We start from the raw sequence: 94978 nt of genomic DNA, 5'->3' as shown, positions 1-94978 counted from the left end.
GCACAGCCAGCCGCTGCTCGGCCTCGTCAGCCTGGCCGAGCTTCTGCTCCAGGAGGAGGATACCGTCCTCCTGGGCAAGCAGCGCCTGCCGCTTAGCCTCGCGGCGGGTGCGCTCCTCCTGCAGTTCGCGGATCTTCGCGAAGCGGTCTGAACGCTGCTGGGCTTCCTCCAGCAGCCTCCGGCACTCCTCCGCGCGGCGGGCCGCTTCCGTAAGCCGCACTTCCGCCGCCTCCACGTCCGCTTTGCCGGCGCTGCCAAGCCCCTGCTGCTCAGCCTCCAGTGCGCGCAGCGCAGCCTCATTGTCCTTGACCCTGCGGCTGAGCTTCAGCGCCAGCTGATCCCCGTACTGCTCCAGGTGGAACAGCCGCTGGAGCATCTGTCTGCGGTCGACACCCCGCAGCGACAGGAACTCGGCGAATTTGCCCTGCGGCAGCACTACCGCCCGGGTGAAATCATCCATCTTGAGCCCGATATGCTCCTCCACACAGCGGGTAACATCAGCCAGCTTGTCTGCCAGGACATGATCGCCGTCCTCCGTAAGCTCAATGAAACGGCTGATCGTATTGCTGACCGACTGATCGCCGGTGCGTTTAAACTTCCGTTCCACCCTGAAGCGGCGGGGGCCTGAAGAGGAGACCAGCTCAAAGGTAAAGGCCACGCTAAGCTGATCCTCGGAATGGTTCATGATTCCCTGCGTACCGTTCACTGCACGCTCCACCTTGCCGTACATCGCCAGCGTTATGGCATCCAGCAGGCTGGACTTGCCGCTGCCTGTCGGGCCAAAAATCCCGAACAGCCCTGTCTCGGTCAGACTGGCAAAATCTATCTCCTGCTGCTCCCTGTAGCTCTGCAATCCGGATAATTTTAATAGAATCGGCTTCACGTCAGCCCACCTCCCCTTCCTCCGGCTGGCGCCGGTCCTCTTCTTCCGCCAGCTCCAGGAACAGCCGGATCAATTCATCCTCCGGTTCCGCGCCGCCGGTCTGCCGCTGGTAAAATTTGCGGAACAGCTCCTGGACCGGCATGCGCGACCGGGCGGTCTGTTCGAGCTCCAGCTCCATCTGCGGATAGACCGGACGGATATGAATAATCCCTTCCCGCGCCTTGCGCAGACGCTGGATATCATTCAGCGACATCGCTTCCGTCAGCCGCAGCTCCAGATCGATAAAAGCATTGGCGTCTCGGCCCTCATCAAGCCAGCTGTAGACCTCCTGCAGCCCGCCGGAGGATTTCCAGTTCACCAGCGGACGGCCGCAGCTGAGATAAATCTCCTCAAATACCGGCTCACCCCCTGGTGCAACATCCACCATCGTTACCGACTTGGCCTGGCCTGCTTCGGAAAAGCTGTAGGCCAGCGGCGATCCGCTGTAACGGATCATCCCGTCCCCTTTAACTCGCTGGGCGCGGTGCAGATGTCCGAGCGCTGTATACTGGGCGCCGCAGGACAAGGCAGACGGATCTATCGTGTACGCACCGCCAACCTGGATCGGACGCTCCGAATCACTCTCCACACCGCCCAGCACATAAATATGGCTCATTGCCAGATTTACCGTCTGCGGCGTAAACTCCCGGCCCAGCAGCTTCATCAGCCTGCCGACTCGGGCACTGTATGCCAGCCGCAGCTCGTCTTCCCCGCTCTCACCGGCAAGCAGCTCGCCTAGACGGGCTTCCGAGGGATAGGGGAGGGCAGCGATTTTGGCAATTTCGCCTGTCCGCACCGCATGCACCGTAACCGGCTCCGAGGTCGGCATACCGACCAGTGTAATGCCCTGTCTGCGCACCAGCGGGGAGACGGAGGCCACACGTTCCGGCTGGTCATGATTGCCCGAGATGACCACAAGCGGCCTGCCGCCTGCAGTCAGCCTGGCTGCCGCATCATAGAACAGCTGCTCAGCCGCCGCGGGAGGATTGACCGAATCATAGACATCCCCCGCCATCAAAATAAGATCCGCCTGCCCGGCGTCGGCAATTTCCACCAGCTCATCAATGAACTGCTCCTGCTCCTGCTGCCGGCTCCGGCCTTCCAGCGTACGGCCCAAGTGCCAGTCGCCTGTATGCAATATGCGCATTTCCGCCCTCTTTTCCCCGCCACTTGCGGTATTCGTTAATCTTTCTTTCTATCAGGACTATCCGGAAAATTTGACAGTTCAATATAGTAGACTCACAGACTCACAGCATGCCCGCCGTCAAAAAAGTATAGCCAGATCTCGCTGACCGGCTCGCCTGTGATGTCCTGCAGCGCTTTGCTGTACAGCTCAAGCTGGAAACGGTATTTCTCCTTCAGCCCGTCCAGCCCGCCTGTATGCTCCAGTACGGCATCTGTTTTGTAATCGACAAGGATCAGCCGCCCGTTCTCGCGGAACAGGCAATCGATGACCCCCTGGATCAGCACGGCTTCTGCAAGCGCACCTCCGCCTGCCACCGGAGTCTCCGCTGCCGCATGATCATAATAATCCAGTCCCTCATAAGCCTCGGCGGCCGGAACCATATAACTGAACGGCTGCTCTCTCTGCTTCCACTCGGCATCCAGCAGTCTGCGTCCCAGCTCACTTCTATAAAAAGCTTCCACTTCATCGAGTTCAACCGCCTCAGCCTGCTCACCGCTCAGGATGGCAACCCTGGTAAGGCGTGCCAGGGTTGCTTCCAGCACGGCCCGGTCAACCGGTCCGTCCAGCGGAACATGCTGCATTACCGTATGGTAGGCGGTGCCGCGTTCCGCTCCCGTCAGGCCCCGTTTCTCCATGAATTTGGGACGCCGCAGATGAAGACTGTCCGCACGTGAAGCTGATTTTGCCCCCGCCCGGTCTTTCCGTCCGCCTGCTTCAGCACGCTCCTCCAGCAGATCAAAGGAAGGCTGATCCTGCAGCGAGAGCATCGATTTCAGCTCCGTAACGGATGTCTTCGCCGGAATAGTGGAGGCTGCGGCCAGCGGATACTGCCATTCAAGTCTGGCGGCAATCTCCCCGGCCACTGCTGTGGAATAGGCGGGTACCGCCTTTCCTTTGCGCAGTGCTTCAAGCACCTGCCGCTTTTCCTCGTTTTTGGCTGCATCGTCTTCCGCGGCAAAAGGAGAGTTTGAGCTTAGCGCTGCGGCATTCGTCACGGAAATGCTCCAGTTGGAGCTGTCGCCGTGCAGTACCGTTGATCCCGTCCCCTCTATACCGGCCAGCTTGCGCAGAATGGCTGCGGCAGGATGGCGGATCAGCGCCGGGCCGACCCAATCCAGATAGCTGCGGCCCCTGGCCAGCAGATGATCGGCAAGCAGCAGCTCCTCACGGTTCTGCGTGCCCGCCCAGGCGGTTACAGTGCGCGGCACATCGCGCAGCGTGCCGACGAGAATCATTTTGTCGCGCGGCCGGGTTAAGGCTACATAAAGCACACGCATTTCCTCAGCCAGCAGCTCCAGCCGGGACCGCCGGTTGATAGCAAGATACGGAAGGGTCGGATAGCTGACTCTCGTCTCCCGCTCCACAAAGCGCGGGCCGAAGCCCAGCTCCTTATGCATCAGGAACGGGGAATGCAGATCCTGGCGGTTGAATTGCTTCGCCATCCCGGCGATGAAAACAACCGGGAATTCCAGACCTTTGGACTTATGGATTGTCATGATATTTACCCCGCCGGTTTCTTCACCGGTTCCTGCGGCAACCCCGAGGTCACCCCCGTTTTCACGGAGACGGTTGATAAAGACGAGAAAGCGGAACAGCCCGCGGGCCGTAGTATCATTTTCGAACTGGACAGCCCGGTCATACAAGGCTTTGAGGTTGTTCTGGCGCTGGAAGCCGCCCGGCAGGCCGCCGACCCATTCCAGATAACCGCTTTCCCCGTAAATGCGCCAGATCAGCGTGCTCAGACTCCCCTGCCTTGCGGCATTTCTCCAGCCCTCAAGCTGGTTAAGGAAATGCTGCAGCTTCTCACGCAGCCGCGGCGGGATCTGTATTGAAGACTCTGTGCCGGAATCTGCAGAATCGGAATGTTCCAGTGCTGCTGCAATCTCCGCCTGAGCCTGATTATCGGCCCCGGTCACGGCCGTTTGCCCCCCGGCAGCAGCTGTGAGTGCGTCATAGAAAGTCCCGTTGCTGCACAGACGGACGGCGGCCAGCTCCTCCTCGGTCAAGCCGACAACGGGCGAGCGGAGCACCCCGGCCAGCGGAATGTCCTGGCTTGGATTATCTGTAATCTGCAGCAGCGAAAGGGCAATTTCCACTTCGGTAGCCTGAAAATAGCCCTTGTTCTGGTCCCCGAAGGCCGGAATGCCTTCCAAGCGCAGCTCTTCGATCATCAGCGGTGTCCAGATCCGGGCCGAGCGCAGCAGTATAACGATGTCCCCGTAGACTACCGGACGCATCAGTTTCTGTGACTTATCATAAATCAGCAGCGGTGCGCCGCCGGTCATACCGGTCATCTGCGAGATGCGCCGGGCAATGGCCCGTGCTTCCAGCTGTGCCGTTTCGCTCTCGATGGCATCATTCTCCTGGGCCGGGATTTCACCGTCTTCCCCGGCTTCTTCAGTCCGTCCGCCGGAGGAAGATCCTTTGTCGATCAGCAGCAGCTCAGGGGCAAAATAAGTATCCGGCCCCTTCTCGGCCGCACCGGGAAAGTTCGCCCCGTATACGAGCTCAGCCCGTTCATCATAGCTGATCTCGGCGACCGTCTTGTCCATAATCTGCCGGAACACCATATTAACGGCATTCACGACCTCCATCCGGCTGCGGAAATTGCGGGCCAGGTCGATAACCATGCCGCTCGGAGCGGTCCCGTCTTCTGTGCCTGCAGGAGACGCGTTCTTTGCTTCAACGCCGCCCGCTGCACTGAAGCTGTTGTATTTGTCCAGGAACAGCCCCGGCTCGGCAAGCCGGAACCGGTAGATGCTCTGCTTCATGTCGCCGACCATGAACCGGTTACCCGGCGCCTCACGCGCAATCAGCCGGACAATTTCCTCCTGCACACTGTTGGTATCCTGATATTCATCGAGCAGCACCTCATCGAACTGCTCACGGTATTCCACCGCGGCATCCGAAGGAAGCGAATGGCCCGGCTGCGAATCAGGATGACGCAGAATCTGCAGGCAGTAATGCTCCAGATCACTGAAGTCGACCAGCCCCCGCCCGGCCTTCTCCTGGCGGTAACGCTCACCGAAGGCGATAACGGTCTCCGCCAGCTCATGCATCAGCGGAGCCGCCTCATGCAGCTCTGCCAGAAAAGCATCAGCGGGACGCCCGAACAGTGATTTCTGCAGCTCCAGCAGACTCTTCTTCACATTGTCGCGGAGCTCCTTGACCATCTCCTGCAGTCCTGGATCGGTTGAATCCTTCCGGCAGGCCTTAAGCTTGCCGAAATAGATTTCCACAAACACATCATACAGCTCCGCCCAGGGCCGCGAGGCCAGCGCCTCCTGCATCCCGTGCACCATGGCCAGATCCTCGGCCAGATTATCCGCATACGGGGCAGGCCCGCCCGGCTGCAGGGCAATCTCCCTGGCCTGCAGCAGCTGGCTGGCAGCGCCGTCCAACGTCAGCTTGGCTTCAGCCAGGATGCTCTGCACCCACGGGGTCTCTCCCAGACTCTCCGTGTCCGGCAGCGCAAAATCAGCCGCAGTGTCCCGCAACCACTGGTCAGGCCACGGATGACTGCGCGAAAAATCATGCAGCCGCTGTATCAGCGCATGCACTGCATCATCGCTGCGCTCCCCGCTGAACCAGTCAGCCAGCTGTACAAATACGGGGTCCTCCTCTTCCTCATTCATTTCCCCGTATTTCTCTTCCAGCAGCTCTTCCAGCAGCTCCTGGCGCATCATTTCCGCCTCATGCTCATTCAGTATCCGGAAGCCCGGATCGATCGGGATGATCTGATAATATCTGCGGATGACTTCCAGGCAGAAGGAGTGAAGCGTTGTAATCGAAGCTCTGCCCAGCAGGGCCAGCTGGCGGCGCAGATGATCCACCTCAGGGCTCTGCCCGCCTGCGGCGCCCTCCGCCTCCTCCAGCTTCTGTTCCAGCGCCTCACGGATCCGCTGGCGCATTTCCGACGCTGCCGCTTTGGTGAACGTGGCGACGAGCAGCCGGTCCACGCTGAAGCCGGTTTGCGCGCGGCTGATTTTGCGGATAATCCGCTCCACCAGTACCGCCGTTTTGCCTGAGCCTGCTGCAGCTGCAACGAGTATATCGTCACCGCTCTCGGCGATCGCCCGCCACTGGTCGTCGCTCCAAAAGCTGCCTTCCGGCTTTGGTTCCATTTCCGCCCTGATCCTCACGGCTTCTCTCCTCCTTTATTCGACAGCAGCTCCCAGACAGCATCCTTGCCCGGTTTGCCCAGATTGTTATAACCGTTGCCTTCTACCGCCTCATCGAACTGGCAAACCGGCCGGAACGAGCAGAAGGTACAAGCTGTCTCCTGCTGAATCCGGTAAGGCTGGATAGCTACATCCCCTTCCGTAATCCGCGTCCCGATCTCTGTAATATTGCTGCGTACTGCGGTCAAAAGCTGTCCCCACTGCTCAGGCGTAGCTACGGACGCACTGCTGTAGAAGCTTCCGTCACTTTTTAGCGCTACAGGTACTATGGAGGAATAGCCTTTGTCCAGCGTTGTATCCATCAGCGAGACTACCTCACGGTCGGCAGTCAGCAGCCCCTTCATTTTGAACCGCTTGAGCAGCTCCTGCGCAGCCTGTTCGCGGTTAAGGCCGTTCGGTGACGTAAGCAAGGGGTCATGTACGTGAAAATATAACGTTCCAGCTGGAAGGGCCGCCCGGCCCAGCCACTGCTCCGAATAGGTAAGCAGCACATCGAGATAGGTCAGCATCTGCAGCGACAAGCCGTAATACACCTCATGCAGCCTCAGATCCTTCTGGCTCGATTTGTAGTCGATTACCCGCAGCAGCACGCCCTGCTCGCTTTCCGCCTTATCCACCCGGTCAATCCGCCCGACTACCTCCATCACACAGCCGTTGGGCAGGGTGATTCTCAGCGGCGGCAGATCCTTGCCCGGTCCAAAATCCAGCTCCAGCCCCGCCGGCTCAAAGCTGCCCCGGCGGGCATGCTCGCCTAGAATAATCGAGGCGCGCCCGACAATATTCTTGAGCTTGCGGGAAATATATCCGTACCGTTTGGTGCTCATGAGGATTTCTCCCTGCAGCAGCGGGGCAAGCTTGTCCACCGTCGCTCCGGCTTCCTTCCGGCATTCCTCTGCTGACAGGCTGCCCCAGCCCTTACCCTGATCCTGCAGACGCTTGGCCATGTCGCTCAGTGCCGCATGGAACAGCTGCCCGATATCTGGAGCCTGGAGCTTGTAGAGCTGACGCTCCTTAAGCCTTAGGCCATATGAGGCAAAATGGGAGAAGGAGCAGGCCACGAATTTCTCCATCCGCGAGACGCTGCCCCGCAGCGTTGAACCTCCGTACAGCCGCAGGCTCGTCTCCCGCCGCAGCGGAATCCCGCTGTTGCGGTAGAACAGCGATCTCAGCAGACGCTCCAGCGGCAGCCGCCGTTCCCGGCCCCCGCTGATGTACCAGTTGTAGGCATCCCACCAGATGCCGGGTATGTCCACGCCCTGCTTCCACTGACGGAGCTGCATAATCAGCATACGCAGTGTCTGCTCCGGCTGGCCGATGAAGCCGAGGTGCCGGGCTTCCCCGTCAGTATCGTCCGGCTGGATTGTCGAAGGGAACCCGGACGTGATATGTTCGGTCAAACTCTCAGGGAACATAACGTGCAGCTGGCGGATAATCTCGGAAGGCAAAAGTGCCTTGCCTTCATCATCCGCAGTCGCATAGCTGATCCACAATCTGCAGCTGGCAGTCGTTAGCGCATTATAGACCAGGAACCGCTCGTCCAGCAGCTTGCGCGCGGCTCCCGGCGCAAGCTCCATACCGGCATTCTCCAGCACCAGCCGCTCTCCTTCGGAGAGAATTCCGTCTTCCTTGAACTGGGCCGGAACAACCCCTTCATTAAAACCGAGCAGAAAAGCATATTTTACGCCAGTAGTCCGGGTCCGGTCCATCGTCCCGACCAGCACCTGATCCAGAGACGGCGGAACAAGTCCCATTCTGAGCTCGGTAAGCCCCGTTTCCAGCACTCCGGCGAACAGCTCAAACTCCAGCCGCTCTTCGCCCATCATTTCGGCAATCTGGTCCAGCAGGTCAAGCACTGCATCCCACAGCTGGCTGTTCTCACGGGAAGCCGCCGGCTCACCCTGCTCCAGGGCTGCCGCACTTTGCTGCTCCAGCTTGCGTGCGATATCCGCTTCCTGCAGCAGCTGATAGACGGCTGTACACAGCTCAAGACCGGTACGGCTCCGCTTGACCCGCTTCTCAAAAGCATAGAGAGGCCCGGTAATTGCTTCACGGCACGCTTCCATCTTCGCCAACAGAGCCTCATCCACAACTCTGGCCCCTTCAAGCGACAGGCTCGGTATTCCCTTCCACGGCTTGCCGTTAGTCCAGCGATAACCCTGGATGCCGCAGGCAAGCACATAGTTCTCGAGCTGATCCATATCCTCACGGGTCAGGCTGCCGTCCAGCGGCAGCAGCAGGTCGGTCTTCACACAGCGGAACACGTCCTCGTAACGCCAGCGGCGGCGCACGGTATCCAGCGCAGAGCGGATAAATTCCGCCAGCGGATGATGCAGCTCACTGGCCTTTTGGTCAAGAAAAAAGGGAATGCCGTAATCTTCGAATAACGGGGCAACCAATGCCTCGTAGTCGCTGATATTCCGTACAAATACGGCCATTTCACCGTATCTTGCCCCTTCCTCGCGGGCAAGGCGGAGCATTTCCCGCAGCGCGCCTTCAACCTCGGTCCTGCGGGAGGAGGCTGCCGTTACCGATAGTTCTCTGCCAACCTGTCCGGCAGCGCCGTTCCACTTCCAGCGGCGTCCGTAGCTGCGTTCCAGATGAGCAAGGGCGGGACTGTCCGCAAAACGCGGTAATACAGTTGGGGCAAGCAGCTCATCCCAGACCTCAAGCCCCGCCTCCTCCGCCATCCCGCGCAGCTTGATATAGGTAACAGCCGGCGGATGAAACAGCTCCAGCTCATGCGGCTGCAGCCCGGGCGGATAAATTTTGTCCAGGGTCAGCGCCACGGTTACCTTGGAGGCATGCAGCATGATTTCGCGCAGCACCAAAAATTCTTGTGGAGTAAAGCCATGAAATCCGTCTACCCAGACTTCGGCGCCGCGGATAAATGAAGAATCCGGAATATGTGCGGCGAGTTCAGCCAGCCTGTCTTCTTCATCGATATACAGTCCCGTCATTGCCCGCTCCAGATCGCTGAATACAAGCTGCAGATCATCCAGCTTGCCGGCCAGAATCGGGCTGCCCGAAGAGTCCCGCATTCTTGACAGCTGCTCCTCCAAATCATTAGTTCCGAGGCAGCAGCGCTTCAGCTCGGTATGCAGGCTGCTCAGCCGTTCAACGAAGCCGGGCCGGTCACCGGAGGCGCCGAACAGCTTCAGCTCATCCTTGCGGCGGCTGATAATTTTGTAGAGCAGCATTTTCTTGCCTTCCTCGCTGATCGGCAGACCCGCGCTGCCCCCCGTCTCCTGCTTCACCCGGTAAGCCAGCCGGGAGAAGCTGAGCGTCTGGGCCCTGACGCTGCCCTTAGCTTTTGCCGTACTCAGCAGCCCCCGTTCCGCACTGAATGAGCCCTGTTCAGGCACAAGCACAATCAGCGGTGCCCCCAGCGGCTCTGATTCCAGCCGGGAGGAGACCTCCTCCCAAATTTTCGTAGTTTTGCCGCTGCCCGAGCGGCCTAGCAAAAAGTTCACCGTCATTGCAGTAGACTCCTTCCGTGGTGCAGATGGGGTGCGTAGACCCCGGCACCCTTGTTACATTCGTCCCAACATTATAGCATATCTGCAAATCTCTTAATAGAACGTACGTTTGCCATTGTTTTCAAATCTCAATATTTACCTGTAAGCAGCGTAAGAAAACAACCGCAATGCCTGCGGCTGTATCCCTGTTTTGACATGATCATAACGATCCTATTTTTTTTGGTAGCAGCACTTTAAGCCACTCCTGCGCCTCGGCTTCTCCGGAGAATACATGGCCCGGGCAGCCATATCCTTTTTTGGTAGAAAGGGCCGTTACCGGTTTATACAAGGCGAGCAGCCTGGAGCTTACGATTACAACAGCGAATCCGGCGCAGCTGCAGGCAATCTTCTCCTTATGCGGCTTGCACCAGATCCATACACAGCTTCGTCACACACTCATTTAGCCCTGCTCCAGCATCTGTCTGGCATGCTGCAGCCGCTGCTCAGTCACAAAGACAGGGACGGTGTTGCGGAACATTTCCCTGAAGCCCTTTTTGAGCTTGAATTCATTGAGGCAGATTAGAGGGTACAGGCCGGACATTATAGGCGGCTGGGGTAATCGCGTTGCAGCAGCTCTTTTTGCCAGCTGTAGACTCGGAATATCCTCTTTTGACAATTTCTCGCCGGAAGAAATCCGCTGCGTTTCATACAATGACTCATTGAGATATAACGCGAGCAGCTCCAGCATTTTACTTTCCAGGTACAGTTTCCGCACGCCCCCGCTGTATATACAGTCGGCAATCTGCGCCAGAATCTGGCGGATGACGGGTGTGATTTTATTTTTGGTAAACCATACATCCCCTCCGCTAAAGAGACGCAGCCGTTCGTCCCCGCTTAGTTCCTCCGTTATCTGGCCAAAATGCTCCGGGCTCATGTCGATGCTGAAAAAGCGGTAGCGGGCATTCTGCACGTACAGTCAATGTCAAGGTGGAACACCAGGCTAAAATCGGTCACCTGGATATGTCCCCGGGTCAGCAGGCTTTTGCAGCTTCCGCTTTCCGGCTCTCCGGGCGGGGTAATCTCGGAATAGCTCCCGTCCAGGTGATACGTATATTGAAATCCGTAACAGACCAGCGATTTGTGCGCATCTATCACTTGATGACCGCTGCTGCGGCCTTCAGTCTGGTTCAGCATATGGTTCGGCCCTATTAGTTAGGGGCAGTATATGGTGGTGAGTAAAGGTTTGCAAAAGAAAAAGAGTACCTGGGGGTACTCTCTGTAATGTAGCTATTTTGCAGCGTCCCCGGCCTATTGCAGGGGGCAGGCAGAATCAAGGGATTTTTGACCTTGATTTCGCCTTTTGCCCGCGGCAGCTGGAATCAAGGGCATTTTTGCACTTGATTTCGACCTTTTGCCCGCGGCAGCTGGAATCAAGGGCATTTTTGACCTTGATTTTGCTCTTTTGACCGCGGCAGGCAGAATCAAGGGCATTTTTGACCTTGGTTTCGCCTATACGCGTGCGCCAGAAGTCAGCGCAGGCCGCATCAGCTCATTATTTCTTGCTCCGTACCTCAAACACGGCAAATTTCAGGTAATGGCCCTCGTCCACTCCGAGAATCTGCGGGTGGTCCTTGCCGGCTGCGCGCCATTCGATCAGGCGCAGCACCTTGCCGGCATCCTTGGCCGCTTCGGCGATGGTGTCGAGGAACAGCTGAGGCTGCATATGGTACGAGCAGCTGGCCGTTACCAGATAGCCGCCCTCGTTAACCAGCTTCATGCCATGCAGGTTGATGTCCTTGTAGCCGCGGACGGCTCCCGCTACTGCGCTTTTGGTTTTGGCAAAAGCAGGCGGGTCCAGGATGACGACATCCCAGGTTCGTCCGCCGCCGGCGGTCATCGGCTTGGCCGTATCTGTCTTGGCTGCCGGCTTGCCGCCCGGATTGACGTCTGCTTTGCTGGTAGCCCGCTCCGAGCGCTCCTCCAGCCCTTTTACCTGATTGCGCAGGAAGGCAAACGCATCGTCCACAACAAATTCAACGCGGTCCGTGAAGCCGTTGATCTCGACATTCGCCTTGGCGCTTTCGATCGCATGGGCGGATACGTCAAGACAGGTTACTTTTTTCGCGCCGTATTTGCAGGCATGCAGTGTGAAGCTACCCGTATGCGCGAAGCACTCCAGCACGGTTGCGCCATCCCAGTAAGGGAAGGTGACCGGCTTGCCGCTTTTGTTAACCGGAAGGGTCTGCACAGATCCGTCTTCGGTCTCGACTTCCTGCAGCGTAATGCCGCTGCGTCCGCCCCAGCCCTTCATCAGCGGAGCAATCGATGCCCGGTTCTCGCGCTGGTCGAAGAAATATCCGGTCTTCTGGCCTTCTTCAATATCAACAATCACCTTAAGCCCGTTCTCAGTCACCGTAATATGCCGCGGACATTCGCCGTACAGTACGCCGGTTCTCTGCTCAAGGCCTTCCAGTTCACGGACGGAAACATCGCTGCGCTCATAAATGCCCTGCGGTGCCATCACCTGTACGAGCGCCTCCACGATAGCGTCCCGGCATGTGTCCATGCCCAGTGTCAGCAGCTGCACAACCAGAACATCCCCGAACCGGTCAATAATCAGGCCCGGCAAAAAATCCGCCTCGCCGTATACGAAACGGTATGCGTCTGCTCCCGGCAGAAACCGTTCCCGGTGCTGCAGGCAGCTTGTAAACCGTTCAACAAAAAATGCCGTATCCATCCCGGCGAGCGGGGACTGTGATACAATTCTCACCCGGATCTGTGAGGCCGGATTGTAATATCCGGTCGCCAGATATCTCCCCTGATGATTAAGCACATCCACCAAACCGCCGGCCTGCGCCTCTCCGTCCACTGAAGCTACCTCACTTGCGAACACCCACGGGTGGCCCTGCTCCAGTCTTTTTTTGCGGCCGCGTTCCAGAATAACCGATGCCAATGACTTCAACTCCCTGTTCCTATTGTTAATTTCATACATGTCCACTGCATTGCTTTCATATATTGGTGTACAACCCCCGTTCAAAGGAGCATGTCCTTATGATCCGTGACCTGCTGTTCCCTGTCATATACGGCCTTGTTATATTTCTCGCCGGCATGAAGCTGATGGAGACGGCGCTGGCGAAGCTCGCCGGCCCGCTGCTGACGCGGAGCCTGCATAAAGCGACCTCTACGCCGGTGAAGGGCCTTATCGCCAGCAGCCTGCTGTCAGCGCTGCTGCAGAGCAGCACCGCCGTAACCGTGCTGACCATCGGCATGGTCAATGCCGGGCTGCTCACGTATGCCCGCACGCTGGGCATTATCCTCGGCAGCAACATCGGCACCTGCCTGACCACCGAGCTGATCGGACTGCAGATCAGCTCCGCCGCGGCGCCGCTGTTCACCGCGGCGCTCTGCCTGTGGGCCGCTGCCGTCATCGTCGGCGAGCTGCCGCCCTTCACCTGGCGGGCCGCCGAGGCCTGCCGCAAGGTTTCTGGCCCGCTCCAGTTCATCAGCCTGGCGGTCGCCGGCTTTGCCCTGGTGCTGTGGGGCATCGCCGTCATGCAGTCGGTCGGCCCCGCGCTTGAAGCCAGCGGCATGTTCCGCTGGTTCCTGGACCATGCGGCCACCAGCGCCCTGTGGGGCCTGGCCGCCGGAGCCTGCCTGACCGCGATGCTGCACAGCAGCGCTGCGGTCATCGGGATGGCAATGGGTCTCGCTTCCGCAGGCACCATGCCGCCGGAAATCGGCATCGCCATTGTGCTCGGCGCCAATGTCGGTACCTGTGTCACCGCCGTCATCGCTTCAATCGGCGGCTCAGCCTCCGGCAAGTTCGTCGCCGGCTCGCATGTGGCGCTCAACGTCGGCGGCGCCGTGCTGTTCCTGCCGTTCATCGGCCCGCTGCAGGACCTGGCCGCCTTGTTCGGCGGCGGCCCCGCCTCCCAGCTCGCCCATGCCCAGACGATCTTCAATGTCGTCTGCTCACTTGCCGTGCTGCCGCTGTGCTATCTGCCGCTCTGGTCCAGAGTCGAGCAGCGGCTCAGCCGCATTTAATCTGCCTCAGCTGCCGAAAGGCGCCTGCACAGCGTTTCTCCTTAGCCGGGAGAATCGCTGTACTATTATACTTCAAACTGCCCTGTGATACTAATCTATTCTTTACATTTAGAAGATGCTGTAGAATCTTGAGCCGTCATAAAAAGTAAGGATCAGCGCTGCCGCGGCCAGCAACAGCATCAGCCCTAAGGCAATATAGTCCCTGCCCGTAATGGGGCGGCCCATGTACCAGGTCCGTTTCCGGCCGCTGCCGAAGCCGCGCAGCTCCATCGCCGTGCTGATTTTCTCGATCCGTTCAATGCTCGACAGGATCAGCGGCAGCAGGATGGATACGATATTTTTGAGACGCCGGGGCAGCTTCTCTTTGCGGGAAAGATCAATTCCTCTTGCCTGCGCTGAGAAGGAGATATTCTCGTAGTCCCGCTGGATATCGGGAATATAACGCAGCGCCAGCGATACGGAATAAGCAATTTTATAGTTCACTCCGATCCGGTTCAGGGACGCGGCGAATTCACTCGGATCTGTCGTCAGCAGGAACAGCAGCGCCACCGGGATGACTACGGCATACTTCAGCGCGATATTAAGCTGGTAGAACAGCTGTTCAGCTGTAACGGTGTACCGTCCGGCCAAGTGGAACAGATCGTGGCGGGTGCCGTAAATCCGTGTACCCTCCAGAGGAGAGAACAGAAAAATCGCCAGATGGTTAAGCAGAAAAAAGAACAGGATAAAATACAGCACAAAAGCGTAGTCCTGAAACCTCACTTTTGAAACTTTAAACAAAACAAGACTGATCAGCAGCATGACAACCAGGCATCTCGTATCGTAGGTAATCATTGCCGTCAGCGACCAGGCAATGAACACAATCAGCTTGGCTGCTCCGCTCAGACGGTGAACCGGCGAGTCCTGCTTCGTATAAGTCAGCATTTTGGCTCTCATCTGCGGCGCACCTCCCGGTCAAAAGCAATAAACGTGCGGACCAGCGCCTCCGGCTGCTGCAGCCCCGCCCTTAGCGCAAGCGTATAGAGCGAGGTTTCCCTCAGGTTGGCCTTCTCTACAATAGAACGGTCCGTCAAAATCCGCTCCGGCCGGTCATCGCCCGCCTTCTTCCCGTCCGCCAGCACAATCGCCCGCTGCGCATACTCCAGCATCAGATGCATATCATGCGTGATCATGATTACTGTAATTCCCCGGTTGCTCAGCCCCCGCAGAAATTCCATCATCTCATTATAATGCCGGTAGTCCTGGCCGGCGGTCGGCTCATCCAGAATAATAATCTCCGGCTCCAGCACCAGGATCGAAGCGATGGTGACCCGCTTCTTCTGCCCGTAGCTGAGCGCAGATACCGGCCATTCACGGAATTCATGCAGGCCGCAGATTCGCAGCACGTCATGAACACGTTCCCGGATCTGTTCCTCTGGAACATCGCGCAGTTTAAGGCCAAGGGCGACCTCATCATACAGCAGCGTCTTTGACAGCATATGATTCGGATTCTGCATGACAAAGCCGATGCGCTCCGCCCGCTCTTTGATGGTATCCCGGCCGATATCACGGCCGTTCAGCCAGATGCTTCCCGAGGATGGCTTATAGAAGCCGCAGATCAGCTTGGACACGGTAGACTTCCCGGCCCCGTTCCTGCCGGCGATGGCCAGCATCTCGCCCCGGTTAACGGTCAGCGACAGTTTGTCCAGCACGGCTGTCTCCCGGTCATAGCCGAAGCTGACCTCTTTCAGCTCAAGCAGCGGAACGGCTTCAGCCGCAGTTGTCTGCTCCCGGTAGCCGTCAATCCACTGCTGCAGCCGTCCGGCGGCAGCATCCAGCCGGAGCATCTCCGGATGCTGGGGCTGGAGATCAGGTGTTACCGCCACACCGGCATACCGCAGCGCGGTCAGATACAGCGGCTCGCGTAGCCCGGTTCCGGCCAGCAGGCCGGAGCTCAGCAGCTCGGCAGGCGGCAGATCGGCAACGATGACCCCATCGTTCATGATGATAATCCGGTCCACCGGCCGGTGCAGGACCTCCTCAAGCCGGTGTTCGATGATAATCACCGTTTTACCGGTTTCACGCTGGAGCCGGTCAATATGTTCTATGGTCCGGGTACCAGTATAAGGATCGAGACTGGCCAGCGGTTCATCGAACAGCAGAATATCGACATTGCCGGCGAGTACGCCGGCCAGCATCGTCTTCTGCTTCTGGCCGCCGGAGAGCTCCTGCGGTGAAGCCGGCAGCAGTTCCTCAATACCGGCAGCCCTGGCTGCCGCAGTTACCCGCTCCTTCATTTCATGCAGGGGCACTGCCGCGTTCTCCAGCACGAAAGCGATATCCTCGCCTACTGTAAGCCCGACAAACTGCCCGTCCGGGTCCTGCAGCACAGTCCCTACCGTTTGTGACAAAGCAGCGATACTCTGCTCCTGCTGCTCCTTCCCCATGATGCGCAGGCTTCCGGCCGTCTCTCCAGGGTAGTAAAAGGGGATCAGCCCGTTGATGCAATGGGCAAGCGTGCTCTTGCCGCTGCCCGAAGGGCCGACAATTAACACCTTCTCGCCCTCTCTGATGCTCAGATTGATTCCGCGCAGTGTAGGCTCCTGCTGAGCCCGGTAGGTGAAGCTGAAATTTGTAAATTCTATAACGGCTTTGCTCATCTCTACCTTCCTCTTTCAATAATTCGTTCCGTATGCATCCTCTTTATTTCAACAGAAAAGCCGGTGATTGTCACCGGCTTTCTGCTAAATATTCAATTAACCCAGCTTCCTGAGGCTTCCCTGCTTGGTGCGCGTCTTGGCATAGGCTGCTGCGAGCAGCGTGCCGATGACAGCCACCGTTACAATGTTTGCCGCTCCGGCAGCCAGCCCTTGCGTGTATACCTTATTCGCCGGTTCTGCATAGATCAGAATGTCCAGCGTCGGTGCTACAGCGAACCAGGCAATGGCATTGGCCACAATCTGGGCCAGGTTAAAGCGGATAATCTCTCTTTTGCCGAATACACCATCCTGGATGGAAATGCCGGCAACCAGCAGGCCGATAATCAGCCCGACCAGTCCGGAAGAGATGACCCAGCTGAACCAGGGGGAGCCGTAAAAAATGAAATCCTTCAGCGTGTGACCGATAAGTCCGATCAGCAGTCCGGCTACAGGACCATACAGCAGCGAAAATAACGCAAGCAGCGCGTAAGTCGTTTCAATGCTCGTATTCGGAATGCCCGAGGGAATCGAACCGAATCTTCCCAAAATTACGAATAAGGCCGATCCGATCCCCACCGCTACAATCGATCTGATAGATAATAACTCTCTCTTCGCCATCTGCTTCATCTCCTTGATAATTGGATTTACCTATGGCGTACAGCATGTTCTGCCTGACCTGGATACGCCTGTTATGTACTTTTCAGAATTATACATCGGATTACTCGGGTTTACTATAGCTTTAGCCAAAAAAAATCTGCAAAGCGCCGGAACAGCAGCTCTGCAGATCAGATGAATTTATTTTACAGTAACCGTTACGGTTACCGTCTTGTTGTTCCATTTGCCTTTGATGGACGCTGTTCCTTTGCCCACCGCTGTAATTGTACCGGAAGCATTCACCTTTGCTACTGTAGGTTTGGAGCTGGTCCATACTACGCTGCCAGTAACGATAGCTGTTTTGCCGGTATCATACAATGCTGTTGCCACTACACTCTGGGACGCGCCGGCAGCAAGTGCCAGCTTGGTTTCATTCACGGTCAGCTTGGTCAGCTTAGGCACTACGTTGACCTTAACTGTAGCGGTGATACCCTGATAGGAACCGGTCATTGTCGCTGTACCTTCAGATACAGCTTTGACTGTCGTTCCCTTAACAGTGGCCACTGCAGTATTGGAGGATTCCCAGTTCATCGCGCCGGAGAAATTCGCCGACTTCCCGTTTGCAAAATATCCCGTTACCTTGATCGCTTTGGAAGCTTTAAGATTCAGATCTACTGCACCAGGCTCTACAACGAGCTTCACGACCTTCTGCTCAATCGTTACCGGAATACTGATGGTTTTGTTGGAATACGTACCTTTAAGTGTAGCCGACCCTTTCGTCAGCCCTTTAATCACTTTACCGTTCGCTGTTTGCTTGAGGACCGCATTGGTCCCGGTAATTTCCCAGGTAATAGTGCTTGTAACATCAACCTCATCGCCGTTTTCGAGAACTGCATTTACGGACGGCAATCCCTGTTCCTCACCAATAACGAGACCCAGCGCATCCTCAGGTCCAATCAGCACCAGCACCTTGTTCTGCACGGTAACTTTCAGCTCCACGCTCTTCCCGCGAATCGGAGAAGCTCCGGAGGAGACGTTGCCCGCTTTGATATTACCGGTAAGCGTTACGGTTCCCGCCTTGATGGCAGACAGCTTGTTATCCTTGATCTCGGCAATATCCTCGTTGGCCGAGGACCATGCAATTTCCTGGCTGAGATCCAGCTTCGTTCCATCCAGCTTCGTTCCGCTAACCTTCGGCAGGCTGACGCTGTCCGCAGTATAAGCTTCCAGTTCGGACTTATCCAGTACCAGTTCAGTAATAGTCGGCAGCACGGTTACCTTCAATGTTTTGCTGACACCGTGGCTCTCCGCCTTAATGACTGCTGAACCGACCGCCTTGCCGGTAACTGTTGCTGTCGCTGCATCTTTAGTAACTGTAGCCGCCAGCAGGTTGTCGGAAGACCAGTTTGCATCAGAAGACTGGTTTTGCTTTGAGTTTACAGCATTTCTCATTTCTGCTTTTACTGTCAGGCTCTCGCCCAGGAAAAGCGTCTGATCCTCCGAAGGAGTCAGCAGAACCGCTTCATACGGCGCACGCACATAAACATCCACGGACTTGGCTACGCCAAGGTATTTTGCTGTAATTACAGCTTTACCGGGACCAACTACTGTAATAGTACCGGCGTCTACTGTTGCCACACTTTCGCTGGAGCTTGTCCATTCTGCCTCATCGCCTATAGGCTGTTCTTCACTTTTCTCCGTTGCTTTGGTCACAGCTGTCAGCACTACCGGATCATCGCCGACCAGCAGCTCAAGCTCCTTGACAGCCACATTATCTTGTTTAAGAACAATAGCTGAATACGGCAGCTCTACCTTGGCTTTAAAAGTAGCGGTTAGTCCTTTATATTTGGCGGTAATGGTCGCGGTACCTTCACCCACCAGCGTGATCTGGCCATCCTCGATGGTCAATACACCTGTATTGGAGCTGCTCCAGTCAGCATCAGCCGAGACATCCTTCACCGAGGTTGCCGATTGTCCCCCTGTGGCTTTGGCCGTGACGAGCAGCGTATCTTCGCTGTCACCTAATTTGTAAATCCCGTCAGACTTGCGCTCCAGGGTCAAATCTTTAAAGGGATGGGTAACGGACACCTCCAGGGTGGCTACCGCATTTAGGTATGTAGCGGTAATCATGGCTGTTCCGGTATCGACCGGGGTCAGCAGCCCGTTGACTACTCTGACTGCATTTGTATTTGAGGATACCCAGGTTGAAGCTGCGGTCACGTCCTTCTTAGAGGAGGACCCTTCAATGTTGGCATATACTTTAAGCTGTTTGGGGGTTTGTCCAACGGTAAGCTCCACTTTTGCCGAGCTGTCAAAATCAATCGAGTTCGTATCGCCTGTAGCTGCAAAGACGTTTACCGGAAAAGCTGCGGCGGTAACCATTATCAAAATGAGGAGCATCTTCGTCATTTTCCTGTACACGGTCATCTGTTCTCTCCTTAGGCAGTAAGTTTATCGGTGGTTATTACCACACTCTTCCACTATATCGACAATTACACCTGAAGTGTTTACCTTATTTTCAGTTAAATTTCTGTTGCCGGCGAATTCAGGACTTTTTAACTAGATTGCTTATTCGGTAAAAGACCGGGAGAGCATCGCCATTGCTTTCTGCAAAATAGGCACATTGTTGGCATACATCCTGCTCTTCCCCCGCTCCCAGGCGGCTTCTGCTTCATGCCATTCCACAGCGTTAATCTCCTCTGCCTGTGCCTCGGTGATCCCGCCAACCGCCTCCACCAGGAAGTAATGAACCTCTTTATCTACGGTTCCGTATATGTGATGCTCATACGTGTATTTAATGACATCAATCGGGGCCTTGATAATGCCGACAGCACCAGTCTCCTCACGAATTTCCCGCAGTGCTGTCTCCTCTACCGTCTCCCCGTGCTCCATCTTGCCCTTGGGCAGCGCCACCTTGCCGTAACGGTCCACGATTAGCTGGATCTGGAGACCCGCACTGCCCCGCCGGTACACCACGCCGCCCGCTGATATTTGCTTATGCGCCATGTTGACAGCTCCTTAATAGGTTTGTGTTTTGTGGCCGCCTGTCCTGGGTTACTCCCTAAACGTGTATTTATCCCGTTAGCCGCAGCCATATAGAGGTTTCCCCCTTGCTCACTCCTTACCCCTTTTTCAGGGCTTCAAGCGCGGGTGCTCTGTACAAGCTTCCCGCACACTCACGTACTAAGCTTCGTGCCGTGTCATAGCCGCCCCAAACAGCAACAAGGATTTCATCTCCGGAGGGGAAATGAAATCCTTGCTTGTTTACGCTAGATTTCAAGAATCTGCTGTACACTATGCAACAGAACATGCCCTGCTATCAGCGGTGCGTCCATGCGCAGTACCGCAGACAGCGCAATGCCCTGGACTGGTTATGCCAGCTCAGTCTGGCGTAGTCCGGTGCGGCTGACGCCAACCAGCTCGCCTTTGCATTCGTTAATGCCTGCTTCGGTAATTTTCACCTGGCAGAGCTCGCCCTGCAGTGAATCGTCGCCGCCGAAGAACACCTGCAGGTAGTTGTCGCTGAAGCCGTGCTGGATGCTGCGGCCCGGCGCGTCCTTGGCTGAGCGCTCGGCGATGACCGAGACGGTCTTGCCGACGAACTTGCGGGCATAGGCCAGCTGCATCTCCTCGGAGAGATCGATCAGCTGCTGTACGCGCGCGTTCTTGATCTCTTCATCGACCTGGTTAAGCATCCGCGCCGCCGGTGTACCGGTCCGCTTGGAATAAGGGAACACATGCATCTCGGAGTAATTCACAGCCTTCATGAAGTCGTATCCGGCGCGGAACATGTCGTCCGTCTCGCCCGGGAAGCCGACTATGACGTCTGTAGTGATGCCTACATCCGGCATAGCCTGGCGGATCAGCTGCATTTTGGCATAATATTCTTCCGTAGTGTATTTGCGGCGCATCGTCTTGAGCACCTCGTTATGGCCGGCCTGCAGCGGAATGTGCAGATGGCGGCACATTTTGGAGCTGCGGTTCAGCACATCCAGCAGCTTCTCATCAATCTGGCTCGCTTCAATCGAGCTGATACGTACGCGTTCAAGCCCGTCAACCTTGTCCAGCTCCCAGAGCAGGTCGGCAAGACGGTAGTTGTCCAGATCATCGCCGTAGCCGCCGGTATGAATACCGGTCAGCACGAACTCCTTGTACCCGGCCTCAACCAGCTGATGCGCCTGGGCTACAATCGATTTCGGATCCCGGCTGCGCGACAGTCCGCGTGACCATGGAATAATGCAGAAGGTGCAGAAGTTGTTGCAGCCGTCCTGAATCTTCATGAACGCCCGCGTCCGGTCGGCGAAGCCCGGCACATCAAGCTCCTCGAACTCACGCGTCTTCATAATGTTGCGCACCGCGTTAACCGGCTGGCGCGACTCCTGAATGTTCTTCACATGAGTCATAATGTGCTCACGGTCCTGGTTGCCGATGACCAGATCGACGCCCGGAATATCCAGAATCTCGCCTGGAGAGGTCTGCGCATAGCAGCCCGTTACAGCGACAATCGCTTCCGGGTTGCGGCGTACAGCGCGGCGGATCATCTGCCGGCTCTTTTTGTCGCCAGTGTTCGTCACCGTACAGGTGTTAATCAGGTATACATCGGCGGTTCCCTCGAAATCCACCTGCTCGTAACCTTCATTTTTGAAAAGCTGCCAGATGGCTTCAGTGTCATAGAAATTCACTTTACAACCTAAAGTATAAAATGCTACGGATGGCATTTCTCAAGCTCCCCCCATTTCTCCGGATTCATATAAAATGCAGGCTGCAGCAACCATACCGGCTGTCTCGCAGCGCAGAATTCGCCGTCCAAGCCCTACGGATAACGCCCCGGCAGCTTCCGCCGCCTCGCACTCCTCCGGACTGAACCCGCCTTCGGGACCGACAACAACCATCACCTTGCCCCGGGATCCGGCAGGCAACCCGGCAATCCATGGTGCGGCGGCGCTGCGCAGCTGCAAGCCTTCTTCTTTTTCGTAGCAGAAGTAGACCGCGTCATATCCGCTGAAGCTCTTGAGGAGCTGCTTCCAGCTGAGCGGAGAATGAACGTCAGGAACAATATTACGGTGCGCCTGTTCAGCGGCTTCCTTACAGATCTTGCGCCAGCGCTCCAGCCGTTTGCTCTCCTTGCGCTCATCGTACTGCACAATAGTACGCTCCGAGAGAAACGGAACAAAAGCCACGGCACCGATCTCGGTGCATTTCTGGATCACCGTCTCCAGCTTATCGCCCTTGGGCAGGCTCTGGGCTACCGTAACCTGGATGCGCGGCTCATGCGTCATCTCAAGCAGCTCCACAATATTCACGACAACCTCGCCGATTTCAATCGAAGCAATCTCCGTCAGAGCCTCGCGGGACACCCCGTCGCTGACAATCAGCTTATCCCCGGCCTTCCCGCGCATCACCTTGGCAATATGACGTGCATCTTCACCGCTAATAGCTACCTGCTCTGCACCAAACTGCTCCGGGCTTACAAAATAACGCTGCATAGTTTAGCCTCATTCTATTGAAAATTCATATGCTATGTTAATCATTTAGAAAAAACATATTCCATCATACAACGTTTGCAGGGCAATGACCAGCCCTTAATAGAACCCGGAGAATCCGAAAAGGTTCAGGAATAACCGGATAAAATGATTGCCGATTTGAATTGCCCAATTATACAGCGGAACAATCGTATTGGCGCTAAGAACAGGGATAAAGATTACAAGCAAAAAGATAAAGACGGCCCACTGCTCAATCTGCTGCATTCTGGCACGGACCGGACGCGGTGCGACATCCTCCAGAATCCGGTAACCATCAAGCGGCGGCAGCGGAATAAGATTGAACAGAAAGAGGAAAAAGTTGGTTTTAATAAAGATCCCGAAAAACCAGACAATCGCCAGCTGCAGCTGCTCATTGGTGATGGAGTCGATCGTTCCTGTACCCATGAGCACCGTGTAGATCAGCGCCCCGATAATCCCCAGCAGAAAATTACTCAGCGGTCCGGCAGCCGACACGACGATTCCCATCAGCCGCGGACGGCTGAAGTTATCACGGTTCACCGGAACCGGACGCGCCCAGCCGAAGCCGGCAATGAGCAGCAGGATAATCCCGAACAGGTCGAAATGGACGGCCGGGTTCAGCGTCATGCGGCCAAGCAGCCTGGCCGTCGGATCGCCGAATTTGTTGGCAAAGTAAGCATGCGCGAACTCATGCACAGTAAAGGCAATGACAATCGTAATCAGGAAAAACGGAAGCTGCTGCAGCGGATATACCAATATATCATTTAAAGAATCCATCTCTACCTCTTTCCGGCTGTAATGGCCACCCAGTCTTCTTCACGGGTAATCTCTATAATCTCAAAACCGGAAGCCTCCAGCGCCTGCGACACCAGGCCTTCCTTATCCTTATAAATACCGGAAGTAATATAGATTCCGCCCGGCTGCAGCGCACGGAACACATCATCCGTGAACAGCACAAGAATCTCCGCCAGAATATTGGCGACAATAAGCTTCACTGGCAGTGTAACGCCAAGGCCTGCCTCCGCAGACGGGTCCTCTTCTTCTGCTGCCCCGGTATAGCCGGGTCTGGCACTCGGCCACATGTCCCCCGCCGCAGTATCTGCCGCACCTTCGCCTCCGAGCAGCGAGAGCAGATCGCTCTCTTTTACCGTTACCGAGGCCTGCAGTCTGTTCAGCTCCACATTCTCCCGCGCACTCTCCACAGCGACCGGATCAAGGTCAAGCGCAAGCACAGACTTTGCACCAAGCAGTACCGCACCTACCGCCAGAATGCCGGAGCCGGTTCCTACGTCAATGACTTCTTCGCCGCCGCTGATATGCTTCTCCAGCGCACGCAGACACAGCGCCGTAGTCGGATGCGTTCCTGTTCCGAAGGCCATGCCGGGATCGATTTCGATAATCTTCTCTTCCGGGCTGGCTGGTGTATATTCTTCCCAGGTCGGCTTGATCGTCAGACGGTCAGACACGCGCAGCGGCTTGAAGTAAGCTTTCCAGGCATGGGCCCATTCTTCATCGTCTACTGTTTTCCAGGAGATCAGCGCTTTGCCGGGATCAATCCCGAATTCACGAAGCTCCTCAACCCGCGGGGCTACCTCGTTGATGACATCGTCCATCGATACATTTTCGGCATAGTAGCCTTTAATTACAGCCTCACCGGGAGGGATATCGTTCAGCGGTTCATCGTATAGTTCACCGTACCGGGTGTCTCTAACTTTATTAAGCGTTCCCGATTCTTCGATCGAAACACCGCCTGCTCCGGCTTCATACAGCAGATTGGATATCATCTCCTGCGCCTCTTCTGTTGTATGTACCGTCAATTCATGCCATAACATGTGTGTGGGTCCTCCTAAAAGTTTTGTAAGCAGTACTTCCATGATTTAGCTTCGTTCAAAACTCACTAATCCAGTTATTCAACATTTATCAGTATACCATTTCTACCACAGGTAGCGCCAAAACTACGCCTGCTGTACAGATCGCGGTTCATTATTCCCGGCAAAAACAGTTCATCGTATGATCATTCACCATACCGGAAGCCTGCATAAAAGCGTAACAGATCGTCGAGCCGACGAATGTCATGCCCTTCTTTTTCAGCGCCTTGCTCATAGAATCGGACTGTACCGTTGTTGCCGGCACCTCAGCCCGCGTCTTCCACCCGTTAATGACTGGCCCGCCGCCGGCAAAGCTCCACACATAATCCGAAAAGCTGCCCTCCTCCCGGCAAATGTCCAGATAAACCTTCGCGTTCTTCACAATGGCATTAATTTTGAGGCGGTTGCGGATGATTCCCGTGTCCTGCATCAGTGCTTCTATTTTGTCATCGTCATAATGGGCAATGATGTGCGGATCAAATCCGTCGAATACCTTACGGTAATGCTCCCGCTTCTTCAGTACTGTGTACCAGCTGAGTCCGGCCTGCATGCCCTCCAGCATCAGCAGCTCAAACAGCTTCAGGTCATCATACAGGGGCTTGCCCCATTCTTTATCATGATAATCAATGTACAGAGGATCTTCGTTGACCCAGGCACAGCGTGTTATTTCCATGTTTGTTTTCTCCTCCGCTTTTGCGATTCACATGAAGTTTATCATAAGGATATAGGATCTCCCCTCCCAAAAACCAGAGATTTCTTCGCCCCATCCATTCCTTCAGGACAGACAAAAGAGGCTAATATGGACCTGTTCAGCGTCCAGAATAGCCTCTTTGCTCTCTCTCTTATTCATTTGCTGTATGACGAACCCGTTATACCCTTAAGGCCGAAGCTGCACTCTTGTCTCTTTATCCGGCTCATCCGTCGAATAATAAAACGAGTAAATTGAAGCTTCATCGCCCTTGAAATTCTTGTAGACATCGATAGCTTTGTTATTTCCGTCTCCGTCAAAATTGGCTGTAACCTGCTTGCCGATTATACGGTCTTTACCCAGCCCGATATGAGTCTGATTGATGCCTCCGAAATGAGGATCTACACTCTCAGTTTCCACAAACAAATCGTTATCCTGCATATAATAAGTCCACACTACAGGATAGCCTCCGATTTGCTTAGTCACTGTCTGCTTGTGCTGGGAGATATTCGTCAAAAGTACCGGTTTTCTGTCGTCGCTATGAAGCGTTACCTTATATTTGCCCACAAAAGTAATAGGAGTCTGCTCATCCACCACGAGATCTGAAGGACGCTCGAAGCTCAGTGTAATCAGGCTTGGATCTTCCTTTGAAGATCCCCAGAACAAGCCTTCAAGCGTTTTCCCATTCACCTCCAGATAGTATTTCTTGTAAGGCAATTGGTAGAAATCAGCCTTCGTTCTCACAGACAATCTGATTTGCGTCGGTGTAACAACCATTTTCTCAATGCTGTTTAAGGTGTCACCCGTTTCCAGAGGTACATTCAGGGCCGTCTTAATCGTTCCGCTCTCCATCTGTTTTTTACTCAATTCCAGATCAAAGGTCCAAGGCCCCGCAAGATTTCGTTCAAGTTTGGTATACTGCAGCTTAAAGGTTGGTTGTCCTGGGGAAATTTGCTTCGCCTCTAAATATTGCTGCATGGTATATTCCCCGTTATCTCCCGGTTTACCAAAGGTTCCCCCGGATAGTTCCTCAACTTGTTTACCGTCCGCATAAGCCACAATCCGCGGGTTGGCCCACTCATTAGTTTCCTGCTCGTCGAACGTAACTGCCGAAGCGAGCAACAGCTTATCCTGATTTTGTGAAAACGGCTGCACTTCTATAGTATTTATCCCGTCCTTTTTAATGGGGAAGCTCTGCACGGCCGACGATCCGCTGTCAAGTGGCAGCTCCTGCTCCAGCGTGCTGAAGGACCTTACAGCATCTGCAGTTAAAGTGATCTTTGCTGTATCCTGCTGCGGTGTCCAATCTGTTTCAAAGTAACCATTGTAGCGCTGATTCTGCGCATCCCACTGCTGAGAATTATGATTTCCTTCACTTTTGTTCCCGGCTGTATCCTTCAACGTCAGGCCATCCACATTCCAGGATTCGCTATCCGGGCGGTCTCCAACATCCAGACTGTACAAAATCACCGTCCGGTTTTCATCCACAATAGCGGTATGGAGCGTCAGCGTTACCCCATCCTTAGTCACAGATTGTCCCAGCTGCTGACCGAGATTTGAGCCAAGGCGGCCTTAACGCCGCTTCTGCTGCTGAGCAGATTACCCCAATCATATTGAATTGCCGCATATACCGGGGCGGCAGCAAGCAGTGCACTAAGGGAGGCAGCAACCGTAATTCTGCGCCAGTTTCTCGACCTGCGCGAACTAGCGGCTTCCTTAGTGCTAATGCTTAATGATGTAGCATGCGCAGACTGCTCTACCCGGCCCCACATAGTATCAAAATCCGGATAGTTAACGGTGTGTTCATTATTTAATTGACGCTCCAGCATATTTTCCAGCTTCTTCATAATGCTCACCCTTCCATTCTTTATCTTGTATTCCTGCTTCCAGCAGAATTCGCCTCATCATTTTCAGACCCTTGTGCTGTCTTGATTTCGCTGTACCGAGCGGTATGGACAGTGCTTCCGAGATTTCAGCCAAACTGAAATCATGCATGTATCTTAGTGTCAGCACCGCCCGGATTTTTGCTGGAAGCTTGGACATATAAACTGCCCATTCCAGTGCCGTCTCCTTTTGCTCAATGAGCCGCTCTACCGGCGTTTCGCTGTTCCCGTTCCATAGATGCAGATTTTCTGCAACCTTCTGCTGCAGGCTGCGCGAGCGTTTCAGATGATTGAGGCAGGCATTGACCGTGATTTTCATTATCCATGCCCGAATATACTCGACATCCTGCCACTGGCTGCGAAACACGGTGATAAACACTTCCTGGCACAGATCCTCGGCATCTGCTGCATCATGCACCATGTAGTAACATGTCCGGTAAACAGCTTTGTTGTAGGCTTCAAATAATTCGCGGTTACTCTGCAATACTGGCCCTCCTTTCTTAAGTGATCTGTCTATTTAACAATCGTGGCCCGAAAAAGGTTCATTTCTCACAATAAAAAAACGCGGCCACTGCGGACCGCGCTTTTTCAGATTATTTTGCTAACAGGCTCTGCCGGGCGCAAATATTCCCGTTCCAGCTCCTCAGCAGCCAGCGGCTTGCTATAATAATACCCTTGAATATCCCGGCAGCCGCTTTCCACCAGGATGTCCAGCTGCTCCTTCATTTCGATGCCTTCGGCAATCACCTGCATGCCGAGATGTTCTGCCATGGTCAGGATGGTTGCCACAATGGCCCGGTCATGGCTGCTGCCCGTAATGCCGCTGATGAACGAACGGTCGATCTTCACCTTGTGTATAGGATACAGCTTCAGATACCCCAGCGAGCTGTAGCCGGTCCCGAAGTCATCCAGGCTGATCCGGATCCCGCTTTTTACCAGATCATTTAGAATAGCGCTGGCTCTGGAAGCATCCATCATCATGCTCTCGGTAATCTCCAGCTCGAGGTACTCGGGCGCCAGACCCGTTTCCCGGAGAATATCCCGGATATCCTCCAGCAGATTATACTGAAGAAACTGCTGTGAGGATAAATTGACGGCAACCGGAATGCGCGGACCGCCCGCATCATGCCACTGCCGCATCTGCCGGCAGGCTTCGCGCAGCACAAAATTGCCAAGCTCAACGATCCGTCCTGTCACTTCCGCAGCGGGAATGAACAGACCTGGACCGAGCAGGCCTTTTACCGGATGATTCCAGCGCACCAGCGCCTCTACCCCGATAATCCGCTCATTGTCTGCTGCCCGGATCTGCGGCTGATAATGCACCGTGAACTCACCGCGCGCAAGCCCTTTGCGCAGATCCGATTCCAGCTCCAGCTGCTCCATAATCAGGCCGTTTAGGTCGTCCGAGAAAAACTGGTAATCATTCCTGCCGTTTTTCTTCACTTCATACATGGCCGTTCCGGCATTTTTGAGCAGCTCTTCCGGATTCTGGCCGTGGCCCGGATAAAAGGAAATACCGATACTGACTGTAACGTAGAGATCCCGCTCCTTGAGGTGGACCGGCTGCTTGATCGCTGCAATCATTTGTTCCACAATATCCGTGACATTCATTTTTTCCCTCGAGAACCGGCAGAGCAGTGCAAATTCATCGCCCTCCAGCCGTGCCAGCGCCATCTGCCCATTAACAACGCTGTCTATAATCCTGTTGCTCATCTCCTGCAGAAAGAGATCACCATGCAAATGTCCCAGTGTATCATTAATAAGCTTGAACCTGTCAAAATTCATAACGAGTACGGCAAAAGGCTCCCGGGTTTCATGATGTGCTTCAATGGTCTGGGAGAGCAACTGACTGAACATCCGGCGGTTCGGAAGACCTGTCAGCTCATCGTGAAAGGCCAGATAGCGGGTCTGCTCCTTGGCCTGCTTCTCCTCCGTAATATCCCGGGCAATGACATAAATGCCGGCCACCAGGCCATCGACCATAACCGGGGCGATATTAATGCTGATATCCAGCTTTTGTCCGTTTCTGTGCATGATCGCCGTTTCATAGCTGACCTGCTCTCCGGCAAGAGACCGGATAAACATCTCACGGATCAGTTCCTGGTCCTCCGCTGCAATAATACCCAGGATGGAGTCCAGTGACTGCTCTTTGAACTCCTTGCTGCTGATGCCGCTAATAGTCGTGGCTGCAGGATTGGAGCCAATTATACGTAAATTAAGATCAATCGAAATGATGGCATCCTGATTATTTTCATAGAGCGATCTGTACCATTTTTCACTGATTAGAAGCTCTGTATCCTTTCTGGAAAAACGGCTCGAAATATAAACTCCGGTAACAGACAGGCCCAGCGTGAACAGCGTCCCCCCGGCAATGACATAGGCCAGCCATTTCTGATCCAGTACTACCCCGGTATTCAACCAGGAACGGCTCTCGGGCTCAAAGCTTGCCGCAAGCATTCCGGTATAATGCATTCCTACAATAGCGACGCCCATGACAAGTCCGCTAATCAGCTTCTTTCCCGGACCCACTGCCGTGCGGTTTATGAGCAGCTGGGAAGACAGTCCCAGCGCAACAACGGATGCCGCCAGGGCAACAACAAATGACAGTACTACATAGTCTAATCTATACGAAATTCCAATCTGCATCGCGGACATGCCTATGTAATGCATACCGAAAATACCCAGGGCAAGCAGCAGCCCGCTCACCAGAAGCGGAACGGTTCCGCGCCTGAAGTGGCTGATGACAATCAAGGCAACCAGCGAAGCAATGACCGCAACTGTCATAGACAGCAGTACAACCATCAGGTTATAAGCGACTGGTACAGGCAGTTTCAAGGCCAGCATGCCGACAAAATGCATAGACCATACGCCCATCCCCATGATGACGGCCCCGAATACAAGCCACATCACCCGCCGCCTGCCCTTAGATATCCCCAGTATGCCCGCCAGCTCCAATACCGTATATGAAGCTGCAACAGCTATCAAATACGAAAAAAATACGAGCAGCTTGTCATGACTGCCATGCATATGCATGTGCTCCATGACCTCATCCCCCTTTAAACCATTCCACACATAACTGGCAAAATTCTAAATTTTATATAATTTAATATTATATCGGCTGATTCAGCTGAAATCTAATAACTTTCCTGCTATTTAGCAATAAGTAAAAACGGCCGCACCCCCCGCAAAACAGAAATATCCGATAAAAAACAGTATGGCCTCCCTGCTTCAGGAGCACCATACTGCCATGTTGGATAAAATCAGATAATATTCATAACCGCCCTCGCCTGAATATCCAGCTCACTGGCCGAGACCGCAATGCCTGTAAACTCCTCAAGGGCTACCTCAATCTGCTTCTGGCTCTCTTTGACGCTCGCCTGAACATGCTCCAGGCCAGTCGACATGCTGCCGATTTCCTCAGTAATCGCCTTGACACTGTTCCGTACCTCGCCAATGGATTCCTGCACCATACCCGAGAGCTTCCGGACCTCCTTGGCTACGACATCGAACCCCCGCCCGAACTCCCCGGCATGCGCCGCTTCAATTGCAGCATTAAGCGCCAGCAAATGTGTCTGCGAAGCAATATCACGGATAGTTTGTACTACCCCTTGAATATCCACAGCCTTGTTTTGCAGACTCTTTATGATAAGAGTGTTCTCGTCCGATACCCTGGCGATATTATTGATGCTGAGCAGCATTTCCCGGCTCCGTTCAATCCCCTGCTCTGCCCGCCGGTTCAGGCTGTCAGCCATTCTCTGCATCTGCTCCACCACATGGTTTACATCGGTCTGCCGGTGTGTAATATTGGTCGCAATCTTGCTTACGCCGATTACATGGTGGCCCGTTTCTTCAAAAATAGGCATATAGGTTGCTTCGAGCCAAACAGTGTTCCCCTCTGAATCCATTCTTTCAATCTTATCCTGAAAGCTGGTTCCGGAAAACAGATTCTGCCAGAAGATTTCGTAGTCCGGACTGTTCACAAACTCAGGAAAGCATAACTCCCGGTGATGCATTCCGTACATATCCTCTGATTTATATTTCATTGAACCGGCAAATACTTCATTGACGTAGGCCACTCTGCGGTCAAGATCAAAGCGGATCAGGGCAAGATTCTTCTCCATAGCTTTGACTACCAGCGCCTCTGTGACTGCTGGAACTGATCCATTCTCCATAATACTATCTCCCTGTGAGGCTCAATTGAGATTCTGCGGCTTTAAATATTCATAAGGTATATATTCTATATTAACGGCAGAAAAGCTATTATGGATTATAACAATTTTAAATATTTGATTCTATCCCGCTGCGTTGCGCGCTCACTTCTTGGACCCGTAGTCACCGAACTTAATCCCCCACACTGAATCCTTCTGATGGGCTGCCGCCTCCTGCAGAGCGGGAAGCCTTACATCCTGCGGATAATGCCGCTCAAGGTACAGCACAAATCCCCGGCGCAGGCCGATTTCATAATCCAGCTTGTTAAATTCATTCGGATGCTTCTCCATTTCCGCAAGCAGGGATTCCCAGCTCTCGAGATCAGCAGCTTCAGACCGGCCGTCACGCACCCGCTCCGTAAGCTCCCGCAGCTCGCGGTAAGCCCGCTTTACTTTAGAAGAATAGACCTGCTTCTGGTTCAAAAAAGTAAGCAGAGCAACCAGTAACGCCAGGCCGCCCCATAATATAAAAGTGTTCATTCCGATTCCCTCCAAGCAATTGCTTATCCATCTCATTATACACGGCAGAGCACAAAAAAACCCCACAGTTCGTGGGGCATGTCAAAAGATAACCTTCCTTATCTTAACTCAGCTATTCCTTCTTCAAAATTTCATGCAGCTGCCGTTTATCGGCCTCACGCGAACGATCAAGCGCTTCAAGGTCATCCTGATCGGCCTCCGCCGCCGAAAACTCCACATCCTCTAATTTGGCTTCGTAGAGCATTTTTTGTTTGTCTGTTTTGGAGAATATTTTTGAATTTTCTCTATCCATATCGGGATCAGCCTCCGTGTTGTTCTTAAATGCAAAACTTCAAATCATTCCGCCGGCATCTTCAATGATTTTTAAAGCCTGGTCAAAAGAATCGGAGTCCACAACTACGGTCAGCAAAATATTTCTGCCTGTGGGACCGCCGTCTCCTCCGTGGCTCATTCCGCTCGCGCTGGAATCTGCTGCCGCCAGTATCCCCGCTGAATGACTGTCCATCGTGGAGTTCAACGTCATGGTCGCCAGGCTGGGAATATCTCCAGTCAGCGGGTTATTTCCCGAGTACTGCGCATTGCCGGGGTATTTACTGAAGGTGTCTATGGACATGTCGATTACACGAAGCGCCTGAAGCTTCCTGGCGACGCCTTCTGCTTCTTCGGGAGCTTTAAAATAAGCAAGTATGTTTTTTTCGGACAAGGATAATCCCTGCTTTCTGCCTGATATGCCAAACACAAACTGACCATTTTATTTTGTATTGATGCTGCATGGTTTATACGCAGTTTTTATGTTTAATCTTAAACAACAGGAAAAACTTACCTGGAACGGGTCTGTCCATTTTTCCCTACTCTTTCTGTCGGGATAATATCTATATTTAGTTAACAATTCCATTTGATATCAATAAAACATATATTATTCCCATTACATAAAAGCAGTGTTTTAATACTTTCGACTCATAAATATAGGACTTTTTTGATTTAGCGTGTAACATTACCTCACTTAAGCAAAATTTTTAATATCTTTATTCCTACAAAATAGTACTTTTTATCCATTTTATTCTTATTATTAACCGTATTTATGTTACGTTTTACTTCATGCGTGATATCCCCCCTAAAAAACAGCATTACTTTTAACTGGATTTTACATTTTACCAATGGTAGAATCTTCTTAATATTTTTCCTACTAGCCGGGACGGAAATAAAAAGAGATTACTAGAAAGGAGAATCGGACTACTGTCTATAGCAGGAAAAATTCAGCTGTATCAGTACACATACTCATCTGGAGGGGATTACATTTGGAGTGGAATAAACTACCTCGCAAGCTGTCTGTTATCACCCTGTCACTTGGAGTGACAGCAGGCATGATTCCTGGAGCGGCTTTTGCCGCCGGCAGCCCGCAGACGCTATCATCGACTAAATCTTTAACCTCGATTACACAGCCATCCAATCAGACGTATATTTCACCACAGATCGACACCAAATCTTCAAAAGAAGTCCGCGTCATTGTGCAATTGAGCGGCCAGCCTGCAGCAGTAGGCAAATACGCTGCCAAGCAAGGAATCTCCGCGCTCTCCAAGACAGCTACGGAAGCTGCGGTGAAGAGCCAGCAGTCCGAGGTACTTGATAAAGCCGATGATCTCGGCATTGATCTGACCGTCAACTACCGGTATGACACAGTACTGAACGGCTTTGAAGTGTCCGTCCCGGCCAATGAAATTCCGAAGCTCGCCAAAATCTCCGGCGTTACCTCCATCTATCCGAACAGCACCTGGTACGCCCTTCCCGATGTAACCGTAACAGAGGCTACTTACAGAAATGATAAGGCTCCTCTGGAGCAGATTCATGCGGATTGGGCTGCGGATCAGGGCATTACAGGCGCAGGGCTCAAGGTCGGTGTTATTGATACCGGTGTGGATTACCTGCATCCGGACATTGCCCCTGTCTACAAGGGCGGCTACGATTCCTTCTATCAGGATGAAGATCCCTATGAAGAAGTGCCTTTGACCAAGGAAGAAGATCCTTACAAGACAGGCTATAACGGAACTTCCCACGGAACGCATGTCTCGGGTACGATTATCGGACAATATGCCGCAAAAGGTGATGTTGCCCAAAAAGGCGTAGCACCAGGTGCAGAGCTTTACGCATATAAGGTTCTGGGACGAAATCTTGATGACCCGAGCACCTCTTCCGGTTCATCCGCCCAGGTTATCGACGGGATTGAGCATGCCGTTAAGGACGGCATGGATGTCATCAACCTGTCGCTCGGCTCTGATTCCGAAAAAGACGTAAATTCCCCTGACTCCATCGCGATCAATAACGCCGTGCTCTCAGGAGTTATAGCGGTTATTGCCAACGGAAACAACGGGGAAGCGGGCTATTTCTCCCTTGGCTCTCCTGCAGTATCACAATTGGCTATTTCGGTCGGCGCTGTAACAAGTCCGATTAAGGCTTACTCCGGTAAATTCAAAGCAGAGATTGCCAACTCGGTCACATCTGTAACTTACAACACCTACTTCCCTTTTAATGTTATGGCTTTCGAATTAGGCGAAGAGAATTTTGCAGAGTTTTTTGGAACTGAGCCTGTAAAGGTTGTCTATGCCGATCTCGGCTCGGAAGATGATTACCCTGAGGAAGATATTTCAGGTTCCATTGTACTGTTGTCACGCGGCGATCTGACTTTTGATGATAAAATTGCCATTGCCAAAGAACACGGTGCCAAAGCCGTTGTTATTTTTAATGGTAATGCCAAAGCAGATCCAAGTGATCCTACCGGGAAAAAGAAGATAGCAAACCTGGACGAATCCTACACGGATCGTGAAGGTTATATCGGCACCAACCTCAGCAGCGGATATGATTATATTCCTACACTTGATATCGAGGGCAAGAGCGGGCGCCAGCTGGCAAGAGCGATTCTGGCCAGCAAGTCAAACTCTGTAACCTTCACCTATGATTCCAATTACAATCTCGAATATACAACCGGTGATGCTATAACTTACTTCTCTTCCCTTGGCCCGAGTGTCGATGGAAACCTCAGCATCAAGCCGGATATTGTTGCCCCTGGCGACGGTGTACTCTCCACCTATCCGGCATACGGCGGGGATTATACCCAGGCATACCACCGCAGCAGCGGCACAAGCATGGCAACTCCGCACGTCGCGGGCTTGTCACTACTGATCAAGCAGGCACATCCGGAATACTCACCGTTTGATATCCGTTCCGCACTGGCCAACACTGCTGATCCGCTCCTTTATGAAGGCGATCCGGTTGATCTGTACGCACAAGGCCCTGGCCGGGCAAACGTAGAGAATGCCATTAAGACACCGGCGCTGCTACAGGCGCTTGAGCCAATTACTATTCTTGACAAAAATTTTGCGGCACAAAACGTAATCAACTACAATCCGTCCACCAGCTTCGGAACTCTTCTGCCTGGCGCAGTTGCTTCCAAAGAGCTGCAGCTTAAAAACGTAAGCAACAGCGCGGTTACTTATTCTGCCTCTGTAGTCTGGAACTACGGTGATCTTGAGAATGTAACTGCAACGCTGGATAAGACAACAGTAACAGCCTCTGCTTATGGTACCTCCAACTTCAATCTGAACGTTAATGTGTCTGCAAAAACCGAACCGCAGATGCTGCAAGGTAATGTTGTTCTTGAAGCACCGGGACAGCCTACCCTGCACTTGCCGTTCGCCATTAACGTCGATGAATCCGTGGATCAGCCTGACTGGGGCACTGGTATCCAGGAAGCAGAGATCACAACACCGATTGTGTACAACAATTCAGGAGCTGTCCTCAACTACAAGCTGAAAGCAGAGGACATCAATTATTATGAAGTAGATCTCGTAGGCCTGGACGATAAAACCAAGGGTTATTTCCAGGTTTCCGCTACAGATTCTCCGGATAAATATTTTAAGCCGGGAGATTACTCTACTGTAATCAGCGCCACTTATCATCCATATGACAGTGAGGGAGATCCGATTCTTGATGCAAACGGCAATCCCGCTGTTGCTTATCTGACAGACGGGGTTTATAAGCTTCAAGTGCTGGGTATCAATGCTGAAGATAATTCCAAACTGCCTATCAAGATCGACCAATACGAAGATGAATTCTATACTACCTACACCTCATTCCGCTTCATCAATCAGCCGGCGCCAAACACAGGCACTAACGGCGGAGGCGGCGGTGCAGTAACACCTGTAACTCCGGCAGTCCCTGCTGCCGCAGCCTCACTGATTGAGGAAGGAACGACCCGGGCCACCCTGACTCCGGTTACTGTGTCCAAGGATAAAGTGACTACTGTTACTGTAACCGACGACAACCTGAAGACTGCTCTGGCTAACGCTGCAGCTGCCAAGACCGCTGTCGTAATAGCGCTGGCTGCAACAACCGACACAGCAGTTGAACTGAACCTGACAGCAGCCCAGGTGACCCAGCTGGCAGGCATCCATGCCGACAGCAGTGTTGTAGTTACAGTCAATGGTTCTGCCGTAGCTCTGCCTGTAGCCTTGCTGAAATCTGCACCTGCAGGACAGAACTTCAAGCTTGACATCAAGCAGGCGCCTGAAGCCGCGGGAAAATTGACTTCGAGCGTTGCCGGGTCCACGGTAATCGGAACTCCGGTTACATTTGAGGCTTCCTGGACTACCGCTACTGGCAGCACCTACTTGAACACACCGACTAACCTCTTTATTAAGAGATCCTTTACTGTTCCAGGCGCTATCCAGCCGAATACAGCCGGTGTTCTCTTCGAGGATGACGGCGTTGTTACTCCGGTTGCATCTGTATTCAAACCGCAGACAGACGGAACTACGATTGTTACTGTAAGCCGTCCGGGCTTCTCGACTTATGCCGCAGTAAGCAAGCCGGCCGCAGCATTTACAGATATCGCTTCTTCGGCTTCAGCTGAAGCGATAAAGGCTCTGGCTAACAAGCTGATTATCCAAGGTACATCGGCTACGACCTTCTCGCCGAAGAGCAGCCTGACCCGTGCGGAATTCACTGCGCTCCTGACCCGCGCACTCGGGCTTCGTACTGATGCCAGTGTTACCTTCACTGATGTCAGCTCCACTGCCTGGTACGCCCAGGATGTAGCCGCTGCTTCCAAGGCAGGTCTGATTCTGGGTATCGGCAACGGCAAATTTGCACCAACCCAGAATGTAACCCGCCAGGAGCTGGCAGTGATTCTGGACAGAGCGCTCAAATTAACCGGAACTGAACTGAAGAGCACAAATCCTTCCTTTACAACATATACGGACAGCGCGAAAGTGGCTCCTTACGCGAAGGATAGCCTGCAGACCCTGTCTGCAGCCGGCATCATCGGCAGCGATACAGGTTCCAGCTTCAATCCGGTTGCTCCGGCAACCCGTGAAGCAGCAGCTGCTGCTCTATACCAGCTGCTGAACAAAATCGGCTTGATCGAGTAGTCTTTAGTTAACACACCTGCTGTCAACCTCAGCAGGCAGAAATGCAAAAAGGATCGTGCACCGGCCGGCAGGCCATGCACGATCCTTTTTTTATCAGTTAACAATAAAACCCCCGGCTCGTGCTGTCGCACGAAGCCAGGGGTTTTCATTTTAGCTTATTTCCAAAACTTAGTCACCGCGAAAGGCGCGCTTCACACGGTCAAAGAACGATTGCTCCTGCTCATGCGTGTTCTCGCCGTTGTAGGAAGCGAACTGGCGGAGCAAATCCTTCTGCTCTTCGCTCAGCTTGCTTGGCGTTACAACGACTACCCGCACATGCTGGTCGCCTGTACCGTTGCCGCGCAGGTGCGGAACCCCCTTGCCTCTGAGGCGGAAGAAGGTGCCGGTCTGGGTTCCCGCAGGAATCTTGAGCTTCACCTTTTCGGTCAGGGTAGGAATTTCAATTTCGTCACCAAGCGCCGCCTGGGCGAATGTCAGTGGAACCTCACACATGATATCATCGTTCTCACGCACGAAGAACTCATGGTTCTTCACACGGATCACAATGTACAGGTCGCCGGCAGGGCCGCCGCGTGTTCCGCCTTCACCTTCACCGGTCATGCGCAGCTGAGCGCCGTCGTCTACGCCGGCTGGAATGCGTACATGGATCTTGCGCTGCTTCTTAACCTTACCCTGGCCTGCGCAGGTCGGGCATTTCTCTTTGATGATTTTGCCTGTGCCGCTGCAATGGGAGCAGGGACGGCGGTTACGCATCTGTCCAAGCGGGGTATTCTGCACGAATTCCTGCTGGCCGCTGCCGTGGCAGACGGAACAGGTCTCCGGCTTCGTACCCGGTTTAGCTCCGGAGCCAAAGCAGGTATCGCAGGACTCTGTACGCGGAATGGTAATATCGGTCTCTTTGCCGAATACCGCTTCCTTGAACTCAATGGTCATTGTGTACTGCAAATCGCCGCCGCGCTGCGGGGCATTCGGATCACGGCGCCCGCCGCCTCCGCCGAAGAACATATCAAAGATATCGCCGAGTCCGCCGAAATCTCCCCCGCCGCCAAAGCCGCCGCCCATACCCTGATTAGGATCGATATGGCCGTACTGGTCATAACGGGCACGCTGCTGGCCGTCACTCAGCACGTCGTAAGCTTCCTTCACTTCCTTGAACTTGGCTTCGGCATCACTGGCTTTATTGACGTCCGGGTGATACTGGCGTGCCAGCTTGCGGTAAGCCTTCTTTATTTCGTCGTCAGATGCATCTCTTCCGAGACCCAGCACCTCATAATAATCGCGTTTATCTGCCACTGCTTTCACCTCCGTACATCAATACTCATTTCCCCTGTAACATGTCAAGTAGAAACGACTTTACCGTCCTAAACAGGACGGTATCCGTTTCTGCGAGAAATATAAGGATTATTTATAGCGTAAAACATATAAATTCTTATATTTTAAAAGGAAAGCCAAAACACGGGATGCCCCGGTCTTGACCTTCCCTTCGTACAGAATAACTTATCGTTTAAGGTTACCCTTGATTCTTCTCGTCGTCAACAACCTCGTAGTCAGCGTCAACAACATTGTCCTTCTTAGCACCCTCTGGAGCACCTTCAGCACCTGGCTGCTCTTGTGCAGCCTGCTCATACAGCTTCACGGACAGCTGCTGTACAATCTCGGTCAGCGCTTCTGTAGCTGCATTGATTTCTTCCAGGTTGTCAGTTTCCAGCGCAGCTTTTACTTTGTCCTTAGCCGCATTTGCTTTCTCGATTTCGGAAGCATCCACTTTATCGCCAAGGTCTTTGATTACTTTATCTGTGGAATATACGAGCTGGTCAGCATTGTTCTTCGCTTCAACCAGTTCTTTACGCTTGCGGTCTTCCTCAGCGTGCAGCTCGGCATCCTTCATCATTTGTTCTACTTCAGCATCGCTCAGGCCGCTGGAAGAAGTGATCGTGATCTTCTGGCTCTTGTTCGTGCCTTTGTCCGTTGCCGATACATTTACGATACCGTTGGCGTCGATGTCAAAAGTAACCTCGATCTGCGGTACGCCGCGCGGTGCCGGCGGGATCTCGTTCAGCATGAAGCGTCCCAGCGTCTTATTGCCGTTCGCCATCTGGCGTTCACCCTGCAGCACGTGGATTTCCACGCTTGGCTGGTTGTCGGCAAAGGTCGAGAAGACCTGCGATTTGCTTGTAGGAATTGTAGTGTTACGCTCAATCATCTTCGTGAACACGCCGCCTGCAGTTTCGATACCGAGGGACAGCGGAGTTACGTCGAGCAGTACTACGTCTTTAACGTCACCAGTCAGTACACCTGCCTGGACAGCAGCACCAAGGGCTACCACTTCATCCGGGTTAACACCTTTGTGCGGCTCTTTGCCGGTAAGCTTCTTGATCGCTTCCTGTACGGCAGGAATACGGGTAGAACCGCCGACAAGCACGATTCTGTTCAAGTCAGCAGGAGTCATGCCGGCATCGCTAAGAGCCTGGCGTGTAGGTCCCAGTGTGCGTTCTACCAGGCCTGCAGTCAGTTCATCGAACTTGGCGCGGGTAAGGTTAACTTCCAAGTGCTGAGGCACGCCGTCAACAACCGTGATGAACGGAAGGGATACGGTAGTAGTCAGTACGCCGGACAGTTCCTTTTTCGCTTTTTCGGCAGCATCCTTCAGACGTTGTACAGCAGCCTTGTCCTTGCTCAGGTCAATGCCCTGTTCCTTCTTGAATTCAGCTACGAGGAAGTCCATAACCACCTGGTCAAAATCGTCGCCCCCGAGACGGTTATCACCGCTGGTAGCTTTAACTTCGAAGAAGCCGTCGCCCAGCTCAAGGATCGATACGTCAAATGTACCGCCGCCCAGGTCATAGACGAGAATGGTCTGGTCTTCAGCCTTCTCAAGACCGTAAGCAAGTGCAGCTGCAGTAGGCTCGTTCACGATACGCAGCACTTCAAGGCCGGCAATTTTGCCTGCATCCTTGGTTGCTTGACGCTGGCTGTCATTGAAGTAAGCAGGAACTGTAATAACGGCCTGGGTAACCGGCTGTCCAAGATAAGCTTCAGCATCGGATTTCAGCTTCTGAAGGATCATTGCGGAAATTTCCTGCGGAGAATAATCCTTTCCGTCGATGCTTTCTTTGTGGTTCGTACCCATATGACGCTTAATCGAAGCGATTGTGCGGTCCGGGTTAGTAATTGCCTGGCGTTTTGCTGTTTCGCCGACGATCCGCTCGCCGTCTTTCTTGAAGCCTACAACCGAAGGGGTTGTGCGCGCGCCTTCCGGATTCGGAATAACGACAGCTTCGCCGCCTTCCATAACGGCAACGCAAGAGTTGGTGGTTCCAAGGTCAATCCCGATAACTTTACTCACTGTAATGTGCCTCCTCAGAAATATTATGGAGCCCCGGCTCCTGTGATTGAGAGTTAATTAAATAACGCTGATAATGATAGGGGTCTGCACATAACAATACGGCCGGAAGCTTCCGGCACAGCATCTTCTGTGACAGGCATGGTGTTACCCAAGGTATATAGACAGACTACATGCTGACTTTGACCATGGCCGGACGAAGAACCTTATCCTTCAGGAGATAGCCCTTCTGGACTTCTTCCGTAACGATGCCTTCCTCGTGCTCCTCGCTCTCCACCTGCATAATCGCCTGATGATATTCAGGGTTAAATGGCTGTCCTACTGTTTCCATGGCCGTAAGGCCTTCAGACTTCAATACCCCTTCCAGCTGACGGAAAATCATGTTGATGCCTTTGGTGAAGGCCTCAGATTCAGCGCTGCCTGGAGCAGTTACCAGCGCACGCTCAAAATTGTCGAGTACCGGAAGCAATTCCGTAACGAGCTTCGAAGTAGCGTATTGTGCCAGCTCTTCCTTCTCCTTCTGGGTGCGGCGGCGGAAGTTATCAAAATCCGCCTGAACACGCAGCGTACGGGCCTGAGCCTCTTCTGCCAGCTCCTGGAGGCGCTTCGCGGCTTCACCGCCGTCTGAAGCCTCCTCGATGTCAGCGTTATTCTCTGCTGCGGCTTCGGCCTCATCGGCCGCCAGGGTTTCATTTACTGCTTCATCTTTCAATTCATTCGGATCCTGAACCTGTTCCTCTTTCAAGTTGTCTTCACCTCCTTCAATTCATTCCATTCATTCACGTAAATCAATTACACTCTGTTCACTTATACCAGTGTGCCAGCATCGCTGTCAAATCCCGGGATAAAATCCCGAGGATGCCCATCACACGGGCGTATTCCATCCGGGTCGGACCCAGAATGCCGATACTGCCCAGTGCCTTGCCGTCCAGTGAATAGGTCGCTGTAATCAGACTGCAGTTGGCAAACGCCTCATGCTTATTCTCCGTCCCGATACGGACCTGTATTCCGGTTCCGCCGGATGCGGGGGACAGCATCTTCAGCAGAGTCGGCGTCTCTTCCAGCAGATCAAGGATCGTCTTGACCTTGTCAACGTCTTTGAACTCCGGCTGGGTCAGCATATTGGCTGCCCCGCTCAGGTAGATGCGCTGGTCATGATCGCTTTCGAGCGCCTGGTCAAGCACCTGCATCAATTCCTCGTAATGCGAGATGTGACGCTGCATCTCCTCGCCCAGCTCGGAATAGAGCTGGCTCTTCAGCTTATACAGCGGAACATTTACCAGCTTGCTGTTAAGCAGATTTACGACCTTTTCCATTTCGGAAAGGGAAATTTCCGGCGGAATCTGAACCGTACGGTTCTCTACCTGCCCGGTGCTGGTAACAATAATCGCCACCGCATTATTGCCGTCAAGCGGAAGGAGCTGAAAATGGCGCAGTGAAGTATGAAAAACCTCCGGTCCCAAGAGGATGGAAGTGTAATTCGTCATATTGGAAAGAATCATTGCCGCATGCTGGATAACCTGCTCGGTAGCATTCAGCTTCTCGGCAAAAAAGGCGCGTATCGTGCCCATTTCTGCTGTTCCGGCGGAATTCCACGGCACCAGATGATCCACATAATAACGGTAGCCTTTATGTGAAGGAATTCTTCCAGCCGAAGTGTGCGGCTGTTCAAGATAACCTAATTCCTCCAGATCAGCCATTTCGTTGCGGATGGTTGCCGGGCTGTAGCCCACATCACCACGTTTGGAGATGCTGCGCGAGCCTACGGGCTCTGCGGAAGAAATATAATCATCCACGATAGCATTAAGGATCATTCTCTGGCGTTCAGTTAACATGTTATTCCCTCCTATCGGCTGTGGCTCCGATTCGTTAGCACTCTACTCAGATGAGTGCTAACCACTAATACAAAAATACCAAACTGACCTTGAGATTGTCAAGTCGGATTAAGTCCGGATTCAGATTACAGCTTTATCAATTTTTAATCCAGATTCCGGAATTTCTCCGCAACCTCTGCCTCGGGCTTTCGTCTGAATATAAAATATAGAAGAAATGGGGGCAAGCTGTATGAAAAGAAAAAAATACCGCTGGATCTTCCTGGCCGCCGGGCTGCTTCTGGCCGCTGCTGTTTTGTTTTATGTGAAAGAGACCAGCAGGCAGGACAGCTGCTTTTACGGTGACGTGGATTATGCCTCAGTGTTACAGTGGGATGGTGTCGTCTACCAGGAGGATGATAATAGTCCGCCCGGAGAGCACGTTAAGGGCAAACGTCTGGGCGAAATCTCTTACCGCAAAGCTGACCACCAGTGTCCGCGCAGTGAGATGCGGGACGGCGATTCTACTCTGCTTGAGGTGGGTACAGAGCTGTATGAAGTGAGCGGATACAAGACATCCGCCCGTTTATGGGCGGGAGACAGGCTGTTCGTAGCCCGCAGTAATCCGAAAGCCAGAACCCTTAATGACCTGCTTGACATCTCAGGCAAGATCACAGCAGTCCGCTTTATCAGCGGAATGGACGGCACAACTCACCTTATGGACTTCACACCGGAGGCTGCTGAGCTTTTTATAAAAGAGTTTCCCAAGCTGAGATATATCCCGTTTGAACAGTTGTATAAGGAAACCAAAAGCTGGGTTGGCGATAAATATTGGCTCGAAATTGAGCTGAAGGACGGGGCTGCCATAACCATCGTATATAATACGCTATCTCCCTCCTTTAATCCCCCTGCCTATGCTCCTCCCGCGCTTGCACAGCTTATTGAGCAGCAGCGCAAGCTAATCTATGCCAAGTAACCTAAAAAAGGCCGCTGCTCCCGGGATTGGCTCCCTGGCGGACAGCGGCTTTTGTATGTTGTAACGCGGCAGCATGCGGCTGCCTGCTTAATCTAATCTCTTCATTACGGCAATTTCGTCACAGGCATGCTGCTTCTTGCAGTTTACGCAATCTGTCCATACCTTCTCGGGAAAAATCTCCTTCTCCACTACGGTGAACCCGTTTCTGAGGAAGAAATCGACTGCATACGTCAGTGCCATAATCTTCGGAATGCCCTGACGTCTTGCTTCCTCTGTCAGCTTCTCCAGAATCATGGAGCCGACACCCTTGCCCTTGCCTTCATCGCGCAGCCCAATGGACCGGACTTCAACGAGGTCATTCCCGAGTCTGAACAGCGAACCGCAGCCCACGAACATGCCATCAATCTCAGCGATGACGAACTGGTCGATCTGGCGGGTCAGTGCCTGCCTGGAACGGGGGAGCATAATTCCGCGCTGCGCGTACTCCTCTATCATTAAGTACAGCGGCTCCACATCTTCCACCGTAGCATTTCTGCATATCACTTTAGATTCTCCCGCAGGAGCCGACTGGCGGACCTTTTCCGTCTTGACAAGCACTTTAACTCACCCCTCGTTGTTAATATGAATAAATATACAACAGGGTGAATTACAATTCAAGGGGTATTTTAAAATTAAACCTCCGTTAAAAGTCCGACAAATTCCCCGAAAACATCATTCCCGAACAGGATTCCCTGCTTGCTTAGCCGGTAGGTGTCACCGTCCTGCTCCAACAACCCGGCATGCAGTAGTTTATGCAGCGGCGCGCCAAAAATTTCCTCCAACTTTGTGCCGAACTGAGCCTGGAACGCACTGCCTGATACCCCGGCTCGCATACGCAGGCCGACCATCATAAAGTCCTCCATTGCCTCTTGCTCCGTGATCTCAAAGGAATCCAGACGCGGCAGGCCGCTGCGCGAAGCTTCATTATAAGGATTGACGCCTTTTATATTGATGTGCCGCTGACGTTTGACGTAGCCATGCGCCCCTGCACCAAGGCCGTAATAATCTTCATTCCGCCAGTACGTTATATTATGACGGCTCTCCATGCCCGGCTTGGCAAAATTACTGATCTCATACTGGATATAACCTGCCTTCTCCATTTCAGACATGAGTAGCAGATACATTTCCAGCTCATCCTCTTCACTCGGCAGCGGCAGCTTGTTCTTATTAAACAAGGTGTGGAAAAGCGTATTTTCCTCCACCTTCAGGCTGTAGATTGAATAATGCGGCAGATCCAGATCCAGCGCCTTGCGGACACTCTCTCTCAGCATATCTACCGTCTGGTTCGGCAAGCCGAACATCAGGTCTACAGACAGGTTATTCAGTCCCACACTGCGCGCATTCTCCAGACTGCGGTAGACATCATCGACGTTATGAATCCGGCCGATTTCGCTCAGCAGCTCATTCTGGAAGGCCTGAACCCCAAAGCTGACGCGGTTGACCCCGCCTTCTTTCATCACTGTAAGCTTCTCAATATCCGTGGTGCCGGGGTTGGCCTCCATCGAGAATTCGATATTGTCATCCCACTGCGGGAAATGCCGGCGGACCGACGCCAGGAAATAAGCCATCTCATCCGGCTTCAGCACCGTCGGTGTTCCCCCGCCGACAAAGATGGTCTTGATCACTCCCGGCGGAGTCTGCTGCACGGTCAGCTCCATCTCCCGGTCAAGCGCATGCAAATAATCCATTACCGGCTGATCCTTCAGCACATAGGAATTGAAATCACAGTAAAAGCATTTATTCGTACAAAACGGAATATGAATATATACGGCCTCAGGGGGACGGCCATTGTTATGAGCTGTCATAGCTGTCTCCTTTAAATTTTATTTAGCAGTGCCAATCTATATAGCCAGAAAAGGGAAGCCGTCAGGCTTCCCTTCAGTGTCTCCCTACTAATTAAACGGTACATTCCGCAAATGGAAAGCCCCGCAGCTTAACTATTCGTCGATCTTCAGAACCGCCATGAACGCTTCCTGCGGCACCTCTACGCTGCCGACCTGCTTCATGCGCTTCTTCCCTTCCTTCTGCTTCTCGAGCAGCTTCCGCTTACGAGAAATGTCACCGCCGTAGCATTTGGCCAGAACGTTCTTGCGCATCGCCTTAACGGTCTCACGGGCTACAACCTTGGTTCCGACCGATGCCTGGATCGGTACCTCGAACATCTGCCGCGGAATGATACCGCGCAGCTTCTCACAGATAATGCGGCCGCGGTTGTAGGCACGGTCGCGGTGGACGATGAACGACAGGGCGTCAACCTGCTCGCCGTTCAGGAGAATGTCCATCTTCACCAGGTTGGACTGGCGGTAGCCGGAAATCTCATAGTCGAACGAAGCATAACCTTTCGTGCCTGATTTCAGCTGGTCAAAGAAATCATATACGATTTCCGAGAGCGGAATCTGATAAGTGATGGTTACCCGGTTGGAGTCGAGATACTCCATGTTCACGAATTCCCCGCGCTTATTCTGGCACAGCTCCATTACTGTTCCCACGAAATCGTTCGGAACGATAACTGCAGCTTTGACATAAGGCTCTTCCACATAATCAATGGTTCCGATTTCCGGATAGTTAGACGGATTGTCAATCTGCATCATTTCACCGTTCGTCAGCATAATCCGGTAGATAACGCTTGGTGCGGTCGTAATCAGCGGCAGGTTGAACTCACGCTCAATCCGCTCCTGGATAATTTCCATGTGCAGCAATCCCAGGAAGCCGCAGCGGAAGCCGAAGCCGAGCGCACTGGAGCTCTCGGGCTCAAAGCTGAGCGAGGCGTCATTCAGCTGCAGCTTCTCAAGTGCCTCACGCAGATCGTTGTAATCCGAGGTTTCAATCGGATACAGACCGCAATACACCATCGGGTTGATCTTGCGGTAGCCCGGCAGCGGCTCCGGTGTCGGATTTTTGGCATCCGTCACCGTATCCCCGACCCGGGTATCTCCGACATGCTTGATACCGGCAACAATAAAGCCTACATCCCCGATATTAAGCTCATCCACGATGGTCATGCGCGGCATAAAGGCACCGACTTCGATAACCTCAAACGTCTTGTCGGTTGCCATCATCTTGATCTTTGAGCCGGCACGGATCTTGCCGTCCATAACGCGGACATAAACGATAACACCTTTGTACGGATCGTAGTGGGAGTCAAAGATCAGCGCTTTAAGCGGCTCATCTGCATTACCGGTAGGAGCCGGAACCTGCTTGACCACCTGCTCCAGAATCTCCTTGATCCCGATACCTGCTTTGGCCGAAGCAAGTACTGCCTCACTGGCGTCGAGTCCGATAACGTCCTCGATTTCCTGCTTCACCCGTTCAGGATCGGCACTCGGCAAATCGATCTTATTGATAACCGGCAAAATTTCCAGATTGTTATCCAGCGCAAGGTATACGTTAGCCAGTGTCTGCGCTTCAATCCCCTGTGCGGCATCTACAACCAGCAGTGCTCCTTCACAGGCAGCAAGACTGCGAGAGACCTCATAAGTGAAGTCGACATGCCCCGGAGTGTCAATCAGATTCAGCAGATACTCCTGGCCGTCATCAGCCTTGTAAGTAAGGCGAACGGCCTGCAGCTTGATGGTGATTCCGCGTTCACGCTCCAGATCCATCTGATCCAGCACCTGCTCCTGCATTTCACGCGAGCTGAGTGCGCCCGTATATTCAAGAATACGGTCGGCCAGAGTCGATTTACCATGGTCTATATGTGCAATAATCGAGAAATTGCGGATTTGTTGTTGTCTTTTCTGAACGTCAGTCATTCCTTACCCCCACAGACAGCCTTATGTTAATCCACTTATTATAACAGTACGCGCTTCCCCCATCAATCCCGTCAGCCGGGAAAGTAAAGAAAGCGGAGCACAGTGCCTCTATAACCATGGCTGGAAAGCAGGCGGGTATATAAAAAGGCCTCCGGGGAGGCCTTTTCTCGTCATAATGCAATTATGACGTGCGCATACAGACGTTTACTCCGCCGAGTCGAACAGGGAGACGATCCAGCGGATGCTTTTCTGGGAAGCCTGCTGGAGCAGGCCAGCCGTTTTGTCAGCCAGCACATCAATGCCAGGCTGCTGTTCTTCAGGGATCAGAATCTGCTCAGGCGTCAACGTGCTGTAGTCCTGCACCTCCTGCTGCGGCAGACTGCCGCCGGCAGGAGTCTGGACTGCCGCCGGCGGCTGAGCCGCAGGAAGTGCCGTATACGCGCCGGTCACAGGATCAACAGCAACCGGCACATATACATAGGCCGGGCTGCTCTGCACAGTACCGGATGCAGCAGCGGCAGCTTGCCCCGTCTGCTGCAATACCGCTCCGTTCCAGCCCGGAGCGACCGGTGCTGTCCTCGTTTCGCCGCTACCGCCAAACTGCATGCCAACCAATATGCCGATACCGGCCCATAGGCCGATCACAACCAGTTTTTTGCCGAAACGGGACATCCCGGTTCACTCCTTTATCAGTTCTCAGATCCTGTACTTTTTTCCGGAGCAGCCGCCTTTTCCGCATCATGGCTGTCCCAGTATACATCGGCTATCGCATCAGCCAGCACATCCGCTGTCCGCTTCAGTTCCTCGGCACTGTTGTCGATTCCGCCTACTTCTATTAATACACTATTGGGAGAAAGAGACTGATTATATTCCCCGTTATTCCCGTTCCCGGAGGATTTACCCCAGATGCCGCGCGAGAGTCCGGGATAATTTTTCTCCAGCAGCTGATGAATGGAATTGGCGAAGGCTTCGTTTTTCTTCCAATCCTTATTGGCGTGGCCAAGAATGAAGTACACCTGCGCATAGCTTTGTCCGTTAATGACGGCTGTCGTTTTGCCATGCCGCTGCGAATCACGGTGAATATCAATCAGCTCAGTCATTTCCTGGTTGGCAGCCAGGGCCTCCTTGATGGTGATCCGTGAATATTTATAGGAAAAGTTCCAGTTGTAATCCGGCACTTCCGTTGCATAATCATCCTTGGCATGAACCGTACCGATTCCGCGCTGCTCCAGTCTGTCGGTAATGTAGGAGCCTACCAGCAGCACGTTTCTGGAGGGGGATGCGGAGCTCGGATTGTCACTTTCTGCTCCCAGCAGCGGATTATACGCTTCGCGGGGGTGAGAGTGGTAGACCAGCACTCTTTTAATAGAGGTATCCCCGGCTGCACCGTTATCCCGGCCAGCTCCGCTGCTGCCTCCCTGCTCTGCAGAGTTACTCTTATCCGGCGCCGTTGTCGGCTGGGGCTGCACTTTAGGATCATCCTCAGGCTTGTCCGTACCCGGATCAGTCGCTGCTCCAGGGTCCGGCTCTGCAGCTCCCGGATCTTGCTGATCCTCCGCACCGGCCAGCTCATCCGTCCCCGGATGATAGTCTGCAGGTGCGCCGGCTGTACCGCCCGAGCCTTCACGCAGCAGGAAGGGATCATCGGCTGCAAGTCCGGGCACTTCACGGGACAGCAGGCTCTTGGGGTTGCCGGGGTCTACACTGGTCAGCATGCGGAACACGAATGACGTTACTTTTGGCGCTGAGAAAGCTGACTGCTCTTCGCCTTTCGGCAGATGCGGCACCTCCATGCCCAGCAGCTCCATAAAGAACCCGCTGGACAGGGATGCCGCCAGACCTTTCATGGAAGGAACAGGTGAAGAGTTCAGCTTCGTTCCGGCCAGTCCGCCGGCGCCAAGCAGCATGAAAAAACAAGTGAACCTCCGGCCAGCAGCAGCATCGTCTTCCCCAGCGACAGAACGTCCAGCAGTTTTCCCCGCAGTCTGCCGATATTCCATAGCTGAAACCATTTTCTGTTCATTATTGTTATGTCCTCCTCCAGCCCTCTGTAGTCTCTTATACTTCAAATCTATGAACCTGGAGGGAGTAGTAGAACCAAGGTAGAGACAAATTAATAGAGCCAAAAAAACCGTATAAGCACTGCCGCTCGGGCTTTGCTCATACGGATAATCCGGACTATATATGGTTTTCATACTAAAACAGGTTAATGGGTGTACGCGCCGACATTTCCCGGATCCACCGCATCATGAAGTGCAGCATTCAGGCCGCTGGCTACAATGTTCGCAATCTCTTCAATAAACTCATCAATTTCCTTCGGCGTCACAATGAGATCGTGCCCGAGCGGTTCCAGTACCTCTTTTACCAGCTGCAGCCGTTCCTGCTCCGAAATATCGTCCAGCATTCCCATAATCTCTTTGGTATGCGCTCTGCCGTCTCTCATCTGGCCAAAATGATTGCTCATCATCTCCAGCACGTTGTTGACGATTGTTGATGCGTAGCACACCGTAGGGACACCGATGGCAATGCACGGAACGCCCAGTATTTCCTTGGTCAGCCCGCGGCGTTTGTTGCCGATGCCCGAGCCTGGATGGATGCCGATATCGGCAATCTGGATTGTCGTGTTGATCCGCTCAAGCGAGCGGGAGGCCAGCGCATCGATGGCAATGATCAGGTCCGGCCTGGTGCGGTCTACGATCCCCTGCACAACCTCACTGGATTCAATACCGGTAAGCCCAAGCACCCCTGGTGCAATTGCGCTCACGTTGCGGTATCCCGGAGAGACCTGGTCAGGCACAAGCTCATAAAATTGCCGGGTAATCAGCGCATTCTCCACCACCAGCGGTCCCAGCGAATCGGGAGTCACATTCCAGTTACCCAGACCGACAATCAGCACCGAGGAATCCTTGCCGATCCCGATCCGGCTCAGAAACTGTTCAAATTCACGCGCAAACACGACTGACACCTTCTGCTGGAGTCCGGTATCCCCGCCGCGCAGCGCCGGAACCTCCAGTGTCACGTAGTTTCCAAGCGCCCTTCCTATCGCCTGGGAGCCCGCAGCCGTGGCAACGCCAAGCCGTGTAACCTTGATCCCGTCCGCTTCCTCCACTTCTTCATTAACACCGGGAATCGGCGTTTTTTGCAGACCCTGGGCAAGTTCCTTCGCCTCCACCGCCAGGTCAGTGCGTACCGAATACAGCTGAAGATCCAGTTCCATCCTAGTTCAGCCTCCTTAAAGTTTTGTGAGCATAAGCTTCCTGGAGCTTCTTCGTACAAAACTCGCTTCGGAAGCATATGCTTAAGTTTTGTAAGCATAAGCTTCCTTGAGTTCCTTCGTACAAAACTCGCTTCGGAAGATTATCTTGGTGTCGGTAGTGTGCGAGCGATGCGCTGTGTTTATGCAGGATGACATGGATAAATCGCACTGCCGGGCAAAGTTTAATCCGTTATCGCCGGTAGGACCAGCTGCACAGCTTTTGATCCGGCCGGCTCCGGGGATTTGTTCAACAGTTTTCTATACGCTTTTAGTGTTGCATTTTGCCCCCGGGCGTGCTAAGATATTTTAAGTTGTGAATCATTTGATGATTTCGAATGTCTTCCAGGAGGTGAATGCAATGCCAAATATCAAATCCGCGGTTAAACGCGTCAAGACGATCGAGAAACGTCGTGCTCTGAACGCTTCCCAGAAATCCGCGCTTCGTACAGCTGTGAAAACTGCTGATGTAGCACTGGCTGGATCGGAAGTTGAAACTGCTCAAGCTGCTTTCCAAGCTGCTTCCAAAAAGCTGGACAAGGCCGTAACTAAAGGTCTGGTTCATAAAAATGCGGCTGCCCGCAAAAAATCCCGCTTGGCGAAGAAATTGAACGCTCTTAAGGCTCAGGCCTAATTAGCGACTTTCATAATGAGCACTATAAGAACCTGACCGTTATCCTGCATACGGTTAGGTTTTTTTGTTTATATTCCCACAAAAGAGCCTGCCTTATCCGCTGCTTCAGCGTAAAGGCAGGCTCTTTGGGATGGACAGAGGCGGCGCCATCGCCGGGAGCTACGCTCCCAGGCGCAGCATGAACATTTCCAGACCAAGCACCTTGTCGATGGCTCCGGTCTTCATCTGGTAATCCAGATCAGCCAGGCCGCTCAGAATCTGACGCAGCCGCCGGCTGTCGAATTTGCGGGCCTGCTCTCCGGCCAGCTTAACGGCATACGGATGCACCCCGATCTGAGAAGCGATCTGGGCCTGGGAGTAGCTGAGGGCTGACAGGTCCTTCACCTGCAGGATGATCCGGAACTGCCGGGCAATCAGCGCGGCAATCTTGATGGGCTCCTCGCGCTGCTTCAGCAGCTCGTAGAGGGTACCCAGCGCCTTATCGAGGCGCAGGTTCGCAATATCCTCCACCAGCGTGAATACATTTTGCTCCGTACCGCGGTGTACCAGGCTCTCCACCGCCGCTGCATCCACTGTCCCGCCGGCTCCCGCGAACAGGGACAGCTTGTCCATCTCCGCAGACAAGCCCTGCAGGCCGGTGCCGGCACTGGCTACCAGTGCCTCGGCAGTTCCCGGCGCTACGGCACAGCCGCGGTCCTTGAAGCCCTTCTCTACCCAGCGGAGCAGCTCTTCTGCACCCAGCGGATTAAAGGCCAGCACTGTACCGGCTGCCTTAGCCGCTTTGACGATCTTTTTGCGCTCATCCAGCTTGTCATTATTAACCAGAAATACAATTACGCTAAAATCAGCGGGAGCCTGCATATAATCACTTAACAGCTCAACGCGGTGTTCAATCTTGGCATTTTCTTTGCCTGCAGTAAACAGCGAGGCGTCCCTCACCAGCAGCAGCTTGCGTTCCACCATGAACGGAACGGTCTCCGCTTCCTCCACCACCGCCTGGACAGGCGTCTCTGAAAGATCGAAGGGAATTACTGCAAAATCACGATCCTCTTTGGCGATCAGGTGATCCTCCAGAAAGGCCGCAAATTCATTCATCCGGAACTTTTCACTGCCATAGAGCACATAGAGCGGTGAAATTTTTCCTTGTCTGATGTCCTTGGCCGCCGTTTTGGCATCCATCCTGCCACTTCCTTTTCCATTTCAATTCGGGTGAACCCTCAAATACACATATGTGATTATAGTTTAACAGAAAACTGGCTGCAAAGGTTGCGCTTAATGCTTTTTGTGCTTACAGGATCTGTAGAAGATAGTCTATTTAACAGCTGCAAAACTCCAGAGCCGGCATCCTGTGTGAAAATGCAAAAACGGAGCAACCTCGGCAGCCAGGGCCAAAGTTGCTCCGTTTCAGCGGCGCATCTATATAAACGGCGGAAGCAAAAGGCTCTAGAAACCCCGCTTCCGTCGGTCATACCGATGGAACTCGCAAATCGTGTAATTCCTGTCCTCTCACCATAGCATATTCGGGGTGCCCTCAAAACGTTCCACCGAAGTAATTATTTATTGGCCGGAGCCGCGCTTGCCGGTGCCGGGGTTGCAGTAGCCGGACTTCCAGGTGATGCAGACGGCGCCGGAGTAGCCTGACTTGCAGGCGCTGTATATACCTCTGTGACTTCTACACCATCCTGCATTGTTATATAAGTAAATTGCAGGCTGTCCCCTGACCAGGAACCGGATACCCAGGTCCCCTCCAGCGGAAGTGAGGTTATCGCTGTCCGTTCTTCCGGCTGTCCGTCAGCCGGCAGGCTGTAGATTACCAGCTGCTGGCCGGCAAGTTCGGCTGCATAACGCCCGTCCGGAGAGCTCCACGAGCCGTGAGACGATACAAGCGCCGGCAGAAGCCCCATAATGCCAGCCTCTTGACTGGCCGGAGGCTGCTGCGGATCCTGCGCCGGTGTGTCTGCCGTACCGGCAGGCATATCGGCGGCACTGCTGTTGAATATCTGGGCATCTGACGCGTTGTTGGCATTCCCGCTTCCAGCTCTGGCATTCCCGCTTCCAGCTCTGGCATTATCCCTTGGAGCCGGCGTTGCCGCTTGGGTGCTGCGCGCAGCCGGCATATTCCGTTTGGCCGAAGTTGAATCGGTTGCTGCCGGAGACGCCGCACCGGATTGTGCAGTCGGCTCAGCTTCCAATGCAGACGGAGCAGCAGTATCCGCCGCTGCACCTCCGTTCGCGGCATCTGCACCTTCAGAAGGCTGAATCTCCATCTGATACATGGACGCATCGCCCGCCTCTTCTCCGGTCGCAGCCGTGTCCGCATTTTCAGTAGTAGCCATCTTGCTCATTGCTTCATTGCTCCCAGCTGTCTCAGCCGCCTGGTTCAGCGACATTTCCACATCTGCCGAAGGTAAGCGCTCCGGCATATTAAATACGGCAAACAGCAGGATAACCGCAGCAGCAACTGCGCCAATGCCTGTCCGCGTTGCCATGGAAGCTGCTCTTGAAGTTCCTTTGGCCTCTTTGCCGTGAGTACCTTTACGTGTCATCGGTACAACCTTGCTGTCTTGCTCCGGAGCTTCTGCATCTGAACCCCGAATACCGGAATCGATCTGCTCAAGCTGCGGCAGGATCGAATCAACCAGACTAAAAGGAGGCTTAACATCCGGCAGCTGCTCCAATTGCTCAGAGAGCATGGTCAGCCGGTCAAAGACTTCCGCGCAGGAAGGACAATTATCGATATGGCGGTACATTTCCACAGTCTCTTCGGGACTGAGATCATGATCCAAATAGCGGTGCATCCATTCTGTCACCTCCGTACACTTCATCCTGATACACCACCTTTCTGATACTCCTGAAGTCTATTTTGCAGCTGCTGCCTGGCCCGGAACAGGTAAGATTTCACTGTGTTGAGCGGCAGGTCGAGACAGTCTGCAATCTCGTTGTAAGAAAAATCCTGCAAATATCGCAGTACAATTACCGTCCGGTGATGCTCGGGGAGCTGGTCGATGGCCTCGCGTATATCCTCCGCCAGATAACCCGACATCACCTCACGCTCTACATTATGTTTATTATCCTGGAACACCATTTCGTGCTCGTCGATAGACACAGTAGGCTTCGTTCTCCTGAATTTGTCAATACAGATGTTGGTCACGATCCGCTGAACCCATGTTTTGAACTGGGCCTTCTCCTCATAGGAACCGATTTTGGTGTACACCCTGATGAGCGCTTCCTGTGATGCGTCCAGAGCATCCTGTTCATTATGCAAAATGTAGAAGGCCGTCTTATATACATGTCCTTCAATTTCCCGCAATAGGGTGATTAGAGCGTCGCGATCGCCCGCTTGAGCGGCTCTGATGAGTCCCTGCTCCACCACGAAGGTTCCCCCTCTCTATGCAATCTTACTGACGCGCAAGACTGCGAATTTGTTGCAAGCCTGTAATCAATATTTTTAGGATACCAAACTTTACATAATACGTCTTGTGCCGCCACCGGTTCCGCTCCGGCGCACGGCCATAACCGTCCATAATCCTTACTAAGCATACAAGGGAAGCGCATATTCTTCAAATACTCTTTTGCAAGAGGTTTATGACAAAAATGAAATCAAACAGGCTGCCCCGTCAGGTGTTATACCCGAAAGACAGCCTGCATCACTTAAACATTATTGTAGCGCACAGCATCAGGACAGCGTAATTGTCTTTACCATCGTCATCCACTACATACATTTCTCCCTGTTCAAAAAGCTGCGGATGGTTATGATTTCTATGCAGTGCATACAGTTTACCGGCAGTTACTTTGCAGCCTCTGGCGGATGAAATAATCTGCACGTATTCCGCTTCTTCTTCATTTAAAGTCCGGTACAGCGTCCTATACTTGTCATTCCCGGGCATGACGGTTCCCTCCATCTTCAGGGGCATTCTCAGAGCATCAGCAGACTGGCAGCTGCTTTTTCTGTAAGTATTGCCCGGAAGACGGGGAAACCATCACGATTTTCATTTAGATGTAGGAAAAAAATAAAAAAGCTGTCCGGCCGTTTAACCGGCGGGACAGCTCAGCACCTATTCATTTACAGGCCTTTAACCTCTTTATACTTAGCCACATACTGTGCAGCCAGCTCGGTAATCTGGTCGTAGCGACCTTCTTTGGCCGGAGCGGTCAGGTTGCCGCCGATGCCGACAGCGATACAGCCGTTCGCAATCCATTTGCCCATGTTGTTCAGATCCACGCCGCCGGTAGGCATAATGTTGACATGCGGCATAGGACCTTTGACAGCCTTCACATAATCCGGTCCGAATGCGCTGCCCGGGAACAGCTTCAGCACATCCACACCCAGCTTCAGCGCTTCCTTCATTTCATTCAGCGTCATGCAGCCCGGCATGTAAGGAATGCCGTAAAGATTACACATCTTGGCGGTTTCTTCCTCAAAAGAAGGGCTCACTACAAATTCTGAACCTGCCAGGATAGCAATCCGGGCTGTTAACGGGTCAAGCACTGTACCTGCACCGATTACAGCGCGGCTGCCGTATTCAGCCACGAGGCGTTTGATCGCTACATCCGCGTCCGGAGTTGTAAAAGTAACCTCAATATTGGTCAGTCCGCCCTCGATACAAGCAGCCGACATCTTGAATGCATCATCAGCATTGTCAGCACGGATAACTGCCACTACACCGACAGAGGTAAGGTTTTGCAATACTTTTATTTTCTTCATGATTAACTTCCTCTCACTATAACGTAGTATGAAAACAGACATAAAAAAAGAATATTTATTTAGATAATCTTTTTTATCCCATTTACTAACCTTCTTACGAAACCTTCTATGGAAATAGTAATAATAATCGTGCTAACAGTCAATACGTTTTTTTACCGCAACAGATAACTTCATCTTTTAAACTTTATAAATCCTTTATTTATAAGGGATTTTTGTTCTGTCACATTTTTGTACTGAAAATTCACGTGTCCGAATGAGCGTTGCCTTATTGTACAAAACCGATTTATGTGATAATTTCAAATTACTAATCATTATACAGGGAGTCTCCGGATTGCCCTGGGGAGGAATTTAACGATGAGCAAACAACTTAGTGCTGTCACTTTTGGCGAGCCGATGGCAATGTTCTATGCGAATGAAGTAGGGCCGCTGCATGAGGTGACCTCATTCTCGAAGGCGCTGGCCGGGGCAGAAAGCAATGTGGCAACCGGACTGTCCCGTCTCGAACACACAACCGGTTATGTAACCAAGCTCGGTGAAGACAACTTCGGGCAGTTCATTGCGATGGCTTTGAACAAAGAAAATATTGATACAGACAGCATTACTTATACCAAGGAAGCTCCTACCGGAATGCTGATCAAGTCCAAGGTGCTTACCGGAGACCCCAAGGTTGAATATTTCCGCAAAAATTCCGCAGCGTCCAAGCTGAGCCTGGCTGACTTTGACGAAGCCTATTTCGCTTCCGCCGGCCATCTGCATGTAACCAGCATCTCTTCAGCGCTCTCGAAGACCTGTCATGAATTCTCACTGCACGCTATGGAATTTATGAAAAGGAGCGGCAAAACCGTCTCCCTCGATCCGAACCTGCGCCCGACCCTCTGGCCTGACAAGGAGACCATGGTAACCACAATCAATGATCTTGCTACCCGCTGCGACTGGTTCCTGCCGGGCCTTAGCGAAGGCAAAATTTTGACCGGCCTTGAAACTCCAGAGGAAATTGCTGCATACTATCTGGAACGCGGCGTATCCCTCGTTGTAATCAAGCTGGGTCCCGAAGGCGCTTACTACAAAACCTCTGCCGGAGAAGAAGGATACGTAAACGGCTTTAAGGTAAAAGAGGTAGTAGATACAGTAGGTGCCGGAGACGGATTCGCCGTTGGCGTAATCAGCGCCATGCTGGAAAAGCTCCCTGTAGCCGAAGCCGTTCGCCGCGGTAATGCCATCGGCGCACTGGCCGTTATGTCTCCCGGAGACATGGACGGCCTACCGACCCGCGATAAGCTGGAGAGCTTCATGGGCGCCGGCGTGTAAAAGTTACTGCCGACTTTACGCCAAAGATCAAATATAGACAGCAATCATTTATTTGCCAAAGAGGAGTGTCCCCCGGCTTATGCCGGGAGCACTCCTCTTTTTTTCTTACAGCTTTTGCAGTGGTACTTCGGTGGCCGTACAGCCGCAGTTAGTGGGATTTTTCCCTCTACTCCAGCTAAACCACTCGTCAAACCCGCACTTACGCAGTTTCTCCCGGTGTGCACCCTGCTCAAGCGACACTACTCCAGCAAACCTCCGAATCTCAAGAGACATAAAACTAAAAAAAAGAAGGAAGCCAGGCTCCCCTCCCTCTCTACAACCACTAGCTAAATTAATCCAAAACCAGGCTAATGCACGGAGATACACCTGGTAACTTTTAAGCAAAAGTTGGCCTCACAGAAGTAAACCGGTTTACACTCTACTCTTCCGGATCTGTCAACGTCTCCATCGGCTCTTACCGGTTATACCGGAGGCCGCACAGACTGCCCCTGCTGAAGCGCAGGCGGAAAGCGGTACGTAATCGGAACCGCAGCATCCTGGTCCTCGATCAGCGAGAGCATAATCTTCGCCGCCTGCATCCCCATCTCATAGGCCGGCTGGCGGATCGTTGTGATCGCCGGGTTGTAGATCAGGGCAAACTCCGCATCGTCGATCCCGATAACGGACAGGCGGCCGGGAATATCAACCGAATGGCGGTTCGCATATTTCAGTATTTCGCCCAGCACAAGGTCGTTGGCGGCCACCAGCGCCGTCGGCGGCTGCGGCCCGTTCAGCAGCTCATCCAGCGCGGCAGAGATCCGCTCTCTGGGCACGCTGCACATATAACGCTCATTCAGCGGAAGGCCCGCCTCCTCCATCGCCTTCTTATAGCCGCTCATCCGCTCCTTGCGCGGGGTAATCGCGTTCTCCCCGAGCGGCAGCGACAGAATGGCTATGGCCTCATGGCCGTTGCGGGTGAGCTCCTTGACCGCTGTCTTGACGGCCATTTCATTGTCCAGCAGCAGGCTCTGGGTCGTTACCCCCTCAACCAGCCGGTCCATGAATACCAGCGGATACTCCGCCTCAATCAGGCGCGTATAAGCCGAGGACTGGTGACCGGTCGGAAAAATAATCAGCCCGTCCACCTGACGAGCCACCAGTGTCTCCACATACGTATTTTCTTTATCCGCGTTCTCGTCGGCATTGCAGATGATAACCTGAATGCCTCGTCGCTGCAGCTCATTTTCAATTGCCCGGATACACTGGATTGATAGCGAGTAGTCAATATTGGCGACAATGATCCCGACCATATGCGTGCGGTTCTGCTTCAGGCTGCGGGCCAGGCCGTTCGGCTGATAATTCAGCTCCTCGATCACATCGGCAATCCGGTTCTTGGTCGCTTCGCTCATGTATTTAAAGCGTTTATTCAAAAATTGTGAGACTGTGCTCTTCGAGACTCCCGCCTTCTGGGCCACATCCTCAATTGTCAGTTTCTTCATCTCTTCCGCTCCACTCCGCATAAAAAAGCCATACCTTTGATATTATCAAAAGTATAGCTTTTTTTTAGTAAATTATCCAGATGAAACGAACTAAATTTATTATTTACTTTGAAAGATTCAACTGCCTGTTTGGTATTCCGGGGACTGATAGTCAAGATACCATTGCTGGCCGGTTAACAGCACAACCTCCGCTGCGTACTTCTTTCCATCGAGCTCATAGTGGGCAACCCCAGCCCCCTGCCGAATAGTATAAACATTTTGGCTAAATAGAATGACAGACGGTTTTTCTTTATTCTCTATTAATACTTCCTCTTTGAGGAGCTGGTATTTTCCGCCGGCTATATCATAGAGCTTGCTCTTCTGAATATACCCGCCTTTTCCGTCCTCAGTATAATTAACTGCCAATAACTCCTCCCTGTCCGGATTAATAGCCATAAAGGATCTGTAAACGGTAAACGAAGCATCTAAATTCAATATCTCCTCCGGAGCAGATACCTTGCCTGCAGCCGCTTCTTTAAGATTTATTCTGGAAAGTTTCCACTTCCGAAGCTTCAGCTCGTCTCCGAGCCTGTGGGAATAGTGTGCTACTAGAAGATAATCTCCTGCACTATAAAATTGCCCCAGACCAAAATAAGTCTGTGCACTCCCTACATACAATGGAAAAGTATATATTCTTTTTGCGGAATCCGCCGAGAGTTCCACATGTCCCTTAGGAGTCAGGTACAGTGAATAGGGTTCCGTATTGCGTGTGTATTTCGGCTTGAGGTAATCCGTCATCTGCGGCGGCGGTGACCAGACAATCCCCAGCGGTGTTTCCAGTACCTGCGCGTAAGTCTTATCCACGTTGGACGGCAGCGGCATATAATATTTCAAACCGCCCAGCTCAAATTCGGCTGATCCCTGTGGCGGATTGTAAGCCTCGGCTGCTGAGGACGGCGCTGTAGAAGGAGAGGCGGAAGGCCGCACCGCTGCAGCATTATTTTTGCCGAAAAAGGTAGTGATTTGGGCCGTGTAACCCTCTCCCTCCCCGCCCGCCAGCGGCCACAGCAGCACACCAAGCAGCAGCACTGCTGTCACTCCAGCAATACCGATGCGCCTGCGCATAATAACCTTCACCGCCCCGTTACGGCGCTCAGCAGCAAGCTCGATCCGTGCCATCAGCTGCGGGGTGAACCCGTCTTCCGCTAACGGGCCGCGTCCCGCCTCCCGGTACCATTCAGGATTCTCTGTTCCAACTTTTCCCGCGTTTTCTGCCTGTCTGTGCTTCATCGCTCATCCTCCTCCAGCGCTTTTCTCATGTTCTCCCTGGCCCGGGACAGCCGGGATTTAACGGTTCCTTCCGCTACTCCGAGCAGGGCCGCCATTTCTGCGGTGGACAATCCCTGTTGAATCTCCAGCACCAGCACCTCCCTGTGCTTATCCGGCAGCTCCATAATCAGCTCCCAGATGCGGTTAACATATTGCTTGCTCAACGCTTCCTTTTCTGCAGACCATGCTTGTCCGGGAGCCTGGCCTTTCCCCAGCGGAATGAACCGGTGCCAGAAGCTGTTCCGTCTCCAGCTGAACGCAGAATTACGGGTAATTGTCAGCAGCCAGGTCTTCAAGGTGGCGCTGCCCCGGTATTTGGCGATATTGCGGTGCGCTCTTAGGAACACCTCCTGGCTGATGTCATTCGCCTGCTCCCGGCTGCCGCTCAAAAAATACGCATAATTCCACACATCCCGCCCATAAGTCTCCATCATTTCCCGCAGCGTCATGGACGGCGCATAGGCTACGGCATACGGTAACTCTTCACTGTGCATATTCTCTCTCACCTCTTTGGTCAATAAGACTCTCCGGACTGCATTTGGTTCCCTCAATCTTCCAAAAATGATATACAGCTCTTAAACGCCGAAAAAATTATGTATTTTTAACTTAAAAAATTAATTTTTTACGTTGATTTTATCATTTCCTTGCGTTGTATCCTGTGTAATACAGGAATATAATAACAGTATTCAGGCATAAGCTGCTGTGTTGTACAGCAAAAACGGGGGATTATTGTGAAAAGCAAAAAAGTAACGCTCACCGAGATCGCCAAGGCACTCGGGCTGTCTCCGGTATCAGTCAGCAGAGCGCTGGCGGATCAGGGCGGCATCAGCGATGAAATGAAAGCCAAGATTGTGGAAAAAGCAGCGGAGATGGGCTATATCCGGCCCCGCAAGGCAGCTCCTCCGAAAATTCTGGTGCTTCACCAGAAGCCTTATCAGCATGACAACAGCAACTTCAGCTATAAGGTCCAGGGCATCGAAAAGGCGCTGCAGCAGGCCGACACGGATTACAGCATTGAATTTGTCGATAAGGAGCACCAGAGCAGGCTGGCCCTGCCCTACCGTTTAAGTAAAGGCTACAAGTTCGACGGGGTTATTTTTATCGGGCGGTTTAACAGTGACTATATTTCCTTTATTCATGAGCAGATTCCGGCGCTGATTCTGTATGTCGGTTACTCACCGGCCTATGATTTTGACAGTGTGTGGTTCAGCTTCCTGCATGCCGGTTACAAGCAGTGCCAATATCTGATCGGCTGCGGGCACCAAGCAATCGGCTTCGTAGGGAATCTTAGCGCTTACCGCAACAAGGAAAAGAAAACAGGCATCACCTCCGCGCTGGAGGAGCACGGGCTGCCGGCTGCACAGGCGATATTTTTGGAGCGTGATGAGGCACTTGGGAGCAGGCTGTCCGGGCTGATTGCCGGCGGAGGACTGCCGACCGCTTTTATCTGCGAGCATGATTTCACGGCTGTAGAGCTGATCCGTCTCCTGCAGGAGCGCGGAGTTAAAGTTCCGGAGGACGTGTCCATTCTCAGCAGCGGCAACACGGAAATATCGGCTCTTTCAACACCTCCCCTTACTACGATGGACTTGAATATCGATTACTCCTGCCAGAGAGTGGTAGCCACGCTGCTCAGCCGGATTGCCGATCCGCAGAAGCCTGCGGAGAATATTGCTGTGCTTAGCACTTTTGTGGAAAGAGAATCCGTAAGGAGCATCTGAGACAGGCAGGTGTATTTTCAAAAGGTGGGATGTCAATGAAATCCTCTATATTGCTGCGTTTTTTCAAAGCCCGCAGGACTGATTATCTGATCGGGTTTTCTTTTATGTTCGCCGCCTCCTTTATTCAGACGCTTTTTCCTAAAGTGCTGGGCCATGCAGTGGATTTAATGAAGGTCAGCGGCTTTGACACCCGGCAGGTGAAGCTTCAGGTGCTGTGGATGGTGCTGATTGCCGCCGGCGTGTTCACCTGCACTTTTTTATGGAGAAATATCATCATCAAAAGCGCGCGCAACCTCGAATGTTACCTGCGTGAAGAGCTGGTCCGGCACTACCTGAAGCTCTCCCCTTCTTTTTATAACAGCCGCAAGACAGGCGACCTGATCGCTTATGCCATCAATGATATATCCGCGGTACGGATGACGTTCGGTCCGGCTACGGCGATGTCGTTCAACGGCATTGTAATCTGCTGCTCCTCCATTTACTTCATGTTCGCTACGGTCGATCCCCGTCTTACCCTGGCTACGCTTGCCCCATTGCCTTTTATCATCGTGATTATGCTGTTCAGCAGCCGTAAGGTTCAGACCCGGTTCAGAATTGTCCAGCAGCAGTTCGGCGCGGTGTCGGGCAAGGTTCAGGAAAATATCTCCGGTATCCGTGTCATCAAAGCCTATGTGCAGGAGCGTTCGGAAATGGAGCGCTTCAGCGGGCTGAGCAGCAAGATGAAACAGGCCAATCTTGATCTGATACGTGTCTCTGCTGCGCTGCCGGCGATGATCGAATTCGGTTTTGCGGTCTGTTTTGTCATTAATTTAGTCTACGGCAGCAGGCTGGTCCTGCGCGGGGACATTAGTGTAGGCGATTTCGTCGCTTTTAACGGTTATTTGAACCTGATCATCAGCCCCATCGTGTCCATCGGTAAAATAGTCACCACCATCCAGCGCGGCATAGCCTCTCTTGGCAGATTGTATGAGGTACTGCGGGTGCAGCCTGACATTAAGGATACTCCGCAGGCGGTAGAGGTTCAGCCTGAGGGAGAGATCCAGCTGCATAATTTGACCTTCTTTTATGATGGCTCGGATACGCCTGCCCTGCACAACATCTCGCTCAGCCTCCCTAAGGGACATAGCCTTGGCATCATCGGCCGCACCGGCTCCGGCAAAAGCACACTCGCCTCGCTGCTCTTCCGCTTCTATAATGTGGAGCCCGGGCAGATCAGCCTGGACGGGAGGGATATTAACGATTACAGGGTTGAGGCGCTGCGCGGAGGAATGGGCTATGTGCCGCAGGACAGCTTTGTTTTTGCCGCTACAGTTAAGGATAACATCGCCTTTTTCAAAGACGGCTACAGTGATGCTGAGGTCCGGCAGGCGGCTGAGTCCGCACTGATCGCGGGCAGCATCAGTGAATTTCCGGACGGCTATGATACGCTTCTCGGGGACGCGGCGTCAATCTGTCAGGCGGACAAAAGCAGCGGCTGGCTATCGCCCGCGCCCTGGTCAGTGATCCGGCTATTCTGATTCTGGATGACGCGTTATCTGCAGTGGATAGCGTTACGGAAGGGCAGATTCTGGCGAACCTCCGGCAGGTCCGTGCAGGCAAAACCAATATTCTGATCTCGCACCGCATCTCGTCCATTAAGGAAGCAGATGAGATTATCGTGCTCGACAAAGGGGTTATCGCCGAACGCGGGACGCATGAACAGCTGCTTACGAAAGGAGGCCTGTACTTTGATATCTACACGGAACAGCATGAAGACGGCCATTAGTCCACGCCCCAAAAAGTCTGAGTCCGGCGCAGTAAAGCTGCTGCTGCGGTTATCCCGCCCTTATACCTTTCAGCTCCTCCTGGCCTGCGTCTGCGTCATTATTGTCAATGCGGCATTTCTGGTGCAGCCGTTGCTGCTGCAGCGGGTCATTGACCATTTTCTGATCGGCGGTGCGGCAGAGCATGGTCTTGACTCTATTCTTGGTCTGGCCCTGCTGTATCTGCTGGTGTCGGCGGCGGGCTCCGGCTTCGCCTATCTGCAGGCGCTGATTGTCGCCAGAGCCGGACAGAGCCTGATCCATGATCTGCGGGTCAGGGTGTTCGGGATTATCGAGCGGCTGCCGCTGTCGTTTCTGGACCGGACCTCGTCCGGCCGGCTCATTACCCGGGCGACAAATGACACCGCTGAGGTCAGTGACCTGTATACAGACGTCATTATTTCGCTTGTTAAGGATGTTCTGCTACTGATCGGCATTATCTACGCTATGCTGATGCTCAGCCCGCAGCTTACGCTTGTTTCTTTTACCGTTATTCCCGTGATTGTATTTCTGGTCTGGTTTATCAAAAACAAAATCAAAAAGAACTTCTTCCACATGAAGCATTATATCGGTCAGATCAACGGCTTTATTGCCGAGAGCGTTGCGGGGATGCGGGTCATTCAGATTTTCCGCGCGGAAAAGAGAAGGAGGAGCAGTTCCTGAAGCTGAACGGGGATTACTTCCGGACCACGCTGATCCAGGTGAGGCTCAACAGTATCCTGAAGCCGGCATCGGATATGTTCCAGAGTCTGGCGATTGCCATCCTCGTCTGGTTCAGCGTCGGCCAAATTTCCGGCGGCATGCTGCAGATCGGCGTACTGTATGCGTTCACGACCTATATCCGGCAGTTTTTTGCCCCGGTCTCTGATCTGGCAGACAAGTATACCTCAATTCAATCGGCGCTGGTATCTACGGAACGCATTGATGAGCTGATCCGCGAGGAGGAACGGCTGGAGCAGCCGGAGAGCGGCGTCGCTGTGGAGCGGCTGGACGGTACCATTGAGTTCCGCCATGTCTGGTTTGCCTACAAGGATACCGACTGGGTGCTGAAGGACGTGAGCTTTGTGATCCGTAAAGGGCAGACGGCAGCTTTTATCGGCGAGACCGGCGCGGGCAAAACGACCATTATCAGTCTGATCAACGGCTTTTACCAGGTGCAAAAGGGAGAAATCCTTATTGACGGCGTCAATGTGAACAACATTCGGCTGGATGATCTGCGGCGGAACATTTCGGTCGTGCTGCAGGATGTTTTCCTGTTCTCCGGCACGATCCGCGATAATATCACGCTGGGCGATGAGATCGCGGAAGAGACCGTGCAGCATGCGCTGCAGGCCTCCTGTGCCATTGAGTTCGTGCAGGATTACCCCGGCGGCATCAACGGGCCGGTTACCGAGCGGGGCGGAACACTGTCTGCCGGACAGCGGCAGCTGATCTCCTTCGCCAGGGCGATTGCCCATGATCCGGCGATCTTCGTGCTTGATGAAGCTACCGCGAACATTGATACGCGTACGGAAAAGCTGATCCAGCAGGCCATCGACAATGTGGCCCGCGAGCGCACCACGCTGATCATCGCCCACCGGCTGTCCACCATTGCCGGCGCGGACCTGATCATCGCGATGAAGAACGGGCGGGTGGCCGAGTCCGGGCCGCCCCGCAGGCTGCTGGAGCGGGAGGGCTATTATGCCCGGCTGCTGAGGGAGAGCCGGGCGCATGTGGCGGGTTCTTAATTACCCGGGCAAATAAACGAGGCTTATTCCATAGAGTGGTTTCTATTATTTACTGACTGGACGTGATATTTGTGCTAACTGACAAAAAAATAATAGTAATTGGAGGTGACGGGCGCCAGAAGGAGGTCATCCGTATATTAACTGAACAAAATGCAAACCTTATACTGGTTGGATTTGATACTTATGACAAAGTGCATCATACGATAAAATCAAAGCTAACCCCCCTCATTTTTAATAGTGCTGATGCGGTAATTCTACCTGTAAACGGAACGAATAATGATGGTCTGATCGAATCCAGCTACACTTCTGAAACACTTGTATTACTTGAAGAACACATTCAGTGTGTTCCAGACTCCTGCAAAATTTTCACGGGAACGGCGACAGAATACCTGAAGGCTCTTTGCTATAAACATCACATTGAGTTAGTAGAACTATTATCGAAAGACGAAATTGCCATTTATAATTCGATTTCTACAGCTGAAGGCGCTATTATGTTAGCCATCCAAAACACTGAAATTACTATTCATAATTCCGTATGTATGGTCCTTGGATTGGGAAGGGTAGGAACAACTTTAGCAAATAAATTAAAGAATCTAGGAGCAAAGGTGAAGATTGGTGTACGCGAATCCAGTCTTTTTGCACGCGCTTGGGAAATGGGTTTGGAGCCTTTTTATATACCGGACTTATATTCCCAAGTGTCCGATACTGATGTAATTTTCAACACAATTGAATATGAGTTATTAACTAAATCTATTATCTCAAACCTTAAGGCCGACACGCTTATTATTGATTTGGCCTCTAAACCAGGCGGAACTGATTTTGTTTATGCTGAAAAGCTTGGTATAAAAGCGCTCCTTGCGTCTGGTTTACCCGGAATGGTTGCCCCAAAAACCTCTGGGCAAATAATTGCCCGGGCTATCCTCAAACAATTTTCTCCCTTGAAGAACGGCTCTATTTGAGCGTATCCCGTTCAATTTGCAGGTAGCGCTCAATAGCCCTACCATGTCAGCTTCATAGGCTACTGGCACTCGTATGCTTAATTAGTCAGGCTTCTGATCACTTTTAACTTCATTTGTATTTATCCTATACCGTATACTGATCTCCTCGTCCACCCTAAGCTGCACCTCCCCGTGCAGATCCGTCCGGTATATTGCCGATCCCGCTTCCGTCAGCCGTTCCAGCACACCGGCATTCGGATGTCCGTACAGATTATTGACTCCGGCGGAGATCACTGCGGTCTCAGGCTTCCAGAACTCCAGCCAGGCTGCCCCTGTAGAAGTTTTGCTTCCGTGATGAGCTACTTTTAGCACATCTACGGGTCCGGCTTCCCGGATTCCAGCCTGCTGCGCAGCCTGAATAATCTCTTCCTCAGCCGCTTCATCCATATCTCCCGTAAAAAGAAAGCTGCGGCCGTTCATCTCCAGCCGGAACACCACCGATTCATGGTTTTGCTCCTCCACTTCCGGAAGGAGCTGCTGCACTGCCGCCAATGGCTCCGGCCAGAGAAAATGCAGCTCCGTCACTTTATCCGGAGCCAGCACCATTCCCTGCTGCACGGCATACAGCCGGACACCCTTGGCAAGGGCCGTGTTCATCAGCTTCGTATACGGCCCAGCGTCTGCCAGAGTCCCGTTGAACAGCAGCGCCGAGACCGGCATCCCCTCAAGTACGGCCTGCAGTCCGCCCATATGGTCCTGATCACCATGGGTAAGTATTACCGCATCCAGCCGGTGAATTCCTCTCTGCTTCAGAAGCGGCAGCAGGGTCTTGGCCCCTACTTCGAAAGGACTGCGGCGGATGCGCCATTCCTCTTTGTTCCCAAAGCTTACCGTTCCGCCTCCGTCGACGAGAATGTGAGCCTCCTCGGGTGTCGTAATCAGAATGCTGTCGCCCTGGCCCACATCCAGAAAGCTTATGGTTCCCGCATCGTTCAGCTGTTCCGTGTAGTAACCCTTGTACAGCAGCAAAGCCAGTGCCGCAGCACACAGTATGGCGGCGTAACCACTGCCGCGCAGCCCGGATTGAACTCCGGCATAATACGGATACGGGAATGCATCACGGACTCCCCCAGCTCCCGGTTGCGCAAGCTCAGCCAGCGGTCTGGTCTCATCCTCCATATACTGCGGGGCAAATCCCGCCTCCCTCCTCCTTTTCAATGTGTACAGCAGACCATAGAGCAGCACGTAATAAAGGCATATCCACAGCAGTGACGGGGAAGCCCAGATTAGCACGCCTGCTGTAAACCCGTTTACCCATTCCACAGCTGCAAAGGTCCAGTTGTTCAGCAGCTCTGCTACACCTGCAACCCCAGAAGCTCCGGCATCCCAGATTCGTCCAAGGAGCAGGGCAAGGGTGCCCAGCGGCAGTACCAGAAAAGTAATAAAGGGGACGAGCAGCAGATTAGCGATAAAAGACAGCAATGAAAACTGGTTAAAGTAATACACCGTCAGCGGAAAAGACACCAGCTGTGCGATCAGCGTTACCGTTATGGAACTGCCAAGCCATTTGGGGAGCCTGCCGAACAGTGGGGCTGCCAGCGGTGTATACACCATTAATCCTGCTGTGACCAGAAAAGACAGCTGGAAGCTGACACTGAGCAGAAAATACGGATTCCAGACCAGCATGATCAGCGCTGAAGCGGCGAGAATATTCATGCCGTCCTTCAGCAGGCCGAGCCTTGCAGCGAGCAGGGCGATCATGCTCATCAGTCCGGCACGTACAATCGACGGCCCGGCACCCGACAACAGCACATAAACCGGCACCAGCAGCAGCGTAACGGTCAGCGCCGTTTCTCGGGTAAACTGCAGGCGCCGCAGCAGAAACAGGATGACTCCAACATAAACAGCCACGTGCATCCCTGAAATGGCCAAAATATGTGTCAGACCCAGCTGCGAGAACTGCTTAAAGGTTTCCGGATCGAGGTCACCCTGAATGCCGATGACCAGTCCCTTCATATAGCCGGCATGCGGTTCCTGAAACAGGCGGTCCATCTCGGCGCCGAGCGTTGCACGGGCTGCATCATTCCAGCGCAGAATACTGGACAGCTGCCAGGATACCGGAGGCACAGCTGTTACAATCGCCGCACCTTCCCCTTTGAGCAGCCAGTGAATCCGCTGCGTCTGCAGGTACGCACGATAGTCAAACCCGCCAAAGTTCCGCGCCACCGGCGGCAGCACAAGCTCTCCCCTGACGGTTACCCTGTCCCCCCGCTGCCACTGCGCTGCCACCATGATTTCACTCTCCGCCTGCAGCTTGATCTGCACAGCAATCTGTTCGCCTGCCGGACCGGCAGCTGCCAATGAACCTTCCGCTGCCGGCCCGCCCGCCTCAGACCCGTTTACAGACTCCGCTGCTTGCATCTTTGCCGCCGTAGCTTCCGCATCCTTTCCTTCCTGTCCATCACCTATAATCCCTATCAGCTTCAGCGTGAAATCCACCCGGTCCCCGTCCTGTTCCACCGGGGAAGCAATAACACCTTCGGCTGTTATGTACGTTTCATTCAGTCCGGCTTCCGGCTTACCCAGCGCCTCCGGCAGCAGGCTGACATTGCGCGCCTCTGTCCACTCCCAATGCAGCGCTGCCGCAGTCAGCGCCAGCCCAAACACAGCGGCCGTTTTCCACCTGATTCCCCCGCCGGCCGCCCAGAGAGCAAGCAGCAGCAGACAGACTGCGATACTTGCCAGCAGCCTGTAGCCGTCAAACAAGCAGCCCGCGGCGCTGCCGGCAACCCAGCAGATGGTAAAGCTTAATAGCGGTCTCCTGTTCATACTTCATCCTCCTTTGTACAAATAAAAAAAGAACCCCTGCCTACGCAATTTGCGTGTGCAGAGGTTCTTCCCCAGTTCTTTTCACTTAAAAATGCTCACCATCAGTTATTCCGATACCGTAATCATCGTTTCCTTCGGCGGCTCGTAATTTTCCAGCTGACGGAAAATAATACCCTTTGAGCCCAGCATGGCCTCAACCTTCTTCATATCCTTGCGGTAAGGCCGCAGATAGACAATCTCGACAATACCGCTGTTGGCCAGCATATTGGCACAGGTCCAGCACGGCTCATCCGTTACATAAACGGTACTGCCCTCACGGTCGCTCCGGTCGGTGAACAGCAGCAGATTCTGCTCGGCATGAATAGTGCGGATGCAGCGCTGCTTCATCACCATCGTTTCCACACCGTCCACGATTTCCCGCTCATATTGCTCAGAAAGCATGCAGCCGGCCTCCGAGCAATCCTGCACACCCATCGGCGCTCCGTTATATGCCGTTCCCAGCAGCTTTTTCCCTTGTACCAGCACAGCACCAACATGCCGGCGGGGGCAGCGTGAACGGGTGGAGACCATGCAGGCAATGTCCATAAAGTATGTATCCCAGTTTTTGCGGTAGGCCACAGTCATCGGCGTTTCTCCACTTTCTCTTCTTAGTTGCTCATTATTGTAACACACTGTGGCACCGTTTCAATATGATTAACCTTGGTTCCCATTCCTGCTCTCCTGAAAAGGCTGTCTTCTCAGGTCCTTTGGCCGCAGCCCGTTCTTCTTCGCCTGGGCATGCCAGAAAGAATGGGTGGCCGCCAGTCGCCAGGCAATGCGCGGGAAATTCGGCTGAATGAACAGCGAATCTGCACTGCTACGGGTAAGGATAGCGGCTGAGAGCTGATCCATCGCCTTGCCGAGATTCTTCAGCGGGCCTTTACCCAGCGGCACCTGGCTCAAAGATTTAAACATTTCTCCAGCCCCGTGTCCGATTGCCATTCCGAAGCGGAACCCGCAGCGGCTGCACCAGTTGCTCACGATATCTGCAGCTATTTTACACTGATGGCCTTCATAGAATCCGTTGTTGATCAATGCATACACCGTTAGGTCCGGATTCCCGGGCTCCTGCTGTCGGAATTTCTCCATTTCGACCATCGCCCGCAGCAAATGCGAAGGAATGGCATCAAAGTATAGCGGAAAAGCCAGCACCAGTATGTCAGCTTCGTTCAGCTCCCGGTATTGCTCAGGCTTCAGCGGCTTTACGTTAACCCGGTACGCATTAAGCTCGTTACTTTCGGCGATAAGCGGCTTAAGCTTTTCCAGCAGAATTCCGGAATTGCTTGCCCCGCCCTTGGGACTGCCGTTAACCAGCGCAATTCTCATCACTGCACCTCCTTGAGGCTGTTAAGCGTATCGTGAAAAGTAACCTTGTAGCCGGAAGCATCCAGATTAAGCGCATTGGCCCGCACCAGTGACCTTGCCGTTTCACGTTCCGCCTCGCTCATGCCTTCCCCGTAAAAATGCACCGTGAATCTGATCTGGCGCTTATAGCGCTGCTGATGATGGGTCTCTCCGTTTTTGGTTAGAAAATAAGGCAGCACATAGGGCAGCGTCCGGTTCAAAACATTGCTGACAAACGGGCTGTAGCCCCCGTACACGTTACGGCTGATGAATACGTACTCCTCACAGGCGGCAAGCCGTTCGCCCATATGCTTATAAGAATCCTTCAGCACACAGGTGCCCGGAGTGCGGACCCAGCAGCCAAAGCACCCTACGCAATGACGGATGTTTTCCTGCTCCCCTATTATTTCGTCGGTATCCCTGCTAAAGCCGCTCAGCCAGGTAGTGAAATCCTGCTCCTCCAGATCATGCACGATCAGTCTCATTCTCTGTTCCTCCCGATTGAAGAATGACTTGCCATACCTCCTGCCAATTTCCTGAATAACGGACGCCGCTGCTGGACAAAAGAGAGGCTACCCCGTGGACTAGCGACCAGTAAGACATAAGCATTGTACTGTCCCTTTCAGGCGGAAGTCCCAGACTGCGGAACAGCCGGTAGGCTGTCGTCCGGAATACCGCAAACGGCGGGTAAGCCGGGATCCCCTCATCTCCCCCGTCCACCTGAATCGTAATGCCCGACTGAAAGAACAGAAACGGCAGATAGGCCGGATGCTGTTCAAAAAAAGCAATATAGGCCGTGCCCAGCTCCCCCATTGCTGACATCGGGTCTTGCTGTCCTTCGACAGAAGCCTGCAGGGAAACCGTAAACTGCTCGGTAACATGATCCGCCATTGCCGCCAGCAGCTGCTGGACATCCTTGAAATGACTGTACGGAGCCGCGTGGCTAACCCCGCATTTGGCCGCAACCTTGCGAAGGGAGAACCCGCCCAACCCTTCCTCATTAATCAGCTCAATGCCGGTTTCAATCAATGTGTTTCGCAAATCGCCATGATGGTAAGGTTTCTGCTTCAAAAGATTACTGTCCCTTCTCTCAAACTTTACACTGTAAATATAGCCCTATAACTTGACAGTGTCAAGATTAAAATTTACACTTTTTACTAATTAAAAATAACCAGCCCCTCCAGCTTTTCCAGCATTTTGGGGCCGATTCCCTTTACTTTGCCCAGATCGGCCAGGCTGCGGAAAGCCCCTTTGCTGCTGCGGTAATCAATAATTGCCTGTGCTTTCTTCTCTCCGATCCCCGGCAGGTCCATAAGTGCAGCGGCATCGGCTGTATTCACGTTAACCCTCCCGTCCGCCGCTGCAGCCGTGTTCCCTGCAGCGCCTGTAATTCCTGCTGCATCTGTGCCTCCACCGCCTGCGTTTCCCTCCGCACCCGTTCCCGCTGCATCACTACCTTTTACCGCTTCACTATTAGCTTCAGCTCCCGGTGAATTGCTGCCCGCTATTTCTGCCCCTGCTGTTTCCGGCGTACCACTCTCTGCCGTTCCCGCTCCACTACTGCCTGCTTTAGCTGCAGATGCTGCATCTGCTCCCCCCTCTACCCCCAGCGCCTGCGCCATCCCGGCATTCAGTGTCTCCCAGCCTTCAATCCCTGCCGCCGTCCTGTGATCTGCAGCCCAGACCAGCCCGCCGCCGAGCAGCACGGCAGCAATTACACATCCGATCACTCTTTTGTTCATTAGCTAATCCTCCTTAATTTGAATGGAATTTTATTCAAAAACTTGTTTAAACCATGTCATTTGTCCAAGACTCACCGGCATACATTGAAGGAAGAGTATTCCTGTAAGCCCAGTAACATAAGAAAGGAGGTTACCACAGGATGAAAGTGGGATTTATCGGAACAGGCAGCATGGGCGGTCTGCTCATCGACACCTTTCTTAGTTCGGGAGCGCTTGATCCAAGCAATATACTGGCCAGCAACCGCAGCCCGGGCAAGCTGCTGGAACTTCAGAAGCTACACCCCGGATTGACTGTGTGTGCAAGCAACATTGAGACTGCGTCAGGCAGCGATATTGTTTTTCTGTGCGTTAAGCCTTTGCAGTTCAAAGCGCTGACTGATGAAATTGCTCCTTACCTGCGCAGTGAGCAGATTGTCGTATCCATTACAAGCCCTGTCCAGCTCCATCACCTGGAATCCGTTCTGCCGTCCAAAATTGCCAAGATTATTCCCAGCATCACCCATTCTGTCAAGAGCGGGACTTCTCTTTGCATCTTCGGAAGCAGGTTAAATAAAAAAGACAGGCAGTCTCTGCTTCAGCTGTTCTCATTCATTGGCGTGCCTGCGGAAATCCCTGAGAGCCATACCCGGATCGCTTCGGACTTCTCCAGCTGCGGCCCGGCCTTCCTCAGTTATTTTCTGGAACGCTGGATCGAAGCCGCTGTATCCGCAACCGGCATTGATGAAGCGCTGGTCAGCCGGCTGGCCGGTGAAATGCTGCTCGGCACAGGCAAGCTGCTGACGGAAGGCTCCTTCACGCCCCAGGAGCTCCAGGAACGGGTTGCGGTCCGCGGCGGTATTACGGCCGAGGCGCTGAATCACCTGCGTATCAGCCTGGAAGGCGTATTCGAGCGGCTGATTACAACTACGCATGATAAGTACGATGAGGACGTGCAGCAGCTGGATGCTTCCTTCGGCCGTGACGGCATCGCCCAGAGTCCGCTGGACCGTTAGGCAAAATTATCTTTCTAACAAGTTGAAAAGGTTACGCCGTCCTTAACAGGACGGTATCCGTTTCTGCGCGAAATAGAAGGATTATTTATGCCGTGCAACCTATAAATTCTTATAATTCAAAAAACCCGCAGCACGGATTCCTCCGTAGCTGCGGGTAGAGTTGCGTTCTTCGCTTAACCCACTACAATATTTACAAGCTTGCCGGGTACTGCAATGATTTTGCGGACCGTTTTGCCCTGGGTAGCCGCTTTAACATTCGGCAGGGCCAGTGCATGCTCTTCCATTTCTTGCTTGCCCATATCCGCTGCCACCAGTGCGCGCTGTACAATCTTACCGTTTACCTGTACAACAATTTCCACTTCCGCATCTACTGTCCAGGCTTCGTCATAAGACGGCCAAGGCACATAGCTGATGCTTCCTTCATGTCCAAGCAGCTGCCACAGCTCTTCGGCCAGATGCGGCGCCAGCGGCGACAGCATCTGCACGAAGTGCTCTGCCGCTTCCTTGGACAAGGTTTCCTGCTTGTAGGCATCGTTGATGAAGATCATCAGCTGGCTGATCGCCGTATTGAAGCGTAAGCCCTCGAAGTCCTCGCCGACTTTTTTCAGCGTTTTGTGCCAGGTGCGTTTGAACTCATCGGTTCCGCCGTCTGCCGTAATCTTGGTGCTCAGGCTGCCGTCCTCGTTCACGAACAGGCGCCATACACGGGAGAGGAAGCGGTGAACGCCTTCTACGCCTTTTTCGTTCCACGGCTTGGTTGCTTCCAGCGGCCCCATGAACATTTCGTAGACACGCAATGTATCTGCACCGTAAGCCTCCACGATTTCGTCCGGGTTGATCACATTGCGCGCGACTTGCTCATCTTCTCGTTGTTGTTACCCAGGATCATGCCCTGGTTAACCAGCTTGTGGAACGGTTCCTTCGTATCCACTACGCCGATATCGTACAGTACTTTGTGCCAGAAGCGGGCATACAGCAGGTGAAGCACCGCATGCTCGGCACCGCCGATGTACAGGTCAACCGGCAGCCACTGCTTCTGCTTCTCCGGTGAACACAGCTCTTTATCATTGTGCGGATCGATATAACGCAGGTAGTACCAGCAGCTGCCTGCCCATTGCGGCATCGTGTTGGTCTCGCGGCGTGCCTTCATGCCGGTCTCCGGATCTATGGTTTCCACCCATTCAGTTACATTAGCCAGCGGAGATTCACCGGTGCCCGAAGGCTTGATGGCGTCAACATCCGGCAGCATCAGCGGTAGCTGATCCACAGGGACCGTCTTCATTGTGCCGTCTTCCAGATGCAGAATCGGAATCGGCTCACCCCAGTAGCGCTGGCGGCTGAACAGCCAGTCACGCAGACGGTAGGTCACTTTGCCCTGGCCGCTGCCTTGCTCTTCCAGCCAGGCAATCATCTTCGCCATAGCTTCCTTGTTGTCCAGACCGTTCAGGAAATCAGAGTTAACATGCGGGCCGTCGCCGCTGTACGCCTCTTCCTGGACATTGCCGCCCTGTACAACTTCAATGATATCCAGGCCGAACTGCTTGGCGAATTCCCAGTCACGGGTATCGTGGCCAGGAACAGCCATAATTGCGCCGGTACCGTAGCCGGCGAGTACATAATCAGCAATCCAGATTGGCACTTTAGCGCCGTTGACCGGATTAATGGCATACGCCCCGGTGAATACGCCGCTTTTTTCTTTTGCCAGATCCGTACGCTCCAGATCGCTCTTGCGGGCTGCCTTGTCACGGTATTCCGCTACGGCAGCAGCCTGTGCTTCTGTTGTAATCACATCAACCAGCTTGTGCTCAGGCGCCAGTACACAGTAGCTTGCACCGAACAGTGTATCCGGACGGGTTGTGAATACTTCCAGGCTTGCATCATGGCCGTCGATCGCAAAGTTGACTTGCGCACCGGTCGATTTGCCGATCCAGTTGCGCTGCATGTCCTTGATGCTCTCTTCCCAGTCCAGCTCATCCAGGTCCTCAAGCAGGCGTTCCGCGTACTCGGTAATTTTCAGAATCCACTGGCGCATCGGTCTGCGTACAACCGGGTGGCCGCCGCGTTCGCTTTTGCCGTCGATAACCTCTTCATTCGCAAGTACCGTTCCCAGCGCTTCACACCAGTTCACCGACACTTCGGCAACATAAGCCAGACCGCGGTTATACAGCTGGATAAAAATCCACTGGGTCCATTTATAATATTCCGGATCCGTTGTACTGATCTCGCGGTCCCAATCATAGGAGAAGCCCAGTGACTTGATCTGGCGGCGGAAGTTATCAATGTTCTTAACGGTAATGTCACGCGGGTGCTGCCCCGTATCCATGGCGTACTGCTCTGCCGGAAGGCCGAAGGCGTCCCAGCCCATCGGATGAAGCACATTGTAGCCGCGCATCCGCTTGTAGCGGGAGATAATATCTGTCGCTGTGTAGCCTTCCGGGTGGCCTACATGCAGGCCTGCACCCGAAGGATACGGGAACATATCCAGCGCATAAAATTTCGGTCTGTCCGCATCTTCGCCTGTCTTGAACGTTTTGTTCTCATCCCAGAACTTCTGCCATTTCGGCTCGATGGTCTGGGCACGGTAGCCGGCTCCGGCTGCTGTGCTTGTTTGGTTTTCGCTCATCTCTTATTTTCCTCCTTGGAGTCCTGCTGACTGTAACAAAAAAACCTCCCATCCCCAGCGTATAAACGCTAGGGACGAGAGGTCTGAATTCCCGTGGTACCACCCTAGTTAGCAGCCGGACATGCTATGTCTGCCGCTCACTTTGACACCCTCTATCGGGGGTGAGCCGACGGCGGTTCACACACTGGCCTGTAATCGGAAAATTACAGAACCCGCGGCTTGCGCCATTACTCCGAGGTGAGTTCATCCGCTTCGTTAACCGGCTTGCACCTGTACACCGGCTCTCTGAGCTAACGTCCAGCGAACTAATACTCCTCATCATCGACAACTATTTTGTGAAGCAATCGTAATATTACACAATATTATATACAAATTATTTGCAGATAGTCAACGTTTTTGCCGCCCTAAACCGCTTGCGCCGGATATAGTAGGTAAACAAGTGCTGAATCACGACTTTTCCGCGGCAAAGACCGGCACGGCGAGAATTAAACCGATCATTCCGGCAACTTCGCCGCCGACCAGCAGGGCAAAAATAATCAGCAGCGGATGCAGATGCAGCCTCCGTCCTACAACCTGGGGAGAGATGACATTGCTCTCCAGCATCTGGCACAGCGTATTTACAACCGCCACCAGCAGCACAAGCCGCATTGAGATTGTCGTGGCCATCACGATCGCCGGGGCAGCCCCTAGAAACGGGCCCATGTAAGGGACGATGTTAAATACAGCCACCACGCAGGCAAACAGCAAGGCATAAGGCATGCCCACAATCACGTAGCCGATATAAGCCAGCACACCGATTATGAGGCAGACCAGAAACTGTCCCCGGATGTAATTGCCCAGCGCATCATCAATGTCCTTCAGCAGCTTGACAATGGATCTGCGGCGGGAGCGGGGAAGGCAGGATACCACTGTCCGTTCAAACACATCGAAATCCTTCAGGATATAGAACACCAGAAACGGCACGATAAACGCATTGAACAGAACCCCGATCGTAGATCCGATATTATCGAGAAAATGAGAGATGCCCCCGGCCAGCCGGTTCTCCAGCTGAAAGAACCAGTTGTTCATCCCTGTCTCCACCCCCGGCGGGATCAGTCTGGTATTCATGCTGCGCATCAGCCCCTGGGCGTGCAGGGTCATTTCCGGCAAATGCTCATTCAGCTCCTCAAGCTGCTCAATAAACATCGGAATCAAATTGATGGCGATCACGGCAAGCGTGGTCAGGAATACCGTATAAATCAGCAGCACTGCAACACTGCGCGGCATCTTCCGGCCGGCCAGCATGCTGACCACCGGGTTTAGAACGTAAGATATAATCATGGCAGCCAGGAATGGCGCCAGAATGGCTTTTAAAAACACAAAAATCCCCTGCAGCATCGGACGGAGCAGCCAGACAAAGTATAGGATAATCAGGGACAGCAGCACTCCGATCATCCAGCGGAACCATTTACTTTTGGACCATTGCTCCATATTATCCCTCCTATCCGATTTACTCTAAGCAAGCAGGCAATATCAGTATGTGTGGGAGAGCGGCGAAATACTCTTGTCCCCCCTGCAAAAAATTGTTTTTTTGTTATCCCGGACCGGAAGTTGGTATAGCTGGCCGGGGGGCCATTAGCTAAAATACATATTGTAAAACGCTTTCATTCCAAGGAGGGATGTATTAATGAAAAGGATATTTAAAAGTTCTATCGCTTGTCTCGTTCTGCTGCTCACCGGAATTATCGCAGGGTCACCGGCCTTTCCGCAGCCACTGTCTTTTATGAGCCCCTGACCTACTTTAATTCCGCAACCTGGCAAAAAGCAGACGGCTACTCCAACGGCGGAATGTTTAACTGCACCTGGCGCGCCGGCAATATTTCCTTTACAAGCGGCGGACAGCTTCGTCTGGCACTGACCAGCCCCAGCACCAACAAGTTTGACGGCGCAGAACTGCGGTCCGTATACAAATACGGATACGGCAAGTATGAGGTTAGCATGAAACCGGCAAAAAACAGCGGAATTGTCTCATCCTTTTTCACCTATACCGGTCCCTCCGACGGGAATCCATGGGATGAAATTGATATCGAGTTTCTGGGCAAGGATACGACCAAGGTTCAATTCAATTATTACACCAACGGGGTCGGAGGCCATGAAAAAATCGTAGATCTTGGCTTTGATGCATCCCAAGGCTATCATACCTATGCTTTCGACTGGCAGCCTGGGTACATTAAATGGTATGTGGACGGTGTATTGAAGCATACGGCGACAAGCAATATCCCGTCACATGCCGGCAAAATTATGATGAACCTCTGGAACGGAACAGGTGTAGACTCCTGGCTGGGTTCATATAACGGGGCTAATCCGCTATATGCCTATTATGATTGGTTAAAGTATACCGGTAACTAGTAAGGGGATAGAGCCTTTACCTTTAATAATTGTTATTCAGATTGACACATTGGTATGGCGGCTGTTCCCGTCATTAAGTACGATAGTAGCAAGAAAAGAATACAGGAGGAACAGCATTGATACGCAGGAAGTACATGAAAACGCTGGCAGCAGTCTTGGCGCTCACATCGATAGTTGTCGGCATTAAAGCCATCACTTCATCTTCATCTTCATCTTCATCCAAATCCGCCGCAGGGAGCGTGGAGGACGATTTCACAAGGTTTAACGAAGAGTTCTGGAAAAAGACGGATGGCTACTCCAACGGCTCTATGTTCAACTGCACCTGGAGCGAAAAAAACATAACCTTCAGCGATGACGGCCAGATGGTTCTTTCGCTCACAAGCCCTGCTTCCGGCGAATTTGATGGAGCGGAGTACCGTTCGCTTGAGAAGTACGGTTATGGATTGTATGAAATCCGGATGAAGCCGGCCGTCAATCCCGGAATCGTCTCCTCCTTTTTCACCTATACCGGCCCTTCGGAAGGTGAGCCGTGGGATGAAATCGATATTGAATTTCTGGGCAAGAATACGCGGCAGGTACAGTTCAATTACTTCACTAACGGTGTTGGCGAGCATGAGCAGGTAATTGAGCTTGACTTTGATGCCGCAGAGGAATTTCACTGGTACGGCTTTGAGTGGAAAAAGGATGCGATTACCTGGTATATCGACGGACGCCCTGTTCACACGGCAACCGAGAATATCCCTTCTACTCCCGGGCGGATCATGATGAATCTCTGGAACGGAACAGGTGTAGATTCCTGGCTTGAGCCTTATGACGGCAAAACCCCGCTCCATGCTTACTATGACCAGTTCCGCTATACTCCGGATAAATCGTCGGAAAAGTAATGAATCCGGTGCTTTTCCGACAAGAAACCGCCTTGTTCAAGGCGGTTTCTTGTCCTGCGGTGCTCATTTCCTGCTCCGGTCCCAGGCATTGATTTCAGAGGTTTCGGCCAAACCTCCGTATACCTGCCATTTTTCAACGAATTCATTGAATTCCCCGATGCCGCTGTCTGCAAAGATCATTTTTTGAAAGCTTTTTTGTTCCAGCTTTTTCAGCAGCTCCCCGCTGCTCTTCATGGTCTTGGTCGGAGGTCCCGTAAACTGCTCTTTGCGCGAGGCCTCCTTCTGGGCCAGCAGCACAGGGGCAATATCCACCGGAATTTCCTTAACCACTTCGGAAGGAATTCTCGCGCCGTCGAAGGTCAGCGTATAGGAGGCGACCCGGATGCCACCCAGCGGCAGGGCGGAGGGATTAATGGTCGGCTTACCGTCAACCAGAGCCCAGTCATAGCCTTCAGCAAGACCGTTGGCAAACTCGCCGGTTGAGGTAGCGTAATAATCAAACAAATAATTCTGATAGGTAAAAAAGATCTCGGGGTGTTTCATTTTCTTGTTGATCAGAATAGCGCCATTGACAGGCAGGGTGCCTCTTCGCATTACGGTTCCGTCCGGGCCTGAAGGGATGGCAACCGCCCTTATTCTAGCCTCCGGGTCTGCATCGGTCAGGGAGGACAGGGGCCAGCCGCGCATCCAGTAAGGTCCGGCTATTATTCCTGCCTTGCCGGAGACGAACAAATTGGCAGCGCCTTCTTCATCAAGCCAGGCACTGTCGCCGGATAAATATCCTTGCTGCACCCAGTGCTTCATCAGCGAAACTGCCTGCTCGGCACCAGGCTGTACCGAGCCATATTGCAATGTTCCGTCGCTCATGCGGTTCCATTGTTCCGGAACCGTTCCGAACGCACCGAAAATCCAGCTGCTGTCCCCCATCCAGGTGTTGGGGCCGTTACGGAAAGCAACAGATAAACCGTAGGTATCCTTTGCCCCGTTACCATCAGGATCACGGTTAACAAAGGCATCCATGACTTTTTCAAGCTCCTCCAGTGTGCGCGGCGCTGTCATATGGAGCTTGTCCAGCCAATCCTGCCGGATCCAGAGCAGCGGATCGGAATTATATTCATAATCCATAATGGGAATTGCATACTTGGAGCCGTTGCGCATAAAGGCGTTCCACACCGAGCTGTCTTCGGCTACAGCCTTCTTCCAGGTATCGGAAGCATACCGTTCGAATAAGCTGCCTACCTCCATGAATTGCCCGGAATCGATCAGCTCCTGGATAATATCGGCATCCCTCGTTGTTACCACATCAGGCATATTGCCCTTTGCCAGTTCAAGCCTCAGCTTGTTGGCATAGGTTTCAGAGGTGCCTGAGATGGTCCACAAATAGCGGATGCGGATGCCCAGACGGTTCTCAGCCCAGATGGTATGCACGTTGTGCTCAAGGCTCTCCCCCTTTTTAAAAATCAGATTGGGATTAACGGAACCTACTGTATAGAGGTCTACAGGAGGATCATATTTGCCTAGCTTGATGTCGAATTTAGGCTCTTGACCATCCGGAGAGGCCGTAGGGACGCTCTTGCCGGAGGAGCCGGCAAAGGAACAGCCAGACAATGCCAGCAGGGCCGCCAGCAGCAACACATTCATTTTCATGAAAACACCTGCTTCTCGAAAAATACGTGCGGGTCGAACAGATTGTAACACAAACCCGTTAAACACCGTGTGTGATACAATTCTTTTGTATTACAGCAAAGTCTCGGAAAAGGATGATTGTATGGTCAGGCGTGCGAATTTATTTGTCAAAATGGTTGCGATTCTGTTCTCTCTCATTTTAGTAACACTCTTATTCTACGGCTTGTCGTACCGTAAGGATATTAGTGTCATTACGGACCAGATCAAAACAACCGATTTGAATCATCTGGAGTTTCTGACTCAGCAGATGGACAACAATATCAACCAGCTGGCAGGCAGCATGTATGCCCTTCAAAGAGATCCGACTATCCGTGACTATGAGCAGATTCAGCAGCTGGGCCACCTTATTGATCCTGCCCAGACCGTTATGACTGTCTTGGAGAAGCTTTCCCTGCAGACCAGCTCCAGTACGTGGGAGAACCGGATCGTCCTGTACAAGCCGCTCAGCGGTGAGACCCTGGGGTCGGATTCTTCGCTGTCATTCGATGCCTCTGTTCTGGAGAAGCCGCTGCAGCCGGGATGGGAATATATTCCCGAAGGCAAGAGCAGCAATGAAGCCGGCTTCCGTCTGCTTCTGTCCGATCCGGTCGAGGACAAGGGCAATCCCCGGCAGGCGGAGCTGCTGATGTCCATGTATTTTCCCGTATCCAATATTGAACGGATGTTCGATACGTACCAGTCGCAAAACAAAGGTGACACCTTCCTGTACCATCCGGCTTACGGGGTCATTCTCTCCCGTCATACCGACAGGGAGTTGGCCAGGCAGATCATTACGGCCGCGGAGCCTCTGGCAGGCCATGAGACTTCAGATATTTTCAACCTTAAGGAAGGCAGCTTTCTCGTCAGCTCAGTCCCGTCCTCGGCTGTTACCTGGCAGGTCATTCATTATTCGCCTCTCAAACAGATTTTACAGCCTATCCAGAGCAGCCGTTATACTTTTCTTACAGGCTCAGTCATCCTTTTGGTCATGAGTCTGCTGTTTTCCCTTCAGCTCTACCGTCAGGTACAGCGTCCTGTAAGCCTCTTGCTGCGTTCGCTCAACAGAATGAAGGAAGGACGCTGGTCTACCCGGATTCATGCCAGGACCAATCCTGAGTTCACGATGCTTAACGAGGAATTCAATGAAATGGCGGAAAAAATACAAGCGCTGATTGAACAGGTCTATCTGGAGCAGCTCCAGGCCAAAGATGCCCATCTGAAGCAGCTTCAATCGCAGATCAATCCGCATTTTCTGTATAACTGCCTGTTTTTTATCAAGAGCAAGGCCGTTGTCGGCGATACAGCTTCGGTAGAAGCCATGGCTCTTAATCTTGGAGAATATTACCGTTATATCACCAGAGTCGACCATTCTCTCACAACGCTTGAGGATGAGCTGAAGCTGTTGGAGAATTACCTGGAGATTCAGAATCTAAGGAAACAGCGGATCTGTTATACGATGGAAATCGCCGGTGAATTGCTTGGAATGCAGATCCCCCGGCTGCTGATTCAGCCCTTGGTCGAGAACAGCATTATTCACGGGATTGAGAAAAAAATCGGACAGGGCTTCATCCGGATCACGGCCAGCCAAACGCCTTCCGCGGTTACAGTCACTTTAGAGGACAACGGAGCAGGTATGACCGGTGAGGCCATTGCAGCATTGCAGGCCAGATTGTCTGAACAGACACGCGAGGACGGAGGCTGCGGCCTCTGGAATATCCAGCAGCGCCTTAAATATCACTACGGCAATTCCTCCGGCCTGCTGATCTCCCCCTCCCCTGAAGGAGGACTAATAATCACTCTCTGTATGGAGAAGAAAGAGGAACACCATGCACCAAATTCTACTGGTTGATGATGAGCCGTATGTTGTCGACGATCTGTCTATCTCCCTTCCCTGGACCGAGATGGGCTTCGGGCTGGTTCACAAAGCCTACTCCGGTTATGAAGCTCTTGATCTGCTTCAGCGTTATCCGATTGACATTGTAGTAACGGATATCAATATGCCGGAAATCTCCGGCATTGAACTGATTGCGTCAATCCGCAGCCGCTGGAAGCATATCCGGGTCGTTATGCTGACCGGCTATGCCGAATTCGAATATGCCCGCAAAGCGATTGAGGAGCAGGCCAGCGCTTATCTGCTGAAGCCGATTGCCAATGACCAGCTGGTTGCTGTCATCACCAAGCTCCAGAATGAGCTGCGCGGCGAATGGGAGGCTTGGTCCTCCTACCAGCGGACGATGCAGACCTTCCGCGAGCACCTTCCTCTGCTCCGCGACCGCCTGCTCGGCGATCTGCTGCAGGGACGTAAGCTTTCCGGGCCGCAGCTGCAGGAACGGCTGGCACAGTTCGATCTGCCGCTCTCCACCAGCCAGCCGGTATGCCTTGCGGTTGTCAGACCCGAGGAGTTTTTCCGGCGCCAGGACATGCACAGCATGCTGCTGTTTGAATATGCGATCATTAATATTGCGCAGGAGCTGTTTCAGGACCGGTTCCGCATCTGGTCCTGCAAGGATGTCCATGATTATCTTGTATTTCTGCTTCAGCCAAGGGAGGACATCGAATCCGGCAGCAATCCGGGCGATGAGGTAGCCCAGGGCGCTTACCAGCTGCAGAATCATGTCAGCACGCTGATTGGAGGCGGACTGTCCGTTGTCACTACAGGCTGGGGAGCTTTCCCTGATCAGGTCTATTCTCTCTACCAGTCCGCTATCTCTGCTATCCGCCAGCATATCGGCAGCGAAACCGGCATTTATCTGGATGCCACTGACAAAAGCGTTGCCCAGTCGGTTGAAATTCTCCAGCCGCTCTATGAGCCTCCGCTGCTCTCACATATGTTTGAAGCGAATAATTGGCAGGGGATTGAAGACAAGCTGAATGCCATTACAACAGAGCTGGGCCGCAATCCGGACCGCTCACTGGAGCATATCCACGAAGCCCGCCTGCATCTGGAAACGGCATTCTATTATTTTGCCCACAAGAACAATAAAATGCTAAGCGAGATTGTAGGCAATCCGCTGCTGGAGCAGCCTCCCTTCCAGACGCCGGACAAGCTGCGGGAATGGGCGATCCACGTCATTTTCCTCCTGAGAGAGCATTTTGAATCAGAGCGCCGGGACAGCCGTACTGTGCTGATCCAAAGCGTCCATGAATATATCAACAGCAACCTGCACTATGTCTCCCTCCAGGCCATTGCTGATCATGTGCAGATGCATCCGGTCTATCTGTCCAAAATGTACAAGCTGGAGACAGGCAAACGAATCAGCGACTATATCGGTCAGGCCAAGATGGAAAAAGCGGCGTATCTGCTGATTCATACGCCGCTCAAAATATATGAGGTTTCCGCTGAACTGGGCTATTCCAATGCCCATTATTTCATCAAGCTTTTTAAAGAATATACCGGAATGACCCCGCAGGAATACCGCGATCGGGCATTGTAGCCTTCTTAGCTTTCAAACCGGAGCTCTACCTCATGGTCGAGACCGTCATCAGCAGCCGGCACAAGCCCTGCCTCAAGCATACGGCCGTCGAGCGTCAGACGGGCCATACCGTCTTGCATCCGGCTGAAGCCCTCCGGTTTGCTGATCCGAATCCGGTACGAAGAGCCGCCTAGCTTCAACGTGTAAGCCAATTCTGTCTGCTCCTCCCGCAGAATCGGATTGAGTGCGATTCCCTGCGCCGTATACTCAATACCAAGCGCCTCCATCAGCGAGAGCGTGAGCCAGGTCGAGGTGCCGCTAAGCATCGGGCCAATGTTCTCACCGGTCTCGCTGTTGTTGTATTGCGTGCAGAATCTTGGATTTCCGCAGACTGCAAACGGATCATCCATCGTTTTAAACGGCAGAATCCGGTCCAGCAGCCAATATCCGAAGCGTCCCAGTTCAGCGGCAAGCTCTGCATCCGCCACCTCCTTGGCTCCCTTGAACATTGCTGCAGCAGCCATCATGCAGGCATGCTTGAATACGCCCCCGTTCTCACGGTCCCCCGGAAAATACTCGTCAGATGCTGTATGGGAGGACACCCGTCCCAGTGCAACAGGCGACACCAGCTTCAAGCCGTAAGGGGTCATAAGCTGTGACTTTATTGTGTTCAGCATTACAGTGATCTGTGATTCATCCGCACAGCCGGACAGGATGCTCCAGGAGAATGAATTCAGGAAATAAGAACCGCTGGCGGCCGGATCGGCCGAGAGGCCGTCTCCGGCAGCACCCAAATAGGTATATTCGCCGTCAGCATAGCGGTTGAACAGCACACGCGCGAAGAAATCGTCCTTCCAGGCATGCTCTTGGATGCGTCCCCGCAGCTCTTCCCCGAAACGGTCAAGCTCCGCGGCATAATCCGTTTCTCCCTTCCGGACAGCCAGGACAGACAGCTCATCTACAGCCACCTTGAGCAGAAAAGCATTCATGACGCTCTCGGAATAATCGCTTTCCAGCGGATCGCCGAATACTCCGCCTGCCTCCAGCTGCTTCCGGTAACGCTCTTCCTTGGCCGGTCCGTTCAGATACGTATCATCCAGCTTCAGACAGTCGTTCCAGTCGGCGTAGTCCAGCAGCGGGAGCCCGTGCCGGCCCACTGAAATCCGGCCCGAATAGACAATAATCGCCTTCAAAGTCTCAAAGACCGGCCGGCTGGATTCTTGTCCCGCCACCGGGCAGGTTTCGTTCAGGAATTCGAGATCGCCTGTTAGCATTACGTAACGGTAGACCGCCTGAACAAGCCATAACGCATCGTCGGACCATTTACCGGGCTCCTTGCCGTTCCAGAAGAAATTGTGATAGGCATAGCCCAGCCCGAATACCATACCGGTCCATTCCTTCAGGAGACTCTTCACCAGGCCGCTTTTTCCCATACTGGTAAAATAGTACATCGAGGCGTACAAATCCTGGATTTCACGGAAGCCTATTTCCCTGTAGCCCTTTTGGGTCTGGCAAAAGGAACGGGAGACAAAGGTCTGATAGAGCACCTGGAAAGGCAGATTGCGGTTGACAAAGACATCAAAGCTTTCATCACCGGTGGCTACCTGCAGGAACTTGCCGTACTCACGCACAAAGGCGGCAGATTCGGCCAGCGCCATCTCGGCCGCGCTGCGGGCAGAGAAACGGTTGATCAGCGTCCCAACTTCGTCGGCAAGCACGGTATCATTCCAGGGCGCACCGCTCTTGTCGGAGACAAGGCCGGTCAGCTGGTCGACAGCTGCCGTAGCTCCTGACGGAATAGAAACCTCACCTGCTACAGCGAAGAAGCCGGGTCCCTTGCGCTGCAGAATGCTGCTTAGCCTGAGCGCACCAGCCGGGCGGTGCAGAGAGCCCGTACCGACAAATTCATTGTAGCTGAGGCAGTATTCGCGCGGCAGCACAGCTCCGTTATTCCCGTGAATAATCATGGTGTGAAAACGCAGGTCATGCTTCCCGCCTTCCGGATAATAATCGGGACTGACAGCAGCCACAGCTCCAGCGGAATCCTGGAGCACACCGCCCTGCATGATGATATTGCTGTACAGCACATCCTCAAACAGTGCTCCCGGAGCAGCGGAGCCAAACATTCCGGTATAGACAATCCGCAGACGGCGTTCAGCTCCTCCGAGATTCACCAGCTCGATCCGCTGTGCTTCTGTTGCCAGAGGCATACCTTCCGAGTGCGGGAGGATAAAGATGGTACGGGTTATCTCCAGACCGCAGCGGGTCCGGTAGGTGATAACCGTTGCATTCTGCGAATGCCGGCAGACCGCCGATTCAATGCCTTCGTCTCCGGGATCCGCAGAATAAAAAATCTGCTTCCCTTCCTCGAACAAATAAAATTGCCGGTTAGCCGGGAAGCCGTTCTCCTCCTGGCGCATATCCCAGCGTGTCGCCAGAACCTGGGTTGCGGCGTGTGAGCGGAAGCTCCCGCCACCCAGACGGTCAACGACGCTTTTGGGGGTGGTCTGCAGCGGATGAGGGAAGCTGAGACGGTTGCCCAAGAGCAGATTGACCGCAAAGTGCGGACCCGGAACAGGTGCCCTCAGGTCGATTACATGCTCTCCCTCGTCGTTAAGCGTCCCTGCCCAGCCCGGTGCAGCTTGCAGCAGCTCCAGCGCCTCCGCTGCCGCAGTCTCCGGAATTTCTATGGTCTGCTCTTCATTCCCCGCATCCCTGATAGATAAAGACAGCTTGGTTCCTTCGCTGTTGATGGTGAACAGAGCGGATGCACCGGCTTGCGCCGGCAGCAGAGCAGCTATCGCTCGCAGCTTGAGCAGCTCCTGAATGGCGGGGAGCCTATACGGCAAGCCGGCTATCCCTACAGCCCCCCGCCGTTCTGAATCGGTAAAGAGTGCGCTGACGTTCTCTCCGGTGCCGATCCGGTCGGCAAATACTTGTCTCAGAATCTCTTCGGCCGATGCCTTTGTCTCTCTTGCGGTATTCCATTGTAGCAACATCGATTTCACCCTTCCTGGCATTCGCGGATCAGCCCTTGACGGCGCCCGCGGTCATACCGCTGATAAAGTACTTCTGCGTCATGAAGAATACCACCATAACCGGCACGGTTACGACAGTCGAAGCCGCCATCAGCAGATCATAGCGGGTATTGTACTGTCCGACAAACAAACGGATACCGACCGGAATCGTCTGGACATCAGAGCTGGTGGTAAGCACCCAGGCAAACAGGAGCTCATCCCACGCCGTTAGGAAGATAAAGATGCCGGTCGCAATGATGCCGGGGACGGACAGCGGCAGAATGATTTTGTAAAAAGCCTGAAATTTGGAGCAGCCGTCAATTGCTGCGGACTCCTCCAGATCTCTTGGGATGGAGACAAAGAAACCGCGCATGATCCAGATACTGATCGGCGTATAAAACGCCGTATAGACAAGGATCATCCCCCAGTACGTATTGATCATCGGTAAACCGAACGTATTTTTAATCCACAGGAACATCAGGTAAATCGGGAACAGGAACATAATACCCGGGATAAGCTGGGTGGATATGATACTCATGCTGAACGCCTTCGATCCCGGAAAATCAAACCGGGCGAGCGCATATCCGGCGAGAACGGCAAAGGAGCCGGCCAGCAGGGTTGTTGCGCCGCAGATCAGCAGGCTGTTCCGGAAATAAATAGCAAAATTCACTGTGTCCCACATGTTAATGTAATTGACCCACTGCGGCTTCGTCAGGCTGAAGCTTGTGATGCCGTTCAAAATCTGGTCATTGGAGTGCAAGGAGGTAAAAATCATCCAAATGATCGGGAAGATCGTCACGATGACAATTATCCAGGTCAGTGATGTCAGCAGAAACGAAGAGACAGAACGTTTTCTATGTGTACTCATTGGGCATTCAACTCCGATCTAAAGGCGCGGTACCATACGCCGACAACCATCAACATTACGAACATCAGCATCATTGAAGCGGCAGAACCGGAACCAAACGCCCAATAGCCAAAGGATTGGCGGGTTAAGGCAGTCATCAGGAGGTCTCCCCATTCTCCCGGATATCCGGCACCATTACCGAACATCGTGGAAACGATATTGTAGGAGTAGACATTGTTAATGATCTGGAACAAGAGCTGTACCGCAATGACCGGTTTGAGCATGGGCAGTGTTATATTCCAGAACTGGCGGAGCTTATTGGCACCGTCAATTGTAGCCGCCTCATAAATATCTTCAGGAATCGTCTGCAGTCCGGCCAGGAAAATGACCATCAGGAACGGCCAGCCCCGCCAGATGGTCGGGATAATAATCGCCCAGATGGTATTGGGTCCCAGCAGCCAGAATGGTTTGTCGTTGAAGAGATGCAGGACATCGACCAGAAAATAGTTGATAATGCCGTTCTGCTGCCACATGAAGCCCCAGAGCACGCCGACAACATAAGACGGGATGACCCAGGGTAACAGCATAGCTGTGCGGGCAATGCCGCGGCCGGGAAAATCCCGGTTCAGTAGCATGGCCATCATCAGCCCCATAAACATTACACCAATTGTTACAATAACGGCATAGATGGCTGTGTTGCGAATTGCAAAATTCAGCCCCTGACGGACCGGATTATCGGAATTAAACAGCAGGCCGATATAGTTGTCCGCTCCCACAAACGGAGCTTTCAAGTATTTGACCAACGTGAATTGGTTCAGCTTCAAAAATGACATCCAGATTCCCTGCAGCATCGGGAGCAAGTGCACCAGCATCATGAAGATGATCGTCGGCACCATTAGCATATAAGCGAACTTATTATCTTTGACCCGCTTTCGCCACAGTCCGCGCTTGCCGGAAGGGGCTTTTGCCGGAAGTTTATTTTCAGTATGGAGTCCCATCTCTTATCCCTCGCTTTGTGTATGAAAGAAACCGCCGTGCCCTGATCGCGCGGCGGCCTCTCTGCATTCAAGTCGTTATTGATTAATAATAGCTTTGACTTCAGAAGCCGCGGAATCCAGCTCCTCCTTGATGCTCTCTTTGCTGTATTTGCCCTTTACGCCGGCAACAATATCCCAGACGTTGGCAAAATGCTTTTGCAGCGCCGTTTCCGTTGGTCCCCATTGCGGGATGGCCGGATACGTTCTGCCGTATTTGGTTGCTTCCGAGAATGCTTTCATGTTGGCATCCAGATCCGGTGATTCCAGAAGGGACAGCTTGGCAGGGAGCTGACCAGATACCTGTGCATAGGCTTTCTGCGCTTCATCCGAGGTCAGGTATTTAATAACCTCCCAGGTGGCTTCCTTGTTCTTGGAGCCGCTGAACACGGTCAGCTCGCTGCCGCCGACAAAGGTTGCCTGTCCGCCGGGACCGGCCGGAAGCGGAGCTACCGCAAAGTTTTTGGCCGCCTTCTTGTCATCCATACCCCCATTAGCTTTTGGTGTGGCAAAGTTCTTGGCGAGCCATGGTCCGGAGATAATTACCGCTGACTTGCCGTCGCCGAAATCGCTCTCAATCTGTGAAGAGTTCTTTTCAAGCGAGGACTTTTCAACTAGACCTTCATTCGCAAGCCCTGTGTAGAACATAACACCTTCCAGACCCTTCTCTTCATTGAAGACCACATTCTTGTTGTCCTCAGACAGAACGTCGCCGCCTGCTGCCCAGATCCAAGGGAAAATATTATGCACAACGTTCCAGTCGTTTTTGCCCGGAAGTCCAAGTGCAGCGATCTTCTTGCCGTCAACCGTTTGTCCGTTCACTGCTTCCAGCGCACTCTTGAAAGAGTCCCAATCCTTGAATGCAGTTTCCGTATTTACCCCGGCCTGCTTGAACACATCGGTCCGGTAGTAAATGGCCCGCGCATCAACAAACCAAGGTATGCCGTATACCTCGCTATCACCTGCGATGGAGGTTGTATTCCAGATGGCCGGCAGGAAGGCTTCGGCACCGCCCACGTCAGCCACTTTATCGGTCACCTTGTCAATGCCGCCCATGCTGGCAATTGCCGGTACCCAGGTCGATCCAAGCTGAAGAATATCGGGGCCTTCACCGCTTGTAGCCGCGGTTGTAATCTTGGTCCAGGCGGAGCCCCAGTCCAGGACGGTTACTTTTACAGTGACATTCGGATGCTCTTTCAGATAAGGATCAAGGGTCTGCAGGAAGTCCGCATCCGGTTTGGGACTGTTCGGCATCACCCATGCATTCAAGGTAACCGGTTTTGTACTTGGGGCCGCAGGTGCGGTAGTCGCGCTGGTTTCTTTCTGCTCTCCTCCGTTGTTAGAAGAATTTGAAGAATTGTTATTGCCTCCGCAACCGCTGACGGCCAATGAAAATGCCATAAGCAGCGCACTGATGGATACTGCTGTCTTTTTCACAATAAATCTCCCCCATTGTCATTTGAAGATCAGGGAGAACGGCTGCCCGTCCCCCATACTCTGATTATAAGAGTGTTTCTGGCCGCTCTAAATACCAAATCCCAAGCCTGTATAACAAATTATTAAGCATGCTCAGGGTGCAGCTACCGTTCCGTTGTTCGTCAACACAATATCATCAACCTCTACCGCAAGGTGACCCGTGCCTCCGCCCACAATATTCCCCAGCTCAAATGAAATCCGGCCGATGGATGTACTGCCTCCAGTAACATCAAACTCAAGCGTATACTCCGTATAGTCCGTACCAAGATCAACAATTTTACTTGCATACCCGTGCCAGGTGTAATTATTTGCGGCATCCAGCCAGCCGATACTGATGTTCATTTTGCGCGGTGCTTCCGCCTTCGCTTTAAAAGTGAGGGTATAATGATTCCCTTCGTTATAGGCCACACCCTCGTAATATACCTGCCGGTCCCAGCTGTTCGCCCCTGTAGAACCGACCTGCATCCGCAGTGCCCCGTTCTCATTGCCAATCGATAACTCTACGCTGTCAGAGGAATAGGAGCTCCAGCCCTGGATCGGAGCTGAGAAATCTCCATTCGGGATCAGATTTTCGCCGTAGGCTTCTCCCGCGATCACCGGGTTTACCTGAAGCAGGGAAATGTTGCCGAGGGAGACAGTATGTGCTCCAAGCGGCTCCGTTATCTTGCCGAGACTGAATTGGAGCACAGCCGCGGCATCGCTTTCCGGAGCGGTAAAATAGTACTCGAAGTGTCCGCCGGCCTCAGTCAGACTGGCTGTCTCATTCATATACGCGGTCCAATTATTGTCCGAAGAGCCGTCATGCTGGACCAGCACCCGAATCAGCCTTGCTGCCGAAGCTTCCGCATCAAAGCGGAGCAGGTACTTTTTGCCCTTTTCCACCGGAATTGCGCCTTGTTTGACCTGTACATTCCATTCCTCGTCGCCGCTGCCGCCAAGCGCTACCTGCAGTACGCCATTCCCCGCAGTCATTGCCGTATTCTTCACAGGATCATTGTCTACCCAGTCTTTCTTGAACAGTGTCCAGCCTTGGGTAGAACCCTCCTTGAAGCCGCCGTTCATGACCATCTCACGGGACAAATCCAGCCATGCCAGATGGTAGCCGCTGCCGCCGAGACGGAAATAATAGGTTCCTGCAGGCAAATCAAGCGTTGCCCCAATGACTGCCCGGTAGCTTTGAAGTCCGCCTGTATCCCCGACTGCAGTCTTGTAGACGTCTGCCGTCACCACACTGCGCTTGCCCGCATCCAGTACGGTCAGCTCAAGTTCGGAATCCGCCTGTACACTGGAAACACGGGCTACCGGAACAATGCTTGCCCCCTGAGGAAGAACCAATTTGTATTCTGCGTAATCGCCTTTATCCATACTGGCGACATCTTTGCCGCCCTCACCGCTTGGCAGTAGAACAATTCCCGACGCGCCGGAATACTGGTCGCCCCTGAGATGCAGATAGCCGTTCAATACAGGCGGATCGGCCATCCGAACCAGACGCACATTGTCAATCTCCGGCTGACCGCCGGCCTTGCCAAGAAGAAACGACAGTGTACCTTCAGAGACAGCTGAACCGGATAGTGATATTTCTGCTGTATAATGCTTCCATTCCGGTGTCAGCGCGAGTGTTGATCCGTCAGGGTAGATGCTGTCTCCCCCGCCGGCCTCGAGCTTTATGCCAAGGAGGTCTGACTGATCTGACCTGGCATCAAAGCTCAGCTGATAGACTCCGCCTGCGGACAGAGGCAGACCTGACTGGGTAAGTGTCACGTCTTCAGCCGATTCTCCCGGGTGCTGGACCGCCGCAAGGAAAATACGTTTCATAAGCGGCAGCTCCAGTGTGCTGATTACCTTGGCTTCAGCTGCTGCCCCCGATTCAGGCTTGACCATAAAGCTCCAATAGCCCAGCCGGTCTTTCCCCAGCTCAAACCCTCCATTGTACACGAGATTGCCGTCGGCAAGCGGAGTGCGGGCTACAGGCAGAGGCTCTGTTTCGGCAACACGGACGTTAGCGAAATAGGCCGTTGTATTATTAAGACCCAGGTTGAACTCAAACCTGACATTGTTGTCAGTCGCCTGTGTCATGTTAAAGCTGTATTCAAAGGACTGCCAATCCGGAGTAAGCTGGAAATTCCTCTCCTTGGAGTAGGCGGTCCATCCCCCGCCGTATTCAGTCAGCTTGCTCATCACCGGACGGACCGCATCCGCTTTGGCGTCGAAGGTTACCTTATAGGCTTTGCCCTTCTCCAGAATAAGCGGCATCTGAGTGAGCTGAACGGAATAATTCTGGGTTCCCGCCTCCTCCAAGGACACCTTTACAGCCTTGCCCTTGTCCTTGTCGTCAATGACGGCCGTAGTTCCCGCTCCCCCGGCATTCGTAATGAGCTGCCAAAATTCCGGCAGACCCTGGGCTGCATTGCCGTTGAAATCTCCGTTGTAAATCTGGTTGCCGTCAGCAAGCACAGGACGCTGCGGAGCCGCATTTTCAGTTTTTTCCGGCCGCTTTCCTGTTACATCTGGCCATTGATCCAGCTTCTTATACTTATAGACCCGAACATAATCTACATACATCTTATCCGAACGGAAGTCGGCGGCCGGGTCACCCGGCCAATCGCCGCCGACTGCCAGATTAAGAATCATGTAGAACGGACGGTCGAACGGTGCGGGATACGTATAGTAATCCGGCTGGCCCTCCGCCTTGGTCCCCCAGTCGCTCGTTTCAAAGTACAGGTTGCCGTCCACATAATAACGGATCAGACCCGGGAGCCATTCAAGGGTAAAGTCATGATACTCGTCAGCAAATGTTTTACCTTCGGGCAAAACATAAGTCTTGGATTGGGAGATATGGGGAATATCGTAATGAAGCGAGCCATGTACCGTTCTTGGATACAGATCCGCTTTTTCCGTATCGCCGGCCACCGGTCCGGTCAGCTCCATAATGTCCATTTCACCGCTCCCCGGCCATGGGCCGTACTGCTTCTCTTCATCGGTCGGCATCATCCAGATCGCCGGCCACATCCCCTGCTGAACCGGCAGCTTGGCGCGTACTGTAAACTTACCGTAAGTCCAGTCCCCCTTCATCTTTGAGGTCAGCTTGCCGGATGTGTATTCTTTCCCGCCGTAAGCTTCCTTTCGGGCTTCGAGTGCCAGTACGCTTTGGCCGCTCTCGGTTTCCAGCGAAACGTTATCCGGGTGATAATATTCCAGTTCATTGTTGTATACAGTTCCCGTATCCTGGATATTCCACTTCGACTCGTCAATGTGTGTTCCTTCAAACTCGTCATTCCAGACCATTTCCCACTGCTCCTCATCCGTAGACGGTGCAGGTGTCGCTGTCGCAGATGGGCCAGGGGTAGACGAAGCCGCCGGTGTCGGGCCGGGCGAAGCTGCAGGTGAAGGTGTCGGTGTCGGTGTTGATGCCGCTCCCTCACCGGCAGTTCCGTCCGCCGCTTGGGTTGCCGGAGCACTGGCCTGCGCAGAGGCTCCGCCTCCGGTCAGGTTCCGCAGCGTCTCTCCGGATTTCAGCTCTGTCCCGTTCATAAGCACCTTGCCGGCGCTTACCTCCAGCAGGCCGATTTGTCCCAGATTTGTAATGGTTGATCCTGCGGCTCCGGCATCAACGATGAGAACATCGATCCGTGACCCGGCTTCGATCTCTACTCGACTCTGCTTGGCCAATTCGATCCTGGCAGCCGTGCTTCCGTCTTCCAGCCGGAGCCGCACCGCTGTTTTGGGCTTGTCAACAACCGTACGGTTCAGGGCTGATTGACGGAAGACCACCGTATGTTCACCGCCTCCGGAAATGAAAGTGCTGCCCTTCACTTTGACCCCGGTGAATGAAGCTTCCCCTTCTCCTGTTCCGGCTGTCACATAGAGATTTCCATTTACCGTCCCATCCTGGATGTGCACATCCGGCCGGTTCACAATAACATTGCCGGATACCGCCCCTACAGGATAGTTCCCCCCGGCTGGGCTGATCCATCCGATCATCCGGCTCAGCAGAACCGCCAGTTCACCCCGGGTCATCACCGATTTCGGATTCAGTTTTCCGGCCGGATCGCCTTGAACATAGTCCGAGGCAAGCATTGCGCTGGCGGCTTCCTGTGCATAGGCGCTGACCGCTGCCCCGTCTGCCTGCACATTCAGCATATCCAGAGAAGGACTTTCCAGCCGGAAGGCGCGGGCCAGCATCGTCATTGCATCCTCACGCCGGACAGCCGCATCCGGCTGAAACTGCCCATTCCCGTAGCCTTTGATTATCCCCGCTTCATTCACCTTGCTCACCTCAACGGCATACCAAGAAGAAGCGCTTACATCATTGAAACCGGCAATGCCTGTTGCAGTGTAACGGAACACCCTGCTGAGAATGGCTGCCAGCTCGGCCCGGGAGACTGCACGGTCCGGTTCAAATCTGCCGGTTGCTGTCCCCTGCAGAATGCCGGCCGCAGCCAGTCTGTCCGCTGCCGACGCTGCCCAATGCTGCTTCATATCCGTGAATTTCGGCATTTGGGCTGCGGCCGATACAGGCAGTTCTTCCGTAACGGCAGCATTTGCCAGGCCGCTGTTTACCGGAAGCTGAAAGCCCGACAGCAGCATAGCGGCTACCAATACCCTGTTTAGTACTTTGCGGTACATTTAAAATTCCTCCCTGATGTTGAATTTTGCTGATTTCCGGCATGTCCTCCGGTCGATTTCAGTATAGAGTCCTCTCCCTGCACCGAACATACCAATTCCTTAGCGGGGATAACAAAGTTGCAAACTTTTAAAAAAACAAAAAGACCCTATTTC

71 protein-coding genes and 3 pseudogenes are annotated in these 94978 nt (G+C 53.2%); 16 read left to right on the top strand and 58 right to left on the bottom strand.

The window, feature by feature from the left end:
* The 7 genes from AWJ19_RS14875 to AWJ19_RS14845 all read right to left on the bottom strand — a co-directional run.
* On the bottom strand, positions 1 to 883 hold an 883-nt coding region (locus AWJ19_RS14875), incomplete at its 3' end, for an AAA family ATPase (protein WP_157890014.1).
* Position 884: 1 nt separating this feature from the next.
* The gene (locus AWJ19_RS14870) at positions 885 to 2069 is read right to left on the bottom strand and encodes an exonuclease SbcCD subunit D (RefSeq protein ID WP_068724870.1); all 1185 of its coding nucleotides are present in this window, start codon (positions 2067 to 2069) and stop codon (positions 885 to 887) included.
* A 92-nt stretch (positions 2070 to 2161) separates the two neighbouring features.
* Positions 2162 to 6232, bottom strand: coding sequence for a helicase-exonuclease AddAB subunit AddA (addA, locus tag AWJ19_RS14865; RefSeq protein ID WP_068724881.1), 4071 nt, complete (start codon positions 6230 to 6232; stop codon positions 2162 to 2164).
* A 14-nt stretch (positions 6233 to 6246) separates the two neighbouring features.
* Positions 6247 to 9765: a helicase-exonuclease AddAB subunit AddB gene (gene addB, locus AWJ19_RS14860; RefSeq protein ID WP_068724868.1), complete on the bottom strand. Its 3519-nt coding sequence runs from the start codon at positions 9763 to 9765 to the stop codon at positions 6247 to 6249.
* Positions 9766 to 10204: 439 nt separating this feature from the next.
* Positions 10205 to 10714 carry an AraC family transcriptional regulator gene (locus AWJ19_RS14855; RefSeq protein ID WP_128083610.1) on the bottom strand — a complete coding sequence of 170 codons (510 nt, stop codon included), beginning with the start codon at positions 10712 to 10714 and terminating at the stop codon, positions 10205 to 10207.
* Positions 10675 to 10938, bottom strand: coding sequence for a hypothetical protein (locus AWJ19_RS14850; protein ID WP_068724865.1), 264 nt, complete (start codon positions 10936 to 10938; stop codon positions 10675 to 10677). The genes AWJ19_RS14855 and AWJ19_RS14850 overlap by 40 nt, the downstream gene beginning before the upstream one ends.
* Before the next feature lie 358 nt (positions 10939 to 11296).
* On the bottom strand, positions 11297 to 12697 hold the full coding sequence (locus AWJ19_RS14845) for a class I SAM-dependent rRNA methyltransferase (RefSeq protein ID WP_068724864.1): 1401 nt from the start codon (positions 12695 to 12697) through the stop codon (positions 11297 to 11299).
* Positions 12698 to 12795: 98 nt separating this feature from the next.
* Between AWJ19_RS14845 and AWJ19_RS14840 the strand changes: the two genes are divergently transcribed.
* Positions 12796 to 13788 carry a Na/Pi symporter gene (locus AWJ19_RS14840; protein ID WP_068724863.1) on the top strand — a complete coding sequence of 331 codons (993 nt, stop codon included), beginning with the start codon at positions 12796 to 12798 and terminating at the stop codon, positions 13786 to 13788.
* A gap of 108 nt (positions 13789 to 13896) precedes the next feature.
* Here AWJ19_RS14840 and AWJ19_RS14835 read toward each other — a convergent pair whose 3' ends face one another.
* The 18 genes from AWJ19_RS14835 to AWJ19_RS14755 all read right to left on the bottom strand — a co-directional run bounded on the left by AWJ19_RS14835 (position 13897) and on the right by AWJ19_RS14755 (position 32391).
* Positions 13897 to 14724 carry an energy-coupling factor transporter transmembrane component T gene (locus AWJ19_RS14835; RefSeq protein ID WP_068724862.1) on the bottom strand — a complete coding sequence of 276 codons (828 nt, stop codon included), beginning with the start codon at positions 14722 to 14724 and terminating at the stop codon, positions 13897 to 13899.
* Positions 14721 to 16427: an ABC transporter ATP-binding protein gene (locus tag AWJ19_RS14830; RefSeq protein WP_068724861.1), complete on the bottom strand. Its 1707-nt coding sequence runs from the start codon at positions 16425 to 16427 to the stop codon at positions 14721 to 14723. Before AWJ19_RS14830 ends, AWJ19_RS14835 begins: the two co-directional genes overlap by 4 nt.
* A 96-nt stretch (positions 16428 to 16523) precedes the next feature.
* Positions 16524 to 17084 (bottom strand): ECF-type riboflavin transporter substrate-binding protein, encoded by a 561-nt coding sequence (locus AWJ19_RS14825; protein WP_068724860.1) that lies wholly within the window; start codon positions 17082 to 17084, stop codon positions 16524 to 16526.
* 177 nt (positions 17085 to 17261) lie between these two features.
* Entirely contained in the window at positions 17262 to 19487 is a 2226-nt protein-coding gene (locus AWJ19_RS14820; RefSeq protein WP_068724857.1) for an Ig-like domain-containing protein, read from the bottom strand.
* A gap of 141 nt (positions 19488 to 19628) precedes the next feature.
* Positions 19629 to 20066, bottom strand: coding sequence for an NUDIX domain-containing protein (locus AWJ19_RS14815; RefSeq protein WP_068724856.1), 438 nt, complete (start codon positions 20064 to 20066; stop codon positions 19629 to 19631).
* Between the two features lie 365 nt (positions 20067 to 20431).
* Positions 20432 to 21778: a tRNA (N(6)-L-threonylcarbamoyladenosine(37)-C(2))-methylthiotransferase MtaB gene (gene mtaB / locus AWJ19_RS14810; protein ID WP_068724853.1), complete on the bottom strand. Its 1347-nt coding sequence runs from the start codon at positions 21776 to 21778 to the stop codon at positions 20432 to 20434.
* Between the two features lie 3 nt (positions 21779 to 21781).
* Positions 21782 to 22546: an RsmE family RNA methyltransferase gene (locus AWJ19_RS14805; RefSeq protein ID WP_068724851.1), complete on the bottom strand. Its 765-nt coding sequence runs from the start codon at positions 22544 to 22546 to the stop codon at positions 21782 to 21784.
* A 96-nt stretch (positions 22547 to 22642) separates the two neighbouring features.
* A complete protein-coding gene (locus AWJ19_RS14800) occupies positions 22643 to 23338 on the bottom strand; it encodes a site-2 protease family protein (protein WP_068724849.1) in 696 nt (231 codons plus the stop codon).
* Between the two features lie 2 nt (positions 23339 to 23340).
* A complete protein-coding gene (gene prmA, locus AWJ19_RS14795) occupies positions 23341 to 24393 on the bottom strand; it encodes a 50S ribosomal protein L11 methyltransferase (RefSeq protein ID WP_068724847.1) in 1053 nt (350 codons plus the stop codon).
* Between the two features lie 151 nt (positions 24394 to 24544).
* Complete coding sequence (locus AWJ19_RS14790) at positions 24545 to 25102, bottom strand: DNA-3-methyladenine glycosylase I (RefSeq protein ID WP_068724845.1); 558 nt, start codon at positions 25100 to 25102, stop codon at positions 24545 to 24547.
* A gap of 204 nt (positions 25103 to 25306) precedes the next feature.
* Positions 25307 to 26647: a DUF4179 domain-containing protein gene (locus AWJ19_RS14785; protein WP_241781758.1), complete on the bottom strand. Its 1341-nt coding sequence runs from the start codon at positions 26645 to 26647 to the stop codon at positions 25307 to 25309.
* Entirely contained in the window at positions 26644 to 26964 is a 321-nt protein-coding gene (locus AWJ19_RS36650) for a hypothetical protein (RefSeq protein ID WP_241781757.1), read from the bottom strand. Before AWJ19_RS36650 ends, AWJ19_RS14785 begins: the two co-directional genes overlap by 4 nt.
* Positions 26924 to 27484, bottom strand: a complete 561-nt coding sequence (locus AWJ19_RS14780; protein ID WP_068724843.1) for an RNA polymerase sigma factor — start codon at positions 27482 to 27484, stop codon at positions 26924 to 26926. The genes AWJ19_RS36650 and AWJ19_RS14780 overlap by 41 nt, the downstream gene beginning before the upstream one ends.
* Before the next feature lie 104 nt (positions 27485 to 27588).
* Entirely contained in the window at positions 27589 to 30042 is a 2454-nt protein-coding gene (locus AWJ19_RS14775; protein WP_068724841.1) for an EAL domain-containing protein, read from the bottom strand.
* 218 nt (positions 30043 to 30260) lie between these two features.
* Complete coding sequence (locus AWJ19_RS14770) at positions 30261 to 31172, bottom strand: methyl-accepting chemotaxis protein (protein ID WP_068724840.1); 912 nt, start codon at positions 31170 to 31172, stop codon at positions 30261 to 30263.
* Positions 31173 to 31313: 141 nt separating this feature from the next.
* Positions 31314 to 31688, bottom strand: coding sequence for a hypothetical protein (locus AWJ19_RS14765; RefSeq protein ID WP_068724838.1), 375 nt, complete (start codon positions 31686 to 31688; stop codon positions 31314 to 31316).
* A gap of 112 nt (positions 31689 to 31800) precedes the next feature.
* Positions 31801 to 31980 (bottom strand): YfhD family protein, encoded by a 180-nt coding sequence (locus tag AWJ19_RS14760; protein ID WP_054941820.1) that lies wholly within the window; start codon positions 31978 to 31980, stop codon positions 31801 to 31803.
* 39 nt (positions 31981 to 32019) lie between these two features.
* On the bottom strand, positions 32020 to 32391 hold the full coding sequence (locus AWJ19_RS14755) for a hypothetical protein (RefSeq protein ID WP_068724837.1): 372 nt from the start codon (positions 32389 to 32391) through the stop codon (positions 32020 to 32022).
* A gap of 595 nt (positions 32392 to 32986) precedes the next feature.
* On the opposite strand from AWJ19_RS14755, the gene AWJ19_RS37310 reads away from it, so the two are divergent.
* Positions 32987 to 37111, top strand: a complete 4125-nt coding sequence (locus tag AWJ19_RS37310; RefSeq protein ID WP_068724836.1) for a S8 family serine peptidase — start codon at positions 32987 to 32989, stop codon at positions 37109 to 37111.
* A gap of 168 nt (positions 37112 to 37279) precedes the next feature.
* Here AWJ19_RS37310 and dnaJ read toward each other — a convergent pair whose 3' ends face one another.
* The 4 genes from dnaJ to hrcA form a co-directional block, all read right to left on the bottom strand.
* On the bottom strand, positions 37280 to 38404 hold the full coding sequence (gene dnaJ, locus AWJ19_RS14745) for a molecular chaperone DnaJ (protein ID WP_068724834.1): 1125 nt from the start codon (positions 38402 to 38404) through the stop codon (positions 37280 to 37282).
* Positions 38405 to 38621: 217 nt separating this feature from the next.
* Positions 38622 to 40457 (bottom strand): molecular chaperone DnaK, encoded by a 1836-nt coding sequence (dnaK, locus tag AWJ19_RS14740; protein ID WP_068724832.1) that lies wholly within the window; start codon positions 40455 to 40457, stop codon positions 38622 to 38624.
* A gap of 166 nt (positions 40458 to 40623) precedes the next feature.
* Positions 40624 to 41199, bottom strand: a complete 576-nt coding sequence (grpE, locus tag AWJ19_RS14735; RefSeq protein WP_082707903.1) for a nucleotide exchange factor GrpE — start codon at positions 41197 to 41199, stop codon at positions 40624 to 40626.
* A gap of 58 nt (positions 41200 to 41257) precedes the next feature.
* Entirely contained in the window at positions 41258 to 42289 is a 1032-nt protein-coding gene (gene hrcA / locus AWJ19_RS14730; RefSeq protein WP_068724831.1) for a heat-inducible transcriptional repressor HrcA, read from the bottom strand.
* A 229-nt stretch (positions 42290 to 42518) separates the two neighbouring features.
* On the opposite strand from hrcA, the gene AWJ19_RS14725 reads away from it, so the two are divergent.
* Complete coding sequence (locus AWJ19_RS14725; protein ID WP_068724830.1) at positions 42519 to 43241, top strand: hypothetical protein; 723 nt, start codon at positions 42519 to 42521, stop codon at positions 43239 to 43241.
* A gap of 87 nt (positions 43242 to 43328) precedes the next feature.
* Here AWJ19_RS14725 and AWJ19_RS14720 read toward each other — a convergent pair whose 3' ends face one another.
* From AWJ19_RS14720 to gpr, 7 genes are all read right to left on the bottom strand, one after another.
* The gene (locus tag AWJ19_RS14720) at positions 43329 to 43838 is read right to left on the bottom strand and encodes an N-acetyltransferase (protein WP_082707902.1); all 510 of its coding nucleotides are present in this window, start codon (positions 43836 to 43838) and stop codon (positions 43329 to 43331) included.
* Between the two features lie 74 nt (positions 43839 to 43912).
* Positions 43913 to 45085 carry a radical SAM family heme chaperone HemW gene (gene hemW / locus AWJ19_RS14715; RefSeq protein ID WP_068724829.1) on the bottom strand — a complete coding sequence of 391 codons (1173 nt, stop codon included), beginning with the start codon at positions 45083 to 45085 and terminating at the stop codon, positions 43913 to 43915.
* Positions 45086 to 45217: 132 nt separating this feature from the next.
* Positions 45218 to 47032 (bottom strand): translation elongation factor 4, encoded by a 1815-nt coding sequence (gene lepA, locus AWJ19_RS14710; RefSeq protein ID WP_068724828.1) that lies wholly within the window; start codon positions 47030 to 47032, stop codon positions 45218 to 45220.
* A 204-nt stretch (positions 47033 to 47236) separates the two neighbouring features.
* A complete protein-coding gene (locus AWJ19_RS14705; protein ID WP_068724827.1) occupies positions 47237 to 47704 on the bottom strand; it encodes a hypothetical protein in 468 nt (155 codons plus the stop codon).
* Between the two features lie 17 nt (positions 47705 to 47721).
* Complete coding sequence (locus AWJ19_RS14700) at positions 47722 to 48939, bottom strand: stage II sporulation protein P (protein ID WP_241781756.1); 1218 nt, start codon at positions 48937 to 48939, stop codon at positions 47722 to 47724.
* The gene (locus tag AWJ19_RS36630; RefSeq protein ID WP_241781755.1) at positions 48900 to 49055 is read right to left on the bottom strand and encodes a hypothetical protein; all 156 of its coding nucleotides are present in this window, start codon (positions 49053 to 49055) and stop codon (positions 48900 to 48902) included. Before AWJ19_RS36630 ends, AWJ19_RS14700 begins: the two co-directional genes overlap by 40 nt.
* 183 nt (positions 49056 to 49238) lie before the next feature.
* Positions 49239 to 50249 carry a GPR endopeptidase gene (gene gpr / locus AWJ19_RS14695; RefSeq protein ID WP_068724825.1) on the bottom strand — a complete coding sequence of 337 codons (1011 nt, stop codon included), beginning with the start codon at positions 50247 to 50249 and terminating at the stop codon, positions 49239 to 49241.
* Positions 50250 to 50646: 397 nt separating this feature from the next.
* Between gpr and rpsT the strand changes: the two genes are divergently transcribed.
* Positions 50647 to 50919, top strand: a complete 273-nt coding sequence (gene rpsT / locus AWJ19_RS14690) for a 30S ribosomal protein S20 (protein ID WP_068724824.1) — start codon at positions 50647 to 50649, stop codon at positions 50917 to 50919.
* Between the two features lie 159 nt (positions 50920 to 51078).
* Here rpsT and holA read toward each other — a convergent pair whose 3' ends face one another.
* From holA to AWJ19_RS14665, 5 genes are all read right to left on the bottom strand, one after another.
* Complete coding sequence (gene holA, locus AWJ19_RS14685) at positions 51079 to 52098, bottom strand: DNA polymerase III subunit delta (RefSeq protein WP_068724823.1); 1020 nt, start codon at positions 52096 to 52098, stop codon at positions 51079 to 51081.
* A gap of 374 nt (positions 52099 to 52472) precedes the next feature.
* Positions 52473 to 53744 (bottom strand): anti-sigma factor, encoded by a 1272-nt coding sequence (locus AWJ19_RS14680; RefSeq protein WP_068724822.1) that lies wholly within the window; start codon positions 53742 to 53744, stop codon positions 52473 to 52475.
* Positions 53741 to 54292 (bottom strand): sigma-70 family RNA polymerase sigma factor, encoded by a 552-nt coding sequence (locus AWJ19_RS14675; protein WP_068724820.1) that lies wholly within the window; start codon positions 54290 to 54292, stop codon positions 53741 to 53743. The genes AWJ19_RS14680 and AWJ19_RS14675 overlap by 4 nt, the downstream gene beginning before the upstream one ends.
* A 274-nt stretch (positions 54293 to 54566) precedes the next feature.
* The gene (locus tag AWJ19_RS14670; protein ID WP_068724815.1) at positions 54567 to 54806 is read right to left on the bottom strand and encodes a hypothetical protein; all 240 of its coding nucleotides are present in this window, start codon (positions 54804 to 54806) and stop codon (positions 54567 to 54569) included.
* A 176-nt stretch (positions 54807 to 54982) separates the two neighbouring features.
* Complete coding sequence (locus AWJ19_RS14665) at positions 54983 to 55624, bottom strand: bifunctional 2-keto-4-hydroxyglutarate aldolase/2-keto-3-deoxy-6-phosphogluconate aldolase (RefSeq protein WP_039876193.1); 642 nt, start codon at positions 55622 to 55624, stop codon at positions 54983 to 54985.
* Positions 55625 to 55978: 354 nt separating this feature from the next.
* Between AWJ19_RS14665 and AWJ19_RS14660 the strand changes: the two genes are divergently transcribed.
* Positions 55979 to 56932: a sugar kinase gene (locus AWJ19_RS14660; RefSeq protein WP_068724814.1), complete on the top strand. Its 954-nt coding sequence runs from the start codon at positions 55979 to 55981 to the stop codon at positions 56930 to 56932.
* 461 nt (positions 56933 to 57393) lie between these two features.
* Here AWJ19_RS14660 and AWJ19_RS14650 read toward each other — a convergent pair whose 3' ends face one another.
* The 3 genes from AWJ19_RS14650 to AWJ19_RS14640 all read right to left on the bottom strand — a co-directional run bounded on the left by AWJ19_RS14650 (position 57394) and on the right by AWJ19_RS14640 (position 60236).
* Positions 57394 to 58410: a LacI family DNA-binding transcriptional regulator gene (locus tag AWJ19_RS14650; protein ID WP_068724810.1), complete on the bottom strand. Its 1017-nt coding sequence runs from the start codon at positions 58408 to 58410 to the stop codon at positions 57394 to 57396.
* A 117-nt stretch (positions 58411 to 58527) separates the two neighbouring features.
* Positions 58528 to 59679 carry a hypothetical protein gene (locus AWJ19_RS14645; RefSeq protein WP_068724808.1) on the bottom strand — a complete coding sequence of 384 codons (1152 nt, stop codon included), beginning with the start codon at positions 59677 to 59679 and terminating at the stop codon, positions 58528 to 58530.
* Positions 59676 to 60236, bottom strand: a complete 561-nt coding sequence (locus tag AWJ19_RS14640) for an RNA polymerase sigma factor (RefSeq protein ID WP_241781754.1) — start codon at positions 60234 to 60236, stop codon at positions 59676 to 59678. Before AWJ19_RS14640 ends, AWJ19_RS14645 begins: the two co-directional genes overlap by 4 nt.
* A 213-nt stretch (positions 60237 to 60449) precedes the next feature.
* Here AWJ19_RS14640 and AWJ19_RS14635 point away from each other — a divergent pair, with 213 nt between their 5' ends.
* From AWJ19_RS14635 to dpsA, 6 genes and pseudogenes are all read left to right on the top strand, one after another.
* Entirely contained in the window at positions 60450 to 61439 is a 990-nt protein-coding gene (locus AWJ19_RS14635; RefSeq protein ID WP_068724804.1) for a LacI family DNA-binding transcriptional regulator, read from the top strand.
* Between the two features lie 35 nt (positions 61440 to 61474).
* Complete coding sequence (locus tag AWJ19_RS14630) at positions 61475 to 62956, top strand: ABC transporter transmembrane domain-containing protein (RefSeq protein WP_198536572.1); 1482 nt, start codon at positions 61475 to 61477, stop codon at positions 62954 to 62956.
* Between the two features lie 23 nt (positions 62957 to 62979).
* Positions 62980 to 63204, top strand: coding sequence for a hypothetical protein (locus AWJ19_RS35850; protein WP_241781753.1), 225 nt, complete (start codon positions 62980 to 62982; stop codon positions 63202 to 63204).
* Positions 63134 to 64044: pseudogene (locus AWJ19_RS35845) on the top strand (ABC transporter ATP-binding protein); the annotation flags it as partial. The gene AWJ19_RS35850 and the pseudogene AWJ19_RS35845, both read left to right, overlap by 71 nt.
* Positions 64042 to 64968 carry an ATP-binding cassette domain-containing protein gene (locus AWJ19_RS35840; RefSeq protein WP_241781759.1) on the top strand — a complete coding sequence of 309 codons (927 nt, stop codon included), beginning with the start codon at positions 64042 to 64044 and terminating at the stop codon, positions 64966 to 64968. The pseudogene AWJ19_RS35845 and the gene AWJ19_RS35840, both read left to right, overlap by 3 nt.
* Before the next feature lie 71 nt (positions 64969 to 65039).
* A complete protein-coding gene (gene dpsA / locus AWJ19_RS14620) occupies positions 65040 to 65927 on the top strand; it encodes a dipicolinate synthase subunit DpsA (protein ID WP_068724803.1) in 888 nt (295 codons plus the stop codon).
* An 81-nt stretch (positions 65928 to 66008) separates the two neighbouring features.
* On the opposite strand, the gene AWJ19_RS14615 is transcribed toward dpsA, so the two are convergent.
* The 6 genes from AWJ19_RS14615 to AWJ19_RS14590 all read right to left on the bottom strand — a co-directional run bounded on the left by AWJ19_RS14615 (position 66009) and on the right by AWJ19_RS14590 (position 71860).
* A complete protein-coding gene (locus AWJ19_RS14615) occupies positions 66009 to 68735 on the bottom strand; it encodes a ComEC/Rec2 family competence protein (protein ID WP_082707901.1) in 2727 nt (908 codons plus the stop codon).
* A 105-nt stretch (positions 68736 to 68840) separates the two neighbouring features.
* Positions 68841 to 69359, bottom strand: a complete 519-nt coding sequence (locus AWJ19_RS14610) for a dCMP deaminase family protein (protein WP_068724801.1) — start codon at positions 69357 to 69359, stop codon at positions 68841 to 68843.
* Between the two features lie 69 nt (positions 69360 to 69428).
* Entirely contained in the window at positions 69429 to 70100 is a 672-nt protein-coding gene (locus AWJ19_RS14605) for a hypothetical protein (RefSeq protein ID WP_082707900.1), read from the bottom strand.
* Positions 70100 to 70603, bottom strand: coding sequence for a flavodoxin family protein (locus AWJ19_RS14600; protein ID WP_068724795.1), 504 nt, complete (start codon positions 70601 to 70603; stop codon positions 70100 to 70102). Before AWJ19_RS14600 ends, AWJ19_RS14605 begins: the two co-directional genes overlap by 1 nt.
* Complete coding sequence (locus tag AWJ19_RS14595; protein ID WP_068724793.1) at positions 70584 to 71189, bottom strand: TetR/AcrR family transcriptional regulator; 606 nt, start codon at positions 71187 to 71189, stop codon at positions 70584 to 70586. The genes AWJ19_RS14600 and AWJ19_RS14595 overlap by 20 nt, the downstream gene beginning before the upstream one ends.
* An 86-nt stretch (positions 71190 to 71275) precedes the next feature.
* The gene (locus AWJ19_RS14590; protein ID WP_068724792.1) at positions 71276 to 71860 is read right to left on the bottom strand and encodes a helix-hairpin-helix domain-containing protein; all 585 of its coding nucleotides are present in this window, start codon (positions 71858 to 71860) and stop codon (positions 71276 to 71278) included.
* Between the two features lie 140 nt (positions 71861 to 72000).
* On the opposite strand from AWJ19_RS14590, the gene comER reads away from it, so the two are divergent.
* Complete coding sequence (gene comER / locus AWJ19_RS14585) at positions 72001 to 72852, top strand: late competence protein ComER (RefSeq protein WP_068724791.1); 852 nt, start codon at positions 72001 to 72003, stop codon at positions 72850 to 72852.
* Between the two features lie 173 nt (positions 72853 to 73025).
* On the opposite strand, the pseudogene leuS reads toward comER, so the two are convergent.
* Positions 73026 to 75475: pseudogene (leuS, locus tag AWJ19_RS14580) on the bottom strand (leucine--tRNA ligase).
* Between the two features lie 373 nt (positions 75476 to 75848).
* Positions 75849 to 76945: pseudogene (locus AWJ19_RS14575) on the bottom strand (AI-2E family transporter).
* 225 nt (positions 76946 to 77170) lie between these two features.
* Between AWJ19_RS14575 and AWJ19_RS14570 the strand changes: the two are divergent.
* Positions 77171 to 77863 carry a glycoside hydrolase family 16 protein gene (locus AWJ19_RS14570; protein WP_068724790.1) on the top strand — a complete coding sequence of 231 codons (693 nt, stop codon included), beginning with the start codon at positions 77171 to 77173 and terminating at the stop codon, positions 77861 to 77863.
* Positions 77864 to 77997: 134 nt separating this feature from the next.
* A complete protein-coding gene (locus AWJ19_RS14565) occupies positions 77998 to 78747 on the top strand; it encodes a glycoside hydrolase family 16 protein (protein WP_068724788.1) in 750 nt (249 codons plus the stop codon).
* Between the two features lie 63 nt (positions 78748 to 78810).
* On the opposite strand, the gene AWJ19_RS14560 is transcribed toward AWJ19_RS14565, so the two are convergent.
* A complete protein-coding gene (locus AWJ19_RS14560; RefSeq protein WP_068724786.1) occupies positions 78811 to 80394 on the bottom strand; it encodes an extracellular solute-binding protein in 1584 nt (527 codons plus the stop codon).
* Positions 80395 to 80515: 121 nt separating this feature from the next.
* Here AWJ19_RS14560 and AWJ19_RS14555 point away from each other — a divergent pair, with 121 nt between their 5' ends.
* Positions 80516 to 82261: a sensor histidine kinase gene (locus tag AWJ19_RS14555; RefSeq protein ID WP_068724785.1), complete on the top strand. Its 1746-nt coding sequence runs from the start codon at positions 80516 to 80518 to the stop codon at positions 82259 to 82261.
* Positions 82239 to 83846 carry a response regulator gene (locus tag AWJ19_RS14550; protein WP_068724783.1) on the top strand — a complete coding sequence of 536 codons (1608 nt, stop codon included), beginning with the start codon at positions 82239 to 82241 and terminating at the stop codon, positions 83844 to 83846. Before AWJ19_RS14555 ends, AWJ19_RS14550 begins: the two co-directional genes overlap by 23 nt.
* 5 nt (positions 83847 to 83851) lie before the next feature.
* On the opposite strand, the gene AWJ19_RS14545 is transcribed toward AWJ19_RS14550, so the two are convergent.
* From AWJ19_RS14545 to AWJ19_RS14525, 5 genes are all read right to left on the bottom strand, one after another.
* On the bottom strand, positions 83852 to 86824 hold the full coding sequence (locus AWJ19_RS14545) for a glycosyl transferase (RefSeq protein ID WP_068724781.1): 2973 nt from the start codon (positions 86822 to 86824) through the stop codon (positions 83852 to 83854).
* A gap of 28 nt (positions 86825 to 86852) precedes the next feature.
* Positions 86853 to 87710 carry a carbohydrate ABC transporter permease gene (locus AWJ19_RS14540; protein WP_068724779.1) on the bottom strand — a complete coding sequence of 286 codons (858 nt, stop codon included), beginning with the start codon at positions 87708 to 87710 and terminating at the stop codon, positions 86853 to 86855.
* The gene (locus AWJ19_RS14535) at positions 87707 to 88687 is read right to left on the bottom strand and encodes a sugar ABC transporter permease (protein ID WP_082707898.1); all 981 of its coding nucleotides are present in this window, start codon (positions 88685 to 88687) and stop codon (positions 87707 to 87709) included. Before AWJ19_RS14535 ends, AWJ19_RS14540 begins: the two co-directional genes overlap by 4 nt.
* Positions 88688 to 88762: 75 nt before the next feature.
* Positions 88763 to 90160: a sugar ABC transporter substrate-binding protein gene (locus tag AWJ19_RS14530; protein WP_241781752.1), complete on the bottom strand. Its 1398-nt coding sequence runs from the start codon at positions 90158 to 90160 to the stop codon at positions 88763 to 88765.
* A 132-nt stretch (positions 90161 to 90292) separates the two neighbouring features.
* Positions 90293 to 94825, bottom strand: a complete 4533-nt coding sequence (locus AWJ19_RS14525) for a carbohydrate binding domain-containing protein (RefSeq protein WP_068724775.1) — start codon at positions 94823 to 94825, stop codon at positions 90293 to 90295.
* Positions 94826 to 94978: the final 153 nt, after the last annotated feature.

This window comes from Paenibacillus sp. DMB5 (assembly GCF_001517085.1).
In the GTDB taxonomy this organism is placed as follows: Bacteria; Bacillota; Bacilli; order Paenibacillales; family Paenibacillaceae; genus Paenibacillus_AQ.
This window is presented reverse-complemented; position numbering and strand designations above follow the sequence as displayed.

Coding starts and splice junctions, on each gene's coding strand:
- AWJ19_RS14870 (WP_068724870.1), bottom strand. CDS start 2,069: ATGCGCATATTGCATACAGGCGACTGGCACTTGGGCCGTACGCTGGAA.
- addA (WP_068724881.1), bottom strand. CDS start 6,232: ATGGAACCAAAGCCGGAAGGCAGCTTTTGGAGCGACGACCAGTGGCGG.
- addB (WP_068724868.1), bottom strand. CDS start 9,765: ATGACGGTGAACTTTTTGCTAGGCCGCTCGGGCAGCGGCAAAACTACG.
- AWJ19_RS14850 (WP_068724865.1), bottom strand. CDS start 10,938: ATGCTGAACCAGACTGAAGGCCGCAGCAGCGGTCATCAAGTGATAGAT.
- AWJ19_RS14840 (WP_068724863.1), top strand. CDS start 12,796: ATGATCCGTGACCTGCTGTTCCCTGTCATATACGGCCTTGTTATATTT.
- AWJ19_RS14835 (WP_068724862.1), bottom strand. CDS start 14,724: ATGAGAGCCAAAATGCTGACTTATACGAAGCAGGACTCGCCGGTTCAC.
- AWJ19_RS14830 (WP_068724861.1), bottom strand. CDS start 16,427: ATGAGCAAAGCCGTTATAGAATTTACAAATTTCAGCTTCACCTACCGG.
- AWJ19_RS14825 (WP_068724860.1), bottom strand. CDS start 17,084: ATGGCGAAGAGAGAGTTATTATCTATCAGATCGATTGTAGCGGTGGGG.
- AWJ19_RS14820 (WP_068724857.1), bottom strand. CDS start 19,487: ATGACCGTGTACAGGAAAATGACGAAGATGCTCCTCATTTTGATAATG.
- AWJ19_RS14815 (WP_068724856.1), bottom strand. CDS start 20,066: ATGGCGCATAAGCAAATATCAGCGGGCGGCGTGGTGTACCGGCGGGGC.
- mtaB (WP_068724853.1), bottom strand. CDS start 21,778: ATGCCATCCGTAGCATTTTATACTTTAGGTTGTAAAGTGAATTTCTAT.
- AWJ19_RS14805 (WP_068724851.1), bottom strand. CDS start 22,546: ATGCAGCGTTATTTTGTAAGCCCGGAGCAGTTTGGTGCAGAGCAGGTA.
- AWJ19_RS14800 (WP_068724849.1), bottom strand. CDS start 23,338: ATGGATTCTTTAAATGATATATTGGTATATCCGCTGCAGCAGCTTCCG.
- prmA (WP_068724847.1), bottom strand. CDS start 24,393: ATGTTATGGCATGAATTGACGGTACATACAACAGAAGAGGCGCAGGAG.
- AWJ19_RS14790 (WP_068724845.1), bottom strand. CDS start 25,102: ATGGAAATAACACGCTGTGCCTGGGTCAACGAAGATCCTCTGTACATT.
- AWJ19_RS36650 (WP_241781757.1), bottom strand. CDS start 26,964: ATGAAGAAGCTGGAAAATATGCTGGAGCGTCAATTAAATAATGAACAC.
- AWJ19_RS14775 (WP_068724841.1), bottom strand. CDS start 30,042: ATGGAGCACATGCATATGCATGGCAGTCATGACAAGCTGCTCGTATTT.
- AWJ19_RS14770 (WP_068724840.1), bottom strand. CDS start 31,172: ATGGAGAATGGATCAGTTCCAGCAGTCACAGAGGCGCTGGTAGTCAAA.
- AWJ19_RS14765 (WP_068724838.1), bottom strand. CDS start 31,688: ATGAACACTTTTATATTATGGGGCGGCCTGGCGTTACTGGTTGCTCTG.
- AWJ19_RS14760 (WP_054941820.1), bottom strand. CDS start 31,980: ATGGATAGAGAAAATTCAAAAATATTCTCCAAAACAGACAAACAAAAA.
- hrcA (WP_068724831.1), bottom strand. CDS start 42,289: ATGTTAACTGAACGCCAGAGAATGATCCTTAATGCTATCGTGGATGAT.
- AWJ19_RS14725 (WP_068724830.1), top strand. CDS start 42,519: ATGAAAAGAAAAAAATACCGCTGGATCTTCCTGGCCGCCGGGCTGCTT.
- hemW (WP_068724829.1), bottom strand. CDS start 45,085: ATGACAGCTCATAACAATGGCCGTCCCCCTGAGGCCGTATATATTCAT.
- lepA (WP_068724828.1), bottom strand. CDS start 47,032: ATGACTGACGTTCAGAAAAGACAACAACAAATCCGCAATTTCTCGATT.
- AWJ19_RS14705 (WP_068724827.1), bottom strand. CDS start 47,704: ATGTCCCGTTTCGGCAAAAAACTGGTTGTGATCGGCCTATGGGCCGGT.
- AWJ19_RS14700 (WP_241781756.1), bottom strand. CDS start 48,939: ATGCTGCTTGGCGCCGGCGGACTGGCCGGAACGAAGCTGAACTCTTCA.
- AWJ19_RS36630 (WP_241781755.1), bottom strand. CDS start 49,055: ATGAACAGAAAATGGTTTCAGCTATGGAATATCGGCAGACTGCGGGGA.
- gpr (WP_068724825.1), bottom strand. CDS start 50,249: ATGGAACTGGATCTTCAGCTGTATTCGGTACGCACTGACCTGGCGGTG.
- rpsT (WP_068724824.1), top strand. CDS start 50,647: ATGCCAAATATCAAATCCGCGGTTAAACGCGTCAAGACGATCGAGAAA.
- holA (WP_068724823.1), bottom strand. CDS start 52,098: ATGGATGCCAAAACGGCGGCCAAGGACATCAGACAAGGAAAAATTTCA.
- AWJ19_RS14680 (WP_068724822.1), bottom strand. CDS start 53,744: ATGAAGTGTACGGAGGTGACAGAATGGATGCACCGCTATTTGGATCAT.
- AWJ19_RS14670 (WP_068724815.1), bottom strand. CDS start 54,806: ATGCCCGGGAATGACAAGTATAGGACGCTGTACCGGACTTTAAATGAA.
- AWJ19_RS14665 (WP_039876193.1), bottom strand. CDS start 55,624: ATGAAGAAAATAAAAGTATTGCAAAACCTTACCTCTGTCGGTGTAGTG.
- AWJ19_RS14660 (WP_068724814.1), top strand. CDS start 55,979: ATGAGCAAACAACTTAGTGCTGTCACTTTTGGCGAGCCGATGGCAATG.
- AWJ19_RS14650 (WP_068724810.1), bottom strand. CDS start 58,410: ATGAAGAAACTGACAATTGAGGATGTGGCCCAGAAGGCGGGAGTCTCG.
- AWJ19_RS14645 (WP_068724808.1), bottom strand. CDS start 59,679: ATGAAGCACAGACAGGCAGAAAACGCGGGAAAAGTTGGAACAGAGAAT.
- AWJ19_RS14630 (WP_198536572.1), top strand. CDS start 61,475: ATGAAATCCTCTATATTGCTGCGTTTTTTCAAAGCCCGCAGGACTGAT.
- AWJ19_RS35840 (WP_241781759.1), top strand. CDS start 64,042: ATGCTGCAGATCGGCGTACTGTATGCGTTCACGACCTATATCCGGCAG.
- AWJ19_RS14615 (WP_082707901.1), bottom strand. CDS start 68,735: ATGAACAGGAGACCGCTATTAAGCTTTACCATCTGCTGGGTTGCCGGC.
- AWJ19_RS14610 (WP_068724801.1), bottom strand. CDS start 69,359: ATGACTGTGGCCTACCGCAAAAACTGGGATACATACTTTATGGACATT.
- AWJ19_RS14605 (WP_082707900.1), bottom strand. CDS start 70,100: ATGAGAATTGCGCTGGTTAACGGCAGTCCCAAGGGCGGGGCAAGCAAT.
- AWJ19_RS14600 (WP_068724795.1), bottom strand. CDS start 70,603: ATGAGACTGATCGTGCATGATCTGGAGGAGCAGGATTTCACTACCTGG.
- AWJ19_RS14590 (WP_068724792.1), bottom strand. CDS start 71,860: ATGAACAAAAGAGTGATCGGATGTGTAATTGCTGCCGTGCTGCTCGGC.
- comER (WP_068724791.1), top strand. CDS start 72,001: ATGAAAGTGGGATTTATCGGAACAGGCAGCATGGGCGGTCTGCTCATC.
- AWJ19_RS14565 (WP_068724788.1), top strand. CDS start 77,998: ATGAAAACGCTGGCAGCAGTCTTGGCGCTCACATCGATAGTTGTCGGC.
- AWJ19_RS14560 (WP_068724786.1), bottom strand. CDS start 80,394: ATGAAAATGAATGTGTTGCTGCTGGCGGCCCTGCTGGCATTGTCTGGC.
- AWJ19_RS14555 (WP_068724785.1), top strand. CDS start 80,516: ATGGTCAGGCGTGCGAATTTATTTGTCAAAATGGTTGCGATTCTGTTC.
- AWJ19_RS14550 (WP_068724783.1), top strand. CDS start 82,239: ATGCACCAAATTCTACTGGTTGATGATGAGCCGTATGTTGTCGACGAT.
- AWJ19_RS14545 (WP_068724781.1), bottom strand. CDS start 86,824: ATGTTGCTACAATGGAATACCGCAAGAGAGACAAAGGCATCGGCCGAA.
- AWJ19_RS14540 (WP_068724779.1), bottom strand. CDS start 87,710: ATGAGTACACATAGAAAACGTTCTGTCTCTTCGTTTCTGCTGACATCA.
- AWJ19_RS14535 (WP_082707898.1), bottom strand. CDS start 88,687: ATGGGACTCCATACTGAAAATAAACTTCCGGCAAAAGCCCCTTCCGGC.
- AWJ19_RS14525 (WP_068724775.1), bottom strand. CDS start 94,825: ATGTACCGCAAAGTACTAAACAGGGTATTGGTAGCCGCTATGCTGCTG.